General features: G+C 65.5%; 57 protein-coding genes and 6 pseudogenes (1 of these 63 running past the window's edge). 20 read left to right on the top strand and 43 right to left on the bottom strand.

Annotation, left to right across the window (positions count from 1 at the left end; translation table 11 throughout):
• Window positions 1-1,129 precede the first annotated feature (1,129 nt).
• The 8 genes from D0Z08_RS05640 to D0Z08_RS05605 all read right to left on the bottom strand — a co-directional run bounded on the left by D0Z08_RS05640 (window position 1,130) and on the right by D0Z08_RS05605 (window position 9,552).
• On the bottom strand, window positions 1,130-1,990 hold the full coding sequence (locus D0Z08_RS05640; protein WP_118923464.1) for an SMP-30/gluconolactonase/LRE family protein: 861 nt from the start codon (window positions 1,988-1,990) through the stop codon (window positions 1,130-1,132).
• 445 nt (window positions 1,991-2,435) lie between these two features.
• On the bottom strand, window positions 2,436-2,936 hold the full coding sequence (locus D0Z08_RS05635; protein ID WP_182481174.1) for a VOC family protein: 501 nt from the start codon (window positions 2,934-2,936) through the stop codon (window positions 2,436-2,438).
• 150 nt (window positions 2,937-3,086) lie between these two features.
• A complete protein-coding gene (locus tag D0Z08_RS05630; protein WP_118923461.1) occupies window positions 3,087-3,836 on the bottom strand; it encodes a GntR family transcriptional regulator in 750 nt (249 codons plus the stop codon).
• Window positions 3,837-4,068: 232 nt separating this feature from the next.
• Window positions 4,069-4,857, bottom strand: a complete 789-nt coding sequence (locus D0Z08_RS05625; protein ID WP_182481173.1) for an SDR family NAD(P)-dependent oxidoreductase — start codon at window positions 4,855-4,857, stop codon at window positions 4,069-4,071.
• A gap of 632 nt (window positions 4,858-5,489) precedes the next feature.
• Window positions 5,490-5,924, bottom strand: a complete 435-nt coding sequence (locus D0Z08_RS05620; RefSeq protein WP_182481172.1) for a nuclear transport factor 2 family protein — start codon at window positions 5,922-5,924, stop codon at window positions 5,490-5,492.
• Between the two features lie 420 nt (window positions 5,925-6,344).
• Window positions 6,345-6,908, bottom strand: coding sequence for a hypothetical protein (locus tag D0Z08_RS05615; protein ID WP_118923455.1), 564 nt, complete (start codon window positions 6,906-6,908; stop codon window positions 6,345-6,347).
• Between the two features lie 374 nt (window positions 6,909-7,282).
• Window positions 7,283-7,588: a muconolactone Delta-isomerase family protein gene (locus tag D0Z08_RS05610; protein WP_118923453.1), complete on the bottom strand. Its 306-nt coding sequence runs from the start codon at window positions 7,586-7,588 to the stop codon at window positions 7,283-7,285.
• Window positions 7,585-9,552 (bottom strand): alpha-ketoacid dehydrogenase subunit alpha/beta, encoded by a 1,968-nt coding sequence (locus tag D0Z08_RS05605; protein ID WP_220454062.1) that lies wholly within the window; start codon window positions 9,550-9,552, stop codon window positions 7,585-7,587. The genes D0Z08_RS05610 and D0Z08_RS05605 overlap by 4 nt, the downstream gene beginning before the upstream one ends.
• Window positions 9,553-9,641: 89 nt before the next feature.
• Between D0Z08_RS05605 and D0Z08_RS05600 the strand changes: the two genes are divergently transcribed.
• Complete coding sequence (locus D0Z08_RS05600) at window positions 9,642-10,451, top strand: IclR family transcriptional regulator (protein ID WP_147381330.1); 810 nt, start codon at window positions 9,642-9,644, stop codon at window positions 10,449-10,451.
• Window positions 10,452-10,722: 271 nt separating this feature from the next.
• On the opposite strand, the gene D0Z08_RS05595 is transcribed toward D0Z08_RS05600, so the two are convergent.
• The 6 genes from D0Z08_RS05595 to D0Z08_RS05570 form a co-directional block, all read right to left on the bottom strand.
• Complete coding sequence (locus tag D0Z08_RS05595; protein ID WP_147381329.1) at window positions 10,723-12,975, bottom strand: glycoside hydrolase family 2 protein; 2,253 nt, start codon at window positions 12,973-12,975, stop codon at window positions 10,723-10,725.
• Between the two features lie 130 nt (window positions 12,976-13,105).
• On the bottom strand, window positions 13,106-14,119 hold the full coding sequence (locus D0Z08_RS05590) for a zinc-dependent alcohol dehydrogenase (protein WP_182481171.1): 1,014 nt from the start codon (window positions 14,117-14,119) through the stop codon (window positions 13,106-13,108).
• A gap of 144 nt (window positions 14,120-14,263) precedes the next feature.
• Window positions 14,264-16,771: an ATP-binding cassette domain-containing protein gene (locus tag D0Z08_RS05585; RefSeq protein ID WP_118923443.1), complete on the bottom strand. Its 2,508-nt coding sequence runs from the start codon at window positions 16,769-16,771 to the stop codon at window positions 14,264-14,266.
• Window positions 16,768-17,925, bottom strand: coding sequence for a substrate-binding domain-containing protein (locus D0Z08_RS05580; protein ID WP_118923441.1), 1,158 nt, complete (start codon window positions 17,923-17,925; stop codon window positions 16,768-16,770). Before D0Z08_RS05580 ends, D0Z08_RS05585 begins: the two co-directional genes overlap by 4 nt.
• A complete protein-coding gene (locus D0Z08_RS05575) occupies window positions 17,922-19,205 on the bottom strand; it encodes an ABC transporter permease (RefSeq protein WP_147381328.1) in 1,284 nt (427 codons plus the stop codon). The genes D0Z08_RS05580 and D0Z08_RS05575 overlap by 4 nt, the downstream gene beginning before the upstream one ends.
• Before the next feature lie 852 nt (window positions 19,206-20,057).
• Window positions 20,058-20,831: an SDR family NAD(P)-dependent oxidoreductase gene (locus D0Z08_RS05570; RefSeq protein WP_118923437.1), complete on the bottom strand. Its 774-nt coding sequence runs from the start codon at window positions 20,829-20,831 to the stop codon at window positions 20,058-20,060.
• Between the two features lie 500 nt (window positions 20,832-21,331).
• On the opposite strand from D0Z08_RS05570, the pseudogene D0Z08_RS05565 reads away from it, so the two are divergent.
• The 4 genes and pseudogenes from D0Z08_RS05565 to D0Z08_RS05550 all read left to right on the top strand — a co-directional run.
• Window positions 21,332-22,348: pseudogene (locus D0Z08_RS05565) on the top strand (IS256 family transposase); the annotation flags it as partial.
• A gap of 103 nt (window positions 22,349-22,451) precedes the next feature.
• On the top strand, window positions 22,452-23,504 hold the full coding sequence (locus D0Z08_RS05560) for a tyrosine-type recombinase/integrase (protein WP_118923435.1): 1,053 nt from the start codon (window positions 22,452-22,454) through the stop codon (window positions 23,502-23,504).
• Between the two features lie 414 nt (window positions 23,505-23,918).
• A complete protein-coding gene (locus D0Z08_RS05555) occupies window positions 23,919-25,445 on the top strand; it encodes a tyrosine-type recombinase/integrase (protein WP_220454061.1) in 1,527 nt (508 codons plus the stop codon).
• A gap of 46 nt (window positions 25,446-25,491) precedes the next feature.
• Window positions 25,492-25,704 (top strand): annotated as a pseudogene (locus D0Z08_RS05550) (transposase); the annotation flags it as partial.
• A 403-nt stretch (window positions 25,705-26,107) separates the two neighbouring features.
• On the opposite strand, the gene D0Z08_RS31935 reads toward D0Z08_RS05550, so the two are convergent.
• Together D0Z08_RS31935 and D0Z08_RS05545 are read right to left on the bottom strand one after the other, a co-directional pair.
• Window positions 26,108-26,263: a hypothetical protein gene (locus D0Z08_RS31935; RefSeq protein ID WP_182481170.1), complete on the bottom strand. Its 156-nt coding sequence runs from the start codon at window positions 26,261-26,263 to the stop codon at window positions 26,108-26,110.
• 360 nt (window positions 26,264-26,623) lie between these two features.
• The gene (locus D0Z08_RS05545) at window positions 26,624-27,187 is read right to left on the bottom strand and encodes a MaoC family dehydratase (RefSeq protein WP_118923433.1); all 564 of its coding nucleotides are present in this window, start codon (window positions 27,185-27,187) and stop codon (window positions 26,624-26,626) included.
• Window positions 27,188-27,338: 151 nt separating this feature from the next.
• Here D0Z08_RS05545 and D0Z08_RS05540 point away from each other — a divergent pair, with 151 nt between their 5' ends.
• Window positions 27,339-28,523, top strand: coding sequence for a phytanoyl-CoA dioxygenase family protein (locus D0Z08_RS05540; RefSeq protein WP_118923431.1), 1,185 nt, complete (start codon window positions 27,339-27,341; stop codon window positions 28,521-28,523).
• A 24-nt stretch (window positions 28,524-28,547) separates the two neighbouring features.
• On the opposite strand, the gene D0Z08_RS05535 is transcribed toward D0Z08_RS05540, so the two are convergent.
• The 5 genes from D0Z08_RS05535 to D0Z08_RS05515 are packed head-to-tail and all read right to left on the bottom strand — an operon-like array spanning window position 28,548 to window position 33,070.
• On the bottom strand, window positions 28,548-29,744 hold the full coding sequence (locus tag D0Z08_RS05535; protein WP_182481169.1) for a lipid-transfer protein: 1,197 nt from the start codon (window positions 29,742-29,744) through the stop codon (window positions 28,548-28,550).
• Window positions 29,741-30,217 carry a Zn-ribbon domain-containing OB-fold protein gene (locus D0Z08_RS05530; RefSeq protein ID WP_245993667.1) on the bottom strand — a complete coding sequence of 159 codons (477 nt, stop codon included), beginning with the start codon at window positions 30,215-30,217 and terminating at the stop codon, window positions 29,741-29,743. The genes D0Z08_RS05535 and D0Z08_RS05530 overlap by 4 nt, the downstream gene beginning before the upstream one ends.
• Window positions 30,214-31,254, bottom strand: a complete 1,041-nt coding sequence (gene dmpG / locus D0Z08_RS05525; RefSeq protein WP_118923429.1) for a 4-hydroxy-2-oxovalerate aldolase — start codon at window positions 31,252-31,254, stop codon at window positions 30,214-30,216. Before dmpG ends, D0Z08_RS05530 begins: the two co-directional genes overlap by 4 nt.
• Entirely contained in the window at window positions 31,251-32,207 is a 957-nt protein-coding gene (locus tag D0Z08_RS05520; RefSeq protein ID WP_118923427.1) for an acetaldehyde dehydrogenase (acetylating), read from the bottom strand. The genes dmpG and D0Z08_RS05520 overlap by 4 nt, the downstream gene beginning before the upstream one ends.
• Window positions 32,207-33,070 (bottom strand): 2-keto-4-pentenoate hydratase, encoded by an 864-nt coding sequence (locus D0Z08_RS05515; RefSeq protein WP_118923549.1) that lies wholly within the window; start codon window positions 33,068-33,070, stop codon window positions 32,207-32,209. The genes D0Z08_RS05520 and D0Z08_RS05515 overlap by 1 nt, the downstream gene beginning before the upstream one ends.
• Before the next feature lie 102 nt (window positions 33,071-33,172).
• On the opposite strand from D0Z08_RS05515, the gene D0Z08_RS05510 reads away from it, so the two are divergent.
• On the top strand, window positions 33,173-33,943 hold the full coding sequence (locus tag D0Z08_RS05510) for an IclR family transcriptional regulator (RefSeq protein ID WP_118923425.1): 771 nt from the start codon (window positions 33,173-33,175) through the stop codon (window positions 33,941-33,943).
• 795 nt (window positions 33,944-34,738) lie between these two features.
• On the opposite strand, the gene D0Z08_RS05505 is transcribed toward D0Z08_RS05510, so the two are convergent.
• From D0Z08_RS05505 to D0Z08_RS05495, 3 genes are all read right to left on the bottom strand, one after another.
• Window positions 34,739-35,560, bottom strand: a complete 822-nt coding sequence (locus D0Z08_RS05505) for an alpha/beta fold hydrolase (protein WP_118923423.1) — start codon at window positions 35,558-35,560, stop codon at window positions 34,739-34,741.
• A gap of 23 nt (window positions 35,561-35,583) precedes the next feature.
• Window positions 35,584-36,018, bottom strand: coding sequence for a hypothetical protein (locus D0Z08_RS05500; RefSeq protein WP_118923421.1), 435 nt, complete (start codon window positions 36,016-36,018; stop codon window positions 35,584-35,586).
• A gap of 437 nt (window positions 36,019-36,455) precedes the next feature.
• Window positions 36,456-37,796, bottom strand: coding sequence for an MFS transporter (locus D0Z08_RS05495; RefSeq protein ID WP_118923419.1), 1,341 nt, complete (start codon window positions 37,794-37,796; stop codon window positions 36,456-36,458).
• 281 nt (window positions 37,797-38,077) lie between these two features.
• Here D0Z08_RS05495 and D0Z08_RS05490 point away from each other — a divergent pair, with 281 nt between their 5' ends.
• Window positions 38,078-39,715, top strand: coding sequence for a (2,3-dihydroxybenzoyl)adenylate synthase (locus D0Z08_RS05490; protein ID WP_220454060.1), 1,638 nt, complete (start codon window positions 38,078-38,080; stop codon window positions 39,713-39,715).
• Between the two features lie 1,012 nt (window positions 39,716-40,727).
• On the opposite strand, the gene D0Z08_RS31620 is transcribed toward D0Z08_RS05490, so the two are convergent.
• From D0Z08_RS31620 to D0Z08_RS05475, 4 genes are all read right to left on the bottom strand, one after another.
• Window positions 40,728-41,351, bottom strand: a complete 624-nt coding sequence (locus D0Z08_RS31620) for a hypothetical protein (protein WP_147381327.1) — start codon at window positions 41,349-41,351, stop codon at window positions 40,728-40,730.
• Window positions 41,352-41,738: 387 nt separating this feature from the next.
• The gene (locus tag D0Z08_RS05485) at window positions 41,739-42,668 is read right to left on the bottom strand and encodes a fumarylacetoacetate hydrolase family protein (protein WP_118923415.1); all 930 of its coding nucleotides are present in this window, start codon (window positions 42,666-42,668) and stop codon (window positions 41,739-41,741) included.
• Window positions 42,665-44,806, bottom strand: coding sequence for an acetate--CoA ligase family protein (locus D0Z08_RS05480; RefSeq protein WP_118923413.1), 2,142 nt, complete (start codon window positions 44,804-44,806; stop codon window positions 42,665-42,667). Before D0Z08_RS05480 ends, D0Z08_RS05485 begins: the two co-directional genes overlap by 4 nt.
• The gene (locus D0Z08_RS05475; protein WP_182481168.1) at window positions 44,803-46,587 is read right to left on the bottom strand and encodes an FAD-dependent monooxygenase; all 1,785 of its coding nucleotides are present in this window, start codon (window positions 46,585-46,587) and stop codon (window positions 44,803-44,805) included. The genes D0Z08_RS05480 and D0Z08_RS05475 overlap by 4 nt, the downstream gene beginning before the upstream one ends.
• Before the next feature lie 134 nt (window positions 46,588-46,721).
• Here D0Z08_RS05475 and D0Z08_RS05470 point away from each other — a divergent pair, with 134 nt between their 5' ends.
• The 4 genes and pseudogenes from D0Z08_RS05470 to D0Z08_RS05455 all read left to right on the top strand — a co-directional run bounded on the left by D0Z08_RS05470 (window position 46,722) and on the right by D0Z08_RS05455 (window position 49,923).
• The gene (locus tag D0Z08_RS05470; protein ID WP_118923409.1) at window positions 46,722-47,765 is read left to right on the top strand and encodes a cupin domain-containing protein; all 1,044 of its coding nucleotides are present in this window, start codon (window positions 46,722-46,724) and stop codon (window positions 47,763-47,765) included.
• A 98-nt stretch (window positions 47,766-47,863) separates the two neighbouring features.
• Window positions 47,864-48,454: pseudogene (locus D0Z08_RS33685) on the top strand (aldehyde dehydrogenase family protein); the annotation flags it as partial.
• 50 nt (window positions 48,455-48,504) lie between these two features.
• Window positions 48,505-49,029, top strand: a pseudogene (locus tag D0Z08_RS33680) (aldehyde dehydrogenase family protein); the annotation flags it as partial.
• Between the two features lie 66 nt (window positions 49,030-49,095).
• Window positions 49,096-49,923 (top strand): PaaX family transcriptional regulator, encoded by an 828-nt coding sequence (locus tag D0Z08_RS05455; RefSeq protein ID WP_118923405.1) that lies wholly within the window; start codon window positions 49,096-49,098, stop codon window positions 49,921-49,923.
• A 233-nt stretch (window positions 49,924-50,156) separates the two neighbouring features.
• Here D0Z08_RS05455 and D0Z08_RS05450 read toward each other — a convergent pair whose 3' ends face one another.
• The 4 genes from D0Z08_RS05450 to D0Z08_RS05430 form a co-directional block, all read right to left on the bottom strand.
• Complete coding sequence (locus D0Z08_RS05450) at window positions 50,157-52,052, bottom strand: hypothetical protein (protein WP_118923403.1); 1,896 nt, start codon at window positions 52,050-52,052, stop codon at window positions 50,157-50,159.
• Between the two features lie 1,854 nt (window positions 52,053-53,906).
• Window positions 53,907-55,067 (bottom strand): hypothetical protein, encoded by a 1,161-nt coding sequence (locus D0Z08_RS05440; protein WP_118923399.1) that lies wholly within the window; start codon window positions 55,065-55,067, stop codon window positions 53,907-53,909.
• 706 nt (window positions 55,068-55,773) lie between these two features.
• The gene (locus D0Z08_RS05435) at window positions 55,774-57,039 is read right to left on the bottom strand and encodes an acyl-CoA dehydrogenase family protein (protein WP_118923397.1); all 1,266 of its coding nucleotides are present in this window, start codon (window positions 57,037-57,039) and stop codon (window positions 55,774-55,776) included.
• 237 nt (window positions 57,040-57,276) lie between these two features.
• Entirely contained in the window at window positions 57,277-58,773 is a 1,497-nt protein-coding gene (locus D0Z08_RS05430) for an aldehyde dehydrogenase family protein (protein WP_220454058.1), read from the bottom strand.
• 523 nt (window positions 58,774-59,296) lie between these two features.
• Between D0Z08_RS05430 and D0Z08_RS05425 the strand changes: the two genes are divergently transcribed.
• Together D0Z08_RS05425 and D0Z08_RS05420 are read left to right on the top strand one after the other, a co-directional pair.
• Window positions 59,297-60,400, top strand: a complete 1,104-nt coding sequence (locus D0Z08_RS05425) for an IS256 family transposase (RefSeq protein WP_118923395.1) — start codon at window positions 59,297-59,299, stop codon at window positions 60,398-60,400.
• Window positions 60,401-61,012: 612 nt separating this feature from the next.
• Complete coding sequence (locus D0Z08_RS05420) at window positions 61,013-61,579, top strand: flavin reductase family protein (RefSeq protein WP_220454057.1); 567 nt, start codon at window positions 61,013-61,015, stop codon at window positions 61,577-61,579.
• A gap of 130 nt (window positions 61,580-61,709) precedes the next feature.
• Here D0Z08_RS05420 and D0Z08_RS32890 read toward each other — a convergent pair whose 3' ends face one another.
• The 6 genes and pseudogenes from D0Z08_RS32890 to D0Z08_RS05395 all read right to left on the bottom strand — a co-directional run bounded on the left by D0Z08_RS32890 (window position 61,710) and on the right by D0Z08_RS05395 (window position 64,386).
• Window positions 61,710-61,856 (bottom strand): hypothetical protein, encoded by a 147-nt coding sequence (locus D0Z08_RS32890; protein ID WP_245993664.1) that lies wholly within the window; start codon window positions 61,854-61,856, stop codon window positions 61,710-61,712.
• A gap of 76 nt (window positions 61,857-61,932) precedes the next feature.
• Window positions 61,933-62,016 (bottom strand): annotated as a pseudogene (locus tag D0Z08_RS33675) (hypothetical protein); the annotation flags it as partial.
• Window positions 61,998-62,264 (bottom strand): AMP-binding protein, encoded by a 267-nt coding sequence (locus D0Z08_RS33670; protein ID WP_425454040.1) that lies wholly within the window; start codon window positions 62,262-62,264, stop codon window positions 61,998-62,000. The gene D0Z08_RS33670 and the pseudogene D0Z08_RS33675, both read right to left, overlap by 19 nt.
• 49 nt (window positions 62,265-62,313) lie before the next feature.
• Window positions 62,314-62,853 (bottom strand): annotated as a pseudogene (locus tag D0Z08_RS33665) (AMP-binding protein); the annotation flags it as partial.
• On the bottom strand, window positions 62,846-63,580 hold the full coding sequence (locus D0Z08_RS05400; protein WP_182481166.1) for an enoyl-CoA hydratase/isomerase family protein: 735 nt from the start codon (window positions 63,578-63,580) through the stop codon (window positions 62,846-62,848). The pseudogene D0Z08_RS33665 and the gene D0Z08_RS05400, both read right to left, overlap by 8 nt.
• 29 nt (window positions 63,581-63,609) lie before the next feature.
• Window positions 63,610-64,386 carry an SDR family NAD(P)-dependent oxidoreductase gene (locus D0Z08_RS05395; protein ID WP_182481165.1) on the bottom strand — a complete coding sequence of 259 codons (777 nt, stop codon included), beginning with the start codon at window positions 64,384-64,386 and terminating at the stop codon, window positions 63,610-63,612.
• Between the two features lie 484 nt (window positions 64,387-64,870).
• On the opposite strand from D0Z08_RS05395, the gene D0Z08_RS05385 reads away from it, so the two are divergent.
• From D0Z08_RS05385 to D0Z08_RS05375, 3 genes are all read left to right on the top strand, one after another.
• Window positions 64,871-66,916 carry a hydantoinase/oxoprolinase family protein gene (locus D0Z08_RS05385; RefSeq protein WP_220454056.1) on the top strand — a complete coding sequence of 682 codons (2,046 nt, stop codon included), beginning with the start codon at window positions 64,871-64,873 and terminating at the stop codon, window positions 66,914-66,916.
• A gap of 3 nt (window positions 66,917-66,919) precedes the next feature.
• Window positions 66,920-68,869 (top strand): hydantoinase B/oxoprolinase family protein, encoded by a 1,950-nt coding sequence (locus D0Z08_RS05380; RefSeq protein WP_118923385.1) that lies wholly within the window; start codon window positions 66,920-66,922, stop codon window positions 68,867-68,869.
• 73 nt (window positions 68,870-68,942) lie between these two features.
• Complete coding sequence (locus D0Z08_RS05375; protein WP_118923383.1) at window positions 68,943-69,644, top strand: SDR family NAD(P)-dependent oxidoreductase; 702 nt, start codon at window positions 68,943-68,945, stop codon at window positions 69,642-69,644.
• A 980-nt stretch (window positions 69,645-70,624) separates the two neighbouring features.
• Here D0Z08_RS05375 and D0Z08_RS05365 read toward each other — a convergent pair.
• A complete protein-coding gene (locus D0Z08_RS05365) occupies window positions 70,625-74,092 on the bottom strand; it encodes an indolepyruvate ferredoxin oxidoreductase family protein (protein WP_118923379.1) in 3,468 nt (1,155 codons plus the stop codon).
• Between the two features lie 388 nt (window positions 74,093-74,480).
• Here D0Z08_RS05365 and D0Z08_RS05360 point away from each other — a divergent pair, with 388 nt between their 5' ends.
• Window positions 74,481-75,611, top strand: coding sequence for an LLM class flavin-dependent oxidoreductase (locus tag D0Z08_RS05360; RefSeq protein ID WP_118923377.1), 1,131 nt, complete (start codon window positions 74,481-74,483; stop codon window positions 75,609-75,611).
• 585 nt (window positions 75,612-76,196) lie between these two features.
• On the opposite strand, the gene D0Z08_RS33660 is transcribed toward D0Z08_RS05360, so the two are convergent.
• Both D0Z08_RS33660 and D0Z08_RS05350 read right to left on the bottom strand, forming a co-directional pair.
• Window positions 76,197-76,748 (bottom strand): NAD(P)H-dependent oxidoreductase, encoded by a 552-nt coding sequence (locus D0Z08_RS33660; protein WP_182481164.1) that lies wholly within the window; start codon window positions 76,746-76,748, stop codon window positions 76,197-76,199.
• Window positions 76,745-77,260, bottom strand: coding sequence for a flavin reductase family protein (locus tag D0Z08_RS05350; protein WP_220454055.1), 516 nt, complete (start codon window positions 77,258-77,260; stop codon window positions 76,745-76,747). Before D0Z08_RS05350 ends, D0Z08_RS33660 begins: the two co-directional genes overlap by 4 nt.
• 359 nt (window positions 77,261-77,619) lie before the next feature.
• Here D0Z08_RS05350 and D0Z08_RS05345 point away from each other — a divergent pair, with 359 nt between their 5' ends.
• Entirely contained in the window at window positions 77,620-79,095 is a 1,476-nt protein-coding gene (locus D0Z08_RS05345; RefSeq protein ID WP_245993662.1) for an aldehyde dehydrogenase, read from the top strand.
• Between the two features lie 34 nt (window positions 79,096-79,129).
• Here D0Z08_RS05345 and D0Z08_RS05340 read toward each other — a convergent pair whose 3' ends face one another.
• Window positions 79,130-80,155: an AraC family transcriptional regulator gene (locus tag D0Z08_RS05340; protein WP_118923371.1), complete on the bottom strand. Its 1,026-nt coding sequence runs from the start codon at window positions 80,153-80,155 to the stop codon at window positions 79,130-79,132.
• Between the two features lie 173 nt (window positions 80,156-80,328).
• Between D0Z08_RS05340 and D0Z08_RS05335 the strand changes: the two genes are divergently transcribed.
• Window positions 80,329-80,817, top strand: a complete 489-nt coding sequence (locus tag D0Z08_RS05335) for an Lrp/AsnC family transcriptional regulator (protein ID WP_118923369.1) — start codon at window positions 80,329-80,331, stop codon at window positions 80,815-80,817.
• A gap of 89 nt (window positions 80,818-80,906) precedes the next feature.
• Here the strand turns inward: D0Z08_RS05335 and D0Z08_RS05330 are convergent, their stop codons facing one another.
• On the bottom strand, window positions 80,907-81,201 hold the 3' portion of the coding sequence (locus D0Z08_RS05330; protein WP_118923537.1) for a thiolase family protein. 890 nt of this gene lie beyond the right edge of the window; the window shows 295 of its 1,185 coding nt (coding positions 891-1,185); its start codon lies beyond the right edge, outside the window; its stop codon occupies window positions 80,907-80,909.

The raw sequence follows: 81,201 nt of genomic DNA, 5'->3' as shown, positions 1-81,201 counted from the left end.
CGGTCTCGACGACCAGCCGCACCGCGCCCTGCTTGAAGTCCTCGTCGTACTTCCGATAGTTCCTCGTCGTCATCGCCAACTCATCTCCTCAAAGGCGATGTCTCCACGCTACGAGGGGAAGCCCAGGCCACCTCAAGCGCGCGGCTGGACCGACAGGGTCAGACGCCCAAGCTTGTTGAGTCGATGCCGCCGGTCGACGCGACCAGATCTCTTGGATTCCAACGACTCGAAATGCGACGGGCGAGCCAGCCGGCGATCGCCAATCTCGAACGCTCGCCAAGCATGTCGCCTCTACAACTGGTTTCGCTCGAGCGGCCGATGTGTGGACGGCGCTCGAAAGCTGGTCGATACCGGCGCTTGAAAAGTGATCGGTTTCGGGGAGCGTCGGATCGGCCCCATTTTCAAGCGTCGCCGACAGCAGCATCGATGATGCCTCCCGCGGCTGACTCGGGTCGCGGAGCGCACCCCTCCGACCCGAACGCGGCATGAGTTGCAGGGCGGTGCTGAGCGCCCGATGGTCGCGAGTGGCCGCCGCGCGTCGCCGCGAGGGCGGAGGAGTTGACGTAGCAGGGCCAGTGCCGATCTCCTCTGCCTGCTCGAGCGCCGCGGACCGCCGCCGCTTGTATCCGGGAACAGGCACCATGGGCCGCGGGACTCCGCCCCAATGCGGACGCTACTGGCTCAACGAGCGCGCTAGGGGGGGCGGTGCCCCGTCGTCAAAGCGGCACACAATGGCTGCCACCGCGATGGCTGCCGAGGCTGGCCGGCTGGGGCTGCACGCCGGCGACCCTCGACTAGTTCAAGTAAGTCAGCCCCGAGTCCGACTCGCCCGCTATCCCCTTGTCGCGCAGGCCGGGGAGACCACCCCGATTCGCCGTGGGCGGACAAACTCTCCTGACGCTCGGGTCAGGAAGCCTGGAGAATCCATCGAACCGCCGCGCAGGGACATCTGCCCGGCGAGGGTTCAGCCTTGACCGCACGTCCACCACGACCGGCAGCGGTTAACGGCCCAAGACGAGGAGCCGCAGCCACCCGCGCAAGCGCCGGCGGCTCCTCACCATGCGGCTTGAACAATTGCCCTCCACCCAAGGCAAGCACGATCGTTTCCGCGTTGTAGCCGGGCGGGCGATCACAATGGCGGAAGCGTCACGCCCCGTAGGCCAACGTCGATCTTGGTCAGATGCCAACGTCCGAGGTTGCATGCAATCAGACTGTCGCCCTGGAAGGCGATGTTGGTCGGGTGCGCAAGCATGTGAGCGGTGACATCCTCCCCGACCATCGTGACGTCGCCCCCCGGGCTGACGCGCAGCACTCTGCTCGGCTCATAGCAACCGACGAAGACCGAGCCGTCCTCGCCGACCGCAAGACCATCGGGGTAGCTACCCGGAAGGACCGCGAGATCACGCTTTTCGCCGGCGGAACCGTCGGGCCGCACGTCGATCGCAGCCACGACGCTTCGGAACGTCTCAACGACATACAACTGGCTTCCGTCTGCGTTGAAGGCGAGCCCGTTGGCGAATCGGAAGGGTCCCGCATGCCATAACTCGCCCGACCCATCCGGGTTGATGGCCACGATCCCGGGGCCGGACGCGTCGAAATCCCAACTGTCGGAAACGAAGAGGCGGCCCCTGCGGTCGAACGCCGGGTAGTTAGGGACGCGGAACCGGTGGCCCTCCACTCCTTCGGAGAAGAGCTCCAGCTTCCCCGTGGGGACTTCGAGGCGAAACACCGCTGCATGCTTCATGTCACAGACGAACAGGTCGCCGTGGCGGTCGAACGCCATGCCGAGACAGAAGCCGTCGGTGTTCGCGACGACTTCGCGACTACTCCCGTCGGGGGCAATGCGGAAGATCTCGCCTCGGTCTCCGCCGCACCAGATGTTGCCCTCGCCATCGACAGCGACACCCTCTGGGTGCGAGAGGCGCGGCTCCGTAGTTGCTCCATCGCACAGCACGCTCATCGGGACCTGCGTCTTGGGGCTGTCCAACATTTCCGATTCCTCACTTTCCGGCGATCCTCCTGCCGCGCGGTGCACGCTTCGGGATCCGCCGCCTGTATCCCAACTCTGTATCCCGGATTAGACACGTGTGGCGAGCGTCTCGTCAAGCCTGCAGGAGGCGGCGTCCCGCGGCCCCGCTCGCCGTAGATGAGACCGCCCGGAACTGCACCAAAGCGGGCGGCCCCCTCCTGGACCATCGATGGCCATCGCGACACCTTGCAGGCGCGACCGGGTGTTAGGCCACCTGTCAGGCCCGGGCGGACGCGAGCTCCCGCCTGCCAGCAGGACTCCGGATGTGCGGCAACCCCGGACAGCATTTGGCACTCCCGCGAAGACGCGATGCTGGCACGAGAGAACAAGGGGGTACTCACCTACCGTCGAGCCAGAGGACCCCGAGATGGGTGGAAGGTTTCAGGTCGGCGCATCGGTCGGTGCCCTAACCGGTCATCAACCCGCGAAGTTGGGCCTCCCGCTCGCGCCCATATTGCATCAGTTCGAGAATGTGCCCGTCGGGATCGTGGAGGTAGCACGCCCGACTGCCCTTGTTGATGCCCGCAGTCACCGTGACGGGGTCGTTGCGGAGCACCCCACCCCGCGCGATGACCCGTGCGCAGACGGTCTCGATGTCGCTCACCACAAACGCAAGGTGGCTCGACCCAGGTTGGTTCGGCACTGCTCGAAGGGCGTCGCCTCCCGCGCAGACGTACTCGATCAGTTCGATGAAGTGACTCGATGGCCACAGCTCGTGCTGACCGGTCAGCGCAAGCTGGGCGACCTTGATAGCCGCCCCCGGCACGCCTACCAGCGTGCGCGTGTACTCGTTGTCTCCCGTTTGGCGATGCACCTCGACCAGGTCGAAAACCTCGCAGTACCAGCGGATCGATCGGTCAAGGTCCGAGACGGTCAAGCCGTGATGGAGAACGCCGAAGGTCAACATTGCAGGAACTGCCTCCATGTAGTTTGCGCAAGCGGTCCGCGGCTGCGCTCAGTCATGAGTGACTTCAGAAATGGGAGCCGTCGACCCTTTCCAGCGATAAGTCAGTCGCCTCGCGGGGTCGTCTCGCACGGGGCTGGCGAAGCGGGGCCATCACGTCGGGAAGCGGAACCTTCCTCGACGCGACTCGATCGCCGATACCAGTTGATCCCGGCGATGGTTCACGTGTTCTATCACCGCCGCGGAAGCCCGGTCGCCGTCCCGCGATCGCAAAGCCTCAAGGAGCCTTCGCCGATCTCGATACGAATCAGCGAGGTCGTCGACGTTAGGATAGGTGCCGGCAATCTGCACTTGATTGAGCAACGCCCATGTCTTCAGCCAGATGTTGACCAGGAACGCATGAAGCTGGGGCATCGCCGCCGCCTCTGCCACTATCTCGTGGAAGCGAAAGTCGGGAGTAGCGTCCCACTCTCCGGGTGCGGGATCCCCGCGGTCGAGACGCTCCTCCAGCTCGGCTTGCACCTGTTCCAGTTCGGCGAGCTGGTCATCGGTGATGTTGGCCGCGGCGCCACGGAAACTGACGGCCTCGAGGGCCGCGCGGATCGTGTAGATCTCGATCACGTGGTGGAGCTCGAACACGACCACCTTGCGGGCCCCGTTCCCCGCAGCCTCCTCGATGAGGCCGTCCGTCTCCAGTTGCCGCAAAGCATCGCGAATTGGCTGCCGGCTAACGTCTAGACGCTCGGCGAGGTCGTTCTCAGACAAGGTGATACCGGGCGGAAACTCGCCAGAGAAGATGGCTTCGTACAGACGGCGAAGAACCCAATCACGAAGAGCTCGACGATCTCGCGGCGCGGGATCGCTTGGAACAACTTGCCGCAGCAACCGGACCGCGACCGACATGGCAACTCCTTACAGTAAGGTTCGGACGCCGTTAGGAGTCGGCTCGCCGACCCTAGGGCGGCCCAACGCCGGAACTTTAGTCCGGAAGTGCGCAGCACCCGCGCATTGTCTCTCGGTTCGCCGGCCGTGCCGACAGCCAACCGGATCCTCGAGTCCGCTCCCGGTGACGGTTGCGGCCGTCCTCCTTTGCAACCTGGTGGCCGGCGCACGTGGCGATCCACCGCAGGCGCCGCTAATTGAAGGTCCAGCCGCCGTCGACTAGGAGGGTCTGGCCGGTAACGAAGGAGGCCGCATCGCTGGCGAGAAAGATGGCCGCCGCCGCGATGTCCTCGACAGATCCTCGGCGCTTTACAGATTGGCGTTCGATCACCTCCGCGTCGAAGGCTTCTTGATCCTCATAGAGTCCCTGCTCGGCACGAGTTGGGAATGCGCCAGGTGCCAGCACGTTTGCGGTCACGCCAGCCGGCCCGACTTCGCGGGCAAGTGCGCGGGTAAGCCCCACGATCGCCCCCTTGGTCGCGATGTATGCCCCGAGTCCATCGGGATATCCAAGGAAGAAGGTCACGGATCCGAAGTTGATGATGCGGCCTCGCCCGCTCTCGCGTAGATACGGAAGCGCCGCGTTTAGTGTCGTGACGTACCCGACCACGTTGACGTCGAGGACGTTGCGTAGCTCTTCGAAATCGGTTTCGGCGAGGGGGCCGCTCGGAAAGATGGCCGCGTCATTGATCAGGATGTCGATTCCACCCAGCTCCGATGCGACCTCACGGACTGCTGCCTGGGTGCTCTTCACGTCGCGAACATCCACCGCGCGCACGACGGCCGTGCCCCGCGCGCTCAATGTCTTCTGCGCTAGCTCAAGCCCGTCGGCGTCGATATCCAGTAACGCCACCTTGGCTCCGGCCCCGACAAAAGCAGTGGCCATCGCGAGACCGAGGCCATGCGCACCGCCCGTGATGACGGCGACGCGACCCGACACATCGAAGCGCTCAACCGCGTCAAACGCCAGCGGTTCATCCATCAATCTTCCTCCCATCTCGCGGGCTTCTTGCGCGGGCCGGCCGAAGCCACCCACATCAGTCTCGAGGGCCAGGGCGGCGGACCCGAGACACCTGTATCCAGGATCTGTATCCAGATCTAGTGTGCAGTGCTGGCCGCCGCTACGTCAAGGGGTGTGGCGTTGCGCAACGGACGCCACTCCCAAGCACGTCCGATCGCTCACGGATGCAGTGATAATCAGATGGTTTGACCGATCGAGACCCCGGCATCCAGTTCCGTAACGAAGGTGTTACCGCAAACCCCGCATCCAGCGCGAACGCGATCACGCCGAACGCGACATGCGAAACTTCGACTCCGAACGATGCCGCCTGGATTCTGCCGTGTCGACAGTCGAGAGCGCCGCCCGGCCAAGCGAACCGGACGTCATCATGTTGGGGCCACCGCGTGGGCTCCTCGCGGTTGACGCTGATCGCCCGGGAACCATTCGTGTCGGCAACGCTCGAAATGGGGCCGATCCGTCGCTATCGCCTCGTTTTCAAGCGACGTCGACAATCCGGTGCGGTCGACCTGGCGCGAACTCCCTATCAACGGCGGTCGAAGAATGACTCCTTTCCCGTCAGTCAGTCTTCGGGCGTGGCTGGGGAGCGCCAAACTTCACCAGGGCGCCACCACGCCGGCATCTCCAAACCGCATACGTTCTGTGAAGCCTCTGCGTGCGATCCTCCACCCGTCTGCTGTCCGCCGAAGGACATCGCGATACTCGCCGAGGACCTCAAACGGCTGTAGCGCTGCACGTTCATCCCTCCCCGTATGGACGATCCGGGCGGCACACACCGTCTCGGCCGCGTCCCGCGAGAGGTGAACCACGAAGTTGGAGAGGAGGTGCTGAGTTGGGCCGCAATGGTCGAGTGTCGATGAGACCCCTCGCACTATGGCATCGAGTCCTTCGACAACGTAGCCGTCGTAGTCGGCAACGGCAGCCTTCTCAAACACGGCGCTTAGACCGGCCAGGTCTCTCGAGTCGAGGCACGTCGCGTAGCGGATCAAGACGTCGACAATCGCCTGTCGTTCTTCGCAGTCATGGGGCACTTGCATACTCCTTCCGGGATCCGCCGAGCGTCAGCCTGGCCCAACTCGAGGGCGCAGCCGCCGACGGGATTCTGTTGATGGTGTCGTAGCGCTGTTGATATCCGATCACGAACCCGGAAAGCAGCCCGGCCGGGTAGTTGAGTGTCGACTTGTCTCGCTCTCAAAGTGGTCGGGCGTCAGGGTGTGGGGGCGGCCCGCGGTCGCACGTACGCTGCATCGGTATATGTCAGCCGCGCATGATCGCTAGGGGTCGATGCGACCCCGTGACACGCCACGCAGGGAGCGCGGCAGCACTGCGCTCCGTTCGCCAGGCAGACCGCCTGGCGAGCAGCGACTGCAGGCGAGTGCCTCGTACCTGAAGGCCGCCGCTACCACTGCTTCCGCTTGTTGGCTCTCGGCTCGTCACCGGTCGATCCACGTTCAAACCGCGGCGAACGCTGGGTCTTCGATCAACCGCCGAATTCGGTTCAATAGTCGCGAGAGCTCCGACGCATCGAATGGCGCAACAACGCGCGCCGTCAGCACAGCGATGCTGCGAAACACCAACGCCTCAGCACCTGTGGCATCGCGGCGAACGACGGGCCGGCGTATTGGTACACCGAGATCGAGCGCAACTGTGACGTCGGATGCCGGGTGCGTATTCGTATACAGCAGCCTGTCAGCGCCTGAGCACGTCAGCGATACACGCAGCACATCGCCGTCGGCGCGAACGCCCCCCGCGGCCGCCTCCGGCAACGTTTCGACGGCGTCGAGCGCGATGCGCACGTTGTTGAGAGACATCCGATCCGCGTCCTCAAGGACCCGCGGGGCCGAGCCCGGATGGACGAGGAGCACGTCGATTGCCGGGCCAGCCTTGGTGCGTGCGGAGGCCAGCGTGGTGGCTTTCAGTGCCGAAACGGAAGCGACCACGACGCGGCTTATCGCGTCCCGGAGGCCGGACTCGTCGCCTTCGGCAGTGACCAGCCTGGTCAGGTCAAGTTCCACCGCGGCAAAGGCCGAGTGGTGACATCCACAGTGTGCGTCCGCTTCCCACTCCTGTGCGAACGGGTGGGTTGCAGTCCGTTCGCGATCAAGGTCTGGAAGGGCATCCGGAACGCCTCCTCCCCGCTCTCCGCCGAGGATCTGAGCAACTGGAACGGGCTGGGCCCGGGCCCCGGATGACTGCGGAGCACCGTTGTCTAAGTCGCGCGGCCTCCCGAGGGGGCCGGGCACTCGGGCAGGTTCTGAAAGTGGCGGCAGCTTGAGCAACGGACGCTGCCGCGCGAGTAATGGAACTAGCTCGGAAGGTTCCGGCCCGCGCCTCACGGGCTTCAGCTCCGGCAATGGTTCAAGCACCCAAGGGCGTTGCATCTGCTCAGTCACGACAATTGTCGCCCTTCAGTCTCGGGCAGGGGGTCGTTAGGGTGCGGGTCGAGTGGGTAGATTTCGACCGTCATGTAGGGCTTGAGCGGAAGGGTCTGAAGGACGTCTTCAAGCGCAGCCAGGTCGGGGGCGCACCACAGCCCGACATTCGACCATCCCTCGGGCAGGCGCCACAGCCTTCTCAAGGTGCCCGCCGCGGCGAGCGCTCGTGCCTGCGACGCCTCCGCCGCCCGAAGAGCCGCCAAGCTCTCCGGGGGCACTCCGGCAATACGGATGTGGACAAGGAACTCGTGGGAGCTCATCGCCCAAGAAGCTTCCGCACCAGGTCGGCGACGTCAGAGGCGTTGGGGATCAGCACCTGCTGGAGGTTTGGCGCCGACGGCATGCGAACGTCGGGGGTCGCTAGCCGGTGAACCGGGCCGGCTAGAGTCTCGAAGTGCCGCTCGGCGATGCGCGCGGCGATCTCGGCTCCGAACCCGCCAGTCAGTACGGCCTCGTGCACGACTAGGACATGACCGCCCGCTCTCCGCACAGCGGACGCGATCGCTTCGTCGTCAAGCGGCCTGAGCCAACGAAGGTCCAGCACCAGCGCCTCGATGCCTTCGCCGGCAAGGATCTCGGCAGCCTCGAGGCTGGCTCCGACCATCGATCCCCAACTGATGATGGCTACATCGGAGCCGTCGCGCTGGACGCGAGCCCCACGAGCCAGCTCCGACGGAGAGCCGAGTCGAACCTCCCCCGTGTTCTGGTACATGGCTCGATGCTCGATCTGGACCACGGGATCTGGGTCATTGATGGCCGCTAGCGTCATAGCGTAGGCATCCTGAGGTGTGCTGGGCATGCCCACCTTGATGCCCGGGATATGGCTCAGAATCGCCTCGATGCTTTGCGAGTGCTGAGCACAGGATCCGGGCGTGAACCCCTGCTGCATGCGGACCACGAGTGGCGCGGAGAGCTTCGACCTGTTCACGTACCGAACGTTGGCGGCCTGATTGACGATCTGGTCGAGCGCCACGAAGACGAAGTCCGCCCACATGATCTCAACGACGGGGCGGAGACCGTGCATGGCAGCCCCGACAGCCGAGCCCAGGATGGCCGCTTCTGCGATCGGAGTGTCGAAGACTCGTTCAGAGCCGAACTCCTTCTGCAGGCCGCGGGTGACTCCGAAGATGCCTCCGGCAACTCCTACGTCCTCGCCGTAAACGATGACCTCGGGACAGTTAGTCATCGCCCATCGAAGAGCCTCATTGACCGCGCGGAAGTACGGGATCTCCTTGACGTTGACGTCCCCTTCCGCGCCGGCCAGCCCACCCGCTGGGTCGGGGCCGTAGAGGTGACTCAGCGCCGTGTCGGCGGACGGTGCGGAGAGGCCCCGTACCTCCTCGGCGAGGTGCGCGACCTCGGCCTTGACCTCCGCCTCGATGGTGGCCGCTTCCTCAGCCGAGATGGCACCCATCTCTCGCATCCGCAGGAGCGGATCCTCCTCCGCGGCCGCGTCGATGTCGTCTTGGCCCCGATAGTGCTGAATGTCCTTGTTGTAGTGGCCAGACAAGCGCACCGTCTTGCACTCGAGGAGCACCGGGCCCTCCCCACGGCGGCACTGTTCAGCCGCTCCGGAGACGGCCTCGCAGACTGCGACCGGGTCCCCCCCATCGACAATCACGCTCTCGATGCATAGGCCTTGGCCGCGACGCGCAAGGTGTTCGCCACGCGTCGTGGTGCCGATCGGGGTCATCTCCGACCAGCCGTTGTTCTCGCAGAGGAAGATCACGGGAAGGTTCTTTGCCGCGGCGAAGATCATCGCCTCGGTCGTAGAGCCCTGATTCATCGCGCCATCTCCGAGCGAGACGATCACCACTCGGGTCTCCCCTGCGATCTGGCTCGCCAGCGCAACTCCGGTGCCGATCGGCAGGTGAGCGCCGATTATCGAGTTCTCGCCGAGGAACCCGACGTCAGGATCGCTCAGCATTGGCGAACCCGCTCGACCGCCGTTCACGCCGGCCTCGCGCTGGGCGATCTCAGCCATCAGCCCACGTGGATCAGAACCACAAGCCAGAGCCCACCCATGGCCTCGATACGTTGCCAGGACACGGTCCTGCGCCTCGAGAGCTGCCATCGCGCCCACCGGGATGGCTTCCTGGCCCAGGGCGAGATGGACCGAGCCCACGACTTCGCCCTCGCGTCCGAGTTCGAGGACCTGCTCCTCGAACGCCCGGATATATGCCATACGTCGGTACGTGTCATTGGGCGTCAGTTCGTAGCTCATCAGCACTCGATTCTTCGTTCTTGCAGTCGCGTAGCCGACGACAGATTACAACAATGTCGAGGCCTCTTCAACAATGTTAGAATGCGAGCGTGGATCATCCCCCGGCGTGGCACGATGCGCCCATGCGACAGACGGAGCGGCGGATTGCGTCGGTGTCGAAGGCTTTCGACGCCCTGACGTACATCGCTGGCAGTGAGGTCGCGGTTTCCGCGCGCGATCTCAGCCAGAGGATGGGGCAGCCGCTGGCGACGACCTACCACTTGCTCAACACCCTGGTCCTCGAAGGTGCGATCCTGAAAGGACCGGACCGGCGGTATCGTCTCGGTCCTCGAATCGGCTACTTGGGAGCCGCCTACCTCGACCAAGGTGAGCCGACCGACGCACTTGTTGGCCCTCTGCGGGAGCTAGCGGCGGAGACCGGTGAGACTGCCTACCTGTCGGTCTGGAGACACGACGAGATCGCGGTAGTGGCGACGGCCGAAGGCAGCCACGCAGTCCGCGTCGCCCAAGTGAGCCCAGGCACCTGTGGGCACGCCCACGCGAGAGCATCCGGCAAGTTGCTCTTGGCTCATGCTAGCGCCAGCGCTCGCCGCAGGTATCTCGACACCCACGAGCTCGAGCCGATGACGCCGAACACGATCACCAACTTGGATGATCTCAATCGTGAACTCGCGGTGATTCTCGACCGTGGCTACTCAACCGATCATGAGGAGTTCGTGATCGATGTGTCGTGCGTGGCCGCTCCGATCATGGTTGCTGGACACACGCTCGGAGCCTTGACGGTATCGTGCCCAACCGCGCGATTTGTAGAGCACGAACAGTCGCTGACTCAAGCAGTCAAGGTCGCCGCCAACCGCGCCGGACGTGCTCTCGACTCAACCGGTCACAGGGAGGCTTGACCTCGCGCCTGCGAGCCGACCCGCAAGGCGCGGTCTCGGATCCACGGGTCATGCCATACCGACGGCCTGGGACGACAGGCCATAGAGTCCGGGTGGCCCGAGCGCCGGAAGCTCGGGGCCACTCCGCGGAGTCCGCGCGTTCCGGCGGGCGTCCACGCGCCACCGCCGATGATCGTCGCGCAAGATCCGGCGCTAATCGGTCCACCTGAAACGCTGATCGACACTGCTGCGAGCAAGAAGCTCGATTGTCGAGACGTCGGCTGCCGGACGACTATGAAGCTGCCGCTGCGTCGGCGGCGCTGAAGTCGCGCCAACTGCTCACGTTTAGGCCGGCTTCATCGCTAAGATGTCCCTGTAGCTGGTAGCGGCCTTCGATGGACGGGATCGGGACGTAGAAGAACACGCGGTCCTGGCCGAGGCCCGCGAGCCGTACCGTTCTGGTGCTCTTCCAGGACTCCTCGCCATCGCTGAGTAGTCGGAGCCCGACCTGTCCCTGCCACGTCTGCGGCAGATCATTCACCACTGATACCGGGATCTCAGCGAGGGCGCCGGTGGGCAGGGCGGATTTTGCGAAATCCACCATAACCCCCACGGGGTTCAGGGCGTCCCTCATGTATTCGACAAAGTAGGGGTGGAAGTCCAGCGTATCCAAGTCAGCGAAATTGTCGGGACTGAATGCGCCCGGCTGTCCGGAGGCCAAACCACATTGCTGCAGGATCCCAGCAACAGTCCTGTTGGCGCGGAGGAACTCGGTCTGGGCCGCCAGCAGGCGGGCGCGAGCATAGAATCGCTGGTCCGCCGTGTCGGTTGGCCAGCCATACTTCGGGAGACGGCGGTAGATCGGAGCCGAAAGAATGCCAGGAGAACCATCGCGGCAGAGCCAATTCCATCCATACTCCGAAGTGAGAATCGCGTTGCCGTGCGAGTTCGGAGCGTGGTTGACCGACATCACGACCCGCTTGTCCAGGAACGCCTGCGCAGGGTCGCTGATCACGAGAGGGGTCTTGAAAGTCGTGTCGAGGCCGGAAGTGTCGATCGGGGTCTCGCGAGAAGCCCAACTAGCCTCCGGGTACCAATGCGCGTCGTAGAAGTCGTTCGGATCGAGCTCTCCACCCCACCCGTTTCCCCACGGACGGCGCTGCAAATCACGATCGCGCACAGCTCGAACCGCATCGCCGGTAACCGGTGTAGGGCATTCGCACTGCGAGCTGAACGCCACCACACTGGCATTGTTCGCGCGTGCCTCGATCCACTCGCGGTACTCCACAGCAAGGTGCTCGGATGTGAGTTCCTCCGGCCACGGAGTGCCCCTCATAGCCTCTTCCCAGCGCTCCGAACTTTCCTGCAGTTCCTCACCAAAGGTAGGTGGGGTGCCTTCCGGCGACTTGGGTGCAACCATTGACTCTTGGATCGGATAGAAGAGCGGGAACTCGTCGAGAATGAGGATGCCCTCTTCGTCAGCAACTCGATACCACATGTCGGGCGGGAAGCCGATCGAGTTCCTTACGATGTTCCAGTTCATGGACTTGAAACGACGGTAGAGCTTCCGCACCCAGTCCTCGTCCCAAGGCTTCGTCGAGCGATCCGGATCTTCGAAAGTGCGGTAGATGATGACGTGCGCACCTCTAAGGAAGTAGATATCACCATTCAGCAACGCGCGATTCAGGTCAGGATCAAAGGTGAATGTGCGCATTCCGAAGCGTGCGTTCGCAGAATCGCCTGGGGTATTGACTACTACGTTGTAGAGGAACGGATCCTCCGGCGACCAAAGTCGGACTTCGTCCAAGGGGACGGTCATCTCGATGTCGCGCTCTTCCCTCGGCCCCATCTCGAGAAGGTCACTGCTGGCTGACCCCCGAGCTCGACCGCTGCTTGCTTCAGTGACAGCGCACTCGACCGCAAACACGCGTCTGCTCGGACCATTAACGATGCTCGCGACGACCGTGACGCTGCCCTCATCCAAGTTCGGTCGCGTTCGAATCAGATTGATGTACGGAAACGATGTGAGCATCAACTCGACAGAATCGAAGATGCCAGGGAGTGACCTGTGTAGCTCCATGTCCCAACCGGTGGTGATGAACGCAGGCGTCGCGTCCCGTGTTGCACCGACCCGGATCACAACCTCGTTCTCCTGGCCGTCAGCCCGCAGCGCTGTGGTCAGATCGAAGTAGCCCGGCGTGAAGTTCGGAAGGTGCTCGCCGACCTCGATATCGTTGACGAACACCTTCGTTCCGAAGGTCGCCTTGCCCACCCGCAGGACCGCTCGCTCAGGCGCTGGGCCGTCGAGCACGAACGCACGCCGGTACCAGAAGGCCTCCCGGGCATCGTCGGGCAAGCCCACCTTCTCGAAGGACGGTTCAGCGAGATCAACCAAGCCGGGCACTGGAACCGAACTCGGAAAAGCGGATGGACGCGTATCGAACCGTCCTTGAGCCAGTCCCCAGGTGCCGTCCAGCAAGAGTGTTGTTCGCAGACCGGCGGAGTCAGTTGTGACCTCGATGTCTTCATTCTGAACGTTGTTCAACTACTTGATCCTCACTAGTGGGCGTAATCGGCTGATCCGTGGATCCCACCGAGCTCTGCGCGGTGCGGGTGGAACCCCTTGACAGCTATCGCGGGAGGGACAGTCGGTGACGGTGTCGCCGACTCGACCGCTACAGACGGGGATCGAACATGTACTTGAGGCCGTCACCGCCCCGGCTGTGGGCGAATACTTCGGGCCAGTCCCGCAGAGCGGAGACGTTGGTGATGATGGGGTCTGCCGCGATTTGGCCGCTCGACAGCAGGACCAGCGCACGCTCGAGGGTTCGGGGTGCGGCCGCAAAGCTCGTGACAAAGGCAATGTTCTTGAGGCAGAACTGATCCATGTCAGTCTGGACGCTCTTGCCGAAGATTCCAAGCTGGACGAGCGTGCCGGACTTAGCACAGGCCGCCAGGCCAAGGTTGATAGCAGCGGCAGCGCCAGCGCACTCGATCACGACGTCATAGCGCTCCTCGACGTCACTTGGCTCCACCTGCGCCGTCAGCCCCAACGTGGCAAAGCCCAGCTGTTCGGCCACGGCTAGCCGGTAGCGATCTTTGGCGGTCCCAAGAACGGTGACTTGTCCGCCCGCCATCCGCGCGACCTGCGCTGCGAGGAGACCGATGGTTCCCGGCCCAGTGATTAGGATGCGGTCACCGGGCGCAACGACGGGCCTGTCCATCAGCGCCCCCAGGACGCAGGCCAGGGGCTCAGCGAGGGCGGCCTCAACCAGGTCGAGTCCCTCCGGTACCCGATGGAGATTCACCTCGGGCACGACGACGAAGCGAGTGAACGCTCCGTCCGCCTGGCGACCAATGGCTCGCCGATTCGGACACATGTTGCGCTGCCCGCGGAGGCAGTAGCCACAGGTCCCATCGGTGATGAGAACCTCGGCGACGACGCCTGCGCCGAGCCAATCCGTCGAGACGCCGGGACCGCAGTCGACGACCGTTCCGCTGAGTTCGTGGCCCATGACGACAGGCGGTGTCGTCGGCCACTCGCCGTCGAGGATGTGCAGATCCGTCCCGCAGATACCGGCTGCAGCTACCTCCACACGGACCTGGCCAGGTCCCGGCGGCGGAGTCGTAACATCTCTGATCTCGACTCCTCCCGCGCCGGTCCGAGTCTTCACAATCGCCTCTGCCACGGTAGGTACTCCTGAACTTAAGTTGGTCATCGAAAGTCTGCTAGGGGCGCTCCCCGCCGTGCACATTCAGCCAGGAGGCGCCGACGTTGTGCGCGAGCCCGAGCGGCTGGCACACGATCGTGGTTTGATGTTGGTTTCGCTCGATCACGCGATCCTGACGTGGAGGCGGCGCCTGACAGATCCAGCTGCGATGGGAATCAGCGCGGCGAGTAGGACGAAAATTCCCTGGAACCAGTACTGCCACGCGATCGTCAGGGACAGGAATGTCAGGGCGTTGGTCACGGTAGCCAGAAGTAGTCCTGCGACCGCCACCGCAACCGAGGATCCCGAGCCGCCGAAGATACTCACGCCCGCGATCACCACCGCCGTAACCGACACGAGCGTGAACTCCTGCCCCGAGTTCGGGTCAGCGGTCGTGGTCGACGTGTACAACGCGATCCCCGCGAGAGCTGACAATGCACCAGACGCGACGAGTGCAGCGCACCGGGCACGTGGGACGTTGACGCCCATCCGGTTTGCCTTGACGGCATCGGAGCCCGTTGCCCGCAATCCTCTGCCCATTCTGGTGCGCGTCACCACGAACTGCACAACCAATGCTACGACGATCGCGATCACTAAGACGAGGGGGACGTTGAGGATCATCAGACCGACGAGTTCAGCGACCTCGTCGGAAACCGCGAACGTTGGCTCTGGTCGAAGGATCTGTGCGATACCTACGATCCCGATTGATGACACCAGGGTCGCGATAACCGAAGGTATCCCGATGGCTGTGACCAGCAATCCGTTCAGCATTCCCGCGCCAGCTCCAGCGACCACAGCGACGAACACGCCCACGATGAAGTAGGCGGCACCCTGGTCGGCGAAGAATGACAGCACGACGCCGGCCGTAGCGATCACGGACCCGACACTCAAGTCGATGCCGCCTGTCATGACCACAAGGAGTTGGGCGACCCCTACCAGAATCATGACGGATGCAGCCACGAGGAGTTGGTTGACGTTGAGCGGATTCAGGAACGAATCCGATGCCGCCGTGGTCGCTACCGCCAGTGCGATCGTGAGGGCTGCAAGGACTCCGCCCTGGGCCTCGCCTGCAAACCTCCATCGTCGGCGACGAGGGGAAACGGTCAGTCCGTCGGCGCCATGGTCGCGTTGCGACATGACTGCCGTTCCGGTGATCGCGCGTTCGGTGACGTCGCTCCCCTCGAGGACTGCCTGGACGCGGCCTCTCGAGAACACCACAACGGTGTCGCAAAGACCCTCAAGTTCTACCGCGTCGGTCGAGAGCACCACGACTGCGACGCCCGCCTCGGCGAACTTCCGCAGAACGCTGTAGATCCTTACGCGGGCGCCGGCATCGACGCCTTGTGTGGGATCCTCGACGAGCAGGACTCGTGGGGACTCGAGCCGCGTCCGGGCCAGCAGGACTTTCTGCTGGCTTCCACCCGACAACGTCGCGACCGGCGTCTCCAACGAGGCGGTCTTCACGGCAAGGTCCGCCGTGGCCTCGCGGGTGAGGTGGTACTCCCGTCGTTTGTTGACGATACCGCCTGGCATCGCGGTGGAGAGCGAGGGCGCGACCACGTTCTCGCGCACGGACATCTTGCCGAACATTGCTTCGCCGAGCCGGTCCCCAGGAAGGAACACGATTCCGGCCTCGATCGCGGCTCGGGGCGTATGACGGTCGACCGTTTGATTGCCGACCGCAATAGTTCCGGAAACCGGGCCTCGTCCAGCGAGCGCGCCCAAGAACTGCCGCTGTCCATTTCCCTCGACGCCAGCGAGCCCGACGATCTGCCCGGGTTTTACGTGGAAGGACACGTCGGTGAAGCCGAGCCCGGACAGGCCGTCGACGCTCAGCAGCGGAGCGGCGGCGACGCTGGGAGGAGGCTTCGCAGGAAAGGTCGTTTCCAGCGATCGGCCGATAATCAGCTCGACGATCTCGTCGGCGGAGTAGTCGGCGACCGACCCGCGCCCCACGACTTGCCCGTCACGAAGAACAGTCAGGTCGCGTCCGATCTCGACTACCTCCGGGATCCGGTGGGTGATGTAGACAACGCCTACCCCACGAGAAAGGAGGTCACTCACGCGATCGAAGAGCCACTGCGTCTCCTCGGGTCCGAGCGCCTCCGTCGGCTCGTCGAGTACCAAAATCTTGGGCTCCGACGCCAGCGCGGCCGCGATCTCGACGAGATGCGCTTCGCGCTGCGAGAGCGAACCAACGAGAGCGGTTGGATCGATCGTCAGCCCGAGCGACCGGAAGTGTGCTGTCAGCCAGTCGTTCGCACCGGCGCGGGTCGGCCGCTTCGAGTCTGGGAGAAGTTCGAGAACGCAGTCAACGACGGACAGCGCGGGCGCCAAGGCTGGCGTCTGGTAGACGATCGCCAGGCCCGCGTTGCGCGCGTCTCTGGGTTGGATCCGCGCGAGTTCCTGGTTGTCGAGTTTGATCGTCCCCGCACTCGGGACGACCGACCCCGCGGCGATGCCGACGAGAGTGGACTTTCCTGCGCCATTCTCGCCCAGTACGGCGTGCACCCTTCCGGGCAGGACCGTGAGGCTCACTCCGGCGAGCGCTTTGACGCCCGGATAGGTCTTTTCGATGTCGCGCAGCTCCAGCAGTGGCTGCGGCGTCAACGAGTCACCTGCAACGCTCATTCGAAGACGCTCTTCATCTCTTCAACTGTCAGCAGAGACGACGGAGTCGCATCCGACGGGGCGCCAGCGACGCAGGCCTCCTCGGGAGTCATGCTGCCATCCGTCCGACCAGTCGAATCCTCGAACAGGCCGAGCTCGAACCGGGACGGCTCGTGATTCTCCGTGCCCTGGAATGCGGCCAGCCCCTTGCGGAGTCCCACCCGGCCAATCCAGGAGCGGGAAGAGACCGTCGCCAGTTCGTAGTCCGGGTTCTCGGACTGGAGGTTCGCGAAACCGCAACTGAGATCGTTCTCATCGGTAGTCGCGATCGGCGGCAGCGCAACGCCAGCGGCTTCGTATGCCCGGATCGCCCCCGCGGCGGTAGCGCCGTAGTCCGTGATGATCCCGTCGATCTGGGAATACTTCGAGAGAAGTCCGCTCATGGTCTGTTGGGCCTGGGCGGGGTCCCAGTTGGTGGTGGCAGGTGTTGTCGTGAGGAGGTCAACCTGGGGGTTATCGGCCAAGACCTCGGTGATGCCCTCCATGACGGCGTCGGTGACGACGTTCCCCGCCGGACCACCGAGGACTACGACATTGCCGCCTTCCTCACCCAACTGCTCCACCATCCACGTCGCCCAAGCCGTGCCGAGCGATTGCGGGATCCAGTCGACGTAGTCGAGATAGTCCTCGCCGACTTCGCCCATAGGGTCCACGGCGATCGGAACCACGATCGAGCCAGCGTCGGTCGCCTTCTTCATCGCTTCCAAGCTGCCGCCGGCGCTGGACGAGATGACGATGATGTCGACACCCTTCGACGCCATGCTGATCAGGGCTGAGTTCTGGGCCTGGATGTCAGTGCGGGCGGCCTGATACTCGACCGACTCGATGTTGTCGCACTTGGCGGCCTCCGACTCGACCTCTGCGCGCATCGTCTTACCCCAGCTGTTGATCCCGACGCCGTCAATCAGACCCACGGTGACCGGCTCGTCTCCGCACATCGTCGTAATGTCAGCGAACTGGTCCGCGGTTCCGACCGTCCCGATGCTGACCTGGTCAGGATCGACCTTGGCAGACTCGCCGGAGCCCGACGTTGAGCAGCCCGCAACCGCAGCCAGTCCGAGGACAGCAATGGCGCTTGTGGTGAGGCCCCTGGGACCCAGATTCTTCAAGTTCATTCTGATTCTCCTTTGACTCCGAGAACTATCTTTTGAATACGCGGAAGACGGCAGCGCCCTCGAACGCGTGCGATCAGTTCACCCAGTTCCATTTGAGCGATAATGCAAGCACCGATAATGAGAGCTTGAATGAGATTCTGGACCGCGCTTGTTTGCGTGAAGGTCTGCACTAACTGATTGAGCTGACCAAGGAACAGAGCGGCCAGGGCGGTGCCAGCGAGATACCCGCGCCCGCCGGTCAATGCTGTCCCGCCGAGAACCACCGCAGCAACCGAGGGCAATAGATAATTGTCGCCGACGCCCGCGGTAGGCGATCTCAGCAGCCCAGCGAGGAGCACGCCAGCAAAGCCAGCAAGGAGCGCGGAGAGCCAGTATGCAGAGATGATATGCCGGCGGCTCGATATTCCAATGATCTGTGCGCTGGTTGCATTCTCGCCAACAAGCTCGAACCTCCGGCCCGCCCGAGTTACTTTAAGAATCATCTGCCCGACGAGCGTGATGGCGATCGCGATAATCGCAAGCACGGGGATGCCGCCAAGTTGGCGGAGCGCGAATGAACTCAACTCCGCAGAGCCCTTGACGGCAGCGCCTCCGGACACTTGCTGCACCGCGCCCACCATCAGAAGGCTTGTCGCGATCGTGACCACGATCGGCGGTAGACCGAACACCGCAATGACCAAGCCGCTCAGAACGCCGAAGAGCGACACGATGCCAACCGCGAGAACGATCGCGAACGTCACGCCCATCTCGGGGTCTGAGCCGTATCGGGCCGCGAGCACCGCGCCCAGCGAGATCGCCGCCCCGACCGAAAGGTCGAGCCCACCCTGCTGAATCGTCAGCGTCTGACCGAGGGCGACGATGGTGGTGATCGCCGCGAACGGAAGCATGGAACTGACCGCGATGTGGTCGACACTGCCCGGCGCCAGGATCGGACTTGCCGCGAACAGGAGAACGACGGCAACCAGGATCCGGGTCGTCGGTGAAATGAAGACGACTCTGACAAGCGGCTGGTTATGGGGCGTCTCCGCGCGTCCCGCGACCTGACCGTCCATCACGGCGGTCATCCCAGCGCCGCCGGAGGCGACAAACGCGCGCCGCCGTTCGGCCGCGTCCGGACAGGCCGAGACCCTGCGCAGCGGTTGGGCGTCAGGCCCGCGGCGGCGGAACCGGAGCCGCTCCGGAAAAGCTTCACGATTGCTCCTCTGCACCTGCCGGTGGCGTCGAGCGACGACTCGAATGCCGGCCAAGTTCGTTCGTCCGCGGCGCGTCGGTGACAGCACCGCCGGGATCCTAGTTCGGTATCCCGAATTGGGATCCTGAATACATCCTGCACCGCCGTTTCCCCGCGTGTCAACAGTCACACCGGTCCGGATCTCGTCTCCTCCGCCTTTGCCGAAGCGGTGGGTTGCGTGCGCGGCAACCGACTCAGCGCGCCGGGTGCATCGGGGACGAGGCACTCGTCAGCTCGCCGGCGAGGTCACGCATTTGCGTCTGGCTTGCACCCGCTCTCGGGGGGGTGGATGGCGTTCGAGAAGGCGGACGCGACGATGGCGGCCTGGAGTCGGGCCGGTCTCGCGACAGGGGCCGGGCCCGCGGCGGCGCCGACAGCTCGTGACCGCGCCGCCGGCAACGGGCTCCCGGCCGCAACGATCACAGACTCCTCGGCGAACGGAGAGCGGGGCGGACGTCCGGCCGAGTTTCTGTCGTTCGATCACGAGTGCCTCTCCGAGCGCCTCGACAGTCCAGAAGCCGGCAGGTCGCGTGACTCACGTCGATGTTTGTCGACAGCAGGCCGACCCGTGCCGGATGGATCTCCCCCCGGACGCGAGCTGGCCCGTGTCAACGCTGCCGAAACGAGCCCGTGTGAACTCGAGCGTCCGCCGCGAGCCAGCCGACTAAGGACTGAGCGACTAGGGTCGGTGTCCGGGTCGGTGTCCGGTCGGAAACGACAACGACAGGCCGAAAGTGTCAGCCAACCGGAGCGCCTGGCACCACGCTGCGGTGCATCAACTGCATGTGCGACTAGTACAGGACCTCGTCGACGTGGCCGAACAACAAGGGAGCGCCTCCGCGCAGCGAGCGAAAATCAGCAACAACAGATCCCCCTGGCGACAAGAAGTGCGTAATGGCCGTCAGACCCCGTATCCACCGTCGACGTCGATCTTCTGGCCCGAAATGAACTTCGCCCGATCGGAGGCGAGGAAGGCGACCGCTTCGGCGATATCGTCCGCCGTCCCGAAACGACGGAGGGGGATGTTACTTCGCGCCATGGCGAGTGCTCGCTCGTCCAACTCCCCAGTGGAGATCAGTCGTTCCGCCATACCGTCTGTGAGCATGCCGGGGCCGACGCAGTTGAGACGGACACCGAAGCGCCCCTCCTCGGCCGCAAAACCGCGCACGAGCGACTCGATGGCTGCCTTCGGGCCGGCTGATAGCCCGTCACGGACGGGATAGCGCGAGGTGGCAGCGGTGGTAACTGCGACCACCGAGCCTGCGGACTCACGCAGCGCTGGCAGAGATCCGGAGATAACGTTGAAGAAACCCACCACCTCGGCGTCAAGAGCCTCTTTGAATTGGGCGGGCGGCACCTTGGACAGGTGGACCATCGGGATGTACGGGCCGGCAGCGTGGATGACCGTGCCGACCCCACCCCAGTCAGCGGTGACGCCGTCGATATAACGCTGCGTGACAACGGCGTCCTGCAGGTCGACAGCGTCGGCGCGCGCGCTTGCGCCCAGGTCCGTAAGTTCATCCACCAGCGCCGCCGCAGTCTCGGTGCGTGCTTTGTAGGTGAAGGCGATGCGGGCGCCATCGCCGGCGAGCCGGCGACAGATCGCGGAACCGAGACCACCCGTGCCTCCGGTGACGATGATGGGTCCAGGCGTGGATGGCGCAGGAGACGGCATGGACGGATCCTTTCGGAAGTCGGTGGTAGGTGGACCTGGAGCGGGTGTCAACCGCGTTGTCGGGCCGGCTTGATTCGACTCGAGCGGCTCGTCTTGACTAGGCGTCACGAGATGCTTTCATTTCACTTCCCAACGTGACGGTCCCGGGGCTGCCTGCGTCGCAGGTCCGTCACGCCACCGATTCCGGGCGGGCAGACCGATGTCCGCCTCGGCACTGGATCTCATCCACCCGATGTCCTTCCCAACGTCTTAGCTGATCTCGCCCATCCAATCCAAGTTGATGCTCAAGACTCTGCCCATCTTCCACTCACCGAGAGCTATGCACCTCTGAGCAAGGGCCTCATTGGATGATCCTGCTTCAGCCTCATCGCATCGCGTGGGTAAGAGTCCCCTGGAGTGGTGGGGTTTGAGGGACCACGGCGGGGCTGCCTGAAGTAGACGGCCATCGGCGGGATCTTCGGTGTGTAACGGCTAAGCACGCACCTGAAGGAGAACCACCGATGGCCTTGCCCCAGTCTGCCCTGTCCGAACTGCTCGAGGTGTTCCGCACCGGCGACGGCGTCGATCTGATCCGTGAGTCGGTCCGGGTCGTGATGCAGGAACTGATCGAAGCCGAGGCGACCGAACGGATCGGCGCCGCACCCTATGAACGCACACCTGACCGCGTGACCGAGCGCAACGGCCACCGGTCGCGGGTGTTGTCGACCAAGGCCGGCGACGTCGACCTGCACATCCCCAAACTCCGCAAGGGCTCGTTCTTCCCCTCGGTCCTCGAGCCCCGTCGCCGCATCGACCAGGCGTTGTACGCGGTGGTGATGGAGGCCTACGTTCACGGCGTCTCGACCCGCAACGTCGACGACCTGGTCGAAGCGCTCGGCATCGACTCAGGCATCAGCAAGTCCGAGGTCTCCCGGATCTGCGCCGGCCTGGACGAGCAGGTGGGTGCGTTCCGCACCCGGGCCCTGGACCACATCGAGTTCCCCTACGTCTACCTCGACGCGACCTACCTCCACGTCCGCAACACCACCGGGCAGGTGGTGTCGATGGCAGTGGTGGTGGCCACCGGGATCGCCGCGGACGGCTCCCGGGAGGTCCTCGGCGTTGATGTCGGCGACAGCGAGGACGAGACCTTCTGGCGCGGCTTCCTGACCGCGCTCAAGCAGCGCGGCCTCGGTGGCGTCAAGCTCGTCATCAGCGACCAACACTCCGGGCTGGTCAAGGCGTTGAAGCGGTCCTTCCAAGGCGCCGGCCACCAACGCTGCCGGGTCCACTTCGCCCGCAACCTCCTCGCCCACGTCCCCAAGAGCCACGCCGACATGGTCGCCGCGGTGTTCCGCACGGTCTTCGCCCAGCCCGACGCCGACGCGGTCAGCGCCACCTGGGACCAGGTCCGCGACCAGCTCGCCAAGAACTTCCCCAAGATCGGTCCGCTCATGGACGAGGCCAAGGCCGAGGTCCTCGCCTTCACCGCGTTCCCGCGGGCGCACTGGCAGAAGATCTGGTCCACCAACCCCCTATCCGTTAACCGGTCCTCAGAGGACACGTTCCCGTTAGCGGCGTGAGGTCCCTGCGGTGGCCTGCTGGCAGGTCAATGCTGACGGTGGATGAAGGGAAGCCGCGATGACGGTGTCGGCACAGGTTGTGGATGGCGAGCACTGTTTGGTCGGCGACTGGCCCGGGATCGGAGTAGGGAACGAGTTCCTGGCGCATCTACGGGCGCGGGCCTTCTCGCCGGCGACGGTCCGGGCCTATGCCTTCGACCTGGTCAACTTCGCCCGCTTCCTCAACGAGCGGGACGTCGCGCTGGGTTCGGTCGAGCCGATGGACGTCTTCGCGTGGGTCGACTGGCAGGGTGCCCGCACGCCGGCGTCGGGGAAGGTGGTCCGGCTCGCACCACGCAGTGCCGCGCCCGCGACGATCAACCGCAGGGTCGCCGCAGTGCGCGCGTTCTTCGAGTTCCTGGTGATGAGCAAGGTCTGTGCAGTGAATCCGGTCCCCGCACCGCGGCGGGGTCAGGGACTGCGGCCGACCGCCCGCGGCATGCTCGGCCATCTCGGCCCGGGTCGTGCACGTGGCGGCGGGCGTCTGGTGCGTGAGCAGCGTCGGCTTCCGGAGTCGCTGGATCTGGCCGACGTGCAGGCCTTCATGTCGGGGTTGCGGACCCATCGGGACCGGGCGATGGTGCTGGCGATGCTGCTGGGTGGCCTGCGTTCGGCCGAGGTACGCGGGCTTCTCCTGAAGGACGTCGACCAGGGACGACGACGGCTGCGGGTGGTTGGCAAGGGTGGACGGGAGCGGGTGGTCCCGGTCGACGCCGCGTTCTTCGCCGAGCTCGCCGCCTACCTGCGCCACGAGCGACCCCGCGGACTCACCACCCCGGAGTGCTTCGTGGTGCTGCGCGGCCCCACCACCGGCGCGCCGGTCAGCGAAGCGGGGCTACGGGCGCTGTTTCGGCGGCACCGGGACAACTCGGGAGCGACCAGGGTGCGACCGCACCGGCTGCGGCATACCTACGGCACCGAGCTTGCCGCCGCGGGGATCGACCTGCTGGCGTTACGGGAGCTGATGGGCCATGCCAGCCCCGAAACCACGAGCAGGTACGTGCACCTGTCGGTGGAGCATCTGGCTGCCGAGTACGCGGCCGCCCGCGCGACCCTGGCGGACCTCCGGTGAACACCGCCGTCGCCAGGAACGCGACCATGGCGGACCACGACTGGATGAGCGCCTACATCGAGCACTGTCACGGACTGGGGTGTAGTGACCGGGCGCTGCGGGACCGGCTTCGTAGTGCCCGCGGGTTCCTCGCCGCTCATCCGGATCCGTGGGCCTGGATGGAACAGCCGACCGCGGACCGGGTCGCCGAGCTGCGCCGCACCCGCGCGTGGCCCTTGCTGGTGTTCCTGATCGGCACCGGCCGGCTACGACTGGACCTGGAACTGGCAGCGGCCAAGAAACCTCACCGGGCTCGGCGCCATCGTCGAAGCCCGCCATGCCGAGGACTTCGACGCCGCCCGGGCAGCCGGCCTGCGGCTGGGCTGGACCCTGGCCTGGGTCGACACCGTCCTGGGTGAGTGTCTCGCCGTCGTCTTGGCCTGGCACGGCGGCACGGTCGCGGACCTCAGCCAGCAGGTGGTCACCGAGTTCGACGAGCAGTTGGGCCAGACGATGCAACTGTCGCGGTCCTCGCTGCGTGCCTACCGTGCCCGGCTGGCCAGTCTGCGGCAGCTGTTGTTCGAGGTCGGCGTCCATGACGCTCCGCCTCGGCGCCGGCCTTGGTCCCGGACGCTGGAGCAGCGTTTTGCCGAGGTCGCGATGGCCGAGGCGATCCGGACCGTATTGCTGCGCTACGTGCAGACCCGCGCGAGTGTGCTGCGCCCCCGTTCGGTGGAGTCCTTGGTCAACGACCTGTTGCCGTTCGCGGAGTTCCTCACCGCCCACCACCCCGACCTCACCACGCTGCGGGACTTGGAACGCCACCACGTCGAGGAGTTCCTGATCTGGAACCGGAGCCGCCCCTGGCGTGGCCGCAAGGCTCGTCCCCAGCCGGTGTCGGCGGCGGTCGCCCAGGCTGCCGTGCTCAGCCTGCGCAACCTGCTCGAGGACATCGCCGGGTGGAGTTGGGCCGAGGCACCGACAGGTCGGTTGGTGTTCGCCGCCGACGTCCCCAAGCTCGACCGGCCACTGCCACGAGCCCTTCCGCCCGACGTGGACGCCAGGCTGATGGTCGCCGTCGCCGACCTGCCCGATCGGTTCGCCCGGACCGGCCTGCTGGTGCTGCGCGGGGCCGGCCTGCGGGTCGGGGAACTCCTCGACGTCGAGCTCGACGCGGTGGTGGACTACGGACCGGCCGGGACCTGGCTTCGAGTCCCGCTCGGCAAGCTCGCCACCGAACGCTCCGTCCCGCTTGACGAGGCGATCCTGGCCGCGCTTGACCAGTGGGCTCAGCGGCGGGGCGTCCATCGCCCGATCCCGCACCCACGCACGGGCCGTCCTACCGACTTCTTGTTCACCGAACACGGCCGCCGGCTGGGCGCGACCCGGCTGCGCAACGGACTCCTCGCCGCCGCGGAAGCAGCGGGCCTGCGTGGTCCCGCGGGGCAGCCGCTGACGGTGACACCGCACCAGCTGCGTCACACCTATGCGACCGCGTTGGCCAACGCCGGGATGTCGCTGCAGGCGCTGATGGCGTTGCTCGGACACGTCACGCCGGAGATGACCATCCGTTACGCCACCCTGGCATCGCCCACCCTGCGGGGCGCCTACGACGAGGCGATGGGCAAGATGCGCCGCCAGCTCGCCCTGACCCCGGTCGGACGGCCCATCGTGCCGGACAAGATCTCCTGGCTGGCCAGCGAGATGCTCAAGACCCGCGTCGCGCACGGCTACTGCTCCCGCCACGAGTCCCAAGGCCCCTGCCCCTACGCCAACATCTGCGAGACCTGCGACAACTACACCCCGGCCGCCGAGTTCGAGCCGGCGCTCACCGACCAACTCGCCGACGTCCGAGCGCTGCAGGACGACGCCGAAGAACGTGGCTGGACCGCCGAACAAGAACGACACCGGCACGTCGCGACCGCCCTCGAGGGGCACCTGAACAGCATCCGGCCAAGATGAAACGACCGGCGCACAACCTTGACCCCACCACGAGGGCCGGATAATCGAGCGGGTCAACAAGGAGATCAAGCGCCGCGCCCGCGTGGTCGGGATCTTCCCCAACCCCGCGTCCGTGATCAGGCTGGTCGGAGCCGTGCTCGCCGACATGCACGACGAATGGCAAGCCGGCGACCGCCGCTACCTGTCCGAAGGATCCATGGCGCTGCTCTACCCCGACAGCGATACTGGTTCCATCGCCGCGATCGACAGCGGCGAGTAGGCACCGAGGATCACCTCAAAGCCCACCACCCCGCGGGACTCTGTCTCGCGTGGTCAACGCAATCGAGAACCAACCGCATCTGGTCTGGTAAAAATCCGTCGCCTACTGTCCCCGATCAGGCAGTCCGCGACGTTCCGCACCTCGCGAACGATGACCTCAGCATGGCTGCCGATCGTCCCGACCCGCCACGTGGGACTGGTCCGTCGCGGATCCAAAGCCTAGACACCGGATGTCTCGGAGCCAGGCTGAATCGAGGTCTGACACGCTGCGACCCGCGCCAGGTCGGCTTCCCCTGCCACTCCCTGCGGGCCGCGAACGCCGATTTGACCTCGCTCTGCTCGTCGTCGGCGCCAGCGTGGGCGTTCACGGGCGAGTCGCCGCACGTGCGTCGCCTGGCGCACGGTCACGGTCTCGCCGCCCAAGTCGCCGCCTCGTTTTCGGCCGGGCCCTCGCGCTCGGGCAACTGCCGCAGCGCCTCACCGGCGCGCTTCTCGGTCTCGGCCACCGCAGCATCGCGCTCACCGATCGCGACCATGACCCGCTCGACCAGGTCGATCACCGCACGTTCGCGCTCGTCGCATTCCCGGCCTTCTCGATGCCGACTCGGCTGCTGCCTGACCGTCTGTTGATTTCATCCGGTCCTCACTCGCGCCGACGTGGAGGTTGACAGTCACCCACGACACTTGTCAGACCCCGAGCGATCACATCAGACCCCGAGCGATCACACCAGAACGAACTTCCTTGCCCCCGACCCAAGCCAGCCGAGCCGGTCCGACTGCGCGCCGCACTCGCCACCCGCCACCCTCAGCGTTCCCCAGCCTTCCTCGACCGACGAGGTGTCACATACCTCTTGGGTAGAGGACGCGCCTTGGTCGAATCCTGGATCGCGCCGACTCCTATTGAGGCAGACCCGCGCGGATCAAGCCATCCATCGGTTGAGGGTCTCCACGACACAGCCTGGCTTGGCAGATCCCTCGATGTGGGCGGTAATCCGGATCGTCGCCTGGACGCCGCCCGGGACGTCGTCGCAAGCCAAGATCTCGGCGGCTCCGCGGATCCGCGATCCGACCGTGACCGGAGCCGGGAACCGAACCCGGTTGGCCCCGTAGTTCACGCCCATCCGCACAGCGCGGACGACAACCAACTGGGGCAAGAAGAGATTGCACAGCGACAACGTCAGATAGCCGTGCGCGATGGTCGACTCGAAGACCGAATCCTTGGCGCGCTCGGGGTTGACATGGATCCACTGATGATCGCCGGTGACGTCGGCGAAGGCGTCGATCCGGGCCTGGTCGATCTGCAGCCATTCGGTCGGACCGATGACCGCGCCGACAGAACCCCGGAGGTCCTCGAGACCCTCGACCACCAGCGGTGGGGTGCTGCACAGGCGAACATCCGGTGCCTGCGCCTTCGTCTCTTCAGGAGTCAAGTCTTCCCTCTCGCGTGTCGCTTCAGTGCCCTCGCGTTCCGACACCCTGGCCATTCCGCCAGCAGAAGCGGTCCCTGATCACGTCCGTTCCCGCTGAACGGGAGGCGACACTGACGGATCCCACTCACTGCCTACGGTTGATCGGATCCACTGTCCGCCGGCCCCGCGAAGTGCGCTGTGTGCAACGCGAGCAAGGAGATGCACCGTGAGCAAGCTGGATATCCGATTCCGGACGAGCGCCGACATCAGGCCGCGCACGGCTGCGTCGTTCTTCCACGACGAGCTGCCCGTGCTCCTCGCGGGCCGCTCGGACATGGTCGAGTCCGCGCACCTGTACACGGCTGAGTCCCTCACCGTGACGACCGAGTCGGGGTCGTGGACCCTCTCGTGCGGCGAGGTCGGAGTTCAGGTTAGCGCTGGCAGATCAGGGGGCACCTCGGTCAACCTCAGTGACAACGACTTCAGCGACTTCCTCAACGACCTGACCACCGTGGAGATGTTGTTCAACGTCGAACGCGTGGTCCTTGCCAGCGGGACGCGCGGGACGACGAACTGCTGGGAGACCATCCTCCGTTCCCTTATCGACGGGATCCCGCTCTACAGCCCCGGCGCAGTCGTGCTTCGGAATCCCGACGGAGGGGCACTCGACCTCGGCACCTCCTTCGGCCCCGCTGCAGAGAGGTCCGACATGCAGGACTTCCTCGCCGAGGCGGGTTACCTTCATCTGTCGGGGTGGCTGGACGCCGACCTTATGGCGGAGATCGCGGAGGACATGGACCGGGAGTTCGCGAAGTGCACGTCGACGGACGGCTCGTGGTGGGTGACCTTGGCCGACGGCTCGCAGCTGCCGGCACGGGTCCTGGACTTCGCCGCGAAGAGCGACGCCGTGCGTCGGCTGCTCGCGTCCGATGCCTTTAACCATGCCGTCCAGGTCACGGACGACGGCTACCAGCACGCCTCCGCGGTCGAGGCCCTTCAGAAGCCGATCGGTGTCGTCACCGGGGTTAGCGACATCCCCTGGCACCGCGATTGCGACGGAGGCATGCATTCGTTCGTGTGCAGCTCGCTCACGATCGGCATCCAGGTGACCGGCGCCGGGCCCGGCTCCGCGCAGCTCGGCGTGATACCGGGATCGCACCGAGCACTGATCCCGAACATCAGATACCACGGTGTGCGAGGCGGTCTCGAGCCACAGTTCCTGACCACCGCCGCCGGGGACGTTACGGTCCATGCCTCGTGTCTCTTCCACACCGCGCTGCCGCCGACCGAGTACGAGCGGAAGGTCCTCTACATACCACTGTCGCTGCCGAAGGAGCCTGCGCTCGAGGCCGTCCTATCCGACATGGCCAAGCGGCGCCAAAACGTCGGCGCGCGACCCGCCGGAGTCTGAGCGGCCCAGGGCTCGCTGCCTCGCTCAGCGGGCGAGGAGCACCGACGAGCCGTGGCCGAACAGGCCCTGGTTCGCCGTGATCCCGACCCGGGCACCCTCGACCTGACGACCGGTCGCCTGGCCGCGCAGCTGCCAGGTGAGCTCGCAGACCTGGGCGAGCGCCTGGGCCGGCACCGCCTCGCCGAAGCAGGCCAGGCCGCCGGACGGGTTGACCGGGATCCGGCCGCCGATCGTGGTGTCGCCGGCGCGGAGCAGCACCTCAGCCTCGCCACGCTTGCAGAGCCCGAGGTCCTCGATCCAGTCGAGCTCGAGCGCGGTCGACAGGTCGTAGACCTCGGCCACGTCCACGTCGTCCGGGCCGATGCCGGCCTCCTCGTAGGCCGCGAGCGCGAGCGACTCCTTGAACGTCCGCTCCGGCGCCCCGCCCGCGGCGTGATCGGTCGACAGCAGCGGCATGTCGATGACGGTGTTCGGGAAGGTCGGCGTCACCGTCGACACCGCTTCGACCCGCACCGGCCCTGCAGCACCGCCGAGACCGTGCCGGCGCGCGTAGTCGAGGCTGGTCAGCACCACCGCGGCCGCTCCGTCGGAGGTCGCGCAGATGTCGAGCAGGTGCAGCGGGTCCGAGACGATCGCCGAGCCGAGCACGTCCGCGACAGCGACCTCCTTGCGGTAGCGGGCGTAGGGGTTCTCCAGCCCGTGCCGCGCGTTCTTGACCTTGACCTGCGCGAAGTCCTCGCTGGTCGCGCCGTAGAGGTCCATCCGGCGGCGCGCGTAGAGCGCGAAGTACGCCGGGTTCGTCATGCCGAGCAGCCGGAACCGCAGCCAGTCCGGGTCGGTCCACCGCTCGCCGGCGTTCGGCGCGAGGAAGCCCTTCGGTGTGGTGTCCGCACCGACGACCAGCGCGATCTCGGACAGACCCGCGAGGATCCGCGCCCGCGCGGTGTCGAGGGCCTGGGCACCCGTCGCGCAGGCGGCGTACGACGTCGCGATCCGCGCGCCGTTCCACCCGAGTGCCGACGCGAAGGTCGAGCCCGCGACGTAGCCGGCGTAGCCGTTGCGCACCGTCTCGCCACCGACCACGAAGTCGACGTCGCGCCACGCGATGCCGGAGTCGGCAAGCGCGGTACGGGCCGCGTGCACGCCGTACTCCACGAACGGGCGGCCCCACTTGCCCCAGGGGTGCATGCCGACACCGGCGACGGCGATCGCGTTGCTCACTGGTCTGCCTCCTCGCCGAGCTCCACGACAGGCTTCCAGCGCCAGATCGTGCGCTCCCCGGTCTCGTCCTCGTAGAGCGACTCCACGACCAGCTCGACCTCGGCGCCGACCGCGAGGTCGCGCACGCCGTAGCCGTCGGCCACCTGGCCGAGCACGACCAGACCCTCCGGCAGCTCGACCGCGGCGAGCGCGAACGGCTCGAACGGGTCCGTGGTCGGGACGTACGGCGCCGGCGGCTGGTACTGCGCGTCCGTGTAGGACCACACCCGGCCGGCCCGGGACAGCTCGGCCGGCTCGTGCTGCTCGCCGTCGCACACCGGGTTGCGGCAGAAGCTCGCCGCTTCCGGCGGGGGCGGCGGGAACACCAGGGTCCCGCACGCGGTGCACCGCGACGCGACGAGCCGCGGCTCCTCTCCCGTCGTGAACCAGCCCTCGATCACCGGGATCGCCGTCATGTCACGAGCGGCGGTCACGTCGCAGCCCGCTCTCGTTCGGCGACGAGGTCGAGCGCAATGTCGATGATCATGTCCTCCTGGCCGCCGACAAGCGCACGTCGTCCGCACTCCATGAGCAGCGAACGGGTGTCGAGGTCAAAGCGGGTTGCCGCCGACTCAGCGTGCCGCAGGAAGCTGGAGTAGACACCGGCGTACCCCAAGGTCAGAGTCTCGCGGTCCACCCGGACCGGGCGGTCCTGGAGCGGGCGTACGATGTCGTCCGCGGCGTCCTGGAGCGCGAACACGTCGCATCGGTGGTCGAAGCCGCAAATGTCGGCGACCGCAACGAACGCCTCGATCGGACAGTTGCCTGCCCCTGCGCCGTGGCCGGCCAGTGAGGCGTCGACGCGATAGACCCCGTTCTCGACGGCCACGACAGAGTTGGCTACGGAGAGCGAGAGATTCTCGTGAGCGTGGATCCCGATCTCGGTGTTCTCGTCCAGCAGGTCGCGATAGGCCAGGACCCGTGCGGCGACGTCGGTCATCGTCAGTCGTCCGCCGGAGTCGGTGACGTACACGCAATGCGCGCCGTAGGACTCCATCAGCTTCGCCTGCGCGGCGAGCTCGGCCGCAGGTGCCAAGTGGCTCATCATCAGAAACCCGGCGACGTCCATCCCGATCTCGCGGGCGGTGGCGATGTGCTGCGCGGCCACGTCCGCCTCCGTGCAGTGGGTGGCGACCCGCACCGAGCGGACGCCGAGACTATAGGCGTGCTTGAGCTCCGCGATGGTGCCGACCCCGGGCAGCAGCAATGTTGTGAGGCGGGCGCTGCCGATCACCTCAGCCGCGGCCTCAATCCACTGCCAGTCGGTGTGGGAGCCGGGGCCATAGTTGACGGAGCCACCGGCCAGCCCGTCCCCGTGCGCTACCTCGATGGCGTCGACGCCAGCAGCGTCGAGCGCCGCGACGATGCGGCGAACGTTGTCCGGCGTTATCCGGTGGCGGACGGCGTGCATGCCATCGCGAAGTGTGACGTCCTGGACGAAGATCGGAAACGTGGTTTCGGGGGTGCTCATCGGGTGGTTTCCTTTGCTGCAGCGATCCGCTCGGCCGCCTGCAGGGCCGCGGAGGTCATGATGTCGAGGTTGCCGGCGTACGCCGGGAGGTAGTGGCCAGCCCCCTCGACCTCGAGGAACACCGAGACCTGGTGGGTGGGGCGCTGGGTCTCACCCTCCAGCAGCAGCGTCTCGACCGGCTGATCCGACGGGATCTCGGTGACCTGGACCGACTGCTTGAGCCGGTAGCCGGGCACGTAGGCCGCGACATCGGCCACCATCTTCTCCACCGAGGTCGCGATCTCGTCGGCCACGCCCTTTTCGGTCGATGCGACCAGGCAGAACACGGTGTCCCGCATGATCAGCGGCGGTTCTGCCGGATTGAGGATGATCACTGCCTTGCCGCGCCTCGCGCCCCCCACCTCGACGATCGCCCGCGAAGTGGTCCCGGTGAACTCGTCGATGTTGGCGCGGGTGCCGGGGCCAGCCGAGCGTGAGGAGATCGATGCGACGATCTCGGCGTACAACACCGGCACCACCCGGGCAACGGCTGCCACAATCGGGATCGTGGCCTGGCCTCCACACGTGACCATATTGATGTTCGGAGCGTCGAGGTTCTCGTCGAGGTTGACCGCCGGCACGACGTACGGCCCGATGGCTGCCGGCGTCAGGTCGATCAGCCGCTTGTCGTACGGCGCCAGCCGTGCACTGTTCGCCACGTGGGCCTTCGCGGAGGTCGCGTCGAAGACGATCTCGATGTCCTCGAAGCCGGTCATCGCCACCAGACCGCCCACCCCGTCCGCAGTCGTCGGGACGCCGAGCCGGGCAGCGCGCGCCAGCCCATCGGAGGCTGGGTCGATGCCAACCATCACCCCCATCTCCAGGTTCTCGGCGGTCCGCAACACCTTGATCATCAGGTCGGTCCCGATGTTGCCCGATCCGATGATTGCTACCTTGACCTTGATGTTGCTCATCACTGTTCCTCCTCGCTGAACCGGGCGGTCACGGTGCCGAGCCCGGAGATGGTGGCGACGACGACTCCGCCGGGATGGACAGGACGCATCGGGCCGAGCGCGCCGGATAGCACCACCTGCCCCGCCCGCAGCGGGTCGCCGAACGTGCGCGCCTGGTGGGCCAGCCAAGCGACGGCGCGCATAGGGTCGCCGAGGCAGGCCGCGCCGTTGCCGCTGGACACTTCGCGGCCGTCGATCGTCATCGACATCGTGACGTCGACCGGCTCCACCTCGCCGAGAGTGCGCCGCTCGCTGCCGAGCACGTAGAGACCCGAGGAGGCGTTGTCAGCGACCGTGTCACCGAAGCTGATATTCCAGTCGGCGATCCGGCTGTCGACGATCTCCAGCGCCGCGGCAACCGCGCCGACCGCCCGACGGATCCGAGCGAGGTCCAACGGGCCGTCGGCGAGATCTTCAGCCAGCACGAACGCAACCTCGGCCTCCGCCTTCGGCTGTAGCAGCCGCCGAATTGGGATGAGTTCGGCGTCCCCATACTCCATGTCGTCGAAGAGCACCCCGAAGTCGGGCTGGTCGACGCCGAGCTGGGCCTGCACCGCCTCCGAAGTCGCCCCGATCTTTCGACCTACCACCCGGGCGCCCCGCGCCCGGCGCGCGTCATTGAAATATTGCTGAACCAGGTACGCCGCCGCGATGTCGTCGGCACCGATCATGTCCCGGACCGGCGCGCACGGGCTCCCACTGAAGTGGGCCTCGACTAGGCGAACGCCCGCGGCCACGATCACCTCGGGTGCCACACTGGTCGTCGGCCGCGTCGAGATCGCCGTCGCGCCGACCCACGCGGCGTCGTACTTCGGTGCCGTCATCACTCGCCCTTCATTCGCGATCGACAACCACTCTGCGGCTGGCCAGATTCTTCATGCCAGCGGATCGTCTCGTTCAGCGATACGCTCGGGTCAGGAGGCCCAATGTCCGAAAAGGTGGCGCTCGACACCGTGCTCGGCAAGGCGATGCGGATCCTGCATGCATTCGCAGCCGACGACCAAACGGTCAGCCTTGCCGAGCTCGTGCGCCGAACCGGGCTACATAAGGCAACTACCTACAGACTCGCCAACGAGCTAGTGCAGCACCGGATGCTTGACCGGACGGAGCACGGCTACCGGCTCAGCGGTGGACTCTTCGAGCTCGGAATGCGCGCCTCGGTGGAGCGCAGCCTGCTGCAGGTTGCGATGCCGTTCATGCAGGACCTCTACGAGCGCACCCACGAGACCGTGCACCTGGGCGTCCGCGATGGCCACGAGGTGGTGTACGTCGCCAAGATCGGCGGTCACCGGCAGGCGCGAATGCCGTCGCGTGCCGGCGGACGGATGCCGCTGCACTGCACCGCGATCGGCAAAGCCCTGCTCGCCCACGCAGATCCTGATCTTCAAAACGCTGTGCTCACGGCGCCAATGGCGCGGCGTACACCCCACACGATCATCGCCCCCGGCCGGCTCCAGCGCCAACTGAGGGCCATCCTCGAGCAAGGTGTCGCGTTCGAGCAGGAAGAGTCGACCCTCGGCATCGTGTGCGCGGCAGCGCCGGTGCTGCTGGAGGACCAGGAGGTCGTCGGCGCTCTCAGCGTCACCGGTCCTACCAGCCGGTTCCGCCCCGAGCAGCACGTCGCGGCGATCCGGGCGGCCGCGGCCGGGCTCGGCAGCACGATCCAGCGCCGCCGCAACCTCGGCAGCGGAGTATGAGGCACCCGCCTGCCGGCGTCGGCGAGTCCCGGTGATCGGGAGGTTAGGCGACAGGCGGCGCGAGGACCTGCAAACCTTACGAGCGCCCCGGTGGTCCGCAGCGTGTCGCGAGACCCGCCTCAGCGTCGCACGGCGCGCGTCACACTCCAGACTCGGGATCCCGGGTGGCCCAGGCGCCGCCCGGGGTCCCGGTACCACTCCTTCCAGGACTCCCCGCACGAACGCGGTCGATACGATCGGCATCCTCAAGGGCAGCGGTGCTCAACGAACGGGCCGGCGACGCGGCTCCCCTACGCAGGACACCACATCGCGCTCGACCGTCAGAAGCGGTCGCGAGGCCGTGGCCGTCCCCGACCACAGGATGGCTTGTTCACTGAACAGTGTGCACGCAACCGCACGGCCGGAGGCGCGATCGAAACCAAAATCGGCGTCGCATCACGGAAACATCTGTCTCCGTCGCCGCAATACAAGCCAATCAGTTCTTGGAACCGGGTGCATGATGACCTGCGAGGCGAGGTCCGTGACAGTGGAGCTGATCCTTGTAATCCGACGGAGTGCTCGGTGCGCTCATGTCGGTCCCTTCTCTCGAGCTCTCTCCGCCGCCGAAGGAGATGTTAGATACGTGGGGCGGTGGCCGCCGCAGGATTATTCCGAGCGGCGGCCACCACGTCAATGAGGCCTATTGTTTGGCAGGCGCGTCGCCGGTAGTGGTCCGGGCGCGGGGCTCACCACACCCCGGCCGGCGCGCCACCTGCGGTCACACAGCGTTAGGCGAGTGTGCGCACTATATTTCTGCTACTCGACGACGCGCCGCTTGACAAAGTCTGCAATGAGGTCTGCGATAAGTTCAGGATCCTCAAACATGGGGTAGTGCCCGATACCATCGAGCATCGCAATCTCCGCCTGATCGCCGACCATTGCTGCAGACTGCTCGATCAGTTCGGCCGGGAGCCAGAAGTCATCATTTCCCTTCACGACAAGGACAGGGCACTGGGAATCGCCCAACAAATGGCGCACGTCGTGCGCGGCCCAGCCCTGAATGTCCCCGTTTCCAGCCTCGTGCGCATTCTGGTGCTGCCACCAAAGCTCCTTCACCTTCTCCGCGCGCGCCAACGTCGGCTTTCCGAGCGAATCGACTGCGGCATACTCCAGGAATGGCTTCCACGCAGTCGACCACGACGGACGCGCTAGATCGACCGGCGCCGGCAGGATACGAGAGCCCCATGCCAGACCTTCCATCGGGATGATTGCGCGGAAGGCATCGCTGTGGTGCGCAATCAGATCAAAGGAAATGCAACCGCCGATCGAGCATCCAGCGACGACTGGCTTCTCGTCACCGAAGACCTCTCGTGCAAAACGGAACACAAACTCCGCATGCTCATGAAGACTCGTGGTCGCGCGCCAGTTTTGCGGATACGAACGAGAGTGCCCGGGCAGGTCAAGCGCTACAGCACGAAACCCTCGCGCAGCAAGGAGTGGGAGTAGATATTGGTACTCCCGCGAGTCCGATCCTGCAGTGTGAATTCCGATGAATGGAATGCCGGTGCCAATCTCATCGTAGAACGTCCGAGTCCCGTCGATGCGGATGTAGTGGCCGGTTAGTTCCTCAGTAGACATGGGTGCCTGCCTTTCTGTCCGGCTCAGCGAACGCGACGATAGGTTTCAGCAAAGAGAAGAACCAGGCGACGCAGCCCGACATGGACCCGGCCAGCTTCGAATCCGTTGCCGCTGATCTGGATCTCTGGCGTTCGGTAGCCCCCGCCCTCGACCTCGGCATCTGCATAAGAGGCCAAGTGTCGCGAGCCCGCTGAGACGGCGTCACTAAACGTCAACTCGCCTGATACGACCCTGCTCCAAGCATCCTCGGATCCGGCGAGGCCAATCGTCGCACCAAAAGCAGGTGTGTGGTCCATCGAGTCGATCACCTGGCCGCGGTAGATCTTCAGCCAAAGTTGTTCGGATCCGACTGTCACCGCGATTGATCCGTCAAACCAGCGCATCTCTGACGAGAACTCCTCGTCGTCGTTGAGCCGACCGACGAACTCGTCCTTGCGGTCGAGCGTCCCGATAGCCATTCCGTCTCCTTTTCACATTACCCGACCGACTGGACGGTTGGTCGATCGTAGGACCGTGGCCGGCATCGGTCAAGGGCTCGCCGCGTCTCACTTCGGCTGCGCACGAAACCGTGAACCTGACTGGGCATGGGAAGTGGTTCATCGATGACGTCTCGTGCCGAGATAGCCGCGAAGCGTCCGTGGCGGCGTCGAAGGCGGACCGCCGTCGGCTTGCTGGATGAGGCGGGGTTGGTCAAGGCCTGGTCTCGGGACAACCCCGGCGGCGACTGGCCGCGGCAGCAAGAATCCATCTCGGCAAGGGACATGACGTCGCCGTGGGCCTCAGCCGACGGCAGGCGAACATGGTGCTCTCGTCGGCGGCTTTGCGCAGCGAAACGCGTGCGGTGTGGACCGTGGTGCATGTAGGCGTCCACTCCTCCGCGAGGGTGCTCGCAGGGTCATGACGCCCGTTCGAGACGACCAACCTGGTCGCCGCGGCGACCCCGGGATGCTCGCGTTCTCGGAACTGCGGAGATCAGAATCGCGCCTGCTGCCGCGAACGCTGCGAACATGTAGAAGTTCCATTGGAAGCCGAGCGCGCTGCCGGCCACGAGCCCACCCAAGATCGGGCCGAGGATGGCGCCAACGCGCCCGATCCCGAGCGACCAGCCCAAGGCCGTGGCTCGGCTCGCATCCGGGTAGTGGACAGCGACGTATCCGTTAACCAAGATCTGGCTTCCAGTGCCCGCCCCGGCGATGGCAACGCACAGCAGCAGCAGTGCGAGCGTCAGGTTCACGCTCAAGAGGAGGATCGCCGCGGCCGCAGACAAGAAGGCTCCGACAGCGACGGGCTTCACGCCGATCCGGTCGGCGATCCTGGAGGCGAAGATCGTGCCAATGATCCCTCCTGCGTTGAGCACCAGCAGGAAGGCCAATGAGCGGCCCAGCTCGAAGCCTGCAGAGCTCATGATGCTCGGCAGCCAGGTGTTCAGGCCGTAGACCAGCAGAAGTCCACAGAAACTGGCCAGGGGGAAAAGCAGTGTGGCTGCCAGGTAAGGACGGCTAAAGAGCGTGCGAATGCCGGCCAGCCGGTCAACCTCGTCAGGTGCTGACCGGGCGGATTGGCCGTTCTCGTTGAGGTCGATCCCGTATTGGCTTGCCAGAGCAGCCGCCTCGGCGTGTCGGCCCTTGGCGACGAGAAAGGCGGGCGATTCGGGCAGGTAGCGCCATGCCACGGGAACCACGAGGATCAGCGGGAGCGCACCGATCGCGTACATGACCCGGAAGTCGACGTGCGGCAACAGGACCAGTCCCGCGAGGGCGGTGAGGATGCCACCGACGAAGTAGCCGCTGTACATCAGCGCGTTGTTCAGCTGCCGCCGGCTCTTCGGCGAGTACTCGACAGTAAGTGCAATCGCAGTGGGCACCACACCACCAAGGCCGACGCCGGCGAGGAACCGCACGATCCCGAGCATCTCGGGACTCGATGACAGAGCGGACAAACCCATCGCCAGCGAGAACCACGTCACCGAGACCAGGATGATCTTGCGGCGCCCGATGATGTCCGTGAGCGCTCCGGCGCTCAGCGCACCGATCAACATGCCGACGAGCGCGTAGCTTCCGATCGCGCCGGCTTCTTCTGGCGTGACCCCCCACTCCTGGTACTCGAGGATCGACGGGATCGTGCTGCCGTAAACGACAAGGTCATAGCCGTCGAAGACGATCGTCACGAAGCAGATCAGGACGACGAACGACGGACTGCGCCGTGGCAATTCAGGGGCGAGAGAGTTGGCGGGCATGTTGATCCTCGTTTGCGGGTTGGGCTCCGAATGGATGGCGCCACGCTGCGGTTCGTGACGTGGGTCACCGCTTTCACAAAAGCGAAACACATGCTTGACCTATCGTCAAGATTTTGTTTCGATTGTTCGGTCCGGTGGTCCCCCGAGCACCGCGCCCATGATGAGAGGACACTGTTGAGATGCCTGTTGGCCCTGTCGTTGTGGAGCCGGTCAGCACCGGATGCGTGCCCTGGCCAGAAGACGAAGAAAGGGAATACCGCGACCGCGGATGGTGGGCTGGGGTGCCGATCGGATCCCTCCCGGCGCAATGGGCACGCAACGCCCCGCCGCATCCCGCCCTGATCGACGGCGAGCGATCGCTCAGTTACGCCGAGCTCGCGCAGCAGGTCGAGGCCCTGGCTGGCGGTCTCGCGCAACTGGGGTTGCGCGGAGGAGACTTCGGCGACCGTGTGCTCGTTCATCTTCCGAACGGCTTGGAGATCGTGACCATGGTCCTGGCGTGCACGCGTCTTGGTGTAGTGCCGGTGCTCTCCCTGCCGAGTCACGGTGAGTCGGAGCTGGCCGACCTTGCGACTCGTAGTCAGGCTCGCGCGCTCGTCGTACCCCGTCGGCACCGCGGTCGCGACCTGGCCGAGATGGGCGCGCGCCTCGTGGGCGACGTCCCGTCACTTCGGCACCTGCTGGTCGCTGCTCCCGAGCCCATCAGCGAGGTTCCGGACTACGCGGTTGATCTCTCGCAGCTGGCATCGACCTCCTCGGAGATCACCGGCCTTGCGCATCCAGCGCCGTCCGCAGTCGCCCTCCTACTGTTGTCCGGAGGCACCACCGGCACCCCGAAGCTGATCCCGCGCACCCACGACGACTACGTGTACAACCTGCGCGCGAGCGGCGAGGCCTGCGCGTGGGACAGCTCCACAGTCTTCCTGGCGAGCATTCCAGTCGCCCACAACTTCGGCTTGGGCTGCCCAGGCGTGCTCGGCGTACTCGAAGCCGGTGGTACCGCGGTCCTCAACCCGTCGCCCGAGCCGGAGGCGGCATTCGCGTCGATGAACAAGCACGGAGTGACTCACGCAGCCGCGGTTCCGGCAGTGGCGCAACGCTGGCTTGATTACGCCGTCTCAACCGGAACCGACGTGCCCTCCCTCCGCGTTCTCCAGGTCGGCGGTGCCCGACTCGCGGAGGAGGTGGCTCGCCGTCTCGAGCCCGGCCTCGGGGTCCGCCTCCAGCAGGCACTCGGGATGGCCGAAGGGCTGATCAACTACACCCGGCTAACCGATCCTCCGGAGGTGGCCTGGCAGACGCAGGGACGACCCATCAGCCCGGGGGACGAGGTCCGGGTCGTCGACTCGGAGGGCGCTGACGTGCCCGCTGGCGAGGTTGGTGAGCTGTGGACTCGGGGCCCTTACACCATCCGTGGCTACTGGCGCGCAGAGGAGCACAACCGACGAGCCTTTGCCCCGGGTGGCTGGTACCGCTCCGGGGACCTGGTCCGCGTCCACCCCACGGGCAACCTCGTCGTCGAGGGCCGGCTCAAGGACGTCATCAACCGCGCAGGTGAGAAGATCTCGGCAGAGGAGATCGAGAACATCATGTATGCCCTGCCGGGGGTGGAGCAGGTCGCCGTCGTCGCCGCGCCTGACCCGGAGCTTGGCGAGAAGATTGCCGCAGTTGTCGTCACAGCTCGCGACCTGCCAGACTTGACGATCGAGGCGGTCGCCCAGCATTTCGAGGCCCGCAAGGTTGCCCGCTTCAAGACTCCCGAACTCCTCCTCGTCGTGCCCGGTCTACCACTCACCAAGGTCGGGAAGATCGACAAGAGCGAGGTGCGGCGCATGGTCGCCGGCCAGTCTCCAATCGGTCCGGATCATTCCCGCACGTCGCGCCAAGGAGGGGATCCGGCTCCTCTGACCGACCGTTGAGTCATCCTGGCCGGGACAGGCAGGCTGTGCCCGGCGGTTTTACGAACGCGCCCGATCCGGCAGCGGTCGCCCCGGGGCGACCACGCGTCCAGGGCACAGAAGGTTTCGTAGCGCACCAGTGACCGGCGCTCGTGGAGCACTGCGTGGTCATCAAGCCACCAAATGGTCGAACGCGCGCATGTGGCCCGACGCCGTGGCGGTCCCGGGCACCTGCCGCACCGTCGGGCCTCGAAGTTGGGCAATCACCAGGGGACGGCGACCCGGAGGAGCATCTACGTCGTGCCCAGGTCCAGCGCCCGCCGACGTCGGCGGCCCTCGGCCCGATCAGACCACGCCCCCACTCCCGCATGCCCCCGCAGCTAAGGCGTAGCGCCTGGCCATGCTGCCAAAGCGTTCCACTTCAGGGGCGGGCCGTCGGTGACGGCTGGGTGGTCTGGACGCTGCGGCTGGACGATGGGTCCGCGGCCCGGTGATCAGCTGGGTCCAGGCAGCCTCCCAGGGCCGGTCTCGGGTAGGTGCAGGGTGATGCGTCGCATTGAGGTCGAGAACGAGCTCAACGGCCGCCCGCGACTCATCCTCGGCGACGCGCGCCAGTCGAGCTGTTCAATGCACTGCTAACGTCCGCACCTACCCAGAGGTTGCGATGACTCCTGGAAACCAAGGCGCCGGATCGGCCTCAGATTCGAGCGTTGCTGACACCCGGACGGAAGGTGCGCGAGCGCGGGGTTCAGGTCCGCGTGGACCTGCTCGATGATCGCCGGACCGCGGTGGGTCTGGTCCGCTGCGACGGTGTCGAGGATGGCGGGGTCGCCGTGGGTGAAGAACGCGTGGAACCGCCGCAGGTCGAATAGGGGCGTCCTGGCCGGCGGAGCGGTGCCTGTTGACGTCCAGGTCCGGGATCCGTCGCACTATTAGCCTCGCGCGCCGAGGTATTGAGATCTCGTGCACCGCATTTGCCGCACAGCAGAGGGCCGAGCAGGTTCCGGGCCGGATCTAGCGTCCGGTGGCTTCATCAACGATCGCGTCGGTGTACTCGATGGTGGTCCACGCGTCGTCGGTGATGGCGGCGATCGCGATTGATCTGGGCGTTCATCCAGACAGTCACCGACACCCGGCGCCGCCGTTCAACGCGGCGTGGACCGGTCCGCGGCCGAAGAACGCCGCGTCCATTCGCACAGAATCCGCGCCCCGGAGCCAGGGAACTGGCGGGCAGTCTTGGTCGCGTCGCCGACCAGCCGCTTCGCGCAAGGGAGGAGTTGCACTGCCCCCTGCGCAGCCGCTGCGCCAAGATCACCGGCGAGAAGGTTGTCGTGAGCGTGGCAAGCAGCGCGTTCAGGCAACGGATTCTGTTGTAGCCAAGCCCGGTGTCCTGCTTGGCGCGACCTGGGACCTCGACCGCGGTGTCGTCCACGTCGACCCACGTGTACCCGCCCTGTTGGTCATCGGCGCGCATGGATATCTCGGTGCCAACCAGGCTGGTCCGCCGCGCGCGCAGGAACCTCGAGGCGACCGCGTCGAGGTGACGGATATGCCCGAAAGTCAACCCCCGCAGGAACGATGCCAACGTCGAGGGCGCGTAGGACCGGGCGAAAGACCTGCCCATCCCGCCATGCCGAAGCACCGCCATGTCGTCCATCGAATCGGCTCCCGCGGCCATCCCCGCGACCAGCGAGTAGACCCTCAGCCCGGCGTTCGCGCCATTGTTCGCGCCATGTCGGTCGGCACCGTCAGGTGCTCAACGGCAACATGCGCAACCTCGCTCGGTCGGCCAGCACGACGACCGGCACCAAGCCCGCCGACGACACTAGATTCGGGGTCGTCGAACATCGCCGACGTCGCGCGCAAACTGGAGGGTTGCACTCGACGGATGCCCTTCGGCCCGCAAGGGCTTTCGCTTGTTCCGGCGCGCTCACCGAATCCGACCGGATCGAATCATCGGTGAGTCCGGGCTCAAGCGCGATCAACTGCCGTCCGCACGTCACAAGTGCCAGAAACCACGCCACGCGTCTCGCTGGCCGAACGCCTACCGGCCGGCCCGCGTGTGAGTCGAGGCGATGCGGCTGGGATCGAGATGCGCCCCGGTGCGGTCCTCGTACCTGACGGCACCGTGCGCAGTGACCCTCACTTTCAGCGTACCGATGCCCTCGATGCCCATCTCGATAGTGTCCCCGTCGCCGACGGGAGCGACGCCGGCAGGAGTTCCGGTTGCGATGACATCGCCGGGTTCGAGGGTCATGACCGAGCTCGCGTAGGCCACCAACGTCGGTACGTCGAAGATCAGGTCGGCGAGGCTTGTCGATTGCCGCTCGACGCCATTCACGCGACACCACAGGTTTAAGCCCGCGGGGTCGCCGACCTCGTCCTTGGTCACGATCCATGGTCCGATCGGCGTGAAGGTGTCGAAGGACTTGCGCGTCGAGCGATCCTCGGTGGAGCGCAGGCTCATATCGAGCACACAGGTGAAGCCGAAGACCGCGTCCATCGCGGATTCCACGGAGAGGTGGCGGGCGTGTCGGCCGATCACGACACCGAGCTCGGCCTCTTGGTCGAAACGCCTGTCGGTATAGGGCAGCACAACGTCCTGGTCGGGTCCGATCACGCTGGTGCGCGCCTTGAGGAAGATGCCCAGGTCGGCGACCGTGTGCTCCACGTGCATCTCCGCCTTGTGGTCGAGGTAGTTGACCGGGGCCGCAAGGATCTTCGGCGGGAGCGGGAGCGGGGAGAGCAACTGAACCTCGCTCAGATGGCGACTTGGGGCGGTGGGGTCGAGCTCGACAACGCCACCGTTCTCGAGGTGCTCGATCAGTCGCTGGAGTGGGAAGCCTCGGCCGCCTTCCCCCGGTACCAAGTGAGTGATATCCAGAATGTCGTCGCCGACGACGACCCCGAGTAAATGCTCGGCATGGCCGTCACGGCGGTCAGCGCGTCGATCGGTGAAGTGGGCAAGCCTCATGGCTGGTTCCTTTCTGGGCCGGCTCCGGTCGCATCGTCCAGGACGATGACGGCGTCGAGTGCGACGAGTCCTTGGTCGGTCGAGCGGAGCGGGTTGACATCGATCTCTCGTACTTCCGGGTGCGTTGCCAAGAGGGCTCCAAGCCGGTGGACGAGATCGGCCAACTCTTTGACGGCCGAAGGCCCCATGGCATCCAGGAGCGCGGGCGGCATGGACGCGACCGCTTCCTCCGCGCCAGCCCGCGTGAGAGGGGCGGTCCGGACGATCGGTGGCTGTCCCCATTCGACGCCGGTGCCACCGGCGCCGAGGGCGACGGTGGCGCCGAATGAGCCGTCGCGCACACCGCCGAGGATGAGTTCGACACCGTCGCCCACCTGCTCCTCGACCAGCCATCGCGGGGTACCAGAGGTCGCGGCGCCGGTTGCCGCCAGTGCAACCTGCAAGTCGGCTTCAGTAGATACGTTGAGGTGGACGCCGCCGACGGCGCTCTTGTGGGTCACTTCGGCATCGAGGAGCTTGACCACGACTGGCTTCGCAAGCCGAACGAACGCGGCTTCGACGTCGGTGGTCTCATCGCAGACCACCCGTCTGGGTGTGGCGAATCCGATGGCCTGCAGCACTGCCTTGCCCTGAGCCTCGTCGAGGTTGCCGTGTCCGGTGAGTCCCTCGATCTGCATCGCGGCTTCCTCGGCGCCTGGGCGGTTCGTGCTCTGATCGCCCGCGTGCTCGTCAACGGCTGCCGCGTGCAGGTGCCGGACGCGGGCGTCGGTCACGAGGCAGTCCATGGCGAAAGCGCCGCGATCCGGGGCGTCGACCGTCCAGATGCCCTTGTCTGCCAACTGGGCGCGCTGCGAGGCAATCTCGGCTCCGGGGCCGCCGGTCACGAAAACGGTGGGAGGCAGCGAGTGGGCGTCGCGTTCGAGGGTCTCGACAAGGTCGCGAGTGCCGTGCTCCTGGAGCGCGTAGACGATCATGCCGTCGATGCCAGGGTCGTTGCCGACCGCCTGCAGGATCTCGACGAAAGTCTCTCCGGGCCGGCCGGTGTCCACCGGATTCGCCTGATAGGTCAGCGGCGGTAGCAGTGACTCGATGACCGACTTCGTCTCGGGCAAGAGTGCGGGCACATCGATGCCAGCCGCGGCCAGCGCGTCGGTGATGATCAGACCGGGACCTGCCTGGCCGGTCACGATGCCTATGCCCGACCGGGCGCCGGGCCGCATGCGGGTGGTCGACAGGACGGCGACGGCATCGACCAGGTCGGTGAGGTTCTCGACGACCACGGCGCCTGCCTGTTCCAGGGCGGCCTTGGCCACGGCCCAATCTCCGACCATCGCGCCGGTGTGGGACTGCGCGAACTCACCGATGTCGGATCGGCCTACCTTCATGGCCACGACGGGTTTTATGGCTGCGGTACGGCGAATCGCCGCCATCAGGCGTCGACCGTCTGCGACTCCCTCGAGGTGAAGCGCGACGGCGTGTGTGGTCGGGTCGGACGCGACGTGGTCGAGGACATCGGCGAAGTCGACATCGACGGCGTTGCCGATACCAACCGCCAGGCTCAGCCCGAGGCCACGCTGTGCGGTCATGAAGGAGGCGGCCAGGTTGACGCCGCCGCTCTGGGCGATGATCGCCACGTGGCCCGGGCGTAGTTCGGCGACGCCGGGCATGAAGGTTGCGTGCACGAGCTGCCAGGGAGCTACGAAGCCCGAGGTGTTGGGGCCGAGGACGCGCAATCCGGTCCGACGAGAGAGTTCGTGGATCTGGTGCTGGAGTGCCGCGCCCTCCTCACCCGCCTCGGCGAATCCGCCGGTGCAGATCACCGCGGCGCCGACGCCGGCGTGGGCACTCTGTTCGAGGACACCCAACACTGCCGACGGTGGCACCGCGACGATCGCGAGATCGGCGGGCTCCGGCGTCGAGTCCACGTCAGGGTAGGCGGTCTTGCCGCCAATCATGTCCGCGCTCCGGTTGATGGGGTAGATCGCCCCGGGGAATCCCGCCAATACCGTCATGAGAGCTCCGCCCGCCTTCTCTGGATCCGCGGAGGCGCCCACAACGGCGATCGACTTCGGAGCAAACAACCGTGTCAGACCCCGCCTTGTCATCTCCGCCTGTGCTGGCGGCTCGACCGGGCTCATCGCTGAATCTCGCGAGCGTCGGCGGTCAGCATCTGCCGCTCTCCCGGCGTTGATCCGACGTGCGCCGGAGAGTCAAAAGGTGGATCCGGGGACTCTGCGCACGTCTGGTCACCGACCATCAGCATGCCGTCGACGTCGGATGCCTGTACCGCGACCAAGTCTGCCCGGCCGGCTAGGACCAAGGACTCCGCCAGGTCCGCGTCGGGCCCGGCCAGCACGGCTATGGTTGCGTGGCCATGGCGCAGTCGGAGAAGTTCACTCGTTCGGCGCTGAGCCACCGCCGTTTCGGCATAGCCGCCCGCGTCATCACCGGGCGGTGCCGCTTCGACGACCACGACGGCGTTCGGCTCCGTCGCCGTGACCAGATCGGAGACGTGCGCAGAGACCGCGTCGAGACGCGTCGGGGCGCATGTCCAGACGATCTTGGGCAGCCCGGGTGCGGACGCCACCGTGGCGTAGCCTCCGGCCGGTACACCGCCGCGGAGGTCGGGCAACGTCAGCCTGCCGGCGTCGACCGTGGCAGCGTGTTGACCTGCGTCGAGTGCGACGACCCGATCGACGAATGGCTCACACCCGAGCAGGTAGCTCATCCGGAGTCCGTCACGGGAGGGGTCGCCGGCGATGTCGGCAACCGTTCGGGCGATGAACCCTGGGTCGCCGTCGGCCAGTCGCCGTCGGCCGACTCGGCCGCTCCGGGTCAGGAAGTGGAAGGCGAACTGAGATGGCGCCAAGGCCGTCGCGTACTCACCGAAGTGCTCCCACCATGACAGGCTGGGGCGGGCAAGGCTCTGAATTCGCCGCACGTCGGCGAGCCGGATCCGCTCATAGTCAGCCAGTGCGGTCTGCAGGTCCTTGCCGGCCGCGACTGCATCGATCTGGCCGGCAAGCTCAAGCGCGTCCTCAAGGGCCATCTTGGTTCCGGAACCGACGGAGAAGTGGGCGGTATGCGCAGCATCGCCGAGCAGGACTGTCCGCCCGTCGATGCGCCAGCGGTTGGTCCGCACCGTGCGAAAGTTCGCCCAACGTGAGTTGTTGAGGATCATGCGGCCGCCGTCGAGGTGCTTGGCAAAGAGCCTCTCGACATAGGCGGCGCTGCCCTCGTCCGAGAGCCCCGGGGGCTGGGTTACGTCGAAGGCGTCAAGACCAGACCGTTGCCACGTGGCCTGATCAGTCTCCACCACGAAGGTGCTTCTCTTATCGTTGTATGGGTAGGCATGGACCGCGAACCAGCCGTCGGCATTCTTCTCGAAAAGGAATGTCATGCCGTCGAAGACCTTGGTAGAGCCGAACCAGATGAACTTCGCGGTCGCTTGCTCGACGCTGGCGCCCAACGTGGCTTCGTGGGAGCGTCGCCACAAGCTGTTACTGCCGTCTGCCACGACGACGACGTCGGCGTCGGCGAGCACAGGGTCACCGGGTGCGACGTCGCGAGCGCTGTGTACAACGGCGCCCGCGGCGCGCGCCCGGTCGAGCAGCGCACGAAGCAGGGTGCGCCGCTCGATGGCAGCGAACCCGTTGCCTTCGGCTCGAAAGCTGCGGCCCTTGATCCGAATGTCGATGCCTGGCCAGCGGCGCGAGGTCGCGAAGAGCGCGTCGAAGCCGCCGGGATCCCCGGCGACCAGGTTGCGCAAGGTGGGCTCGCTGAACACGACCCCGAAGCCGTACGTCGCCTCCGGCTCGTTCCGCTCGAAGACCTCCACACTGGCGCCGGGTGTGCGCTCGCGAATCAGGCTGGCCAGGTAGAGGCCACCTGGACCTCCGCCGACGATCGAGACCTTCATGACAAACCTCCTGGGAGCTCGCGAACGACCAAAGCGAAACATAACCTTGACGATCGGTCAAGGGATTGTTTCAATAGAGGTGTGCTTTCGTCCACTACGAAACTCACTGCGTGGAGACAAGGAGAGGCGACATCATGACCGCGAGCCGCAGCCGTCCGGACACCGACCACTACGCCGAGATCGAGGAGCTTGGCGCATCGCCGCTGTGGCGCTATTACGGCGCGATCTTCGACAGCGAGCCGCGTAGCCGCGCTGTCCCCTACCTGTGGGGCTACCAACGGCTACGTCCTCACATGCTCCACTTCGCGGACGCGCTCTCTCTGGAGGAGGCCGAGCGACGGGTTCTCATGTTGGTCAATCCAGGGATGACCGAGCCGCCTGCAACGGTGAACAACCTCTATGCCGGAATCCAGATCATCCTGCCGGGCGAAACGGCACAGGCACACAGGCACACCGCGAACGCCTTCCGATTCATCATCGAGGGCGAAGGCGCCTATACGACCGTCGATGGAGAGCGCGTGCATATGCATCCCGGCGACCTCCTGCTCACCCCCGGGTGGCACTGGCACGACCATTACCACGAGGGCGACGGCCCGATGATGTGGCTTGACGGCCTGGACTACCCCCTGACCAATGCCATGGAGGCCGGCTTCTTCGAACTCTACGGCCAACGCCTGCAGAAGCCTGCCACGCCCGACGACCTCTCCAGCCGGCAGTTCATTCACGGTCGCCTCAACCCGACGTGGGTGCCGCGGAACCCCGTGAACTCGCCGATCGGCAACTATCCGTGGACCGAGACCGAGAGGGCGCTGACCAGCATCAGCGACGACGCCACCGGCAGCTTGTACGACGGCATCATGCTCGAGTACACGAACCCCCACACCGGCGGGCCCGTCATGCCGACGATGTCCTGCCGGATCTCACGCCTTCCGGCACGATTCGACGGGCGCGCCCACCAGCACACGTCCAGCACGATCTATCACGTCGTGGCCGGCGAAGGTCGCACCGAGGTCGGTGGCACCGTCCTGCAGTGGGGCCCCAAGGACGTCTTCGCCATCCCGGCGTGGGCTCCCCATCGTCACGTCAACGCCTCCACCGGCGATGCAACCCTCATGTCCTACACCGACGAGCCTGCTCAGCGAGCCCTCGGCTTCTACCGCGAGCGGCCGGTCGACTGATCCGCGCGCCGACGAACGCTAGGCCGGACTCTCCCAATGATCTGGCGTCCGGCGACTGAGCCTACGGGTTCACAGCAACCACGTCGACCACCTCATCGATGATTCGACATCCACGAGCTCTGCGCGCACATGGACCCAGTTGGCTCGGTACCGCGGCAACCCGCGGCGCCCTCGGCGCGGCCGCAGACGTCGACCGCGCCCGTTCGCCACGCCACAAGGCCCTCACTACGCGGAACCGTGTTTTCCCGTTCCGACCGCGTCCCCGCCCTCACGAGGGCGTCCGAGATCATGGCCGCAAGCGCCGCGGAACTCGCTCCTGCTCCTCCTCTGCGACCACGGCCGCGTTCATTCGGAGGCGCAGACCGACTTCCTGCTCGGCAGCGGCGTGCTTGCAGCACACCGCGAGCCTGGCCGAGCAGTTGCTCTGCCCCGCTACCTATGACGAAGACGAGTTGACCATCAGTATCGAGGTGGTCCCCCGCCGCGTGGGTCCAGGTAATCCTCCCTGGGACATGCCCGTCGTCCTCACCATGACGAAGCTGGTGCTCGCAGCTGCCCCAAGAAGCACCCTCGTCCTCAAGCCGTCGCCGTTCGCACACGCAGCCATGACTCTCCTGCTCAAGCGCGCGACAGCCGAGGACACCGACGGCGTCATCAACGTAGTCATCGGCGACACCGAGGTCAGCCAGGCGATCACCTCGCCCCGCTCACCCGCAGGGTCGGTTGCGCTGGCGGCAACGACCCCGACATCGTTCTCGGCAACGCTGACATCGAGCTCACGCTTGACCCGATGCTCCCCGGCATTTACACCGGCACCACGCAGATCTGCTTTCCCGTCAAGCTGGTCTACGTGCCGAGACCCTACGACGACACCTTCGTCCATGCCCTCTGCGACCGCATCACCGGTCACAAGGTCGGACACGCACTCAACCAGAAACGTCCGCCGGTCCCTCAACAACAAGGCTCGATGCGACCGAGTGGTGGAGCTTACCGCCGAGAAGGACAGTGCGTCGGGGAGTCGTCGACCCCGGAGAAGGGCTCGACCCCGGCACGTGGCGCAATGTTCACCATGTGCTCCCCCACGTCGACCACGACGTTGGAGCGCCTCCAGCGAGCAGATCGGTCCGAACATGCCCGTCGTCGCCTACGACTGCGAAGAGCAGACCCACACCTGGGCCAACGACAACGAGTACGGACTATGCCTCTTCGTGACGATCCTGTCGACGAGCAGACCGGGTCGCATTCGAGGTACCACGGAGCGTAGTGTCACGTGCCGCTGGCGTTGTGGCGTCACAAAGCAGGTCGATAGACGGTGACAGGAGGACTCACGTTGTCGGCGATCCTGGGCGACGGGCAACCCATGCGAGCCCGCTCCGTGGTGTTCGACATCTTCGGCGACTACGTGCGAAGAACAGGGGGACGCATTTCACTGCGCCAACTCACGCCCGTTCTCGGCGCATTCGGCGTCCCCGCCGACTCCGCACGAGTGGTGATGTCCCGCCTCGCCCGAGAGGGATGGTTCACCATCGAGCGCAACGGCCGGACCAGCGTCTACCAGCCGTCCCAAAAGGGGTGGGAACTTCTCGATTCAGGCCTCGAACGAATCATGAGCGGGCCACCAACCACGCCATGGCACGGGCGCTGGTACATGGCCATCTTCAGCGTCCCGGAGAGCCAGCGGGCAATCCGGAACCGGCTCAAGACTGAATTATCCTGGCTCGGCTTCGGCCAGCTTGCCCCTTCGACCTGGATCTCGGCCCACAACCGACTCGAGGAGGCCGAGCAAGCGCTCGCTGCGGAGGACTCCATCTGGTTCGACCTCTTCGAAGTGGAAGGCGGAGGAAGGCGAACCGACATCGAACGAGCGATGATTTGCTGGGATCTGACGTCGCTGGGTCGCGACTACCAGGCATTCGGAGACAAGTGTCAAACCCTCATCGACGAGATCGCGCCACGACTCGTCGGAAGGGATGCCCTAATCCAACGGACTGAACTGATTCACGAATACCGCAGGTTTCCGTTTCGCGACCCCGGTCTACCGCCGGAACTCTTGCCGCCCGATTGGCCAGCCTTCAACGCGCACCAACTCTTTATCCAAGCGTTTAACATCCTCGAGCCCGAAGCCCTGCGCCACTTTCAGAGCATCACGTCAGTCTGAACCCTCGGGTATGTCGATCCGAACCGGCCGTTGTGCGGAGGAGGAAAATCGCTTCGACCAGGTTTTCGACCCTGAAGCAGTCCTCCCTGTTCGAATTTCGCATACTGTAGTTGGCGCGGGACGTCGGCCGGTCTCCCTGCTCTCGCGAACCATTGTTCGCGAGAGCAGGGAGCCGAGGAAGTCGGAAGCCTTTTCGTACTTCCCTTCTCCTGCCGCTCTCAGAGCGCGGTCGACTAACGCGGCCCGGCAGCGTCTACGATCTCCCGCGGGGCCTGGTCTAGGGTCAGGATGGTTGTGTTGTCCCGTGTTTCGACGTTCACCGGGTCGCCGCCGGTTCCGGATGTCGAGCAGCACAAGAACAACGGACCTCCCACTGGAGTCCAGTAGTTGCCGTGGTAGCGCAGGTCACCGTACGGGCCCCACCCTCCCGCAGCCGTGAGCGGGCCGCCCTGAACTGCCTCGATGAGGTCAGTTCGTGGGACGCCCAGCAGCAGCTCGGCGGTCAAGACTGCGGCGTGGGGTTTGGACGCGCTTACGACGACGTTGCGGCGCCAAGTCTGGTACCGGCTGCCGAGGTCTGAGTACAACATGTGCATCGGGCCATGCTGCTCCGTCGCGACGTTTTCCTCGATGGTCATCCCTCTAGCAAATGACGTACCTTGGGCGCCGAGAACGTAGACGGCGGCCCCGTCGCTTAGCTCGTTCATATAGTCGTGCATTCGGTTTGCCGCGACGCGATTCCCGGAACTCGTGGTCGGCGTTTGGTAGACCGGCCAACCGGCGTTCTCGCGCGGGGGGTTCGTCCAGCTGTCGACCGCATGGTGGCCGCCGGGGTCGGTCAGCCCCCAGCCCCATCCCACTGAGATGGCGCTATAGGGCAGGTGGGCAAGGTAGTTGTGCTCGATGTTCGAACGCGTCGTGTAGCCGACGAAGATCCCGAGCCCGTCGTAGTAGTCCAACCCCACATGGGTGATCGAGTTGTCGGCGATGTGGTTGTCGCGCGTCACCTGGCGGTCATCGGAAGGGTGATGGTCCGCCGGGTCGACACCCCCAAGCTGGATTGCCGTACCGGACAGGTCGGTGAACTTACTCGTGATCACGGAATTGTTCTGGCTGCCGGTATCGAAATCTAGGGCAACCGAACCCAGGCGAGTGAAGCGGTCGTTGACAAACTTGATTCGGTGGGCGAATCTGAAGCGCACGTTACCCGGGGTGCGCTCCACCTCGAACGGGTGAGCCCAGGTGGGCTGCTTGTCGCCGCCGTCGTCGGGGAACCGGAACATCGTCTGGTCGGGTACGTACCCCGCGGGCGAGCTTGGGTGCAGCCAGGTCGCGTCGGCGAAGGTGAGCCCGACGAAGTGGATATCGTGGACTGGAGCGTCGATCTTGCCGCGGCCCGCGACCAACGTCTCGAGGACGGGCGCGATCACCTCGGAGTCGCCGGCCCGAACATCTTCGTGGGGGCGCGGCTTGTAGTAGAGCCAGCCGTTGTCCTTGTCGAGATACCACTCACCGGGTTCGTCCAGGAACTCGAGGGTGCCCTCGATCAAGTTCGGAGAGCCGATGTTCCACGCGTTCGGGTAGTAAGCCGTGAGGTTGGCGTTGGAGAAGCACGGTTGATCCAGCGTCACAATCGCTCGCAGTGAGTCGCCCTCGCCGCGCATCTCAATTCCAGCGACGCCGCAGCGATGCATCCGCCAGTGATACCACGAAACAAACTCAGCATCCGTTGGTCGCGCCAAGCCGGCCAGTACCCTGGCCGCCGAGCCCTCGACCTCGAAGCCGGTCTCGGTCTTCGTGAACTCGTCCCGGTTGAATCCTGTCTGGTGGGCGCGCACCGCGCGCTCGCCATCGACGAACAGCTGTCGCGTCTCCCCCGCGAAGCGCGCACGATATATTCCGCGGCCCGCGTGGAACAATCTCCAGTCCCCGATCTCGCGCCCGCCACTGAGGACCGGCCTGGCGCCCGGCGCGGCGCGCCAGACGACAGGCCGACCGGGCTCTCCCGAGTCCGCGGCCGTGAGCTCAAGCGGCCGCTGCAAGTAATAGGTACCATCCGCCAAAGTCACCACGATGGAGGCGTCCGACTGCGTGTTAATCGCGCGCACAGCGCGCTGCGCGCGATGCACGGTGGCGAACGGCTGTCGTTCCGTGCCCGGCCAGGAGTCTCTCCCTAGGGGCGAAACGAAGAGTCGGCACGTGGTGTTAGGCGACGAGCTACACCCGGTGCCGACACTCGCTGCGCTGACCAACTCGGGGCTCGCACCCGATGCCCTGACCGGCAACTCGGGGCTCGCAGCCGCCCCTCGCGCTAACGCGGCCGGCTGGACCACGAGCGCGCAAACCATCACAGCTACGCAGCACAGAAGGCCGCTCAAACGCATTTCTCGACCATGGAAGGATCTCATTTGGTTAAGCCCGATCTGAAGTAGTAGGTGACGCTCAAGGCCAGACTCGAGTTGCGCCGCCGACGAGCATTCGCCCCGCGACGTCTGTATCCGGGATCCAGGATCCCGGATACAGAATCTAAGGTGCCTCGCTGAGGTAGGTCTCGTCAAGGGGGCAGAGAGCAACGGTCGCGCTGTGCCCGCTCTTCCACGCGGGTGTGCGCTTGCGCATAGACCACGGGACACCGGGTTTCGAGGGAACGTGGCGCGCGTTGACGGCGCTCGCCCTGGCCGCAGCCTTGTTGCAAATCGCCGAGTGTCGGGCTACTGGTTCCGGTCTTGCCTCCTGTGGCGGGGTTCATGCCCGGTCCTTCGCATCCGGGTATGGCAGCGCGCTGTCGGGAGGTTCATAGCCGGGGCGGTGCACTCCGAGTTCATGGAAGGCTTCCGGGCACTCACACGGCGAAACGTCCGCGCCCACACTCTCACCCGCTGACGATCTGGATGATCTAGCGCCAAGATCCGCGTCAGCCGCACTCCGCTTGACGCTGGTGGCCCGGGTGCGAACTGGCAGCCAGACGGCGATCAGGCCCCAGACGCCGGCGGTGAATGCAATCTTGCGGTCAAGCCCCACGCTCACGTCCTCCTGCTGACGTACAAAATTGGGCGGCGAGTGCGCCGATCGCGGCAGCCCCGCAACGCGTCCCAAGCAGTTCACTGCAACGCTCCTCTCGAGAACTGCGGGCTGGCGGAACCCCGAACTCGCAGCCCCTCCCCTAGATGGGTGACCAGGACATTGAAGAACCCGACGGCATCGGGGGCAGCAAGTCTCCCGCTCACCGGAAGTCGCCATCCGATACCTGGCCCCGGACCGACCGCGCGTTGGCGAGCGCCAGTTGTGGGTGACCTGCCAGGACAACGGCTTCATGACGCTGCGCTTTACCCATGGGGCGCGTCCATGGGGGGCCTGCAAGCCGAGACGAGGGGCCTGCCTGTGTGCACTTGGTCCGGTTGCTCCTTGGGCTTCGCCACACGCGGCTCAGCGGAGCTGACGATCTGTTCGATGCGCCAACCATCTGTAACTGATGATGGAGCCTGACTGTGGGCGCCCAGGAAGAGAATTGGCGGGCGGCTTGGGTGACGTAGCTACGGACCGGTGTCACGAGCCCGTCGTCCTCAAACTTGACACTGAGGCGGCCTTCAGGGGCCCGTGATGTTGCTTGAGCAGTGAGTGCACCTCGTCCGTCCGCGTGGGCCCTCCTGGGTTCGAGTTTCAGCGTCCGGAGGAGGAATAAAGAAAGGTGATCCCACCCCGGGGTGCGGGTATCGACATCGGCAAGGCCACGTTGTGAAGACCACGTGCGCGTGGAGGGTAGCCAGCGCAAGAAGATCCGCCGTGAGGCACGCACGTCAGCCACCACCACCGGACAATTGCTGGCACTTCGGGACTGGCTTGTCACCGCGGGGATCGCCCTGGTCGGGATGGAGTCGACCGGGGTGCATTTGAGCGGTCGCCTGTGGCGGCCTCAGTCTTCCAAGACCAGGAAGTGAGGCCGCCACCAAGACGACTGGCACTTTCTGCCGCCAGGGCTTTGATCAGACTCCTCGGCTACGCCGGGTTGCCAGCGTTCCGCCAAAGGCGACTGAGTGCCAAAGGACGATCAGGATCGTCCAGTTGACCCACAGCAGCGGGTTGCCTCCATAGCTGCCATCGATCGCCGGGAAGTGGAGCACCCTCACGCCGACGAACCTCATGAGGGCCACGTAGATCAGGATTCCCGCGGCGACCACGACAGCGGTTCGCAACCCACGGCTCGCTGCAACCGACTTGTTCGTCGATGGGCTCATCAGCAGCCCGGCAACGAGTGCACATGCGGCGATGCACACGCCGAGTTGTGCAGTTTCGAATTCACTGAGGTAGGTCGGCGCGTCCTTCACAAACGCGGGCACGATCAGGCCCAGAACCGCTTGGAGAATCAGCATCACGACATAGCCACCGCCGAGGACGATCGAAAGTGCAGCCACGCTTCTCAGGTGCCGGTTCGCGATGCCGGCCCACGGCGCGTTCTGCAGGAGCATGCCGCACACGATCACGACCACGATGCTCGAGTAGGTCCACCCGACGGCGGTCGAAAGAGACACAGGCGCGTTCGGCGCAAGCTGCGCGTTGAAGTTGGGGTAGACAAGAGTCACGACGCCGATTGTGGTTAGGAACGCGCCGAGTAGCCATTGCCCGACGTTCGCGAGCGGTCCCTCCACTGATTCAAATGGGTAGCCAGCAACGGCCGTGGGCAAGAAGGCATAGGCAAAGAACCCGATCAAGACGATGAACGCGGCCGCCGTATAGCCAGCGCCACCCACGATGGTCGCGGAGAACGTCGGATCCCAGTGTCCCACTCCCCTGGTCCACAGCAAGGTAGCGAGGATTCCGAGCACAATGTCGGCGACCACCTGGAGCAGGCCGGACAGCGGCTGACGCACTTTCGAGAATGGCCAGTTGCCGAAGGTGAATCCGGTGAAGATGTGCATCATGATCACCCAGAACAGCACACAGCTGACGATGGCTGACTTACTCGCCGCTTCCTCCGGGGTGGCCACCTTCGCGCCTACCACGCTCCACTCCGGGTCGCCTATCAGCCACCAGGAGCCGACCGAGACGACGAGGATCGAAACGATGGCGACCGCTGGCGTGGCACGCCCGAAGGCAGGTACGCGCTCGCTTTCGCCTCTGGAGGTGGACTCGGACGTAGTTGTCATGATTTCTCCTTAGCGTCCGCAAGACACCCGATCGTCGACCAATCCGATCGATCCGGCTGCGCAGACTCGGTGTTTGGAGGGTCGCGGCGGAACTGCGACTCGGATTGCTGAAGTCCCAGTGGGCTCCTTGGCGGACCTGCTGAAAAGGACGATTGACACCGAGGACCATTCGCGGACATCGGATCACGATGCGCAACTAGTCTCCGACCAGTCATTAGCGGGAAACCACCCGACTAGTCGGTCGGGTCGAGGCTGACAGCAATTTGGCATAAGGGCCAGTGGCTGTCAATACATTCTCATGCGGAGCGGGGCCATGTACCTCACGACGAACTTGCCGGCCGACGACGTGATCGCCTTGGTGCTGATTCGCGCTCGACGGGTCGACAGGATCGCGGAATTCGTTCAACACAATTGTCGACATTTCTAGCCCGCGCATCGACCAAGCGACGTGGACTCGAGATCGACATATCCCCGCGTGGTAACAGGAAAGGCTTCCAGGCGATTGGGCTGGCGAACCACAACTTCCCGGCTACAGCCGACCGGCGTGCCGGTAACCCTTGCGCGGACAGCCCGCAGTCATGGGGCTCTGCCCGCTCCGTTGGCGTTGTGCACTGACCCTGGCCGAGCCGCGTTCGGCGGAACAACCAAGGAACGGGGGCTGCTCAGCGGGGTTCCGAGCCTCCCGGGACCCCGCTGAGCAGGTCTCTCAGAGGACGGGCGTGACCGTTGCAGGAAGCCCGCACAAGAGTCGGCCGTAAACCTCGTCCGTCACCGCCGGACGCATGAGAGCGTGAAGCGTGACAGTGGAAAGGTCACGCCAGATCTGCTGGAGCCTGTTCGTTTGCGCCATCCCTCCGGCCCCGCACATCATCATGAGAATGTCGACGGCCTGGCGCACAGTCCACGACGCATAGGAGCAGTCGGCACGGATTCGGCCCCTGTTGAGGAGATCCAGGTCCTGGTTCACAAAGGCTGCGGCATCGGCGTCCGCAGCAGCCCTGTACACGAGCAGCTGCGCTGCGTCGATCATGGTCGATGCGCGGGCGAGGTCGAGGTGCGTCGCCGTTGCGTCGATCTGGCGCTCGTAGATCGTGTACGAGACCTTCCGCTTGTGCACCTGCTCCAGGGCCGTCTCCAGGGCAGCGGCTCCAAGTCCGAGCTGGGGACCGATCTCTGCGAGCGAAGCCATCGAACCAAGCTTCACGCGATAAAGGACCTCGGCTTCATCGTTGGTAATCCTCTGGTCGATGAAGCCCTCCGGTCCAAGGAGAGCCACCGCACGGTGCTCGGGCACGAAGATGTCCGGCGCAGCGATCGCGTTGCTCCCCGTGCCTCGCATGCCGACGGTGTACCAGGTGTCCTTGATCTCGACTTCACCAATCGGAGCGAGGAAGAAGCCGAGGTTCACGATGTTGCCGTCGTCGTCGAGCATCGGCGCGGCGAGAGCGATCCACTCAGAGTGCAGGCAGCCGCTCGCGACCCCCCAAGTGCCGCCGACCGTCCAGCCACCCGGCGTCTTCCGCGCCGTGCCTGCCCCATCCAGAGCCCCGGCGACGCGGGCGTCCGGGTCGACACCGAAGATCTCATCCTGCGCCTGGCGCGAGAACAGCGCTGCGTTGAACGAGCAGGAGGTGATGAGTCCGACGACCCACGCCGTTGACGCACACCCACGCGCCAGCTCGCGAGTGACGTCGATGTGGGTACGCATGTCTGCCTCGTAGCCGCCGTAGCGCTTGGGGACCCACATCCTGAAGATGCCAGACGCCTTCAAGGCTTCGAGGTTCTCGGGGTGCACCCGCCGGTTCTGGTCCACCCAGTCGGCGTTCTTCAGCAGCAGTGGAACGAGCTCAGCTGCGCGCTGAACGAGCTCTGCGCGGGCCTCCGGCGCAAAGCCGGGGTTTGAGACCGGCGCGGTAGCGGGAGTACCTGCCGTCTCCTCCATAACGGTGTGAACCGCGGTGTCCTGCGTCATGCGTGTGTTCCTCTCTGAGTCACGGCCCCATCGTTGAATGCCGTGATCTTGGGTGTGCTACATCCGATGTGGGTGGCTGTAGCTGACTCAACTGCTGTTCTTCCTACTGCACCGCAGCGTTCTGAGCTCGACGGTGAGAACCGCGTCTTCGGACGGTCTGCTGGTCGGCTGCGGGTGGAGGCCCCCGTTGCCGAGCGGCGGAAGGCCCGAGCCCTTTGGAGGCCCGGGCCCTGGGCCCTACAGGCTGATGAACACAGCCTTCTCCTCGGTGTACTGGTGGTACCAGTTCGGACCCTGCTCCCGGCCGATGCCTGATTCCTTGTATCCGCCGAACGGCATGGTCGGGTCCGTGGTCAGGTAATTGTTGATCCAGACCATTCCGGCCTTCAGCTGGCGAGCCACGGTCAGCGCGCGACTCACGTCGCTAGTCCAGACCGCGGCGCCGAGGCCGTAGTTCGTGTCGTTCCCCTGGAGCACTGCGTCGTACTCGTCGGAGAACGGGATGACAGAAACGACGGGACCGAAGATCTCCTCGCGCGCGATCCGCATGTCGGGCGTCACGCCGTCGAAGATCGTGGGCTGGACGTAGTAGCCGGTGCCACCGATGGTGCCGCCACCAACGCGTGCGGTCGCTCCTTCGTCCTTGCCAACCGAGAAGTAGCCCTGCACCCGGTCGAACTGCTCCTTCGAAGAGAGCGGACCCATCGTGGTCTCGGGGTCAAAGGGGTCGCCGACCTTGATCCCCGAGGTGAAGGTTGCCAGCTGATCGACGAACTCGTCCTTGAAGTCCTGCTGCACGAAGAGCCTGGTCCCAGCCACGCAGACCTGACCCGACAGAACCGAGAAGGCAGCCATCGAAGCCGGCAGGGCCTTTTCGACATCGGCATCCGGAAACACGATGTTCGGGGACTTCCCGCCGAGCTCCAGCGAAACGCGCTTCAGGTTCCCTGTGGACGCCTGCAGGATCTGCTTGCCGACCTCGGTTGAACCCGTGAAAGCGACCTTGTCGATGCCAGGGTGGGAAGCGATTGCCGAGCCGGCGCCGGGCCCGAATCCGGTGAGGACGTTCACCACGCCGTCGGGGATCCCGGCCTCCATCACCAACTCGCCCAACCGGAGGGCAGACAGGGGTGTCTGCTCGGCCGGCTTGAGAATCACGGTGTTGCCGGCCGCGATCGCGGGCGCCATCTTCCAGATGGCCATCTGGAGCGGCCCGTTCCACGGCGTGATGCCGGCGCAGACGCCGATCGGCTCACGAACGGTGTAGTTGAAGAACGTGGGAGCCGAGGGCTGGGTGTGCCCGCTCACGTGAGCGGCAGCTCCGGCGAAATAGATCAGACTCTCGATCGACTGAGAGACGAAAGCCTGGGCGGTGCCGATCGTCATGCCGTTGTCGAGGGTCTCTAGCTCCGCAAGCTCGTCAGCGTGAGCCTCCATCAGGCCGGCCAGCCGTCGAAGGTAGGCGCCCCGCTCGTGCGGACTCGTGCGGGACCACGGACCTTCGAACGCGGCGCGGGCCGCCCGGACCGCCTCGTCGACGTCCGCCGCGTCGGCTTCGGCGACGTGAGTCAGTACCTGCTCCGTCGCCGGGTTGATCGACTCGAAAGTCTTGCCTGATTGAGCAGGGACCCACTTTCCTCCGATGAGGAGGCCCGGGGTCAGCGACTCCAGCCACTCGCGAACCTTCGGGTTCTTGGCCTGAGCGGCTCCGATAGACGTTGTCTCGATAGTCACGTGATCTCCAGTAGGTAGAAGTTTTGGAGTTTGATGGCCCCGGCACCATCGCAAGCGAGTGGCGGCCGTGCTGACCTAGTCTTCGCTCTCCCGACCGACTAGCCGGTCGGGTGTTCTCCGTCACGCTAGCCCGTTGCCCTCCCGGTGTCAACGGTCGACGCAGCAGGCCCGGCAGGGCTCGCCAGAGACTTCGCTGCCGGGCAGACGTCGGGTCCAGACTCCCCTGGCCAAAGCACGTTCGAGATCGTCATAGCCGCGGCCAAACGCTTGCTTGGGTTCGCGTCCACTCTGGCTATGCGACAGGGCATAGACATGTGCTACGGCGGGTACGAGCGAGCCTGAGCCACACGCAACCAATCGAGATCAGGCGCTCTTGGTGCAGCGACGCCGGGGCCGGCGAGTGGAGTCCAGCAGAGTGGTGTACGACGGACCTGAGTGAGCGCGTGCCTCCAACGTAGGCGCGGCCACCGGGTGGATCCTTCGAGTGATCTGCGAAAACCGACTCGAAGAAGGACACACCGCGATGACCGCTGTACCCAGTATCGACCCTGCCCAGTTCCTGACCGAGCAGCTGTCCCAGGCGAGCCCGGATCTGATGCGTGACCTGCTCACCACGTTCGTCAACGCGCTGCTGGGCGCGCAGGCCGATGCGGTGTGTGGCGCCGGCTACGGCGAACGGACACCGGAGAGGGTCAACTCCCGCAACGGCCACCGGCACCGCGACCTCGACACCCGGGTGGGGACCCTCGATGTCGCGGTGCCCAAGCTCCGCACCGGCTCGCTGTATCCGGAGTGGCTGCTGGAACGTAGGAAGCGTGCCGAACGAGCACTGACGTCGGTGGTCGCGACCTGTTACCTGCTCGGTGTCTCCACCCGCCGGATGGACAAGCTCGTGCAGACCCTGGGAATCACCGGCCTGTCGAAAAGCCAGGTGTCGGTGATGGCCAAGGAGCTCGATGAGCACGTCGAGGAGTTCCGCACCCGCCGGTTGGAGGACGCCGGGCCGTTCACGTTCGTGGCCGCCGACGCTCTGGTGCTCAAGGTCCGCGAGGGCGGGCGTGTGGTGCCGGTGCACGTGCTGGTTGCGACCGGCGTCAACGCCGACGGGCACCGCGAGATCCTCGGCGTGCAGGTCACCTCGAGTGAGGACGGCGCCGGCTGGCTGGCGTTCTTCCGCGACCTGACCGCCCGCGGCCTGACCGGGGTCAAGCTCGTCACGTCCGACGCGCACGCCGGTCTGGTGTCGGCGATCGGCGCAACCCTGCCCGGCGCGGCCTGGCAGCGCTGCCGCACCCACTACGCCGCGAACCTGATGTCCGCGACCCCGAAGAGCAGCTGGGGTTGGGTCAAGGCGCTGCTGCACTCCATCTACGACCAGCCCGACGCCGAGGCCGTGCACGCCCAGTTCGACCGCGAGATCCGACGCCGCACCGACGTGGTCGGCATCTTACCCGACCGCGCCAGCATCATCCGGCTCGTCGGCGCGGTCCTGGCCGAGCAGCACGACGAGTGGGCAGAAGGCCGCCGCCATCTCGGACTCGACGTCCTCGCCCGAGCCCAGGCACTCGACACCGCCACCCATCCCGAGGAGGTGACCGAGCCCGAACTGCAGGCCCTCACGGCCTGACCGACATGCCCAACCGAGGGATCACCTCGTACACCACCCCACGGGACTTGACCGGCCGGCGCACGTCTGTCGTCGATGCTCGCCAGCTCGCGACCCCGGTCGTTCGCTCGAGGCCGGACGCGACCGCGGGGCAGACGCTGGGATCCACACCCGACGTCTTTGTCCGTGGCCTTCAAGCTTGTCCGTGTCCTTCAAGGTCACCAGACATCTCCCGTCGATCTCGTGGAGATGCACACGATCCCGTGCCGGAACCTCCGGCCAACGTCAAGACCTCAGCCATGACCGAAGCCAGCGCTCAGCCTGGACTCCTCCGGCTGTCCGGCAGCCAAGACCTGCTTCAGGGCAGGGTCGCTGGCGCCACACCCCTGCCGAACTGTTCTCGCCAGGAGGTTGACAACGGCAGGGCATCCGCCGCACGTCCTTGACCACCCGATTTCGCCGGTGTTACATTCACCCGACCGACTACCCGGTCGGGTGGCGTCGTGACGACAACGCATCTGCCCAAACGACGCCGTAGATCGAGAAGATTGGCGGCAAGGAACCTTGAACGGATCTTCCTCCTCCCCGGTCATGCACTCGCGGAAGTCTCAAGCGGGCGAATCGAGTCCCGCCATGGACGTGTCGCTGGAGACTGGCATCGACGCGAAACTCTTCCGTAGCGTGCTCGGCCACTTCTGCTCCGGGATCACAGTTCTCACCGCCTGTATCGATGGGAAGCCGGTGGGCATGACGTGCCAGTCCTTCTTCAGCGTCTCGGTCAATCCGCCCATGGTCGCGTTCTGCGTCGGTCGCGGGTCCAGTACGTTTCCCGTCCTGCGAACCGCTGACGGACTGGTCATCAACGTGCTGGACGCAGAACAACGTCATTTGAGCGCTGGCTTCGCTCGCAGCGGTACGGACAAGTGGCAGGGGGTGCAGTGGGAGCCAGGCGAAGCAGGCGGTCATCCGGTGCTGAACGGTGCGCTCGCCGCCCTCGAGTGCACGATCGCCGCAGAGGTCGATGCCGGAGACCACATCCTGGTTCTCGTCGAGGTCCGCCGGCTCTCCGCTCGGCAGGAGGGCACACCGCTTCTCTACTTCCGCGGCGAGTACCACACGGCGTCGCCCCACAAGCCGATGGTTGAACTGGCGGCGGCGTGTTTCCTCGACGAGCTCGAGGAACTCCAGGAGAATCTGTAGAGCAGTTGCACCAGCGATTGGCGGCGCGGCTCGCCGATGTTTGCCCTGCTCCTGAGTTGCGGCTAACTCACAAGCCAGGTTCGCACGGCTCGTCACACATGCGATGCGCTCATCGCCACTGGAGGTGTCCTCACGGCACCCTGCGTACATCGGACCGCCGCAGGCGACCGCCGTCCCAGTGCTCCTCGGTCAGCCCCTGCTCGACAAGTAGCGACTTGCGAACCTTTGAGGTCTCGGTCTTGGGGAGCGAGTCGACCACCCAGAGATAGCGCGGCACGGCGAAATAGGGGAGCTCCGACTCGGCCAGCCCGCAGCTCAGCGAGATCGAAGTCCACGTCGATCACCGGGACGACGGCCGCCACCACGACGTCTTCGCCCAGGTCGCTCTGCAATCCGTACACGCAAGCCTCGGCCACTCCTACGTGGCGCAGAAGCACGGCTTCGACCTGGGTCGGGGCGACATTCTCCCCCGACACCCGCAACATCTCGTTGTCACGGCCCCGATATGTGTACCAGCCGTCACCTCGTGATCGATGATGTCGTCCCAGAAGGAGCTGAGGCCGAAGCGTGGCGCCACAACGACGTGCGCGCCGACGATGAGCCCCGCATACAGGGCACAGAAGAGCCCGTTGATGTGGAACATAGGAAGACACGTGTAGATCGTGTCCCGGTCGTCGTAACCCATGACCCAGGTGGTGTGCTCGGCCACGCCGAGGGCCATACCGTGCGGCCCACATCACACCCTTGGGATGCCCGGTCGTCCCGGACGTCAAGAGGATGACGGCGAGGTCGCTCTCGTGCATGCCGTGCCTTGACGCCCCGTCCCGAGCCGGCGCGAGCCAAGACGACACGCTTTCGCCGACTGGCCAGAACGCCACGCCCTCGATGCCTGCGACTGCCCTGCGCGCCGCATCAGTGTGGTCCCGGCCCGGGCGAACGACGCAGGGAGTTAGCTCAGCCACGACCGAGGAGAGGGAGGCACCGCGGAGAGCGGTGTTCAGCGGAGACGCCACCACGCCGAGCCTGAAGGCGGCGAGCAAATCCAGGATCATGTCAGCGCTGTTGTCCTGGAAAAGGCATAGCCTGTCTCCGCGCCGCAACCCGGCTCCCTCGAGCTCGGCGACTCGTTCATCGACGCTCTTCCAGAGCTCGGCCGCAGTGAACGTGCGATCTCCGATGACGGTCAATACCGGGCGATCGGGATCGACTACCCCGCGGCCCCAGAGACGGCCATGCAGAACTTCGGTGGGCCGCTTCGCCCATCCGTCATGCATGGCGGCGCTCGAACCGTGGGGCCCGCCTCTGCGCGAACGCGTCCAAACCCTCCTGCGCATTAGCGCCGCGTCGCACCTCGACCCACCTCGCCAGCTCGTCGCGCAGTCCGTCCTCGAACTCGTCAGTAGAGGCCGAGAGTGCCAGCACCTTGGTGGCTCCAACCGCTTCAGGAGAGAACGACCCGACCTTCTCTGCCAGGGCGAGCGCGGCGGCGAGAGGATCGGCAGCGAGGCGGTTGACCAAACCCCACATATGCGCCTGCTTCGCGCTGATCGGCTCTCCGGTCAGCAGGAGGTCGCGTGCCACACCCTGCCCGACGGCGCGGACGAGACGATGGATCGCGCCTCCCCCTGCGAGGATTCCGAGCGAGACTTCCGGTAGCCCCAGTCGGCTGCTGGGCGAGGCGATGCGAATGTCGGCGGCCAGCGACAGCTCCAGCCCGCCACCGAGGCAGGCGCCATCGATGGCCATGATCGACACCACCTCAGGCCGTTCCAGCAGCCCGTAGACCTCTTGGCAACGACGAACGTAGTTCTCGGAGGTCGGCTCATCAGCTCTCGCCATGAATGGAATGTCACCGCCGGCAGCAAAGACCCGCTCCACCGTGCTGCTAATGACGACGGCGCCGATCTCCGGTCCAGCACTGGCAAGTACAGCGTGCAGGTCATCGAAGAAGGCCGCACTGAAGGCGTTGACCGGTGGCGACGACATCCGCACATGGAGCACCCGAGCTCGGTACTCGACAGTGACCAGTCTCATGAGTGCGCGTTCCAGCGACGGTACTGCTCCACCATGTACGCGCCAGCAGCTACCGAACCGCCGTCAACGGGGAGGACCGCGCCGTTGATGAAGCCCGAGAGCGGGCTGCACAAGAACTGGACGGCGTGGGCGACCTCGTCTACCTCCCCCAACCGTCGTGCCGGCAGATGCTCTGCGCGGGCCGCCAACTGGTCGGGTGGCCAGGTGGACCGCAGGAGGTCCGTGGCGATGGGTCCGAGGGCGAGCGCGTTGACGGTGATCCCATGTTGCGCGAGCTCGGTGGCTGCAGCCCTGGTCACGCCATTGAGGCCAGTCTTGGCGACGCCGTACGGCGACAGGTCCAACGGACCGATCAGGCTCGCCACGGAACTGATGTTGATGATGCGTCCGTAGCCAGCCGTGATCATCGGACGTGCGACACGCTGGATCAGGAGAAATGGGATGGTGACATGCACGGCGATCTCGCGCTCGAGTACTTCTCGGGGCACGTCCACCAGTGGGCCATGCGCGGACGTTCCGGCGTTGTTGACCAGCACGTCCACCCGACCCCAGTGTTCGATCGTCGAGTCCACGATGGTGTCGACGGCGCCGTCGTGGGTCAGGTCGACCGGCACTGGAAAGGCTTGATCCCCGACCTCAGCGGCCAGAGTTGCAGTCCCACCGGCGTCCCTGTCGACCAGCACAACTCGAACCCCCGTTGCAGCCAGTCGACGCACGATCGCCCGGCCAATACCGCCTGCGGCTCCGGTCACTATCGCGACGTGATCCTTCACCAGCGACCGATCTCCCTTCGAGTGATGTCCTTGGTTGGCAGCCTGTGCAAGTGGCCTCCGCTCCATGCGCGACTCCACGCAACACGTGTGACATTCCGTGGATCCAAACGACCGACTAGTCGGTCGGAGAACCCTAGGGCGCCAGCTTGCTTCCCGCAAGGCCGCGCCCGTCGGCATGACTGGCCCTTGACAGGTGACCGCATTCACATGCTTGGCTACCGACCGACCCGTCGGTCGAACTAGTGCCAAAGGAGCTTGCGATGACGACTCACCTGCATGCCACCACCGGTCCGGTGGTCGAACGAACGCCCGTCGAAGGCACTTGCGACCGATGTGGTGAGGCTTCGCTGACGGCCTACCCCGTCCTCAGCGAGGGAGGCTGGTTCAAGGTCGTGAAGTGCCAAACGTGCCTGCACTCCGTCGAGCGGACGCGGTGGTCGCTGCTGGGTCCTGTCTCCCTGACCAGCGAGGGGATTGCAATCGCATGAGCGTCGACAGCTCCGCCGCCATCGTCGGCGTCGATGTGGGTGGTACCTTCACCGACGTCGTCGCTGTGCGCGACGGCCAGATCCATGTCGCCAAGGTCCCAACCATCTACGGCAACACCGAGTCAGCGGTCCTCGACGGCGCCCGCGAGCTGGGCGTCAGCGACATCACGCACTTCAATCACGCGAGCACCCACGGACTCAATGCTGTGCTGACGCGCAATCTCCCAAAGATCGGGTTTCTGACCACTAACGGGCATCGGGACATCCTCGACATCGGGCGTACCTGGCGACCGCAGGAGGGTTTGACGGACCCCACGTGGCGCCGGTCCTTCGGGGACGCCGACCGTCCCATCATTGAACGCTACCTGCGTCGCGGCGTCCGGGAGCGCGTCACGGCCGACGGGTTGGTGATGACCGCGCTCGACGAGGCGGACGCTCGTGCGCAGCTCGAGTTGCTCGCGAGGTGCAACGTCGAAGGGGTGGCCATCTGCCTGCTGAATGCCTACATCAACCCCGTGCACGAGGAGCTCCTGCGCGAGCTGGCGCACGAGATCCTGGGAGATGTTCCGGTGTCGGTCTCGAGCGAGGTGTCGCCACTAGCAAAGGAGTTCGCGCGAGCGTCGACGACAGTCATCGACGTCCTCATGAAGCTCATCTATACCGAGTACGCGCGCCGGCTCAACGCCGGCCTACGAGCTCAGAACTTCACGGGCCAGCTCAACTTCGCCGACTGCGCCGCCGAGCTGCTCCCGGTCGAGGTCGCGATGCATAAGCCCTTCCGCATCGTCTTCGCCGGCCCGGCTGCCGGCACCATGGCCAGCTCTCACTACGGAAAGCTCATCGATGCAACGAACCTCCTTTGCTGCGACGTCGGCGGCACGTCTAGCGACATCAGCGTCGTGGTGGACGGGGACCCATTCGTTCTCACCACCTTCGAGCTCGAGCACGACCTGGTCGTCAACGCGCTCTCAAACGAGATCTCCAGCATCGGCGCCGGCGGCGGCAGCCTGGTTACCGTCAACGCCTTCGGAGAGCTGAAGGTCGGCCCCGGCAGTGCGGGCGCCGATCCCGGTCCCGCCTGCTACGGGCAGGGCGGCACCCAGCCGACCATGACCGACGCGTGCCTCTTGATCGGCATCCTCGACCCGGACGGCTTCGCCAGCGGGAAGCGGCTCGACTCTGATCTCGCGCTCGACTCCTTCGCTTCCCTGACGTCCGGTCTCGACATCGACGCCCGCGTGGGCCAGGCCTTCGCCATCGGCGTCAACAACATCGCTGAGGGCGTCACCAATATCGCCGTCAAGCACGGACTCGACCCTCGCGACTTCTCCCTGATGGCCTTCGGCGCCGCCGGGCCGATGCTCCTGCCCGCGGCTCTCGACCTCGTCAACGCCAAGGAGGTCGTCGTGCCCCCGAACCCGGGCCTGTTCTCGGCCGTCGGCCTGACCAGCACCGACCTGGTCTACTCCGCCGTGGCGAGCTCCTACACCCTGCTCGACGGAAACGCCGTCGACCACATCAACGGCCTCTACGAACGGATGGAGAGCGAACTGCGCAAGCAGCTTCCCGACGACGCGGAGGGCGTGACGTTCTCAAGGACGTACGACGGCCGCTTGGTCGGACAGACATGGGAGACACCGTTGGTCGAGGTGCCGAGCGGGAAGCTCGACAAGGAGTCCATCGCCGCGATGATTGCCAACTTCCACACTGTGTACGCGTCACGCTCCGGCAGCGCGTTCGAGATGATGCCGGTCCAGGGCGTCTCGTTCCGCGTCTCTGCGCGGCTCGAGACCCCCAAGGTCACTTATCAGGATGCGCCGCAGCGGGCGGCCGGCGCCGTCCTCGAGGGCGAGGACATCACGCTGCGCTACCTCTACGGCGAAGACGTGACAGCAACGGCATACCGACGCACTGACCTGAGCGTCGACGACGAGATTGCCGGTCCGGCGGTCATCCGTGAGGACACCTCAACCACCTTCATCCCGCGCGGCCAGGTCGGGCGACTCGGCCGCCTCGGCGAGATCCGGATCAGGAAGGCCTGAGACATGACCACGACCATCACCACATCCGAGACTCGGCTACGCGACCTCAGCGAAGCCCAGTTCGAGGAGCTGTACCAGGCGGACAGGTTCACGGCGACCGTCGTATCCGGACGCTTGCGGTACGTCGTCGACCACATGTGTGGGCAGTTGCTCAACAACACATTCTCGGCGATCCTGCGCGACTGGTACGACTTCGCCGCGACCGTCCACGGTCCCCCCGAGCTCGACTACCCGATGTGCTCGGTCAGTAACAGCCTCGCCGCCTTCTTCGGGACGATGTGCGACGGCGTGCGCAACGCCGTCATCGAGTACGGTCCCGAGAACCTGAACCTGGGGGACGTGCTGATCTGCAACGACCCCTACCGCACGGGCACGCACGTCAACGACGTCCTGTTCGTCCGCCCCGTGTTCCACGACGGAAGGATCGTGTCCTTCGTGTCGCTGCGCGCTCACCAGATGGACATGGGCGGCATCGTCCCCGCGGGCTTTAGCTCGACCAAGCGCGATGTGTACGAGACGGGGCTCGTCGTGTCCCCGCAACTGTTGTACGCCGGCGGCAAGCCTGTCCGGTCGACCTTCAATCTGTTCCTCGACAACGCGCGCTTCGGAGCGCTTGTGATGCCCGACATTACCACCATCCGCCAGAACCTGGACCTCGCCGAGCGTCTCATCACCGAGTCGGTCGAGAGGTACGGCGTGGACGCCTTCCTCGGGTCCGTGCGCTACACATGCGACGTCTCGGCTGAGGCCATGTGCACGGCCCTGAGCACCGTTCCTGATGGGAAGTACTCGAGCTCGGGATGCATCGACTCTGACAGCATCGACTCTGACATCGAGTACCTGATCCGGGTGGACATCACCAAGGTCGGTGACCGCATCGAGGTCGACCTGAGCGGCTCCTCACCCCAGGCACGGACGTCGATCAACGGCAGCGTGTTGGATTCGAAGACCGCGGTTGGCATCGCGCTCAAGATGCTGATCGACCGCGAGACGCCCTTCACCAGCGGGACCTACCGCCCGATCGACGTCGTCTTGCCTGCAGGCACCATCGTGAGTGCCACTCCCCCGGACGGTGCCATCTTCATGTTCTGGGAGAGCTCGTGTGTCATCGTCGCCGCGATCTTCGACGCCCTCCAGGAGGCGCTCGGCGACCGGGCGATCGGCGGCGACTACGGTTCGCTCAGCCTGCACAACGGCAACGGGGTCACCGAGGACGGAGTGCCGTGGGTGACCACCGGTCAATGCGGCGGCGAGCACGGCCCGTGGTCCGGAACCCAGTACGGCGACGGGGACAGCTACCAGGTCATCTACCTCGCCAACAACCTAGACCCGGCGACTGAGGCCATCGAGGCCGATCTCCCCGTCCTCGTCCTCCGCAAGGAGTACGCAGTTGACAGCGCCGGCGCTGGATTCAACCGAGGCGGCGCGGCCGTCGTCAAGGACACTCTCTGGCGCCGCGCGAGCGAACACTGGACGAGCCCGTTGCGGGTCAAGGACTCGGTGGGCTTCGGCATCAACGGCGGAAGCAACGGCACCCGAACGGGTGTCTGGCTGTTCGACGCTGTCGAGGACCAGGTGCTCTCAAACGGAGGGCAACTCCCCACCGACTCGACCGTGTACGCGGTCTCGACCCCGGTGGCCGGGACCCTCGACCCCGAGACGCTCGACCTGGCCGCGGAGGACGGCACCTTCTTCCACTACGGAAAAGAGCAGGTCTGGCGCACGCGACCCGGCGCGGTCTGGCGCTACCGAACTGCGGGCGCCGGTGGATGGGGCGCGGCGACCTCGCGCGAGTCGGAGCGCGTCCTCCGGGACGTGCGGAACGGCTACGTCAGTGTCGAAGGTGCTGCCCGGAGCTACGGTGTCGTCGTTCTCGGCGATCCGGACCTTGACCCAGAAGGCATCTCGGTGGACGAGCAGGCAACCGCGGATCTCCGCTCCAGGCTCGCCTGAGCGGTCACCCGGGCCGCGGTGTGGGGCAGGTGCACCGACGCCGGCCCCACACCGCAACTCACGAAGGAGAACCATGACCAACCCGGAGCGAGTCATCGTGACCGGCGCCGCGAGTGGCGTTGGCGCGGCCACAGTTTCGCTGCTGCTCGACCGAGGAGCCCAGGTGCTCGGCGTCGACATTCACGGCGAGGGAGGCGACGCCCGTCCTGGGTATGAGTACGCCCAGTGCGACGTGCGCGACCGGGACGAGGCGCATGCGCTCTTCGGGTCTTTCGCTGCGTCGGGTGGGTTGACCGGGCTGATCACGTCCGCAGCCGTCTATGGCCGCGACATCGCCCTGGACGACCTCCGTCCCGATGACGTCGACCACGTGCTTGGCGTCAACGTGGCGGGCACGCTGTGGTGCGTCCAGGCCGCTATGCCCCACCTGCGCGAGTCACACGGCAGCGTCGTTTGCGTCGCCTCGCTCGCGGGTCGCATCGGGGGTGTGCTTGCCGGCGCGCACTATTCAGCGAGCAAGGGCGCCCTGCTCGCCATGGTCCGCTCCATCGCGAAGAACGAGATGCAGCACGGCGTGCGCGTCAACGGCGTCGCGCCTGGGCCCATCGACACGCCAATGATCGCCGGTCGCGGCTACAAGACTGACATGTTCCCGATCGGACGGTTCGCCTCGCCCGAGGAGATCGCGCGACCCATTCTGTTCCTGCTGGGGGCCGACGCCAGCTATGCCACCGGGGTGGTGTTGGACGTCAACGGTGGGGTTGCATTCAGCTGAATGATTCTATGATCCGGTGGGGCAGGTATCAGACCGCCTCCGTCATTCGCTCGGGATCGTCGAGCGCTCGCGAGTGTCCGCGGTCCAGGAGCCTCAGGTCGGCGCCCGAGACCTTGGCCGCGGAGTCCCCCGCCTCAGCCTCCGTGTGGACCGGGCGTCTCAAACAAACCGTGCACCATCTCCGCACTGACCCCACGGAACGCCACTGACGAGCTCCGGGTGCGGGTGCCATCATCGGGTCGATGGTCATCTGTCGGGACGCGGTAGCCCTCGACTCCCTCCGAGTCCGAGCGCTCAAGGCGCCTGCGGATATCAAGAAGACTGGGGCGGAGCGAGGTCTCCATGACGGCCAGGCCCGCGTTGCGGTCCGCGTCCCAACCGGCGGTCTTCTTGGTCTGGGTGGAGTAGTTGAGCCGGTCGTTGACCGACCAATGGGGCCGGTACAGCACGCGGAGCAGGTGTGTCATAGCGGTAGAAGGAGACGTACCGGCGCACGAGGAGGGTGAACAACGTGATGCCACGGGTCGAGCCGATCTGCTCGGCGATCGCCGTGGCCGGGCATCGCCGGCACCAGCGCCAACTGCTCGCGGATCGCGTCCTCAAACCCGCCTACCGTTGACCCAGCCGACTTCCGCTGATGCCTCGGCGGGGCGTCCGAGGCGACTGCGGCACGCATCGTGTTCCGCGAGACCTCGACATCCTGGCAATCGTCCTTGATACCCGATCGCGGCACGGTGCGGCCTGCGGATCTCGGCCCAGTCCTCCACTGTCAACTGCACCCTTCGCTCGCCTCGGCTCGCTTGTGCCGAGGGGAGCGAAAGGGACCAGTTTCTCGGCGGACGCTCCGGGTTCAGTTTGGGCCGGCGCTCACACCCTGGCAGGTGATCCAGGCCAGGCGGTCGTCGACATCCTTCGCTGCGGGAGGGCGGCGAAACGTTCACGGCACCGTTGTCGCCGGACCGGAGCCACGCCCCACGCACTCAGCGCACGCTTCCGGTTCCGAGCGTCTCGAACTCGCTTAGGAGGCCGTTCAGCTTAGTGCGGTAGTCGATCACATTTGCCATCTTGATCTCCTCGTATCCCCTGACCAAATCCGGCAGAGCAGCGATCTGGACCGCTCTAGTTAGGTTGTGCACCGCCAGGTCTCGGATCAAGACGTTGAGCACGGCGAGGAATTCGCGGACGAGCTCGCGTTCAACTCGACGCACCTTGGCGTAGCCGAACGGGTCGAATGCCGTTCCGCGGAGCACTCGCAGTGCCGAAAGGACACGCAGTACCCCCTTGAACCACGGCCCGAGACGGAGTTTCCGGGTCATGCCGAGGGCACGAAGCACAGGGGGGTGGAGGTTGTAGAAGGCCTTCGCGCCCTGACCGAACTGGCGCTCGACCGCCTCCTCGAATGTGTGGTCGAGGCTTAAGCGGGCGACCTCGTACTCGTCCTTGTAGGCCATTAGCTTGTAGAGGTTGCGTGCAACGGCTTCAGAGAGTGCGGTCGACCCCGGCATGACCTCATTCTCGCGGCGGCGAATCGACTCGACCGCTTCTTCGTATCGTGCCGCGTAGCTGGCGGACTGGTACGCGGTCAGGTCGATGCACCTGGTTCGCAGCAGCCGCTCAAGTTCGCTCTCGGCGTCCTCACGCGGGGCTGAGCCTGGCGCGGGAAGGAGGTCGCGAACTGTTCGTGGATCGACTGCATACTGGCGACCGCGGCGGAACGCCTGGAGGTTGATGTCCACCGCGACTCCGTTGAGCCGGACGGCATCCTCCACGGCGGTGGCCGGAAGCGGGATTGCTCCTACCTGGAAGGCCACCCCGACGAGGAAGAAGTTCGCGAACTGGTCATCGCCGAAAAGCCCCTGCACGATCTCACGGGCATCGAACGCGAGTGCGCCTGGCCGAGACCGTGCGATGACCCGGCCCGCCGTCGCTTCGACGTCGGGGAACGACACCCATGGATCCGTAACCATGTGGCCCGTGGGAACGGCTGCTGTCGACAGCACGGCAACTGTGCGGTCCGGTGCGGCGACTGCGAGGTAGGTCGGATCCGCAGCCACGAGAAGGTCGCAACCCAGATAGAGGTCGCACTCTCCGGCACCGAGCTTGTTGGTGGTGTCCGCCCCCGCACGGTTGAAGAGGATGTCGGAGACGACCGCCCCTCCCTTTTGCGCGAGTCCCGTCTGGTCCAGTGATCGCGCGGTCCATCCCGCCAATAGGCCCGCCGTCGCGAGTACCTGCGACAGTGTCACGATTCCGGTGCCACCGACTCCGGTGAGCCGGACACCGAATGCATCGGATGGAACGACTGGGGTAGGAGGTGGGATCTCGTCCGCCGTCAACGTGTTAGTGATGGTCGGCGCTTTGCCGCGACTGTCGTCGGCTACCACCGTCACGAAGGCCGGACAGTCACCCTCCAAGCAGGAGTAGTCGAAGTTGCACGAAGCTTGGTGGATCTGGGTCTTGCGTCCGAAATCCGTGGCCACGGGGTGAACCGACAGGCAGTTCGACTTTCGACCGCAATCACCACATCCTTCGCACACGCGTTCGTTGATCAGCACGCGCATCGCAGGTGTCTCGGCAAGACCTCGCTTCCGCTTCCGGCGCTTCTCGCTCGCGCACTCCTGGTCATGAACCAGGACAGTGACACCAGGCACGGCCGCGAGGGTGTCCTGAGCTTGCTGAATACGCCGGCGATCCCAGACCTGCACGCCTGACGGCATTCGAACGCCTCGGTACCGGCTTCGATCCTCGGTGGTGACGATGACTCGTGCCACGCCTTCGGCTCGCAGGAGATCGACGACCTGACGAATACCCTTGGCGCCGACGACCTGCTGGCCGCCGGTCATCGCGACGGCAGAGTTGTACAACAGGCGATAGGTGATGTTGACGCCACTCGCGACTGCGGCGCGAATGGCCAGCGAGCCTGAGTGATCAAACGTGCCATCCCCGAGGTTCTGAACATAGTGCCGTCGCTCGATGAACGGCGCCATCCCGATCCATTGGAGCCCTTCGCCTCCCATCTGCGATAGACCGGTGACGGGACCGACTTGGTCCTCGGTCATCATCAGCACCATCGCGTGACATCCGATGCCGCCACCGACCAGTGAGTCGCCTGCGGGCTTGGTCGAGGTGTTATGAGGGCAACCGGAGCAGAAGTACGGTGCTCTCTTCACGATCGGCAACAGGTTGCGACCCTCGCCGGTGTGCTGCACTGCGCCCGGCGGCGGATCGACCTCGATACGGTTGGCCTGTAGGCGGCGGGCGAGGAGTGGGCGGATCAGGTCCGCATCGAGCTCGCCGTAAGCCGGTACCAGATCGCCATTGGCGGAATCTGTCTTGCCCGTGACCCTGGGGGCGTCCGGTTTGCCGTACAGCACATCGCGGATGGCGCCTTCGAGGAAGGACCGCTTCTCTTCAATCACCAGGATCTCGTCCAGCCCCGAAGCGAACTCGCGGACGGTGTCTTCCTCGAGCGGAAACGGCATGCCGACGCGCAGGAGCCGGACCGGGCTGGCACCCAGGTGGCCGCCATCGATCCCCAGCCGCTCGAGTGCGGCCCGAACGTCACGGTAGGTGCGGCCGGCGGCAACGATTCCGATCCGGTCGGCCTGCCCATGTCCAACGAGACGATTGAGACCGTTCGCGCGCGCATACTCGCGTGCAAGCCGTAGCCGCGTCGTGACCAGGTCGCGTTCGAGAGGGCCAAGGTTTGGTTGGAGCAACTTTGCCGTCGGGACGTGCTTCTTCGAACCTCGTGGGATGACGGGATCGTCACGCCGGACCCCTAGATCGACAGTGGAGGACCCATCGGCGACCGCCGTGACGATCTTGAGCCCGACCCACAGGCCGGAGACCCGTGAGAGTTCGATCGCGTGAAGTCCCAACTCGATGATGTCCTGGCTGTCAGCCGGGTAGAGAAATGGGACGCAGAGATCTGCGAGGGCCAGTTCCGACGAGCATGGAACGCTAGACGACTTAGCGGCCGGGTCGTCCCCAACCAACAGGACGGCGCCACCACCGGGGTCGGCGCCGATCAGGTTCCCGTGTCGAATCGCGTCGGTTGCCCGGTCCAGCCCGGGGGCCTTCCCATACCAAATGCCGAGGACGCCGTCGCGCGTCGCGTCGGCGAACGTCGTGGCAAGTTGGCTGCCTTGGACCGCCGTCGCAGCTGATTCTTCGTTGAGAGCTGGCAGGAAGACGATGTCGTTCGCCTTGAGCAGATCGCTATGGCGTCCTAGTTCGAGGTCGTACCCGGCCAGCGGTGAGCCTTCGTATCCAGAGATGAACGTGCCGACCCGACGACCCGCCGCCTGGTCGCGGCGGTGCTGCTCGATCGGGAGTCGTGCAAGCGCCTGTATTCCGGTGAGTTGCACTCTGCCGGCGGTCGCAACGTAGCGGTCTCGAAGGTCGACCATGGCGCTCGTCGCGGAGAGGTGCTGCTCCGTCGTCATCAAAGGGTGCCCTTCGAACTGTCAGTGGTGCGCGTGCATTTCGGCTCGAGTGTGGACCGTCAGCCCAGCGCACTTCTCGCCCACTGGTTCCATGGCCCAGTTTTCGCGAGCCAGACCGAGGCACGGTGGGCCAGATGCCCGGTGTCTGTGTTCCGCAGGCGCCGGCCACCAAGGCAAGGCGTCAGCACGGTGTCGACGCGGCGGTCTCGGCAGGCGCGCGGATGGTTGTGGTTGGAACCAGAACCGGTGCTCACGGGCGTCCGGTGTCGAGTGCGGTCGTCGCGAAACGGCTTGGGACCGGCGCAGAAGGGATATCGGGTGACGCGGCTCACTTCTTACGGTCGCCGGGTCGGGCGTGAATCGCCCACTTCCGTGGAGAGAGGCTGACATGAGCATGACTGCAGATCGCGTGGAGACCCTGCGTGCGGCAGATCACCCGCTGTTCAACGACCAGAAACTCAAGCTGGGTCTGTTCTCGTTCAATACCAGCAACGCCATGATGGCCACGTCGGCGCCAACTTCCTATGAGCTCAGTTGGACCCACACCAAGAGCATTGCCCAAGCCGCAGATGCCATGGGGATGGAGGTGCTCGTGCCGGTCGCCCGGTGGCGTGGATTCGGGGGCGACATCGACTTCGCGGGCGAGAGCTACGAAACATACACATGGGCGGCGGCCATCGCGGAAGCGACCGAGAACATCGTGGTCTGCTCGACCTCGCACGTGCCCACGGTCAGCCCAGTGGCGGCGGCAAAGCAGGCGGTAACCATCGATCACATCGCCAACGGCCGGTTCGGACTCAATGTCGTGATGGGGTGGTTCCGGCCCGAGATGGAGATGTTTGGCGGTGAGCAGCGGGAGCACGACATTCGCTACCAGTTCGGAGATGAGTGGCTCAGCATCGTGAAGCGGCTCTGGACTGAGGACGAGCCGTTCGACGTCAAGGGTGAGTACTTCAACCTGAAGGACGTCCAGGGGAAGCCGAAGCCGATCCAGAAGCCGTACCCGGTTCTGATCAACGCGGGAAGCTCGGCTGCGGGCCTCGACTTTTCCGCCAAGCACGTCGACATCAACTTCATCGGCATGGGGTCGTTCGAGATGGGTGCCGAGGCCGTCAAGGCGGTCAGGTCGAAAGCGGCCGAGTACGGACGCGACATCAGCACCATGACGTACGCCTCGATCGTCTGCCGGGACACCGAGGCCGAGGCGAAGCGTGATTATCAACGGCTTGTCGACGGCATCGACTGGAAGTCGATCGACTACCTGACCAAGGTGTTTGGTCTTGAGGGGCAGTCCTACGGCGACGCCGAGCAGGTGCGTCAGTTGAGGACTCAGTTCGCCCTTGGCTGGGGCGGGATGACCTTTGTCGGCACGCCAGAGCAGGTGGCCGAGCAGTTCCTGAAGACATCCGAGGCGGGGCTGGATGGAATCGTCGTCGGGTTCCTGGATTACCTGCCTGAGCTAGGACACTTCAACGAGAACATCATGCCGCTGCTCAAGGAGGCAGGCCTGCGGCACTGACGAGGCCTGCGTTGAGTGCGACGTCCGGCTCCCGGCCGCACACGTGGTGTCGAGCGGTGCGCTGAAGCGCCTCGTCTGCTAGGGCCGCGGGGAGGTGAGGCGAGTTGGTTACTGCCCGGGCCGGAGTTCTGGCGCGGGCACAGGGAGCCAATCCCCCGCGTCCGACAAGAATCGTCCCTTCACTCGAATGCTGTGCGTCGCCACATCAGCAATGCTCATTCGAGTCCAGCAAGGGTTGCGACTATTTCTGGCGACGAGATCGGTCCCGAAGTTACCAGCGAAGCGGTCACGGTACTGACCGCTGTCTTGCCGCCGGAAGACGTCGTCGTTCTGATGTCTGCGCGGGACGTACTTTGAGGCCAACGTCGGAACACTTTTGACATGGCCCCGCCTCATCGCTTCGGGGTCAGTTTTTCGGGCCTCACTGACGCTGATCGAAAACGAGTACCCATGTTTCCCTTTCGCGATCCCTAGCTAAGCTACTGACCGAACGCCTGCCGCCTACCTGGCCTGGCCTGGCCTGGCCTTCCAGAGCGTACGGGACTAGCCGGCATCACCTTGCCCGCACGGCTACCGCCGAACCCGTCAAACAATTGGGGCAAGGCTCTGCAATGCGCTGCCGGCCCTTACCGCTCGGGAGAGTTCCACGAGGGCCTTACCGTGGAGGGCTGCCGTGATGCGCGACGCCTCGTCGAGAGCACGATCCGTCTGGCGGTTGGTCTGGCCCACGTAGAGAGACGGTGCGAGCACTTGGACTGCGAAGAAGCAACTCAGAGTGGTCCGCAGCTTCTCGGTCGCCAGGAAATGACAGTCGGACGCGCCAGTCATGACGATTGCAGCGGCTTTCCCAGCCAACGGTCCGCCTCGCTCCGGAGGCGTTCGTCGTTCTAATCGCTCCAACAGAGACGCTACGAGCGCGGTGTGGGAGGCCCGATAGGTTGGGGAGCCGAACACGATGGCGTCTGCGCGCTGAACCTGTGCGGCGGCGCCGTCCTGGTCGCCGTCACAGAGCTCATACGCGAAGGCCGAAGCGCCCGCGCTCCGACTGCCTGCCAGGACAGCATCGACCACCTGGGAGGTGAACCCACCGGCTCCTGGACTGCCAATGAGCCCAAGGACCCGAAGGTCGAAGGTCACTGAGTGCGCCAAGAGGTCTCGGCGTACGCACCGCGAAAGAACAGTAACGGGTGGCGAGCGACGTCGTGTCCCACGGAGGTGACCTCACCGAGAACGATGGTGTGGTCACCGCCATCCAGTTCCCGCCACAGGACGCACTCGACCCACGCCGGTACGCCTTCCAGCACAGGTGACCCAAGCGGTGCCGACTCCCACGAGACCCCGCGGTACTTATCAACGCCCGACTGAGCGAACTGTGAGGAGATGTGTTGGTGATCATGAGCCAAGACGTTGACGGCGAAGACCCCGACTTCCCGGATGCGAGGCCAACTCCTCGACGTTCGAGCGACGCTGAAGGAGACCAGTGGTGGTTGGAGCGAAAGTGACGCGAACGTCTGACAAGTAAACCCGAGCGGCTCGTCACCGACAGCGGTCACCACGACGACTCCGGTGCAGAAGGCCCCGAGGGCCTCGCGCATGAGTTCGGGGGTGACCGACATCTGCCTCTGCTGCACTGATGTGACCAAGTTCACTCCACCGACTGTACGGATCCGCTTGGCGGGGCAATATCCGCAGATGGCTCCGCGACGTCCGCTTTGCGCAGATCAGCTGCGTCCAGCGCAAGGCGGACGTTAAGAAGCGTCATTCGGCTATCGGGTGACGGATGGGATGCCTACCCTCATCGATAGTCCCCGGTGCTGTATGCAAACGATCACCCTGTGCGGTTTCCGCACGCTGGCCGACCAGAGCGTGGCTCGGACGGTGTGATGCTCCGGGTGATCTGCGGTCTTGCATCCGATCTGGAGAAGGGGCGTCGCGCATGTCGCTGATCGGGCGGACCGGACCGTTACCCAACCCGACCGCGCATCCCACCGATTGCGGAGGAGAGTCAGTGAGTACGACCATCGTCGAATACGACTTGTTCATCAACGGTGAGTGGGTCAGCCCGGTCGCGGGGAGGCGCTACCCGACGGCGAACCCGTACACGGGCGAGACCTGGGCACAGGTGGGCGATGCGGACGACGCCGATGTCGACCGGGCCGTGAAGAGCGCCCGGACCGCGTTGTCGGGAGTTTGGGGCACGATGACGGGCTTCGACCGTGCCGCGCTGATGCGCAAACTGGCCGAGCTCCTCCGCCGCGACGCAGCCCGTCTCGCCAAATTGGAGTCACGTGACTCTGGCAAGCTGCTCCGTGAGATGTCGACTCAAACGGCGTACCTGCCCAGCTGGTTCGACTACTTCGGGGGGGTTGCGGACAAGATCCAAGGGAGCACCATCCCGTCGGACCGTCCCAATTTCCTCGTCTACACCGAGGAGGTCCCGGTTGGCGTCGTTGCAGCGATCGTGCCGTGGAACTCACCCTTGATGCTGCTGGTGTGGAAACTGGCGCCCGCGATTGCCGCCGGATGCACGATCGTCGTCAAGCCAAGCGACCAGACACCAGTGACTGCGCTGGAGCTGGCCCTGCTTTTCGAGGAGGCCGGGTTCCCTCCAGGTGTCTTCAACGTCGTGACTGGCAACGGACCACGTGTCGGACAGGCGCTGTCCGCGCACCCGAAGGTCGACAAGATCGCGTTCACGGGATCGACCGCCACCGGGGCTCTCGTGGCGGCCGCTGCCGCGAAGAACCTCACGCGTGTGTCGTTGGAGCTCGGCGGCAAGTCTGCTCAAATTGTGTTCGAGGACGCCGATGTCGAGGCCACGGTGAACGGGATCATCTCCGGCGTCTTTGCCGCCACCGGCCAGACCTGCATGGCTGGCGCTCGTCTGCTCGTTCACGAGAACATGCACGATGAGGTCGTCCGCCGCGTGGTGGCGCGCGCCGAGACGATCGTGCTGGGCGACCCAACGGAAGAAGCGACCGAGATGGGACCGGTCAACAACCAGACGCAGCTCGCAAAGATCACGTCGATGCTCGAACAGGCGAAGGCGGAGGGGGCGTCGTTCGCTTGCGGTGGACCGGGCGGCGACACGAAGGGCTACTTCGTGCGTCCGACGGTTGTGACGAACGTTTCTCTCGACTCTGCCCTCTACCGCGAAGAAGTGTTCGGCCCCGTCCTGGCCGTGGCGACCTTCACCAGTGAGGACGAGGCCGTCGCCATGGCGAACGCGACAGAGTTCGGGCTGGCGGCCGGCATCTGGACCGTCGACGTACGCCGAGCGCACCGGGTCGCACGCCAGCTGCGGGCGGGCACCGTTTGGATCAATGCCTACCGCGTGGTCGCCCCCAACGTGCCGTTCGGTGGGTTCGGGCAAAGCGGCATCGGTCGGGAGAGCGGCGTAGATGCTGTTCGCGAGTTCACCGAGACGCGAGCCACGTGGGTCGAACTGTCGGGTGCAACGCGCGATCCGTTCACCATCGGCTGAGTCGGTGCCGATCCACCACACGCCGTCTCGGACGTCAGTGGCAACGAAGTGTCTCGCTCGGCAGTTCCTTGAATCGCTTGCGGTAATTGGTCGAGAACCGGCCAGCGTGGGTGAAGCCCCAGCGGTGCATGACTTGAGTCACTGTTGTCGTCTCAGGATCGGAGGCCAGGAGGTCGGCGCGAACGCGGTCGAACTGCACTCCGCGCAGGTACTCCATCGGAGTCACCTCGAGCGTGCGCCGGAAGGTGTCCTGCAGCGCCCGGACGCTCAGGCCGGCGACGGAGGCGTAGGCGCCCAGGCTCCGGGGGTTGTCCGGCTCGCTCTCCATGAGATCGACGACCGGAGCTATGGTCCGGGGCAAGGCGCTACCCGCCGACGAGTGCAGCTCGTCGTAATAGTTGCTCGGCTGGCCGAGCAGGAGGCTCGTGATCACGGTGTCCTCGAGTTGCGCGACGCCGAGGGGGCTGGCGACGATCCCGTCAGGCTCGTCAAGTTCGGATCGCAGGTGTTGCAGTGCGCGGACGAAGGACGACACCTTGGGTTTCTTCAGCTCCAGAGCGAGGTCGAATCGCAGGGGAACGGTCACCTGGCGGTTGAGCAACCGGGCCAGCTCCGCCTCGAGCCCGTCCTTATCGATCTTCATTGCCAGCTGCATGCAGTCCTCGCTCCAGTGGACGGTAGCGGGCTCGGACGGGAGAAACACCAGGCCGACATCGTTCCCCGTTTCGACCTCTTCCGCGCCACGCTGAGAACCGGTGCGACCGCGGATCGTCAGGTTGACGTGATAGAAGGTCTCGAGCTTCGGCGCAATCAAGTAGCTCTCGGCACCATAGGAGAGATAGCCGAGGACCAGGTGTCGAAGCGGCGTCCATGCAAGCGTCATGTCGACGGCGCAGGTCGGCAGGACCAGGTTGTGGGGTACGTACACCTCGGTGATCACGTCGATCGCTTCATCGCGGTCCGTCGTGTGCCGAAACTCCCGCGCACGGGGCACGGCGGAGGGGCTGGTATCGCGTCTACTCGCGGTCGGTCCTGCGGGCGCAGCGAACACTGCTGTCATCGCCGTGTCCTCCGTTCCTGTCCCCTCCGCCACTTCCGATTCTGGCGCGCAGGTGTGACGACGGCAAGAAAACGCCTCGAGGTTGGGCCATTGGCTCAACAACACCTCCGATCCAGCAGGAAAGGTCTGCGAACGCACGCGTTTGACGGCCGTCCTGTTCCCGCGGGGGCCCGATGAGCAGGACCAAACGGGTTGACGCTCTCGATCTGGCCCTCCTGCGGCTGCTGGCAACCAGACCGAAAGCCGGCATGCGTGAGTACGCGCGCGTCTTGGAGGTGGCCCGGGGAACCGTCCAGTCGCGGTTGGGCCGGCTCGAGAGGCTCGGCGTCATCACGGACTACGCGCCACAAGTGAGCTCGTCGGCCCTTGGCTACCCTGTGACCGCGTTCGTGCACATCCACCTGGCTCAGGGCCAGTTGGCGCGCGTCACCAACGCCCTGCAAGTGGTGGACGAGGTTGTCGAGGCGCATTCCATCGCCGGTGAGGGGGACCTGCTCGCCCGGGTGGTGGCCAGAGACACCAATCACTTGGAGGACATCATTCAGCGCCTGCTCGACGTGCCCGGAATCGTTCGGACGCGCACCGAGATCGCCCTCACCGAGCGGATCCATATGCGATCCACCTGCGTTCTTTCGATGGCGGAGCCAGCGTCGGACCAATAGGTGTGCTCGCAGCCATGGCATCCGACAGCCACCGGTCGGGCATCGCCGTGGACTCGCGCCAGGGCCGGCGCTCGCGGGTCCGCTCATGCTCAGTCCAGTCGACGGAAGAGCGCGGCCAGGGCTTGGCCTCCGCCGATGCACATCGTCACGATGCCGAGCTCTCCGCCGCCGCGCCGCAGGTGCTGGACCACGCGAAGGGTCAGGATCGCGCCGGTGGCGCCGACGGGGTGCCCCAGAGCGATTGCCCCGCCGTACGGGTTCGTCCGCTCCTCAGGAAGCTTCGCATCCCGCCGTACCGCGACTGCCTGAGATGCGAAGGCTTCGTTGAGCTCGATGATGTCGATGTCCGAGGGCCGCAGACCGGTCCGGTCGAAAAGCGAGTTG

The sequence above is a fragment of the Nocardioides immobilis genome, assembly GCF_003515065.1.
GTDB classification, from domain to species: Bacteria; Actinomycetota; Actinomycetes; order Propionibacteriales; family Nocardioidaceae; genus Nocardioides; species Nocardioides immobilis.
This window is presented reverse-complemented; position numbering and strand designations above follow the sequence as displayed.

What these genes read in the sequence shown, in the direction of transcription:
- D0Z08_RS05640 (WP_118923464.1), bottom strand. Translation starts at nt 1,990, where the DNA reads ATGTTGGACAGCCCCAAGACGCAGGTCCCGATGAGCGTGCTGTGCGAT.
- D0Z08_RS05635 (WP_182481174.1), bottom strand. Translation starts at nt 2,936, where the DNA reads ATGTTGACCTTCGGCGTTCTCCATCACGGCTTGACCGTCTCGGACCTT.
- D0Z08_RS05630 (WP_118923461.1), bottom strand. Translation starts at nt 3,836, where the DNA reads ATGTCGGTCGCGGTCCGGTTGCTGCGGCAAGTTGTTCCAAGCGATCCC.
- D0Z08_RS05625 (WP_182481173.1), bottom strand. Translation starts at nt 4,857, where the DNA reads ATGGATGAACCGCTGGCGTTTGACGCGGTTGAGCGCTTCGATGTGTCG.
- D0Z08_RS05610 (WP_118923453.1), bottom strand. Translation starts at nt 7,588, where the DNA reads ATGAGCTCCCACGAGTTCCTTGTCCACATCCGTATTGCCGGAGTGCCC.
- D0Z08_RS05605 (WP_220454062.1), bottom strand. Translation starts at nt 9,552, where the DNA reads ATGAGCTACGAACTGACGCCCAATGACACGTACCGACGTATGGCATAT.
- D0Z08_RS05585 (WP_118923443.1), bottom strand. Translation starts at nt 16,771, where the DNA reads ATGAGCGTTGCAGGTGACTCGTTGACGCCGCAGCCACTGCTGGAGCTG.
- D0Z08_RS05580 (WP_118923441.1), bottom strand. Translation starts at nt 17,925, where the DNA reads ATGAACTTGAAGAATCTGGGTCCCAGGGGCCTCACCACAAGCGCCATT.
- D0Z08_RS05570 (WP_118923437.1), bottom strand. Translation starts at nt 20,831, where the DNA reads ATGCCGTCTCCTGCGCCATCCACGCCTGGACCCATCATCGTCACCGGA.
- D0Z08_RS05560 (WP_118923435.1), top strand. Translation starts at nt 22,452, where the DNA reads ATGACGGTGTCGGCACAGGTTGTGGATGGCGAGCACTGTTTGGTCGGC.
- D0Z08_RS05545 (WP_118923433.1), bottom strand. Translation starts at nt 27,187, where the DNA reads ATGGCCAGGGTGTCGGAACGCGAGGGCACTGAAGCGACACGCGAGAGG.
- dmpG (WP_118923429.1), bottom strand. Translation starts at nt 31,254, where the DNA reads ATGAGCACCCCCGAAACCACGTTTCCGATCTTCGTCCAGGACGTCACA.
- D0Z08_RS05520 (WP_118923427.1), bottom strand. Translation starts at nt 32,207, where the DNA reads ATGAGCAACATCAAGGTCAAGGTAGCAATCATCGGATCGGGCAACATC.
- D0Z08_RS05515 (WP_118923549.1), bottom strand. Translation starts at nt 33,070, where the DNA reads ATGACGGCACCGAAGTACGACGCCGCGTGGGTCGGCGCGACGGCGATC.
- D0Z08_RS05510 (WP_118923425.1), top strand. Translation starts at nt 33,173, where the DNA reads ATGTCCGAAAAGGTGGCGCTCGACACCGTGCTCGGCAAGGCGATGCGG.
- D0Z08_RS05505 (WP_118923423.1), bottom strand. Translation starts at nt 35,560, where the DNA reads ATGTCTACTGAGGAACTAACCGGCCACTACATCCGCATCGACGGGACT.
- D0Z08_RS05500 (WP_118923421.1), bottom strand. Translation starts at nt 36,018, where the DNA reads ATGGCTATCGGGACGCTCGACCGCAAGGACGAGTTCGTCGGTCGGCTC.
- D0Z08_RS05495 (WP_118923419.1), bottom strand. Translation starts at nt 37,796, where the DNA reads ATGCCCGCCAACTCTCTCGCCCCTGAATTGCCACGGCGCAGTCCGTCG.
- D0Z08_RS31620 (WP_147381327.1), bottom strand. Translation starts at nt 41,351, where the DNA reads ATGGACGACATGGCGGTGCTTCGGCATGGCGGGATGGGCAGGTCTTTC.
- D0Z08_RS05485 (WP_118923415.1), bottom strand. Translation starts at nt 42,668, where the DNA reads ATGAGGCTTGCCCACTTCACCGATCGACGCGCTGACCGCCGTGACGGC.
- D0Z08_RS05480 (WP_118923413.1), bottom strand. Translation starts at nt 44,806, where the DNA reads ATGAGCCCGGTCGAGCCGCCAGCACAGGCGGAGATGACAAGGCGGGGT.
- D0Z08_RS05475 (WP_182481168.1), bottom strand. Translation starts at nt 46,587, where the DNA reads ATGAAGGTCTCGATCGTCGGCGGAGGTCCAGGTGGCCTCTACCTGGCC.
- D0Z08_RS05470 (WP_118923409.1), top strand. Translation starts at nt 46,722, where the DNA reads ATGACCGCGAGCCGCAGCCGTCCGGACACCGACCACTACGCCGAGATC.
- D0Z08_RS05440 (WP_118923399.1), bottom strand. Translation starts at nt 55,067, where the DNA reads ATGACAACTACGTCCGAGTCCACCTCCAGAGGCGAAAGCGAGCGCGTA.
- D0Z08_RS05435 (WP_118923397.1), bottom strand. Translation starts at nt 57,039, where the DNA reads ATGACGCAGGACACCGCGGTTCACACCGTTATGGAGGAGACGGCAGGT.
- D0Z08_RS05425 (WP_118923395.1), top strand. Translation starts at nt 59,297, where the DNA reads ATGACCGCTGTACCCAGTATCGACCCTGCCCAGTTCCTGACCGAGCAG.
- D0Z08_RS05420 (WP_220454057.1), top strand. Translation starts at nt 61,013, where the DNA reads ATGGACGTGTCGCTGGAGACTGGCATCGACGCGAAACTCTTCCGTAGC.
- D0Z08_RS33670 (WP_425454040.1), bottom strand. Translation starts at nt 62,264, where the DNA reads ATGGGTTACGACGACCGGGACACGATCTACACGTGTCTTCCTATGTTC.
- D0Z08_RS05385 (WP_220454056.1), top strand. Translation starts at nt 64,871, where the DNA reads ATGAGCGTCGACAGCTCCGCCGCCATCGTCGGCGTCGATGTGGGTGGT.
- D0Z08_RS05380 (WP_118923385.1), top strand. Translation starts at nt 66,920, where the DNA reads ATGACCACGACCATCACCACATCCGAGACTCGGCTACGCGACCTCAGC.
- D0Z08_RS05375 (WP_118923383.1), top strand. Translation starts at nt 68,943, where the DNA reads ATGACCAACCCGGAGCGAGTCATCGTGACCGGCGCCGCGAGTGGCGTT.
- D0Z08_RS05365 (WP_118923379.1), bottom strand. Translation starts at nt 74,092, where the DNA reads ATGACGACGGAGCAGCACCTCTCCGCGACGAGCGCCATGGTCGACCTT.
- D0Z08_RS05360 (WP_118923377.1), top strand. Translation starts at nt 74,481, where the DNA reads ATGAGCATGACTGCAGATCGCGTGGAGACCCTGCGTGCGGCAGATCAC.
- D0Z08_RS05340 (WP_118923371.1), bottom strand. Translation starts at nt 80,155, where the DNA reads ATGACAGCAGTGTTCGCTGCGCCCGCAGGACCGACCGCGAGTAGACGC.
- D0Z08_RS05335 (WP_118923369.1), top strand. Translation starts at nt 80,329, where the DNA reads ATGAGCAGGACCAAACGGGTTGACGCTCTCGATCTGGCCCTCCTGCGG.